The sequence below is a fragment of the Ruegeria sp. H9 genome (assembly GCF_056532915.1).
Window position 1 is genome coordinate 169,836 of sequence record NZ_JBQFNX010000004.1, and the last position, 112,055, is coordinate 281,890.

112 protein-coding genes and 1 tRNA gene (2 of these 113 cut by a window edge) are annotated in these 112,055 nt (G+C 58.7%); 64 read left to right on the forward strand and 49 right to left on the reverse strand.

The genetic code is table 11. The features are described from left to right. The 3 genes from ACR0CZ_RS16805 to ACR0CZ_RS16815 all read right to left on the reverse strand — a co-directional run. Positions 1–343: the 5' portion of a fasciclin domain-containing protein gene (locus ACR0CZ_RS16805; RefSeq protein WP_170397302.1), read on the reverse strand. 140 nt of this gene lie to the left of the window's left edge; only the first 343 of its 483 coding nucleotides appear in the window; its start codon is at positions 341–343; the stop codon falls past the left edge of the window. A 171-nt stretch (positions 344–514) separates the two neighbouring features. After that, entirely contained in the window at positions 515–1,054 is a 540-nt protein-coding gene (locus ACR0CZ_RS16810; protein ID WP_010441681.1) for an adenine phosphoribosyltransferase, read from the reverse strand. 82 nt (positions 1,055–1,136) lie between these two features. Beyond that, positions 1,137–1,271: a hypothetical protein gene (locus tag ACR0CZ_RS16815; protein WP_480544631.1), complete on the reverse strand. Its 135-nt coding sequence runs from the start codon at positions 1,269–1,271 to the stop codon at positions 1,137–1,139. A gap of 107 nt (positions 1,272–1,378) precedes the next feature. Here ACR0CZ_RS16815 and ACR0CZ_RS16820 point away from each other — a divergent pair, with 107 nt between their 5' ends. Then, positions 1,379–1,552 (forward strand): hypothetical protein, encoded by a 174-nt coding sequence (locus ACR0CZ_RS16820; protein WP_170397300.1) that lies wholly within the window; start codon positions 1,379–1,381, stop codon positions 1,550–1,552. Between the two features lie 2 nt (positions 1,553–1,554). Here the strand turns inward: ACR0CZ_RS16820 and ACR0CZ_RS16825 are convergent, their stop codons facing one another. Further along, positions 1,555–2,184 carry a LysE family translocator gene (locus tag ACR0CZ_RS16825; protein WP_170397298.1) on the reverse strand — a complete coding sequence of 210 codons (630 nt, stop codon included), beginning with the start codon at positions 2,182–2,184 and terminating at the stop codon, positions 1,555–1,557. A 284-nt stretch (positions 2,185–2,468) separates the two neighbouring features. Here ACR0CZ_RS16825 and ACR0CZ_RS16830 point away from each other — a divergent pair, with 284 nt between their 5' ends. Beyond that, positions 2,469–3,326 carry an alpha/beta hydrolase gene (locus ACR0CZ_RS16830; RefSeq protein WP_170397297.1) on the forward strand — a complete coding sequence of 286 codons (858 nt, stop codon included), beginning with the start codon at positions 2,469–2,471 and terminating at the stop codon, positions 3,324–3,326. A gap of 2 nt (positions 3,327–3,328) precedes the next feature. Here ACR0CZ_RS16830 and ACR0CZ_RS16835 read toward each other — a convergent pair whose 3' ends face one another. After that, positions 3,329–4,201, reverse strand: a complete 873-nt coding sequence (locus tag ACR0CZ_RS16835; RefSeq protein WP_170397295.1) for an S-methyl-5'-thioadenosine phosphorylase — start codon at positions 4,199–4,201, stop codon at positions 3,329–3,331. 205 nt (positions 4,202–4,406) lie between these two features. Here ACR0CZ_RS16835 and ACR0CZ_RS16840 point away from each other — a divergent pair, with 205 nt between their 5' ends. Then, a complete protein-coding gene (locus ACR0CZ_RS16840) occupies positions 4,407–6,041 on the forward strand; it encodes a SulP family inorganic anion transporter (RefSeq protein WP_170397293.1) in 1,635 nt (544 codons plus the stop codon). Positions 6,042–6,071: 30 nt separating this feature from the next. Here the strand turns inward: ACR0CZ_RS16840 and ACR0CZ_RS16845 are convergent, their stop codons facing one another. Beyond that, positions 6,072–6,716, reverse strand: coding sequence for a CatB-related O-acetyltransferase (locus tag ACR0CZ_RS16845; protein ID WP_170397291.1), 645 nt, complete (start codon positions 6,714–6,716; stop codon positions 6,072–6,074). Then, positions 6,716–7,321: a flavin reductase family protein gene (locus ACR0CZ_RS16850; protein ID WP_170397289.1), complete on the reverse strand. Its 606-nt coding sequence runs from the start codon at positions 7,319–7,321 to the stop codon at positions 6,716–6,718. The genes ACR0CZ_RS16845 and ACR0CZ_RS16850 overlap by 1 nt, the downstream gene beginning before the upstream one ends. A gap of 72 nt (positions 7,322–7,393) precedes the next feature. Between ACR0CZ_RS16850 and ACR0CZ_RS16855 the strand changes: the two genes are divergently transcribed. From ACR0CZ_RS16855 to ACR0CZ_RS16875, 5 genes are all read left to right on the forward strand, one after another. After that, entirely contained in the window at positions 7,394–7,888 is a 495-nt protein-coding gene (locus ACR0CZ_RS16855; RefSeq protein WP_170397287.1) for a GNAT family N-acetyltransferase, read from the forward strand. 53 nt (positions 7,889–7,941) lie between these two features. After that, a complete protein-coding gene (locus tag ACR0CZ_RS16860) occupies positions 7,942–8,709 on the forward strand; it encodes an EcsC family protein (protein ID WP_480537211.1) in 768 nt (255 codons plus the stop codon). Between the two features lie 80 nt (positions 8,710–8,789). Next, the gene (locus ACR0CZ_RS16865; protein WP_170397283.1) at positions 8,790–9,275 is read left to right on the forward strand and encodes an NUDIX hydrolase; all 486 of its coding nucleotides are present in this window, start codon (positions 8,790–8,792) and stop codon (positions 9,273–9,275) included. Between the two features lie 71 nt (positions 9,276–9,346). Further along, positions 9,347–9,802 carry a DUF1178 family protein gene (locus ACR0CZ_RS16870; RefSeq protein WP_170397281.1) on the forward strand — a complete coding sequence of 152 codons (456 nt, stop codon included), beginning with the start codon at positions 9,347–9,349 and terminating at the stop codon, positions 9,800–9,802. 3 nt (positions 9,803–9,805) lie between these two features. Further along, positions 9,806–10,444 (forward strand): SDR family NAD(P)-dependent oxidoreductase, encoded by a 639-nt coding sequence (locus ACR0CZ_RS16875; RefSeq protein WP_170397279.1) that lies wholly within the window; start codon positions 9,806–9,808, stop codon positions 10,442–10,444. Here ACR0CZ_RS16875 and ACR0CZ_RS16880 read toward each other — a convergent pair. After that, positions 10,438–10,794, reverse strand: coding sequence for a hypothetical protein (locus tag ACR0CZ_RS16880; RefSeq protein ID WP_170397277.1), 357 nt, complete (start codon positions 10,792–10,794; stop codon positions 10,438–10,440). The two genes, ACR0CZ_RS16875 and ACR0CZ_RS16880, sit on opposite strands and share 7 nt — an antisense overlap. Before the next feature lie 155 nt (positions 10,795–10,949). On the opposite strand from ACR0CZ_RS16880, the gene ACR0CZ_RS16885 reads away from it, so the two are divergent. The 6 genes from ACR0CZ_RS16885 (at position 10,950) to ACR0CZ_RS16910 (ending at position 19,775) form a co-directional block, all read left to right on the forward strand. Further along, positions 10,950–12,188 (forward strand): aspartate kinase, encoded by a 1,239-nt coding sequence (locus tag ACR0CZ_RS16885; RefSeq protein ID WP_170397275.1) that lies wholly within the window; start codon positions 10,950–10,952, stop codon positions 12,186–12,188. Between the two features lie 45 nt (positions 12,189–12,233). Continuing rightward, positions 12,234–14,477 (forward strand): phosphoenolpyruvate--protein phosphotransferase, encoded by a 2,244-nt coding sequence (gene ptsP, locus ACR0CZ_RS16890; protein ID WP_170397273.1) that lies wholly within the window; start codon positions 12,234–12,236, stop codon positions 14,475–14,477. A gap of 165 nt (positions 14,478–14,642) precedes the next feature. Beyond that, positions 14,643–16,088 (forward strand): glucose-6-phosphate dehydrogenase, encoded by a 1,446-nt coding sequence (gene zwf / locus ACR0CZ_RS16895; RefSeq protein WP_170404252.1) that lies wholly within the window; start codon positions 14,643–14,645, stop codon positions 16,086–16,088. Positions 16,089–16,090: 2 nt separating this feature from the next. Then, on the forward strand, positions 16,091–17,896 hold the full coding sequence (gene edd / locus ACR0CZ_RS16900; protein WP_480537210.1) for a phosphogluconate dehydratase: 1,806 nt from the start codon (positions 16,091–16,093) through the stop codon (positions 17,894–17,896). 4 nt (positions 17,897–17,900) lie between these two features. Continuing rightward, a complete protein-coding gene (locus tag ACR0CZ_RS16905; RefSeq protein WP_170397269.1) occupies positions 17,901–18,533 on the forward strand; it encodes a bifunctional 4-hydroxy-2-oxoglutarate aldolase/2-dehydro-3-deoxy-phosphogluconate aldolase in 633 nt (210 codons plus the stop codon). A 51-nt stretch (positions 18,534–18,584) separates the two neighbouring features. Further along, positions 18,585–19,775, forward strand: a complete 1,191-nt coding sequence (locus ACR0CZ_RS16910; protein ID WP_170397267.1) for an aminotransferase class V-fold PLP-dependent enzyme — start codon at positions 18,585–18,587, stop codon at positions 19,773–19,775. A gap of 90 nt (positions 19,776–19,865) precedes the next feature. Here ACR0CZ_RS16910 and ACR0CZ_RS16915 read toward each other — a convergent pair whose 3' ends face one another. After that, entirely contained in the window at positions 19,866–20,966 is a 1,101-nt protein-coding gene (locus ACR0CZ_RS16915; protein ID WP_480537209.1) for a pyridoxal phosphate-dependent aminotransferase, read from the reverse strand. Between the two features lie 149 nt (positions 20,967–21,115). Here ACR0CZ_RS16915 and ACR0CZ_RS16920 point away from each other — a divergent pair, with 149 nt between their 5' ends. Further along, positions 21,116–21,898: a crotonase/enoyl-CoA hydratase family protein gene (locus ACR0CZ_RS16920; protein WP_170397265.1), complete on the forward strand. Its 783-nt coding sequence runs from the start codon at positions 21,116–21,118 to the stop codon at positions 21,896–21,898. Here the strand turns inward: ACR0CZ_RS16920 and ACR0CZ_RS16925 are convergent, their stop codons facing one another. The 4 genes from ACR0CZ_RS16925 to ACR0CZ_RS16940 form a co-directional block, all read right to left on the reverse strand. Then, positions 21,899–22,231: a DnaJ family domain-containing protein gene (locus tag ACR0CZ_RS16925; protein WP_170397264.1), complete on the reverse strand. Its 333-nt coding sequence runs from the start codon at positions 22,229–22,231 to the stop codon at positions 21,899–21,901. Positions 22,232–22,270: 39 nt separating this feature from the next. Further along, positions 22,271–23,431 carry a benzoate/H(+) symporter BenE family transporter gene (locus tag ACR0CZ_RS16930; RefSeq protein WP_170397263.1) on the reverse strand — a complete coding sequence of 387 codons (1,161 nt, stop codon included), beginning with the start codon at positions 23,429–23,431 and terminating at the stop codon, positions 22,271–22,273. A gap of 146 nt (positions 23,432–23,577) precedes the next feature. Further along, the gene (locus ACR0CZ_RS16935; RefSeq protein WP_170397258.1) at positions 23,578–26,739 is read right to left on the reverse strand and encodes a valine--tRNA ligase; all 3,162 of its coding nucleotides are present in this window, start codon (positions 26,737–26,739) and stop codon (positions 23,578–23,580) included. A 93-nt stretch (positions 26,740–26,832) separates the two neighbouring features. Further along, positions 26,833–27,732, reverse strand: a complete 900-nt coding sequence (locus tag ACR0CZ_RS16940; protein ID WP_480537208.1) for a phytanoyl-CoA dioxygenase family protein — start codon at positions 27,730–27,732, stop codon at positions 26,833–26,835. 177 nt (positions 27,733–27,909) lie between these two features. On the opposite strand from ACR0CZ_RS16940, the gene ACR0CZ_RS16945 reads away from it, so the two are divergent. The 3 genes from ACR0CZ_RS16945 to ACR0CZ_RS16955 all read left to right on the forward strand — a co-directional run bounded on the left by ACR0CZ_RS16945 (position 27,910) and on the right by ACR0CZ_RS16955 (position 32,457). Beyond that, entirely contained in the window at positions 27,910–30,201 is a 2,292-nt protein-coding gene (locus tag ACR0CZ_RS16945; RefSeq protein WP_170397246.1) for a xanthine dehydrogenase family protein molybdopterin-binding subunit, read from the forward strand. Then, positions 30,179–31,255: a DUF2235 domain-containing protein gene (locus tag ACR0CZ_RS16950; protein ID WP_170397244.1), complete on the forward strand. Its 1,077-nt coding sequence runs from the start codon at positions 30,179–30,181 to the stop codon at positions 31,253–31,255. The genes ACR0CZ_RS16945 and ACR0CZ_RS16950 overlap by 23 nt, the downstream gene beginning before the upstream one ends. A gap of 110 nt (positions 31,256–31,365) precedes the next feature. After that, a complete protein-coding gene (locus ACR0CZ_RS16955) occupies positions 31,366–32,457 on the forward strand; it encodes a Hint domain-containing protein (RefSeq protein WP_170397242.1) in 1,092 nt (363 codons plus the stop codon). Between the two features lie 53 nt (positions 32,458–32,510). Here the strand turns inward: ACR0CZ_RS16955 and ACR0CZ_RS16960 are convergent, their stop codons facing one another. Next, complete coding sequence (locus tag ACR0CZ_RS16960; protein WP_170397240.1) at positions 32,511–33,080, reverse strand: GcrA family cell cycle regulator; 570 nt, start codon at positions 33,078–33,080, stop codon at positions 32,511–32,513. 126 nt (positions 33,081–33,206) lie between these two features. Here ACR0CZ_RS16960 and ACR0CZ_RS16965 point away from each other — a divergent pair, with 126 nt between their 5' ends. Next, positions 33,207–34,010 carry an ABC transporter permease gene (locus tag ACR0CZ_RS16965; RefSeq protein WP_170397238.1) on the forward strand — a complete coding sequence of 268 codons (804 nt, stop codon included), beginning with the start codon at positions 33,207–33,209 and terminating at the stop codon, positions 34,008–34,010. Here the strand turns inward: ACR0CZ_RS16965 and ACR0CZ_RS16970 are convergent. Further along, positions 33,992–34,882: a DMT family transporter gene (locus tag ACR0CZ_RS16970; RefSeq protein WP_170397236.1), complete on the reverse strand. Its 891-nt coding sequence runs from the start codon at positions 34,880–34,882 to the stop codon at positions 33,992–33,994. The two genes, ACR0CZ_RS16965 and ACR0CZ_RS16970, sit on opposite strands and share 19 nt — an antisense overlap. 294 nt (positions 34,883–35,176) lie before the next feature. Between ACR0CZ_RS16970 and ACR0CZ_RS16975 the strand changes: the two genes are divergently transcribed. From ACR0CZ_RS16975 to ACR0CZ_RS16985, 3 genes are read left to right on the forward strand one after another with little or no spacing between them, the layout of a single operon-like run. Beyond that, the gene (locus ACR0CZ_RS16975; RefSeq protein WP_170397234.1) at positions 35,177–36,364 is read left to right on the forward strand and encodes an aspartate aminotransferase family protein; all 1,188 of its coding nucleotides are present in this window, start codon (positions 35,177–35,179) and stop codon (positions 36,362–36,364) included. A gap of 27 nt (positions 36,365–36,391) precedes the next feature. Further along, entirely contained in the window at positions 36,392–37,318 is a 927-nt protein-coding gene (gene argF / locus ACR0CZ_RS16980) for an ornithine carbamoyltransferase (RefSeq protein ID WP_170397232.1), read from the forward strand. A gap of 56 nt (positions 37,319–37,374) precedes the next feature. Further along, positions 37,375–37,719: a tautomerase family protein gene (locus ACR0CZ_RS16985; protein ID WP_170397231.1), complete on the forward strand. Its 345-nt coding sequence runs from the start codon at positions 37,375–37,377 to the stop codon at positions 37,717–37,719. 27 nt (positions 37,720–37,746) lie between these two features. Here the strand turns inward: ACR0CZ_RS16985 and ACR0CZ_RS16990 are convergent, their stop codons facing one another. Together ACR0CZ_RS16990 and ACR0CZ_RS16995 are read right to left on the reverse strand one after the other, a co-directional pair. Then, positions 37,747–38,343, reverse strand: coding sequence for a ferric reductase-like transmembrane domain-containing protein (locus tag ACR0CZ_RS16990; RefSeq protein WP_480503800.1), 597 nt, complete (start codon positions 38,341–38,343; stop codon positions 37,747–37,749). A gap of 6 nt (positions 38,344–38,349) precedes the next feature. Then, positions 38,350–38,838, reverse strand: a complete 489-nt coding sequence (locus ACR0CZ_RS16995; protein WP_170397223.1) for a peptidase associated/transthyretin-like domain-containing protein — start codon at positions 38,836–38,838, stop codon at positions 38,350–38,352. A 256-nt stretch (positions 38,839–39,094) separates the two neighbouring features. Here ACR0CZ_RS16995 and ACR0CZ_RS17000 point away from each other — a divergent pair, with 256 nt between their 5' ends. Then, positions 39,095–40,060, forward strand: a complete 966-nt coding sequence (locus tag ACR0CZ_RS17000) for a pirin family protein (protein ID WP_170397222.1) — start codon at positions 39,095–39,097, stop codon at positions 40,058–40,060. Between the two features lie 65 nt (positions 40,061–40,125). Beyond that, positions 40,126–41,100 carry a 2-dehydropantoate 2-reductase gene (locus ACR0CZ_RS17005; RefSeq protein WP_170397221.1) on the forward strand — a complete coding sequence of 325 codons (975 nt, stop codon included), beginning with the start codon at positions 40,126–40,128 and terminating at the stop codon, positions 41,098–41,100. A 61-nt stretch (positions 41,101–41,161) separates the two neighbouring features. Here ACR0CZ_RS17005 and ACR0CZ_RS17010 read toward each other — a convergent pair whose 3' ends face one another. From ACR0CZ_RS17010 to hrpB, 3 genes are all read right to left on the reverse strand, one after another. Further along, a complete protein-coding gene (locus ACR0CZ_RS17010) occupies positions 41,162–42,640 on the reverse strand; it encodes an inorganic phosphate transporter (RefSeq protein ID WP_170397220.1) in 1,479 nt (492 codons plus the stop codon). 89 nt (positions 42,641–42,729) lie between these two features. Further along, positions 42,730–43,188, reverse strand: coding sequence for an NUDIX hydrolase (locus ACR0CZ_RS17015; RefSeq protein WP_170397218.1), 459 nt, complete (start codon positions 43,186–43,188; stop codon positions 42,730–42,732). Between the two features lie 194 nt (positions 43,189–43,382). Further along, positions 43,383–45,821, reverse strand: a complete 2,439-nt coding sequence (hrpB, locus tag ACR0CZ_RS17020) for an ATP-dependent helicase HrpB (RefSeq protein WP_480537207.1) — start codon at positions 45,819–45,821, stop codon at positions 43,383–43,385. 120 nt (positions 45,822–45,941) lie between these two features. Here hrpB and meaB point away from each other — a divergent pair, with 120 nt between their 5' ends. The 5 genes from meaB to ACR0CZ_RS17045 all read left to right on the forward strand — a co-directional run bounded on the left by meaB (position 45,942) and on the right by ACR0CZ_RS17045 (position 49,956). Next, positions 45,942–46,919 (forward strand): methylmalonyl Co-A mutase-associated GTPase MeaB, encoded by a 978-nt coding sequence (gene meaB, locus ACR0CZ_RS17025; RefSeq protein WP_170397215.1) that lies wholly within the window; start codon positions 45,942–45,944, stop codon positions 46,917–46,919. 170 nt (positions 46,920–47,089) lie between these two features. Continuing rightward, positions 47,090–48,283 carry a Hint domain-containing protein gene (locus ACR0CZ_RS17030; RefSeq protein ID WP_170397212.1) on the forward strand — a complete coding sequence of 398 codons (1,194 nt, stop codon included), beginning with the start codon at positions 47,090–47,092 and terminating at the stop codon, positions 48,281–48,283. 119 nt (positions 48,284–48,402) lie between these two features. Further along, on the forward strand, positions 48,403–48,690 hold the full coding sequence (rpmB, locus tag ACR0CZ_RS17035; protein WP_008756960.1) for a 50S ribosomal protein L28: 288 nt from the start codon (positions 48,403–48,405) through the stop codon (positions 48,688–48,690). 405 nt (positions 48,691–49,095) lie between these two features. Further along, on the forward strand, positions 49,096–49,446 hold the full coding sequence (locus ACR0CZ_RS17040) for a glycosyltransferase family protein (protein ID WP_170397210.1): 351 nt from the start codon (positions 49,096–49,098) through the stop codon (positions 49,444–49,446). 45 nt (positions 49,447–49,491) lie between these two features. Beyond that, entirely contained in the window at positions 49,492–49,956 is a 465-nt protein-coding gene (locus ACR0CZ_RS17045) for a copper chaperone PCu(A)C (RefSeq protein ID WP_170397208.1), read from the forward strand. A gap of 68 nt (positions 49,957–50,024) precedes the next feature. On the opposite strand, the gene ACR0CZ_RS17050 is transcribed toward ACR0CZ_RS17045, so the two are convergent. Together ACR0CZ_RS17050 and ACR0CZ_RS17055 are read right to left on the reverse strand one after the other, a co-directional pair. After that, a complete protein-coding gene (locus ACR0CZ_RS17050) occupies positions 50,025–50,633 on the reverse strand; it encodes an HdeD family acid-resistance protein (protein ID WP_170397206.1) in 609 nt (202 codons plus the stop codon). A 61-nt stretch (positions 50,634–50,694) separates the two neighbouring features. Continuing rightward, positions 50,695–51,393 carry an NAD-dependent deacylase gene (locus ACR0CZ_RS17055; protein ID WP_170397759.1) on the reverse strand — a complete coding sequence of 233 codons (699 nt, stop codon included), beginning with the start codon at positions 51,391–51,393 and terminating at the stop codon, positions 50,695–50,697. A 28-nt stretch (positions 51,394–51,421) separates the two neighbouring features. Here ACR0CZ_RS17055 and ACR0CZ_RS17060 point away from each other — a divergent pair, with 28 nt between their 5' ends. Together ACR0CZ_RS17060 and ACR0CZ_RS17065 are read left to right on the forward strand one after the other, a co-directional pair. Further along, a complete protein-coding gene (locus tag ACR0CZ_RS17060; protein ID WP_170397205.1) occupies positions 51,422–51,871 on the forward strand; it encodes a low molecular weight protein-tyrosine-phosphatase in 450 nt (149 codons plus the stop codon). A 417-nt stretch (positions 51,872–52,288) separates the two neighbouring features. Then, on the forward strand, positions 52,289–53,095 hold the full coding sequence (locus ACR0CZ_RS17065; RefSeq protein ID WP_170397203.1) for an FkbM family methyltransferase: 807 nt from the start codon (positions 52,289–52,291) through the stop codon (positions 53,093–53,095). 106 nt (positions 53,096–53,201) lie between these two features. Here ACR0CZ_RS17065 and ACR0CZ_RS17070 read toward each other — a convergent pair whose 3' ends face one another. After that, positions 53,202–54,143, reverse strand: a complete 942-nt coding sequence (locus ACR0CZ_RS17070; protein WP_170397757.1) for a LysR family transcriptional regulator — start codon at positions 54,141–54,143, stop codon at positions 53,202–53,204. Between the two features lie 65 nt (positions 54,144–54,208). Then, positions 54,209–54,517 carry a hypothetical protein gene (locus tag ACR0CZ_RS17075; protein WP_170397201.1) on the reverse strand — a complete coding sequence of 103 codons (309 nt, stop codon included), beginning with the start codon at positions 54,515–54,517 and terminating at the stop codon, positions 54,209–54,211. 244 nt (positions 54,518–54,761) lie between these two features. Here ACR0CZ_RS17075 and ACR0CZ_RS17080 point away from each other — a divergent pair, with 244 nt between their 5' ends. The 4 genes from ACR0CZ_RS17080 to ACR0CZ_RS17095 all read left to right on the forward strand — a co-directional run bounded on the left by ACR0CZ_RS17080 (position 54,762) and on the right by ACR0CZ_RS17095 (position 59,413). Continuing rightward, on the forward strand, positions 54,762–55,316 hold the full coding sequence (locus ACR0CZ_RS17080; RefSeq protein WP_480503793.1) for an RNA ligase family protein: 555 nt from the start codon (positions 54,762–54,764) through the stop codon (positions 55,314–55,316). Positions 55,317–55,402: 86 nt separating this feature from the next. Beyond that, the gene (lepA, locus tag ACR0CZ_RS17085; protein ID WP_170466104.1) at positions 55,403–57,202 is read left to right on the forward strand and encodes a translation elongation factor 4; all 1,800 of its coding nucleotides are present in this window, start codon (positions 55,403–55,405) and stop codon (positions 57,200–57,202) included. Between the two features lie 92 nt (positions 57,203–57,294). Then, entirely contained in the window at positions 57,295–58,197 is a 903-nt protein-coding gene (locus tag ACR0CZ_RS17090) for a DUF2971 domain-containing protein (protein WP_170466101.1), read from the forward strand. Positions 58,198–58,963: 766 nt separating this feature from the next. Further along, entirely contained in the window at positions 58,964–59,413 is a 450-nt protein-coding gene (locus ACR0CZ_RS17095; protein WP_170466098.1) for a hypothetical protein, read from the forward strand. Positions 59,414–59,495: 82 nt separating this feature from the next. Here ACR0CZ_RS17095 and ACR0CZ_RS17100 read toward each other — a convergent pair whose 3' ends face one another. The 3 genes from ACR0CZ_RS17100 to ACR0CZ_RS17110 form a co-directional block, all read right to left on the reverse strand. Further along, a complete protein-coding gene (locus ACR0CZ_RS17100; RefSeq protein ID WP_170466095.1) occupies positions 59,496–59,924 on the reverse strand; it encodes a type II toxin-antitoxin system Phd/YefM family antitoxin in 429 nt (142 codons plus the stop codon). An 828-nt stretch (positions 59,925–60,752) separates the two neighbouring features. Continuing rightward, positions 60,753–60,890 (reverse strand): entericidin A/B family lipoprotein, encoded by a 138-nt coding sequence (locus ACR0CZ_RS17105; protein ID WP_010443271.1) that lies wholly within the window; start codon positions 60,888–60,890, stop codon positions 60,753–60,755. A 99-nt stretch (positions 60,891–60,989) separates the two neighbouring features. Further along, complete coding sequence (locus tag ACR0CZ_RS17110; RefSeq protein WP_170397190.1) at positions 60,990–61,331, reverse strand: ArsR/SmtB family transcription factor; 342 nt, start codon at positions 61,329–61,331, stop codon at positions 60,990–60,992. A gap of 309 nt (positions 61,332–61,640) precedes the next feature. Here ACR0CZ_RS17110 and ACR0CZ_RS17115 point away from each other — a divergent pair, with 309 nt between their 5' ends. The 6 genes from ACR0CZ_RS17115 to ACR0CZ_RS17140 all read left to right on the forward strand — a co-directional run bounded on the left by ACR0CZ_RS17115 (position 61,641) and on the right by ACR0CZ_RS17140 (position 65,382). Beyond that, positions 61,641–62,273 (forward strand): ATP-dependent Clp protease proteolytic subunit, encoded by a 633-nt coding sequence (locus tag ACR0CZ_RS17115; RefSeq protein ID WP_039970058.1) that lies wholly within the window; start codon positions 61,641–61,643, stop codon positions 62,271–62,273. Between the two features lie 136 nt (positions 62,274–62,409). Beyond that, positions 62,410–63,675, forward strand: coding sequence for an ATP-dependent Clp protease ATP-binding subunit ClpX (clpX, locus tag ACR0CZ_RS17120; RefSeq protein WP_170397188.1), 1,266 nt, complete (start codon positions 62,410–62,412; stop codon positions 63,673–63,675). A gap of 62 nt (positions 63,676–63,737) precedes the next feature. Further along, the gene (locus ACR0CZ_RS17125; RefSeq protein ID WP_170397754.1) at positions 63,738–64,100 is read left to right on the forward strand and encodes a RidA family protein; all 363 of its coding nucleotides are present in this window, start codon (positions 63,738–63,740) and stop codon (positions 64,098–64,100) included. A 79-nt stretch (positions 64,101–64,179) separates the two neighbouring features. Beyond that, complete coding sequence (locus ACR0CZ_RS17130) at positions 64,180–64,563, forward strand: NADH:ubiquinone oxidoreductase subunit NDUFA12 (protein ID WP_480537206.1); 384 nt, start codon at positions 64,180–64,182, stop codon at positions 64,561–64,563. A gap of 10 nt (positions 64,564–64,573) precedes the next feature. Then, positions 64,574–65,026: an outer membrane lipid asymmetry maintenance protein MlaD gene (gene mlaD, locus ACR0CZ_RS17135; RefSeq protein ID WP_170466091.1), complete on the forward strand. Its 453-nt coding sequence runs from the start codon at positions 64,574–64,576 to the stop codon at positions 65,024–65,026. Further along, complete coding sequence (locus ACR0CZ_RS17140) at positions 65,023–65,382, forward strand: DUF2155 domain-containing protein (RefSeq protein ID WP_170397184.1); 360 nt, start codon at positions 65,023–65,025, stop codon at positions 65,380–65,382. The genes mlaD and ACR0CZ_RS17140 overlap by 4 nt, the downstream gene beginning before the upstream one ends. Here ACR0CZ_RS17140 and aat read toward each other — a convergent pair. The 4 genes from aat to ACR0CZ_RS17160 form a co-directional block, all read right to left on the reverse strand. Further along, entirely contained in the window at positions 65,346–65,978 is a 633-nt protein-coding gene (aat, locus tag ACR0CZ_RS17145) for a leucyl/phenylalanyl-tRNA--protein transferase (RefSeq protein ID WP_480537205.1), read from the reverse strand. The genes ACR0CZ_RS17140 and aat overlap by 37 nt on opposite strands. Positions 65,979–66,029: 51 nt before the next feature. Further along, entirely contained in the window at positions 66,030–67,376 is a 1,347-nt protein-coding gene (gene accC, locus ACR0CZ_RS17150; RefSeq protein WP_170397180.1) for an acetyl-CoA carboxylase biotin carboxylase subunit, read from the reverse strand. Positions 67,377–67,385: 9 nt separating this feature from the next. After that, complete coding sequence (gene accB, locus ACR0CZ_RS17155) at positions 67,386–67,880, reverse strand: acetyl-CoA carboxylase biotin carboxyl carrier protein (protein ID WP_170397178.1); 495 nt, start codon at positions 67,878–67,880, stop codon at positions 67,386–67,388. Between the two features lie 149 nt (positions 67,881–68,029). Next, positions 68,030–68,566 carry a helix-turn-helix domain-containing protein gene (locus tag ACR0CZ_RS17160; RefSeq protein ID WP_170397176.1) on the reverse strand — a complete coding sequence of 179 codons (537 nt, stop codon included), beginning with the start codon at positions 68,564–68,566 and terminating at the stop codon, positions 68,030–68,032. A 176-nt stretch (positions 68,567–68,742) separates the two neighbouring features. Here ACR0CZ_RS17160 and ACR0CZ_RS17165 point away from each other — a divergent pair, with 176 nt between their 5' ends. The 5 genes from ACR0CZ_RS17165 (at position 68,743) to ACR0CZ_RS17185 (ending at position 74,655) form a co-directional block, all read left to right on the forward strand. Continuing rightward, positions 68,743–70,038 carry a helix-turn-helix transcriptional regulator gene (locus ACR0CZ_RS17165; protein WP_170397174.1) on the forward strand — a complete coding sequence of 432 codons (1,296 nt, stop codon included), beginning with the start codon at positions 68,743–68,745 and terminating at the stop codon, positions 70,036–70,038. A 78-nt stretch (positions 70,039–70,116) separates the two neighbouring features. Then, positions 70,117–70,497: a response regulator transcription factor gene (locus ACR0CZ_RS17170; protein ID WP_170397172.1), complete on the forward strand. Its 381-nt coding sequence runs from the start codon at positions 70,117–70,119 to the stop codon at positions 70,495–70,497. Beyond that, positions 70,494–70,814 (forward strand): hypothetical protein, encoded by a 321-nt coding sequence (locus ACR0CZ_RS17175; RefSeq protein WP_170397170.1) that lies wholly within the window; start codon positions 70,494–70,496, stop codon positions 70,812–70,814. The genes ACR0CZ_RS17170 and ACR0CZ_RS17175 overlap by 4 nt, the downstream gene beginning before the upstream one ends. Beyond that, a complete protein-coding gene (locus ACR0CZ_RS17180; protein WP_170397168.1) occupies positions 70,802–73,483 on the forward strand; it encodes an ATP-binding protein in 2,682 nt (893 codons plus the stop codon). Before ACR0CZ_RS17175 ends, ACR0CZ_RS17180 begins: the two co-directional genes overlap by 13 nt. A gap of 77 nt (positions 73,484–73,560) precedes the next feature. After that, positions 73,561–74,655 (forward strand): flagellar motor switch protein FliM, encoded by a 1,095-nt coding sequence (locus ACR0CZ_RS17185; RefSeq protein ID WP_170397165.1) that lies wholly within the window; start codon positions 73,561–73,563, stop codon positions 74,653–74,655. A gap of 5 nt (positions 74,656–74,660) precedes the next feature. On the opposite strand, the gene ACR0CZ_RS17190 is transcribed toward ACR0CZ_RS17185, so the two are convergent. Genes ACR0CZ_RS17190 through ACR0CZ_RS17205 form a run of 4 tightly spaced genes read right to left on the reverse strand, consistent with a single transcriptional unit; the run spans position 74,661 to position 76,841 of the window. Continuing rightward, the gene (locus ACR0CZ_RS17190; RefSeq protein ID WP_170397163.1) at positions 74,661–75,089 is read right to left on the reverse strand and encodes a protein tyrosine phosphatase family protein; all 429 of its coding nucleotides are present in this window, start codon (positions 75,087–75,089) and stop codon (positions 74,661–74,663) included. A gap of 9 nt (positions 75,090–75,098) precedes the next feature. Next, a complete protein-coding gene (locus tag ACR0CZ_RS17195) occupies positions 75,099–75,530 on the reverse strand; it encodes a DUF6691 family protein (protein WP_170397161.1) in 432 nt (143 codons plus the stop codon). Then, positions 75,530–75,958: a YeeE/YedE family protein gene (locus tag ACR0CZ_RS17200; RefSeq protein ID WP_170397160.1), complete on the reverse strand. Its 429-nt coding sequence runs from the start codon at positions 75,956–75,958 to the stop codon at positions 75,530–75,532. The genes ACR0CZ_RS17195 and ACR0CZ_RS17200 overlap by 1 nt, the downstream gene beginning before the upstream one ends. Positions 75,959–75,977: 19 nt before the next feature. Beyond that, positions 75,978–76,841, reverse strand: a complete 864-nt coding sequence (locus ACR0CZ_RS17205) for an MBL fold metallo-hydrolase (protein WP_170397158.1) — start codon at positions 76,839–76,841, stop codon at positions 75,978–75,980. Positions 76,842–77,083: 242 nt separating this feature from the next. Between ACR0CZ_RS17205 and ACR0CZ_RS17210 the strand changes: the two genes are divergently transcribed. Continuing rightward, entirely contained in the window at positions 77,084–77,299 is a 216-nt protein-coding gene (locus tag ACR0CZ_RS17210) for a hypothetical protein (RefSeq protein ID WP_170397156.1), read from the forward strand. 9 nt (positions 77,300–77,308) lie between these two features. On the opposite strand, the gene ACR0CZ_RS17215 is transcribed toward ACR0CZ_RS17210, so the two are convergent. Continuing rightward, positions 77,309–77,527 (reverse strand): hypothetical protein, encoded by a 219-nt coding sequence (locus ACR0CZ_RS17215; protein WP_170397154.1) that lies wholly within the window; start codon positions 77,525–77,527, stop codon positions 77,309–77,311. A 147-nt stretch (positions 77,528–77,674) separates the two neighbouring features. Here ACR0CZ_RS17215 and ACR0CZ_RS17220 point away from each other — a divergent pair, with 147 nt between their 5' ends. Continuing rightward, on the forward strand, positions 77,675–77,941 hold the full coding sequence (locus ACR0CZ_RS17220; RefSeq protein WP_170397751.1) for a DUF2312 domain-containing protein: 267 nt from the start codon (positions 77,675–77,677) through the stop codon (positions 77,939–77,941). 10 nt (positions 77,942–77,951) lie between these two features. On the opposite strand, the gene ACR0CZ_RS17225 is transcribed toward ACR0CZ_RS17220, so the two are convergent. After that, positions 77,952–78,827, reverse strand: coding sequence for a hypothetical protein (locus ACR0CZ_RS17225; RefSeq protein ID WP_170397152.1), 876 nt, complete (start codon positions 78,825–78,827; stop codon positions 77,952–77,954). Positions 78,828–79,006: 179 nt separating this feature from the next. Between ACR0CZ_RS17225 and ACR0CZ_RS17230 the strand changes: the two genes are divergently transcribed. After that, positions 79,007–79,082, forward strand: a tRNA-Thr gene (locus tag ACR0CZ_RS17230). Between the two features lie 364 nt (positions 79,083–79,446). Then, positions 79,447–79,689: a glycine zipper 2TM domain-containing protein gene (locus ACR0CZ_RS17235; RefSeq protein ID WP_170397150.1), complete on the forward strand. Its 243-nt coding sequence runs from the start codon at positions 79,447–79,449 to the stop codon at positions 79,687–79,689. Positions 79,690–79,961: 272 nt separating this feature from the next. Here ACR0CZ_RS17235 and ACR0CZ_RS17240 read toward each other — a convergent pair whose 3' ends face one another. The 6 genes from ACR0CZ_RS17240 to pepN form a co-directional block, all read right to left on the reverse strand. Beyond that, positions 79,962–80,408: a DUF4177 domain-containing protein gene (locus ACR0CZ_RS17240; protein WP_170397148.1), complete on the reverse strand. Its 447-nt coding sequence runs from the start codon at positions 80,406–80,408 to the stop codon at positions 79,962–79,964. A gap of 98 nt (positions 80,409–80,506) precedes the next feature. Continuing rightward, entirely contained in the window at positions 80,507–81,745 is a 1,239-nt protein-coding gene (pepT, locus tag ACR0CZ_RS17245) for a peptidase T (protein ID WP_170466024.1), read from the reverse strand. A gap of 153 nt (positions 81,746–81,898) precedes the next feature. Next, positions 81,899–83,410, reverse strand: a complete 1,512-nt coding sequence (gene gatB, locus ACR0CZ_RS17250) for an Asp-tRNA(Asn)/Glu-tRNA(Gln) amidotransferase subunit GatB (protein ID WP_170397144.1) — start codon at positions 83,408–83,410, stop codon at positions 81,899–81,901. A gap of 77 nt (positions 83,411–83,487) precedes the next feature. After that, the gene (locus ACR0CZ_RS17255) at positions 83,488–84,747 is read right to left on the reverse strand and encodes a hypothetical protein (RefSeq protein WP_170404131.1); all 1,260 of its coding nucleotides are present in this window, start codon (positions 84,745–84,747) and stop codon (positions 83,488–83,490) included. A gap of 126 nt (positions 84,748–84,873) precedes the next feature. Beyond that, positions 84,874–85,302, reverse strand: coding sequence for a hypothetical protein (locus ACR0CZ_RS17260; protein ID WP_170397141.1), 429 nt, complete (start codon positions 85,300–85,302; stop codon positions 84,874–84,876). Continuing rightward, complete coding sequence (gene pepN / locus ACR0CZ_RS17265) at positions 85,299–87,851, reverse strand: aminopeptidase N (protein ID WP_480537204.1); 2,553 nt, start codon at positions 87,849–87,851, stop codon at positions 85,299–85,301. Before pepN ends, ACR0CZ_RS17260 begins: the two co-directional genes overlap by 4 nt. Positions 87,852–88,055: 204 nt before the next feature. Between pepN and ACR0CZ_RS17270 the strand changes: the two genes are divergently transcribed. The 4 genes from ACR0CZ_RS17270 (at position 88,056) to ACR0CZ_RS17285 (ending at position 93,353) form a co-directional block, all read left to right on the forward strand. Continuing rightward, entirely contained in the window at positions 88,056–90,191 is a 2,136-nt protein-coding gene (locus tag ACR0CZ_RS17270; protein ID WP_170397137.1) for a malate synthase G, read from the forward strand. Positions 90,192–90,272: 81 nt separating this feature from the next. Further along, the gene (locus ACR0CZ_RS17275; protein ID WP_170397135.1) at positions 90,273–90,698 is read left to right on the forward strand and encodes a heme-binding protein; all 426 of its coding nucleotides are present in this window, start codon (positions 90,273–90,275) and stop codon (positions 90,696–90,698) included. A gap of 134 nt (positions 90,699–90,832) precedes the next feature. Next, positions 90,833–91,612, forward strand: coding sequence for a gamma-glutamyl-gamma-aminobutyrate hydrolase family protein (locus ACR0CZ_RS17280; RefSeq protein ID WP_170397133.1), 780 nt, complete (start codon positions 90,833–90,835; stop codon positions 91,610–91,612). Between the two features lie 403 nt (positions 91,613–92,015). Further along, positions 92,016–93,353, forward strand: coding sequence for an autotransporter outer membrane beta-barrel domain-containing protein (locus ACR0CZ_RS17285; RefSeq protein WP_170397132.1), 1,338 nt, complete (start codon positions 92,016–92,018; stop codon positions 93,351–93,353). 51 nt (positions 93,354–93,404) lie between these two features. Here the strand turns inward: ACR0CZ_RS17285 and ACR0CZ_RS17290 are convergent, their stop codons facing one another. Both ACR0CZ_RS17290 and ACR0CZ_RS17295 read right to left on the reverse strand, forming a co-directional pair. Further along, positions 93,405–95,645 carry a molybdopterin cofactor-binding domain-containing protein gene (locus ACR0CZ_RS17290; RefSeq protein ID WP_170466009.1) on the reverse strand — a complete coding sequence of 747 codons (2,241 nt, stop codon included), beginning with the start codon at positions 95,643–95,645 and terminating at the stop codon, positions 93,405–93,407. A gap of 3 nt (positions 95,646–95,648) precedes the next feature. Continuing rightward, positions 95,649–96,113, reverse strand: coding sequence for a (2Fe-2S)-binding protein (locus ACR0CZ_RS17295; protein ID WP_170397127.1), 465 nt, complete (start codon positions 96,111–96,113; stop codon positions 95,649–95,651). 99 nt (positions 96,114–96,212) lie between these two features. On the opposite strand from ACR0CZ_RS17295, the gene ACR0CZ_RS17300 reads away from it, so the two are divergent. After that, positions 96,213–96,791: a TetR/AcrR family transcriptional regulator gene (locus ACR0CZ_RS17300; RefSeq protein WP_170397125.1), complete on the forward strand. Its 579-nt coding sequence runs from the start codon at positions 96,213–96,215 to the stop codon at positions 96,789–96,791. Here ACR0CZ_RS17300 and kynU read toward each other — a convergent pair. Further along, positions 96,784–97,977 carry a kynureninase gene (gene kynU / locus ACR0CZ_RS17305; protein ID WP_170466005.1) on the reverse strand — a complete coding sequence of 398 codons (1,194 nt, stop codon included), beginning with the start codon at positions 97,975–97,977 and terminating at the stop codon, positions 96,784–96,786. The two genes, ACR0CZ_RS17300 and kynU, sit on opposite strands and share 8 nt — an antisense overlap. A gap of 196 nt (positions 97,978–98,173) precedes the next feature. Here kynU and ACR0CZ_RS17310 point away from each other — a divergent pair, with 196 nt between their 5' ends. From ACR0CZ_RS17310 to ACR0CZ_RS17335, 6 genes are all read left to right on the forward strand, one after another. After that, a complete protein-coding gene (locus tag ACR0CZ_RS17310) occupies positions 98,174–98,623 on the forward strand; it encodes a methyltransferase family protein (RefSeq protein WP_170397122.1) in 450 nt (149 codons plus the stop codon). 132 nt (positions 98,624–98,755) lie between these two features. Beyond that, positions 98,756–100,327, forward strand: a complete 1,572-nt coding sequence (locus ACR0CZ_RS17315) for a Re/Si-specific NAD(P)(+) transhydrogenase subunit alpha (protein WP_170397119.1) — start codon at positions 98,756–98,758, stop codon at positions 100,325–100,327. A 13-nt stretch (positions 100,328–100,340) separates the two neighbouring features. Continuing rightward, complete coding sequence (locus tag ACR0CZ_RS17320) at positions 100,341–101,795, forward strand: NAD(P)(+) transhydrogenase (Re/Si-specific) subunit beta (RefSeq protein ID WP_170397117.1); 1,455 nt, start codon at positions 100,341–100,343, stop codon at positions 101,793–101,795. Positions 101,796–101,954: 159 nt separating this feature from the next. Next, positions 101,955–102,311, forward strand: a complete 357-nt coding sequence (locus tag ACR0CZ_RS17325) for a VOC family protein (protein WP_170397115.1) — start codon at positions 101,955–101,957, stop codon at positions 102,309–102,311. 107 nt (positions 102,312–102,418) lie between these two features. Continuing rightward, a complete protein-coding gene (locus tag ACR0CZ_RS17330; protein WP_170397113.1) occupies positions 102,419–103,696 on the forward strand; it encodes a DUF3422 domain-containing protein in 1,278 nt (425 codons plus the stop codon). Between the two features lie 69 nt (positions 103,697–103,765). Beyond that, entirely contained in the window at positions 103,766–104,902 is a 1,137-nt protein-coding gene (locus ACR0CZ_RS17335; protein ID WP_170397111.1) for an MFS transporter, read from the forward strand. 6 nt (positions 104,903–104,908) lie between these two features. On the opposite strand, the gene ACR0CZ_RS17340 is transcribed toward ACR0CZ_RS17335, so the two are convergent. The 3 genes from ACR0CZ_RS17340 to ACR0CZ_RS17350 all read right to left on the reverse strand — a co-directional run bounded on the left by ACR0CZ_RS17340 (position 104,909) and on the right by ACR0CZ_RS17350 (position 108,690). Next, positions 104,909–105,889, reverse strand: coding sequence for an ABC transporter permease (locus ACR0CZ_RS17340; protein WP_170397109.1), 981 nt, complete (start codon positions 105,887–105,889; stop codon positions 104,909–104,911). Beyond that, the gene (locus tag ACR0CZ_RS17345; protein WP_170397107.1) at positions 105,882–106,889 is read right to left on the reverse strand and encodes an ABC transporter permease; all 1,008 of its coding nucleotides are present in this window, start codon (positions 106,887–106,889) and stop codon (positions 105,882–105,884) included. Before ACR0CZ_RS17345 ends, ACR0CZ_RS17340 begins: the two co-directional genes overlap by 8 nt. 94 nt (positions 106,890–106,983) lie before the next feature. Continuing rightward, positions 106,984–108,690 (reverse strand): peptide ABC transporter substrate-binding protein, encoded by a 1,707-nt coding sequence (locus ACR0CZ_RS17350; RefSeq protein ID WP_170397105.1) that lies wholly within the window; start codon positions 108,688–108,690, stop codon positions 106,984–106,986. 285 nt (positions 108,691–108,975) lie between these two features. Between ACR0CZ_RS17350 and ACR0CZ_RS17355 the strand changes: the two genes are divergently transcribed. The 3 genes in view from ACR0CZ_RS17355 to ACR0CZ_RS17365 are tightly spaced (at most 22 nt apart) and all read left to right on the forward strand, a layout consistent with a single transcriptional unit that may run on beyond the window. Then, positions 108,976–110,796 carry an ABC transporter ATP-binding protein gene (locus tag ACR0CZ_RS17355; protein ID WP_170397103.1) on the forward strand — a complete coding sequence of 607 codons (1,821 nt, stop codon included), beginning with the start codon at positions 108,976–108,978 and terminating at the stop codon, positions 110,794–110,796. A 5-nt stretch (positions 110,797–110,801) separates the two neighbouring features. Continuing rightward, positions 110,802–111,968: an acetylornithine deacetylase gene (gene argE / locus ACR0CZ_RS17360; RefSeq protein WP_170397101.1), complete on the forward strand. Its 1,167-nt coding sequence runs from the start codon at positions 110,802–110,804 to the stop codon at positions 111,966–111,968. A 22-nt stretch (positions 111,969–111,990) separates the two neighbouring features. After that, on the forward strand, positions 111,991–112,055 hold the start of the coding sequence (locus tag ACR0CZ_RS17365; protein WP_170397099.1) for a M20 aminoacylase family protein. 1,102 nt of this gene lie beyond the right edge of the window; 65 of the gene's 1,167 nt are visible here — the first part of the coding sequence; it begins with the start codon at positions 111,991–111,993; its stop codon lies off the right edge, out of view.

Sequence of the window (112,055 nt, forward strand, 5' to 3'; positions counted from 1 at the left end):
CGGCGGTCATGTCATCGGACAGATCACCCGACATCACTTTGCCCGGGACAACGTGATAGGTCAGCACTGCGACCAACTGGTCCTTGTTTTCGGGCTTCAGAAGATTTTCGACCGTGCCCTCGGGCAGCGCTGCAAAAGCCTCATCCGTTGGGGCGAAAACGGTGAACGGCCCTTCGCCTTTCAGCGTTTCAACCAGTTCGGCGGCCTGAACGGCAGCGACGAGCGTTTCAAAACTGCCCGCGCCCACCGCAGTATCGACGATATCCTTGGCGTGCCCGTCTGCCAAAGCAGAGGTGGTCAACAGAAAACTGGCAACTCCAGCAACAGCGAATTTGCGCAACATGACATGATTTCCCTTGTTGAGAATGCCTTAGGTGGCATCATTCGGGGTACGCAGTCAGGTCGCGACAAGATCACAGAATCCAGAGGCAACTGTTTCTTGAATGTGACCCCAATCGCGCTAAGCCTGCGGCGCACGCGATTTCCAGTCACGAGTTTGTGAAGTTTGTGGAGATCAGAGCCCTTCGAACTCGCACAGAACGTGCACGTCCATGCCCAAATCTTCCAGCGCTTTGCGACCACCCAATTCGGGCAGATCGATGATGAACGCGCATGAGATGATCTCGCCGCCCAGCCGTTCGATCAGCTTGATCCCCGCGGCGGCGGTGCCTCCGGTAGCCAGAAGATCATCAACGACCAGGATCTTCTCACCCGGCTGGATGGCGTCATCGTGAATTTCGACGATCGCCTCGCCATATTCCAGCTTGTAGTCCTGGCTGATCGTGGTGCCGGGCAGTTTGCCCTTTTTGCGGATCGGCACGAATCCAACGCTCAGCTGGTGGGCAATCGCACCGCCCAGAATAAAGCCGCGCGCCTCAAGGCCCACAACCTTGTCGATTCGCTCACCGGCGTAAGGGTGCAACATCTGGTCGATTGCCATGCGGAACCCGCGCGGGTCGGCAAACAGGGTGGTGACATCGCGGAACATGATCCCTTCATGCGGGAAATCGACGATGGTCCGAATGTAATCCTTGACCGTTTTGTTTCTGGACATGGGCCACCCCTTTGGCATCAAACACGCGCGGGGTATTTCGCCCATAAGGTGCGGTCATGCAAGAGAACTCTGGCCCCTGCGGCTACTTGCTGCGGCCGCGCATGTCGTTAGGCAGGCCGTAGTAGCGATACAGCGCGTTCGGAAGCCAGGATAGGTGCGGCTTGCGCCAGTTGCGTTGATCCCGAAGAAGAATGGCTTGCGCGACATGAAGGTTCATTGCTTTAATCTCACGTTTGCTGTTATGTGCCCGATATCTACATATTATATGCTGTGTATATACAATGCATCGCACTTAGAATCAAGGGCAGGACGGGGACTGTACGTGTGACCAAGAAAGATGGAAAGAAATCTACCAAGAAAAACAGTCAGTTGGTTTTGCGTCTCGACAAGGATGAGCGCGATGCATTCGTCGAGCTGTGCAGGGATCTGGACACCTCTGCCGCCCGCGAAATCCGCCGGTTTATCCGGGGGTTCATGAAGGAAAACGCTGAAAACTGAAATCACGCCGGGCGGCGCAGAACCGCTGTGGCGATGCCCATTCCTATCAGGGTCAACCCTCCGAACCGGGTCATGGTCGTGATGACGTTCGCGCGTCCGATCATCCGGCGTAACTTGTCCGCCAGCAGCGCATAGGCCAGCGCGTTCAGCCCCGCGAGACCCACAAATGTTGCGATCAGGATCGCGAATTGCGGACCCAAAGGCTCGGCTGGACGCAAGAATTGCGGTACGAAAGCGATGAAGAAGGCAATGGACTTCGGGTTCAGCGCGGTGACTGCAGCGGCATGGCCAAAAACACTGCGGGCGGTCACGTCACGTTCGGTTTCAATTGCTTGCAGCCCGCCCGACGGCGCGCTGCGCAGGAGTTTGACACCCAGCCAGACCAGATAGGCTGCCCCAACCCATTTCAGCACGGTAAACAGTGTGGCAGAGGCCAGCACCAGCGCCCCCAGCCCCAGCAGCGACGCGGTCATCGCCACCAAATCCCCCAATGCGACCCCAGTGGCCGAGGCAACCGCCACACTGCGTCCTTTCGACAGCGCATAGCTAAGCACCAGCAACACGGTCGGGCCTGGGATCAGCAGCAGCGCGGTCGAAGCGGCCACAAAGGCCAGCCAGATTTCAATGGACATGGAGTATCCTATTAGAGTGTTTCCCACACCAAGCCTTGGCACGACGTATTGGTCAAGGCTTTGCGGGCACATTCTCGTGGTGAAACACCGGCTCCAACGGGTTGGCGTTCGGATTTGCGAAGCCGGGGTCGCCTAAATACCGAGGACATGGGGCAGGGAATTCAGGCGTGCAATGCGATCTGGGATTGCCGCAACAGGTTTAAGATTGGATGAAGCTTGGCTTATGCATCTTGAAACGCCTCCAATGTACCCCACTCTCGCAATGCGACCCAAAGGAGGGAGCCATGGTTCAAACCCAACACGCTGAGGCCGATACCGGCCGCGCCAGATCCGGTGTCGAGCGCCTCAAAAGAATCTTGGTAGGACTGCTGTTGGCCGGGGCGATCTTGTATGCGGGCGTCCTCGGATACATGTTTTTCAACCAGCAATCTCTGCTGTACAAACCCGAAGGTACGTTACCGGATCCGGCTTCGGTGGGGTTGGCGGATGTTGATGCGCTGTCGCTGACAATGGCTGATGGTACTGCCCTGACGGTCTGGGCTGCACCCGCTGCAATCCCGGATGCACCGACCGTCCTATTCTTCCACGGCCAAAGCGGCAATCTGGGGGACCGTGCTGAACGGCTGCGCGAAATCCTGAACTCGGGCTACGGGCTGCTTGCCCCCAGCTATCGCGGCTTTCCGGGCAGCGAAGGCGAGCCCTCGGAACTGGCGCTGATCTCTGATGGAGTTCAGCTCTATGACAGGCTGGCGGGTCAGGGCAAAGCTGTGGTGCTGCACGGTCAGAGCCTCGGCACCGGCATTGCCGCCGCTGTGGCTGCCGAGCGTCCCGATGCAGAACTTCTGGTGCTCGAGGCCCCGTTCACTGCAACCGTTGATGTCGCGGCGGAACGCTATCCTTTCCTGCCGGTCTCAGCCTTGATGAGGGATCAGTTCGCCACACGTGATCTTATCGAACAGATCTCGGTGCCGACGTTGATTTTTCACGGCACCGAGGATGAAACTATTCCACTGCATCACGGAAAAGCTCTGGCCGAGATGTCTGATACCGCGCAGATTTACGTGATCCCCGACGGCACCCACAACGATTTGTGGTCGCGTGGCCTATGGGACGAAGTGCAAAAGAAACTGTCGCAGTACTGAGTTTATAACACCCGCCCAGCCACAGCATCCAGCTTGGCCAACAATTCCGGATCGCGCTTTTCAGGCGCGGTCAGGATGGCATACTCCAGCGCCCGGTCGCAGCCATGCGGGCAGGGCGCACGGTCGGTCCCCAGCATAGCGGGCAGACCTTTGACCAATGCCCGGCCTTTTTCCGCATTGCCGGTCAGCGTGGCGATGATGGCGGCCACGTCGACTTCACCGTGATCAGGGTGCCAGCTGTCATAGTCGGTGACCATGGCAATTGAGGCATAACAAAGCTCGGCCTCGCGTGCGAGTTTCGCTTCGGGCATGTTGGTCATGCCGATCACGTCGCACCCCCATTGTTCGCGATATAATTTGGATTCCGCCAATGACGAGAATTGCGGTCCTTCCATCGCCAGATAGGTTCCACCTCGGTGGATGGTGATGCCAGCCGTCTTGCCAGCAGTCTCGCAAGCGTCCGACAGGCGCGGGCAGGTCGGATGCGCAACACTGACATGGGCGACGCAGCCAGTCCCGAAAAAGCTCTTTTCACGGGCAAATGTTCGATCGATGAACTGATCCACGATCACGAAATCACCCGGCGCCATATGTTCGCGGAACGACCCGCAGGCCGAGACCGAGATCACATCCGTTACGCCAAGCCGTTTCAACGCGTCGATATTGGCGCGATAGGGCACCTCGGTCGGCGAGTGCACATGTCCGCGACCGTGACGCGGCAAGAAGGCCATTTCGACCCCATCCAGCGACCCGGTCAGGATCTGATCCGACGGATCGCCCCATGGCGTTTCTACTGTGACCCACTCGGCATTCTCCAGACCATCGATGTCATAAATGCCCGATCCTCCAATGACGGCGATTTTTGTTTGGGCCACGAGTGCTCTCCGTTGAAAATTCCTGCTGTGTGAGTTCTGCGGGCCACAGCTTCATTTGACAAGTGGGTTCAACGGTTTGTGTGCGCTTGGGTCAAGCTATGCGCAGGGCGCATATCAGGGTCCCGCCTGGCGCGGTATCTCAAGACCGGTTTGACCGCTAGAAGGCCCCTTTCGCGCGAACAAAACCGACCAACAGGACCGATCCATGCCCCGAGCCATGCTGGCAAGCTTTGCCAATCGTATAGCCAAACCCGATTTGCGCTGGGTCCCGGATGAGGGATTGACCTTTTCCCGCCTGCGGATCGAGTTGCTGTCCGGTCTCACCGTCGCCTTGGCGCTGGTCCCCGAAGCCGTGGCCTTTGCCTTTGTCGCCGGGGTGCACCCTCTGGTCGGGCTTTATGCCGCATTCCTGGTTGGTCTGATCACTGCGTTGATCGGTGGTCGCCCCGGCATGATCTCGGGCGCAACCGGGGCGCTTGCGGTTGTCATGGTCGCATTGGTTGCGCAGCACGGGGTCGAATACCTGTTCGCTACAGTGGTGCTGATGGGGATTATGCAGATTATCGCAGGAGCGATGCATTGGGGCCGGTTCATCCGTCTTGTGCCGCACCCGGTGATGCTGGGCTTTGTGAACGGCCTGGCGATTGTGATCTTTCTGGCGCAGCTGGGGCAATTCAAAGTGCCCGGAACCATGGAAAATACCGGCCACGGCATGGGCGGTGGCGAGTGGCTCTCAGGCCTACAGCTCTACACAATGCTGGGTCTGGTTGCTCTGACCATGGCTGTGATCTGGATCATGCCCCGCATCACCCGCGTCATCCCAGCGCCTCTGGCCGGGATTTTTGTTGTCGCTGCTTTGGTCATTGGCATTGGGCTGGACGTCCCGCGTGTCGGTGATCTTGCTTCGATCGAAGGCGGCCTGCCCAGCTTCCATATACCTATGGTGCCGCTGAACTGGGAGACCTTTGAAATCATCCTGCCCTATGCCCTGATCCTTGCCGCAATCGGTCTGATTGAATCCCTGCTGACGCTAAACCTTGTGGGTGAGATCACCGGCAAGCGCGGTGGTGCCTCGCAGGAATGTATCGCGCAGGGCACAGCGAACGTAGTCACCGGTTTCTTTGGTGGTATGGGCGGTTGTGCGATGATCGGTCAGTCGATGATCAACGTGAAGTCAGGCGGGCGCACGCGTATCGCAGGTATCGCTGCAGCGCTATTTCTGTTGCTCTTCATCCTGGTGGGTTCGCCTCTGATCGAGCAGATTCCACTGGCCGCACTTGTCGGTGTGATGTTCATGGTGGTGATCGGAACCTTCGCCTGGAATTCGCTGAAGATCATGCGGAAGGTGCCTTTGATGGATGCGTTCGTGATCGTACTGGTGACAGTCGTCACCGTGATGGAAGACCTTGCGGTGGCTGTTGTGGTAGGTGTGATTGTCTCTGCCCTGGCTTATGCATGGAATAACGCCAAACGCATCCACGCGGTTACGCGCGACTCGGAAACGGAAGAAGGGGCGAAGGTCTATGAAATTCAGGGCCCGCTGTTCTTTGGCTCGTCCGAGGGCTTCGTGGAGCTGTTCGACGTAACAAACGACCCCGAGACCGTCATCATCGACTTTGCAGCCAGCCGTGTCGTGGACCAATCCGCGCTGCAGGCTATCGAAAACATCGCCGCCAAATACGAAGCGGCTGGCAAACGCGTCATGCTGCGGCACCTGAGCCGTGACTGTCATACACTGCTGAACAAGGCCGGCCATCTGATGGTCGACAGCGATGATGACCCGGATTACGAACTGGCTGTGGATTATTCGGTCCGCACCGGTATTCTGGGCGGGCACTGAATACGCGAAAGGGCGGCCGGATTGGCCGCCTTATATCTCAGAAGCAATGCGCTCCAACGCATCGATATTGCCTGAAAGCAAGGCATCTTCGGCCCGAGTGATTGTTTCTGCGGGCCAATCCCACCATCGCAAGTCTTGCAGCCTTTCAATCACATCGCGATCAAAACGATAGCGCCGGACTTTTGCCGGATTTCCGGTAACGACTGCATAGGGTGGAACCTGACCCCGCACGACCGAGCCTGCGCCAACAATCGCGCCATTTCCGATCTGCGCTCCGGGTAAAATCAAAGCTCCGTAACCGATCCAGACATCGTGCCCGATGACGGTATCACGTGTATCAGGCTGGTAGCCTGACATGCGATCCGGATCGAAGATTGGAAATGGAAAGCAGGTCAAGCCATCGGTCGCGTGATTTGCGGAGGCAGTGATAAACCTTACTCCATGAGCGATTTGGCAGAACTTGCCCAGCATCAGCTTTTCTTCTGAAAAGGGAAACAGATACGGTGCAAGCCGCTGCGCCCAGTCCTTCGGCGCATCGAAATCCGAAGCATAAGTGTAAGCTCCGGCCTCAAAGCGGGGATGATCGATGGCCTGAGACAGAAACACTGTTCCGTTGTGGCTAGAGCCGTCGGGCAGAACAATCGGATATCTGCGTGTAGGATCAGGCAGTGGCATTAGTCATCCGGGCGTGAAAGGCTGAACAATTCTGTCACCACAGAATAGTCCCGATAACCCAACCGCGCGAGCGGGTTGAATGAGGTCACGTCAAATTTGCCGTCACGGATGTGGTCATCGTGCAGGTGCACACCAGTGACCTCTCCGAACACCACCCGATTGGACTCACCCGGCAGAGTAACGATCTGAGTAAGTTTGCATTCCAGCGCTGCGGGCGCTCCCTCGACCCGAGAGCAATTTATGGTTTCGCATTCAACGGGTGTCAGCCCAGCATGAGTGAACTCGTCGACGTGCTTTCCCAAACCCTCTGAGCTGGCATTCATTGCATCGCGATGCGCATGGGCCACCACGTTGACGCAGAATACCTTCGTGGCCTCGATATTGGCGATGCTGTCCTTGCCGCCATCCTGATCGTGTTTGGAGCCGGTTGAGGCGAACATCACCTGGGGCGGTGTATAAGCGACACCATTGAAGAAGGAATACGGGGCCAGGTTGTTGATCCCGTCAGCATCGCGCGTCGAAATCCAGCCGATCGGGCGTGGGGTTATGATGGCGTTGAAGGGGTTGTGCGGCAGGCCGTGGCCGTCTTCGGGGCGATAGAACATATGGACTCCAAGCGTTTGCCCAAGGCCTATCGAAGTGCTAGGGCGATTTCCAGCAAGGATAAGAGGGCGCGCGTGCAGCAATTCAAGATCAGGCCGGAAGAGCCGGAAGACTGGTGGGAGGTCGAAGCGCTCTATGACCTGTGCTTTGCTCCGGGGCGCGAGGCGTTGTCGTCTTATCGTCTGCGCGATGACGTGCCGCCTGTCGCTGGCCTGTCGCAGGTCGCGCGCGATGGGCAGGGCATTCTGGCTGGTGCAATCCGGTTTTGGCCCGTGCATGTGGGTGAACATGACGCGCTGCTGCTAGGTCCAGTGGCGGTCCACCCGACCCATCAAGGCGAAGGGTTGGGCGGATATCTGATCCATCAGGGGGTAGAGGCCGGGCGCGCCAAAGGGTGGGATCGCGTCATGCTTGTGGGCGATGCGCCCTATTATGCCCGGTTCGGGTTCACCCCGCTGACGGGTGTCGAAATGCCCCCGCCCACCAACCCTGATCGCATACTGGGTTTGGAACTGACCCCCGGAGTTTGGTCCGAAATTCAGGGGCTTGTTAGTCGCTGGACCCGTTGACCCATTGAAAACCCGCTGCAAAGTCCCGATGTTTTCAGGACAGGAGGGCACAGATGCAGGACGTGGTTCTTGTCGAAAAACTCGATCCTGAGGCCGAGCTTGATCGGCTTGCGCAGCTGTACGGTGCGGCAGGTGGCGCAGGAGTGAATCTGCTGAACAAGCTTGGTGGTTCGGCGGAATCCTTATTGGATCAGTTACCTAAGCCGGTGCGAGAAGGTCTGACCGAAGCAACCGAACAGGCGCTTTGGCTTGCCATGCATGCGGCCGAAGGCTCTCGGCGTGCCGTGCCTGACCAGAAACCATGGGTCAACACAGCCTTGACCACTGCCATGGGCGCAGCCGGAGGTCTGGGTGGAGTGTCCACAGCACTTGTCGAGCTGCCCGCGACAACCGCCATGATGCTGCGCGCGATCCAAGGCGCAGCGATGCGGGAAGGATTTGATCCGACCGCCGAGAACGTGAAATTCGACTCGATCCGAGTGTTGTCAGCCGCAGGTCCTTTGGCCGAGGATGACGGGGCTGATCTGGGCTTTTTCTCAATGCGCATGACCCTGACCGGACCGACCATGCAACGCCTCATTGCGATGGTGGCGCCGCGCCTGTCCGTAGTGCTGGGCCAGAAGCTGGCGGCGCAGTCTGTACCGTTGCTTGGGGCGCTTGTTGGGGGCGGTACAAATTTTGTCTATACCCGCTACTACCAGCAGATCGCGCATGTGCATTTTGGGCTGCGTCGATTGGCGATTGATGCCGACATCCCTCATGAGGAGCTGGTGCGGCGCTTGTCGGGGCGGATGGCTCTGAACAAGGGGGCTTTCCCGTAAAGCTTGGCAGACTCTGCCGGATATGATAAATATCACTTTATAAACCGCAACATAAGCGGAGCGAGCAGTGGATATGAACCGTGTTTGACGGGCGCAGTAATGGTGCTATCGCCGATCTTTCGGCCGAGAACCTCTCCCTTTCCGGGGCGCTGCCTGTTTATACTCAATCCGCTGCGCTTTGCTATCGAACCAATGACGGCCTGCCCGAGATTTTGTTGATCACAACGCGCAGGGCGCGGCGCTGGATCATTCCCAAGGGTTGGTTGATCAACGGGCTGACCCCTTCTGAAACAGCCGCCCGCGAGGCTTGGGAAGAGGCTGGTGTTTTGGGGCAGTGCGGAAGCGAAAGCCTTGGTCGGTTTGCCTATATCAAGAACCGGCCTGGCAAGCCATCGGCGCTGTGTCTAGTTGATGTGTTTCCGCTGCATGTGCAGCGATCCGAGGCGCATTTTCCCGAAGCGGGTGAGCGCAGGCGCAAATGGGTTTCGCCCAAAAAGGCGTCATCGAAAGTGGCGTCGCCTGATCTCGCCGCGCTTTTGGGTGGATTCGGGTTGCATCGGCAATAGCGGGCCAAGATCAAGACTTGATATTGCCATGTTGGTCGGTATCTATTCGCCAACCGGATTTTGGATGTGATATGATTCAATACGCATTGAAATGCAGCAATGACCACAGCTTTGACAGTTGGTTTCAATCCGCAGCCGCCTTTGACAAACTGTCAGCGGCCGGGTTGGTAACCTGCGCGGTATGCGGCTGCGACAAGGTGGAAAAGGCGGTGATGACACCGCGTGTCCGGCCTGCGCGCAAGGCGGTGACCGAGGTTGCACCAGCGCAGCCTTCTGCGGATGAGATCAGCATGGCAACACCTTCGCCCGAGATCGCTGAGGTCCTTAGCGAACTGCGTCGAAAGGTCGAGGAAAACTCGGACTATGTGGGCAAGGATTTCGCCAAAGAAGCCCGCAAAATCCATCTGGGGGATGCGCCCGAGCGCGCGATCTATGGTGAGGCCAAGCCCGAAGAGGCGCAATCGCTGATTGAAGACGGCGTGCCGGTCGCACCGTTGCCGTTTGTTCCTAGCCGCAAGACCAACTGACCCATGCACATCGTTGTTACGGGCGCGAACCGAGGGATCGGGAAAACCGTTGCGGATCAATACCGTGCAGAAGGTCATGAAGTGACCGGAACTGCCCGAGACGGTAGCGCAGATATCGTGCTGGATGTCTCGGACCCAGAACAGCACGCTGCAATGGCCGAGCAACTGCGAGGCCGCCAGATTGACCTGCTGATCTGCAATGCGGGCGTTTATCTGGACAAAGGACACGACATTAGTGGCTATCCCGCCGAGATGTGGGCGCAAAGCTTCGCCGCCAACGTGACAGGCGTGTTTCTTACCATCCAGTCCTTGTTGCCGAACCTGCGAACCGCGCGGGGCCGGATCGCCATCGTTTCGTCTCAGATGGCGTCACATACGCGCGCGCCGGGTGGCAGCTATATCTACCGTGCGTCAAAGGCGGCGGCGCTGAATTTGGGCCGCAACCTAGCGACTGACCTACAGGCGGATGGCATTGCGGTGGGAATCTACCATCCGGGCTGGGTGCAGACGGACATGGGCGGAGCTGCGGCAGAGATCACGGTCGATCAGGCGGCAAACGGCTTGATCGAGCGATTTGCGGCTCTCTCGCTCGATACTACCGGTTGTTTTGAAACCTGGGATGGTCGGGCGCACCCTTACTGAGAGTTCAGGGCCGCCTTGGGGATTTCGTAGACTTCACCGGGATCAATGAAGATCACCATGATATCACCGCGTGTCTCATAGGTCAGTTTCGATGTCGAACTGCTGGAATCCGGCACGCCTTTGGTGAAGTAAATCCGCCGGACCTCGCCAGTGTTCAACTGAACCGCCAACGTCGCCGTTCCATCTTCGCGCTTCCGCAATTCGGCCGGACAACTGGCCAGTGTATCACCTGCCAATGCAGCGCATGGAACGGTGCCTAATGAGTTCTCGCCATCCGTTCCCGATAAGGTTGCCACTTGGGCATTTGCGGCAGTCGAAACCAGGCTTAGGGCAAGGGCAAAGCGGAACATTGAAATCCTCGTGGAATAAGACTTTGACCGAACGCTTACACCACGCACGACCAAAGTAAAGCACTGCGGTGCAGACTTTGCCCACTTGCCCTTGCGCCCCCCCTCGCATAAGAGGCACGGGATCAGAAATTCAAGGCGCGGAGACACTAGCCCCCATGCCCGTACTCGTGATGAAATTCGGCGGCACATCGGTCGCCAATCTGGACCGGATCCGCCGTGCTGCCAAACGGGTTGGTGTCGAGGTAGCCAAAGGCTATGACGTCATCGTCATCGTTTCGGCGATGTCCGGCAAGACCAACGAGCTGGTGGGCTGGGTCGATGAAATCTCTCCGCTCTATGACGCGCGCGAATATGATGCCGTTGTCTCCTCTGGTGAAAACGTTACAGCTGGCCTGATGGCGCTGACCCTGCAGGAAATGGACATCCCGGCGCGCAGCTGGCAGGGTTGGCAGGTGCCGCTGATCACCAACGGTGCCCATTCAGCGGCCCGGATCGAAGAAATCCCGCCCGAGAATATCAACCAGAAATTCGGCGAAGGGATGCGCGTTGCGGTGGTCGCGGGCTTCCAGGGCATCAGCCCCGAAGGTCGCATCACCACGCTGGGTCGGGGCGGTTCGGACACCACTGCCGTGGCTTTTGCTGCCGCTTTCGAAGCCGAGCGCTGCGACATCTATACGGATGTGGACGGTGTCTATACGACCGACCCGCGCATCTGTGAAAAAGCGCGCAAGCTGGACAAAATCTCGTTCGAGGAAATGCTCGAACTGGCCTCGCTGGGGGCCAAAGTGCTTCAAACCCGCTCGGTCGAGCTGGCGATGCGCTACAAGGTGAAACTGCGCGTTCTTTCAAGCTTTGAGGAACAATCCGACGAGGCCGGTACACTGGTCTGCGACGAGGAGGATATCATGGAATCCAATGTTGTGGCCGGTGTGGCCTATTCCCGCGACGAAGCCAAGATGACCGTCGTTTCCGTGGCGGACCGCCCCGGCATCGCCTCGATCATCTTTACTGCGCTCAGCGACGAGGGCGTGAACGTGGACATGATCGTCCAGAATATCTCGGACGAAGGGCGCACCGACATGACCTTCTCCTGTCCGACCAATCAGGTCTCCCGCGCCGAAAAGGCATTGCTGGCGATCAAGGATCAGGGTGAGCTGAACTACGCCGAACTGGTTGCGGATGAGGATGTTTGCAAGGTCTCAGTTGTCGGGATCGGTATGCGCTCGCAATCCGGTGTTGCGGCCAAGATGTTCAAGATTCTCTCGGATGAGGGGATTAACATCAAGGTCATTACAACCTCCGAGATTAAAATTTCCGTCCTGATCGACAGGAAATACATGGAACTTGCGGTTCAGGCACTGCATGATGCCTTTGAACTGGACAAGGCGGCCTGAGCTTTCAGCCAAGTGTCCTGTCTGAAACCGTAACGTGGGTGGGCCATGGCGGAAGGCACGGAAACAGAATCTCGCAAGCTGCTGGGACGGCTGCGCGAAGAAATGGCGAGCGAAGCCGCCGGTCAGGAACGTCTTGACCGGATCACGCACCTGATCGCCGACAGTACCGGTCGCGAAGTTTGCTCGATCTACCTTTTTCGGGATGAGGATACGCTTGAACTGTGCGCCACCGAAGGTCTGTCCCCAGAAGCGGTGCACAAGACGCGGATGCGTATGGGCGAAGGGCTGGTCGGTCGCGTCGCCAAATCTGGCAAGGTGGTGAATACGGCGGACGCGCCCTCGGCCAAGGGCTTTCGGTACATGCCGGAAACTGGCGAGGAACGGTATTCGTCCTTTCTTGGTGTGCCGGTACAGCGTCTGGGTCAGAAACTGGGCGTGCTGGTGGTTCAGTCCCGGGACGCGCGCGAGTTTTCGGCGGATGAGGTTTATGCGCTGGAAGTTGTCGCGATGGTTCTGGCCGAAATGGCCGAACTGGGCGCGTTCGTCGGCGAAGGCGCGGCCTTGTCACCGCTGCACCAGCAATCGGTGCAACTTACCGGTGGCCCGGCGCAGGAGGGATCTGCTGAAGGCCATGTCTGGCTGCATGAACCTCGTGTTGTTGTCACCAATCCCATTGCCGAAGACCCGCATCGTGAGCGTGAGCGGCTGACCGAGGCCGTTGAAGAGCTACGCGTCGGCGTCGACAAGATGCTTGAGATTTCTCAGGGCGGCGACAAAGAGCAGTTGCAGGTTCTGGAAGCCTACCGGATGTTCGCCAACTCCAAGGGTTGGATGCGCCGGATGGAGGAGGACATCGCTCTTGGTCTCAGCGCTGAGGCGGCGGTCGAGAAAGAACAATCTCAGGCGCGGGCCCGCATGGGGCAGGTCACCGATCCGTATTTACGTGAACGGTTGGCCGATCTGGACGACCTCAGCAATCGGTTGCTGCGAATTTTGACTGGACAGGGTAACGGAAATGGGGCTGACCTGCCGCCCGATCCGATCCTAATTGCGCGAAATATCGGCCCCGGTGATCTGCTTGAATATGGCCGTTCTCTCAAAGGGATCGTGTTGGAAGAAGGCTCGGTCGGAAGCCATGCCACTATCGTGGCGCGCGCGTTGGCGATCCCACTGGTGGTGCATGTAGGCCGCATCACCACCGAAGCCCTGAACGGCGATCACATTCTGGTTGATGGCGATAGCGGTGTCGTTCATCTGCGCCCCGAAGACACCGTCGTTAGTGCATTCCGTGACAAGATCGCGATGGAGGCCAAAGCGCAGGAGCGCTACGCCTCGATCCGTGAAACGCCCACCGTTACTCAGGATGGTGCGCGAATCAACATGGTGATGAATGCGGGCCTGATGGCCGATCTGCCCTCACTTAGCAATTCTGGTGCCGAGGGAGTGGGCCTGTTCCGCACTGAGTTGCAGTTTCTGATCCGCAATCAGATGCCCAAGCGATCCGAGCTGGTGACGCAATACAAACGGGTTCTGGATGCTGCGGGCGAAAAGCGTGTGGTGTTCCGTACACTCGATATCGGGTCAGACAAAGTTCTGCCCTATATGAAGCATGTGGAAGAACCGAACCCTGCGCTGGGCTGGCGGGCGATCCGGGTGGGTCTGGACAAGCGCGGCGTGATGCGGATGCAGTTGCAGGCGCTGATCCGGGCCGCCGATGGCCGCCCCCTGACGATCATGTTCCCGTTTGTCGCGCAGGCTGACGAATTCCGTGAGGCGCGCTGGGAGGTCAAGAAAACGATCGAGCGTGAACGGCGCCTGGGCCATGTTCTGCCTGAATCGCTCGAAGTGGGGGCGATGCTGGAAACGCCTTCACTTGCCTTTGCGCCGCAGAAGTTCTTTGACGAAGTCGGCTTTATCTCGATCGGTGGGAACGACCTGAAACAGTTTTTCTTCGCCGCCGACCGCGAAAATGAACTGGTTCGCCGTCGCTACGATACTCTGAATGTCAGCTTTCTGAGTTTCATTGAACGTATCGTTGAGAGATGCTCGATCTCGGACACACCGCTCAGCTTCTGTGGCGAAGATGCCGGCCGCCCGGTCGAGGCGCTGTGTCTCGCGGCCATGGGCATCCGTACCCTTTCGATGCGCCCGGCCTCAATCGGGCCGGTCAAAAGCCTGTTGTTGCGGTCGAACCTTCAGGATGTGCGTAAAATTATCGCCGATGCCCGCCATCGTGGAGAACAATCCGTGCGTCCGGCGGTGATGGACTGGCTGCGGACGCAGTCCTGACTGATCTTCCGCGATGCCAGCTGCAAATCCGCGCTTGATTTTTGCGCTCAGGTTTTCTATTCAGCCGATGAATGTTAGCGATAACATAGCTAATGACGCACATGCGTTTTAATCCCGGGCTGAAACCTCGCTTATGCTGGCGGGGAATTCGAAAGGAGCCTTGCAATGGTCTCACGCGTAATTCCGGTAGATCCGTTCGACCTTGTGTTGTTCGGCGCGACGGGCGATTTGGCGCAGCGTAAAATCCTGCCGGGCCTCTATCATCGCTTCGAAGTCGGCCAGATGCCTGAGGATGCGCGCATCATTGGAACCGCCCGATCCGACATGGACAGCGACGGGTTCCGTGAACAGCTGCGTGCGTCGATGCAAGAGTTTGCGCCGGGTTTCAAAAAGGATACGCTTGATCGCTTTCTGACCCGCGTCGAGTATGTTCCGGTAGATGCGCTTGGCGATGCGGGTTGGTCTGACCTTGCGAAAACGCTGCGACCGGATGTGGTACGCGCCTTCTATCTGTCAGTAGGCCCAAGCCTTTTCTCGGGCATCGCCCAACGTCTGAACGAGCACGGCCTGTCCACACCTGACAGTCGTATCGTGGTCGAGAAACCCTTTGGTCACGATCTGGCATCAGCCAAAGCGTTGAACGAAGGGCTGCGGGCCTGTTTTGAAGAACATCAGATTTACCGGATCGATCATTATCTGGGCAAGGAAACCGTGCAGAACCTGATGGCGCTGCGCTTTGCCAACTCGCTTTTCGAACCGCTTTGGAATGCCACCCACGTGGATAATGTTCAGATCACGGTGGCCGAGACCGTGGGTGTCGAGGGGCGCGGCGCCTATTACGATCAATCCGGCGCGATGCGCGACATGATCCAGAACCATCTGGTTCAATTGCTGTGCCTGACGGCGATGGAACCGCCTTCGAAATTCTCACCCAACGCGGTGCGCGATGAGAAAGTCAAAGTGATCGAAGCGCTGGAGCCGGTGGAACCCAAGGATATCGCTCGTGGTCAGTACCGCACCGATAAAGGGGGCGATGGCTATCTGGATCACGTCGGCAACCCCGCCAGCCGTACCGAAAGCTTCATTGCGCTGAAGGCGCATATCGGCAACTGGCGCTGGGCCGGTGTCCCGTTTTATCTGCGGACCGGCAAGCGCCTGCGCGCACGTGAATCCGAGATTGCAGTGTTCTTTCGCGATCCGCCGCATACGATTTTTCCGAATGTCGGACCATTGCATGGCAACGTGCTGGTGATCCGCCTGCAACCGGATGAAGGCATCACGCTCCGCACCACCATCAAGGAACCGGGGCAGGGCGGGTTCCGCCTGTCCGACGTTGCACTCGATATGAGTTTCGCTGATGCGCTGGGCGATGACGGCCAATCCCCGGATGCCTATGAACGCCTGATCATGGATGTCATCCGCGGCGACCAAACTTTGTTCATGCGCGGCGATGAGGCCGAGGCCGCATGGGCCTGGGTCGATCCCATCATTCACGGCTGGGAAGAGCGTGGCGATAAGCCCGCGAAATACGATCAGGGCAGTTCGGGGCCCGAAGAAGCATTGATGCTGATGCATCGCGATGGGCGCCGCTGGCGTCAGATCGGAGGGTAATCATGGTCAACACAGTTATATCCGACGTCACCAAACGCATCATCGACCGCAGCGCCGATCTGCGTGGTCCGCATCTTGAACGAATGGAGCAGGCCAAATCCAAGGGCCCTGCGCGTGCGCACCTGTCCTGCAGCGGGCAGGCCCACGCCTATGCCGGGGCGGGCGAAGATCAGGACTCCATGGCCACCGGCACGGCTGGCAATCTGGGGATCGTTACCGCCTATAACGATATGCTCTCGGCCCATCAGCCTTTCGAACGCTACCCGGCCCTGATCCGCGATGCGATCCGCGCAGCAGGCGGCACAGCGCAGGTTGCAGGCGGCGTGCCAGCCATGTGCGACGGCGTCACGCAAGGCGAGGCGGGGATGGAACTCTCGCTGTTCTCGCGCGATGTGATCGCGCTGGCGACCGGAGTGGCGCTAAGCCACAACACTTATGACGCCGCCGTTTTCCTGGGCGTCTGTGACAAGATCGTGCCCGGCCTGATCATCGGCGCGCAAGCCTTTGGGCATCTTCCTGCCGTCTTCCTGCCTGCAGGTCCGATGACCAGTGGCCTGCCGAATGACGAAAAGGCCAAGGTCCGCCAGAAATTCGCCGCCGGAGAGGTGGGCCGCGAAGAGCTGATGAAGGCCGAAATGGCCGCATATCACGGCCCCGGCACCTGCACCTTCTACGGAACTGCCAACACCAACCAGATGCTGATGGAATTCATGGGCCTGCACCTGCCAGGGTCCAGCTTCATCAACCCCAACACCCCCCTGCGCGATGCCCTGACCGAGGAAGGCGCGCGCCGCGCCCTGTCTCTCAGCGCGCTGGGCAATCACTACACACCGGTCTGCCAGATCCTTGACGAGCGCGCTTTCGTCAATGGCATCGTCGGCCTGATGGCCACCGGCGGTTCCACCAACCTACTGATCCACCTGATCGCCATGGCGCGTGCCGGTGGTATCGTGCTGGACTGGGAGGATTTTTCCGACATCTCCGCTGTCGTGCCTTTGGTCGCGCGCGTCTATCCCAACGGTCTGGCAGACGTGAACCACTTCCACGCTGCGGGTGGCCTGGGCTTCGCCATCGGTACGCTGCTGGAAGATGGCTTGCTGCACCCCGATACGCTGACTGTCGCGGGGCAGGGCCTGCACAACTACACCAAAGAACCCAAGCTGAAAGACGGCGAGTTGGTCTGGGAAGAGGGCGCGGGCCACAGTCTGAACGAAAAGATCGTTCGCCCGGCCAAAGACCCGTTCCAACCCACGGGCGGGCTCTCTCGCTTGACGGGCAATCTGGGCACAGGGGTCATGAAGGTGTCGGCTGTAGCACCTGAACACCAAGTGGTCGAAGCGCCCGTGCGTGTATTCCACGACCAGAACGCCGTTAAAGCCGCTTTCAAAGCCGGAGAATTCACCGATGACGTCATCGTTGTTGTTCGCTTCCAAGGGCCAAAAGCCAACGGTATGCCTGAACTTCATTCGCTGACGCCGATCCTGTCGATCCTGCAGGGCAGGGGGCAGAAGGTGGCTCTGGTCACCGATGGCCGTATGTCGGGCGCATCCGGCAAAGTGCCCGCCGCCATCCATGTCTGCCCCGAGGCGCTGGATGGTGGACCGATCGCCTATCTGCAAGACGGCGACCAGTTGCGCGTTGATGCGGTCAAGGGCGAGTTGGAAATCCTGACCCCCGGTGTTCTCGACCGAAATCCGGCCACCGCCGACCTTACGGCAAACCAACACGGCGTTGGCCGTGACCTCTTCGGCGCCTTCCGTCAGAATGTCGGCTCAGCCGACACCGGCGCCAGCATTTTCGGAGTGTAACCCAATGTCTAAAACCCAACGCACCCGCGAGATCTGCGCGCTGGCCCCGATTGTTCCAGTCCTGGTCGTCGACGACGCGGCCCATGCGCGCCCGTTGGCCGAAGCTTTGGTCGCCGGTGGCCTCCCGGCGCTTGAAGTCACCTTGCGCACTCCCGCCGCGCTCGACGCGATCCGCGCCATGGCCAACGTCCCCGGCGGTGTTGTCGGGGCGGGTACACTGGTCACACCCGAAGATGTCCGCGCTGCCAAAGAGGCGGGCGCTCAGTTCGGCGTCTCCCCCGGTGCGACCGATGCCCTGATCGCCGCCTGCGAAGCCGAAGGACTGCCCCTTCTCCCCGGTGCGGCTACTGCAAGCGAAGCCATGGCTCTGCTGGAAAAGGGCTATGACATGCTGAAATTCTTCCCCGCCGAGGCCTCAGGAGGGGCTCCCGCCCTAAAAGCCATCGGCGCACCGCTACCGCAGATCACCTTCTGCCCAACTGGTGGCGTATCGCCGTCAAATGCCCTCGATTACCTGTCGCTGTCGAATGTTGTCTGCGCCGGCGGCAGCTGGGTCGCGCCCAAGCAGATGGTTCAAAACGGTGATTGGTCCGGGATCGAAACACTTGCCCGCGAGGCCGCCAGTCTGCTGGATTGACGCCGCAGGGCAAGACGCTAGGGTAGGCCTCAATTCAAACAGGTTGCCCTCATGACAAACCAAACCTCCCTCGCGCATGGGCGCGAGTATCTGGCCATCCCCGGCCCTTCGGTCATGCCCGATACGGTGCTGCAGGCGATGCACCGTCCGTCGCCCAATATCTATGACGGCGAATTGATCGAGATGATGCCCGCGCTCACCCGAGACTTGAAACGCGTTGCCGGAACCCAGCACAACGTCGCCATCTATATCGCCAACGGCCACGGTACATGGGAGGCTGCGCTTTCCAACGTCATCGCGCCCGGTGAAACCGTGCTTGCCCCGGCCTCTGGCCGCTTCACCCACGGTTGGGCCGAGATGGCCGAAGGAATCGGCGCCAAGGTTGACCTGATCGATTTCGGAATGTCCTCGCCCTGGGATCTTGACCGCATCGCCGAGGCCCTGCGTAACGATACCAGCCACAAGATCAAAGCGGTCCTTGCGGTCCAAGTCGATACGTCCACATCGATCCGCAACGATATCCCGGCCTTGCGAGCGTTGCTCGACGACATTGACCACCCAGCCTTGCTGATGGCTGACTGCATCGCGTCGATGGGCTGCGACCGGTTCGAGATGGATGCCTGGGGTGTCGACGTCACTGTCACGGCTTGCCAGAAAGGGCTGATGACCCCGGCGGGCACCGGCTTTGTCTTCTTCAACGACAAGGCGCAAGCCAAGCGCGCCACAATGCCCCGCGTCTCGCAGTATTGGGACTGGCAACCACGCGCCAATCCAGATCTGTTCTATCAGTATTTCAACGGCACCGCGCCAACCCACCACCTGTATGGCCTGCGCGCCGCGCTCGACCTGATCCATGGCGAAGGGATCGAACAGGTCTGGGCCCGCCACGAACACCTGGCAAAGGCCATCTGGGCCGCCTGTGAAATCTGGGCGCAAGGTGGCGCGCTGCATTTCAACGTCACCGACCCGGCCCATCGAAGCCACGCGGTCACTGCCCTACGCCTGACCGAGGGGCGGGGCACGCCGCTGCGCAGCTATACCGAAACCCAACTGGGTCTGACGCTGGGAATCGGTCTGGGAATGGAGGATTGGGACGGCTGCTTCCGCCTTGGCCACATGGGGCACGTAAACGCTCAAATGGTCATGGCCATGCTGGGTGGCGTCGAAACCGCTATGGCTGCGCTCGATATCCCCCGTGGTCAGGGCGCGCTCGAAGCCGCCGCCGCGACGCTGGCCGTATAAGCCCGATCCGCCTCTTCATCTGGCCATAAATAACTTCGGGGGAAATCGCGCTTGGGCGCGATCGGGGGCAGACAGCCCCCTTTACGAGGCTCAGGCTTTTGCCAAGGCCGTGGGAAGAGCAGCTTCAAACGCCGCCATTTCCGCCTCACCTCCGCAGCTGACCCGAATGCACCGGTTCTGGGGCGCGGCAAATGGCATCCGCACGAACACGCCTTGTTCAACGAGCGTGTCCAACACGGCCTTGGCAAACACCCCATCGCGCCCACAATCAATCGCCACAAAGTTTGTCGCAGACGGCAAAGGCACCAGACCATTCGACCGTGAAATCTCTTCGATGCGGTTCCGGGACCTGGCAATCCTTTGCTGCACATGCGTCAGCCAATCTTCATCTTTTAGCGCGGCCAATGCCCCTGCCTGCGCGGCTCGGTTCATGCCGAAATGGTTGCGCACTTTGTTGAAGCTCGCAATCAAATCGGACGAGCCGATAGCGTAGCCTACCCGCGCCCCGGCCATGCCATAAACCTTGGAAAACGTTCGCATCCGGATCACACGTGAATCATCAGCAGCGACAGGTGCAGCGGTCCCCTCGGGCGCGCATTCGACATATGCCTCGTCAAGAACCACCAAACAGCCCTCTGGCAAAGCCTCCAGAGCGGACACGATATCCTCACCTGAATGCCATGTTCCCATCGGGTTGTCCGGGTTGGCCAGATAGACCAACTTGGCGTCTACCTCCGCCGCTTTGGCGAACAGTGCCGTCGGGTCCTCGTGATCGTCGCGGTAGGGGACCTTGTGCAATACCCCACCAAACCCGGCCACGTGGTAATTGAAAGTCGGATAAGCTCCATCCGAAGTCACAACTGCATCGCCGTGACCAACCAGCAGGCGCACCAGATAGCCCAGCAACCCGTCAATGCCTTCGCCAACCACGATGTTTTCAGGCGCGACCCCATGATGTACCGCCAGCGCATGGCGTAGTTCGTAATTCTCGGGATCGCCATACATCCATATCTCGCCCGCGGCCCGTTGCATTGCATCGATGGCGCGCGGGGACGGGCCAAACACGCTTTCATTCGCACCGATCCGGGCCACGAAGGGCGCGCCACGTTGGCGCTCCCGCGTTTCGGGGCCGACAAAAGGCACGGTCGCGGGCAGCGTGAGGGCAAGCGGGGTATAACGAGGACCAGTCATGGCCGCAGATAAGCGCAACCGATCAGGCGGGGCAAGCCTTGCCAGAAGTTCAAAGGAGGCTTCGGATGCGCGGTTTGCCCTGACGTCGCTGTGGCGCTGCTGGCGTCTTGCTGGCATGTTTATACAGCAAATCACGCCCCGGAGGTCCCATGTCCCGCGTATCCGTCGAATACAAAGACCACATCGCCCATGTCACGCTGACTCGCGGCGACAAGATGAACGCGCTGGACGATGCGATGATCAAGGCGATCCTTTCGGCCGGTCAAGAGGTCGCCGCAGCCGACATCCGCGCCGTGGTGCTATCGGGGGAAGGCAAAAGCTTTTGCGCTGGGCTCGATATGGCCAGCTTTGCCAGCATGGCGCACACAGACCCAACCGAATGGCTGATGACCCGCAGCCACGAAGATGCCAACGAAATGCAGGAACTTGCCTTGATCTGGCGGCGCGTCCCGGTGCCGGTGATCTGCGCTATTCAAGGCGTCGCCTATGGCGGTGGGCTACAGATCGCGCTGGGTGCCGACATCCGCATCGCGCATCCCGAAGCCAAGCTGGCAGTGATGGAGATGAAATGGGGCATTATCCCCGACATGGGCGGCATGGTTCTGCTGCCGGAGCTCGTGCGCTCGGACGTGCTGCGCCTGCTGACCTATACCGCCCGCCCTATCGGTGCGCCACAGGCGGCAGATTGGGGGCTTGTTACCAAACTGTCGGATGATCCCCTGACCGAAGCGCTGGCGCTGGCCGAGGACATCGCGGGTAAAAGCCCGTCCGCCATCCGCGCCGCCAAACGGTTGATTGATTTGGCCGAAACCCGTGACCGTGCTGATGTGCTGTTGGCCGAATCTACCGAACAGGTCGACCTGATCGGTAAGTCGGATCAAATGGAAGTTGTCATGGCACAGATGCAGGGCCGAAAGCCCGAGTTCAAATGATCACCGCATGAATGCGCGCCGTGCATCGCGGGCCATGTTGTATCGCATCTCAAGATCAGCAATCTTTGCCATTGCGGCCCTGCGGTCCTGATTGGCAGTCAGCGCTGCAAACTCCTTGCGGGCGGCGTCGAGCTGTTTCTTGATGTCGAACTCCTCGGGCAGAACTCCGGCCTGCGCCATGATCCGATGACCCGCAGCAATGGCGGGATCGCCTTGTGCCTCGCCCGAGCGGTCGGGCAACGGGGCACCTTCGCCTTCAAGACCCTGCAGTTGGCCCTCGGCTTGCGCCTTTTTGATCTGGCGTTCAATCAGTTTTCCAAGCGATCCGAACATGCGCTCATTTTACCGCCTGAGGGGTTCTGATGAAAGGGCTCAGCGCACTCGGTTTGTTGCCAGATATGCGATACCCCCAGCCAACAGCCCCCAGACTGCCGCGCCCAACCCAAAAACCGTTATGCCAGAGGCTGTGATGGCCAGTGTCAAAATAGCCGCTTCGCGCTCGACAGGGACGTCCAGCGCGGCATGCATGGCATTGGCCAGGACCCCGATCAGGGCCACACCTGCCAGAGTGCCCATAAGCAGCGGGTCGGCATGGGCGGCAAAACTGGTGATCGCCACGGCAAAGATACCGAAGAGGCAGTAGAACACGCCACCCATGATTGCCGACCAATAACGCTGCGCCGGTTCGGGGTGGCTTTCCTCGTTGGAACACATCGCTGCGGTGATTGCGGCCAGGCAGGTTGCGGGCGCCCCGAAAGGGGCCGAAAGCATGCTTGCGCCACCGACGGATGAAAACAACCGGCCGGGAACAGGATCAAAGCCAAAGCTGCGCATCACCGCGACGCCGGGGATATTCTGTGTCGCCATCGTGACGATAAACAGCGGTACGCCGATCCCGATGGCCGACGCGACCGAGAATGATGGCATGGTCCAGATCGGAGCCGCGATCAAACGATCCGGCATCAATTGGGCATCTCCTGCGTTCAGCGACACAATGATAGCCGCCGCGACCACAGCTGCCGGAACCGCGATCAACCGATTGAAACGGCCCGCGACAAACCACGTCAGGATCACCGGCAACGCCTGCCATGGAATCTCGATCGCCGCCTTGAAGGGCACAAGGCATAGTGGCGAGAGCACGCCTGCCAGCATTGCTTGCGCCAGTGTTGTGGGAATTGCTGCTGCCAATCGTCCCAACGGCTTCCACAGCCCTGCCAGAACCGTTAATGCTCCGGCGCACAGGAACGCACCAATCGCGCCTGAAAATCCCTCGACCGGGGTGGCCGAGACGGCTAACAGAGCGGCCCCCGGAGTCGACCACGCAACGCTGATCGGCATTTTGTATCGCAGGCTGAGGACGATGGCTGCAAGCCCCATGGCAATCGCCGCACTCATCAGACCCGAGGCGGCTTCCTGCGATGAAGCTCCCATTGCGCCCAACCCTTGCAATACGATGGGAAACGAGCTGAAGAACCCGACAATGGCCACAACCAACCCGGTTGAGACGGTCTGTATCGGAGGGAAAGATCGCATCGTCAGTGCCTCGCCAGGTTGTGTCGTCGAAGTGCTAACAAGCGGGGCGTGGCGTGAACAAGGGGAAAGCTCTGAGGGTAAAGAAAAACCTCACCGCCGGTTGGGTGGTGAGGTTCGATTTCAATATATCAGCAGCAGGAAAAAGATCAGGCGATTTCAGCCAAACGGGCGAGAGCTTCGTTTAGCTTGGCTTCTTCTTCTTCGCGGGCGGCAAGGTTAGCTTTGGCTTCCGCAACAACCTCTTCCGGGGCCGATGCCACGAATTTCGGGTTGTTCAGGCGCCCGCGCAGACCGCCGAGTTCCTTGGCCAACTTGCCTTTGGCTTTTTCCAGCCGTTCCTTTTCCGCACCAATGTCGATGATGTCCGCCAGTGGCAGGCCAAAGGAGGCGCCGGGGGCGGCAATCGAGATCGTGCCCTTGGGCAGTTCATCCGCCTTGGTCAGGCTGTCGATCCGCGCCAGACGTTTGATCAGCGCTTCGTTGCGGTCCCATGCCGCTTGGCCGTGCGCGTCAATCTCAGTCACCAGCATCGGCACGTAGAGGCCAGCAGGAACCCGCATCTGTGCGCGGGCCGAGCGGGTGTTTTCGATCACCGAGATCACCCAGTTCATTTCTCGATCCGCATCCGCGTCGATCAGGTCGGCAGCGGCATAGGTCGGCCAATCTGCGTGTACGACCATTTTGGCACGCTTACCGGTCAGGCCCCACAGCTCTTCGGTGATGAAAGGCATGATCGGGTGCAGCAGAACCATGCACTGATCCAGAACCCAGCGCATGGTGGCGCGGGTCTCGGCCTGTGCCTCGGCGTCATCGCCTTGCAGCAAGGGTTTAGAGAGTTCCACGTACCAGTCGCAGACCTTGCCCCAGACAAAGGCATAAAGCCCGTTGGCCGCGTCGTTGAAACGATAGCTTTCCAGCGCCGCGTCGACCTCTTCCCGCACACGGGCGGTTTCACCGATGATCCAGCGGTTCACGGCGGCTTTGGGTTTCAGGTCAGCCACGTCCAGTTGCGGGACAGCGTCGGTGAAGACCTCATTCATCTCGGCAAAGCGGACGGCGTTCCACAGTTTGGTGCCGAAGTTACGGTAACCTGTGATGCGCTCGCGCGAAAGTTTCAGTACCCCGCCAATAGCCGCCATCGAGGCATTGGTAAAGCGCAGCGCGTCAGCACCGAATTCGTCCACGATCTCCAACGGGTCGATCACGTTGCCGGTGGTTTTGGACATCTTCTTGCCCTTCTCGTCGCGGACGAGCTGGTGCAGATACACGGTGTGGAACGGGATTTCGTTCACCACCGCCAGTTGCATCATCATCATCCGCGCGACCCAGAAGAACAGGATGTCAAAGCCGGTGATCAACACATCGGTTGGGAAATAGCGCTCTAACTCTTCGGTCTTTTCGGGCCAGCCCAGCGTGCCGATAGGCCAGAGGCCGGAAGAGAACCATGTGTCGAGCACGTCGGGGTCGCGCCAGACCGGGTAGACCAGCTTGGTCGGGTCTTGTTCGACTGCGTATTGAGCAAGGCTTTCGGCGAACTGATGGATCGCTTCCTGCTTATCGGCAACTTCGATGACCGTCGCGTGGCTCAGCGGGCTGGGTATATTGGCATTGTCGTCGAGGAATTTCTCTGTAACGGCCTCAAGGCTTGCCGCGCATTCCATGACATTGCCACGATGCAGCATGCCGCCTTCGTTCAGCAAACGACCCAATTCGACCAAATCAAGGTCGCCGTCGTTTTCGTCGTCCTTGAAATTCTCAGCCGAGAGATCGAGGCCATACCAAACCGGTATCTGATGCCCCCACCACAGCTGGCGCGAGATGCACCACGGCTCGATGTTTTCCAGCCAGTGGTAATAGGTCTTCTCGCCCGACTCGGGGATGATCTTGACAGTGCCGTCCTTGACCGCGTCCAGCGCAGGGCCGACGACCTTGGCGGCGTCGACGAACCATTGGTCGGTGAACATCGGCTCGATGACGACTTTCGAGCGGTCGCCGAAGGGCTGCATGATCGGTTTGCTTTCGACCAGCGGCACCAGCTTGTCCGCGCCTTCGTGTTCCGGCTTTAAAGCGGTCGAACCCAGACGTGGATCATCGGCGCGAGTCATGACAGCCAGACCGTCTGCAGTGATCTCCTCAACCACCTTCGCACGTGCCTCGAACCGGTCGAGACCGCGCAGATGATCAGGGATCAGGTTGATCGCGTCGATCTCGTTCTCGGTGAACTCACGCCCGCGCGCGTATTCCTGCGCCTTGTCCGCCTCTTCGGCATAAGGCGCACCATCGGCGCGCATTGCGCCTTTGGTGTCCATCAGGCGATACATTGGAATGCCGCCGCGCTTGGCGACCATATTGTCGTTGAAGTCATGTGCACCGGTGATTTTCACCGCGCCCGAGCCGAAATCTGGATCAGGGTAATCATCGGTGATGATCGGGATCTGACGGCGATGCTCTTTCGGGCCAACCGGGATTTCGCAAAGTTTTCCGACGATGGGCGCATAGCGCTCATCCGATGGGTGAACCGCAACTGCGCCGTCGCCGAGCATGGTTTCGGGGCGAGTCGTGGCGATCGAGATATAGTCGCGCTCTTCCTCCAGCACGATATTCCCGTCCTCATCTTTCTCGACGTAGGTATAGGTCTCACCGCCCGCCAGCGGATACTTGAAGTGCCACATATGGCCCGCAACTTCGATATTCTCGACTTCGAGGTCCGAGATCGCGGTTTCAAAATGTGGGTCCCAGTTGACCAGCCGCTTGCCGCGATAGATCAGGCCCTTTTCGTACATGTCGACAAAGACCTTGATCACCGCGTCGTGAAAATTCGCAGAATTTTCGTGGCCCGTGCGCGGGTCACGCGGCGCACCCGCCATGGTGAAGGCGTTGCGCGACCAATCACAGGACGAGCCCAGGCGCTTGAGCTGCTCGATGATCGTGCCGCCGTATTCTCCCTTCCATTCCCAGACCTTGTCCAGAAACGCCTCACGTCCCAGCTCACGACGTCCCGGCTGCTGGGTGTTGGCCAACATCTTTTCCACCTGCATCTGCGTGGCGATACCAGCGTGGTCCTGACCGGGCTGCCATAGCGTGTCGAACCCGCGCATCCGGTGCCAGCGGGTCAGAACATCCTGCAGCGTGTTGTTGAACGCGTGGCCCACATGCAGCGCACCCGTCACGTTCGGTGGCGGGATCATGATGGTAAAACTCTCGTCGCGCGATTTGTTCGCGCCTGCCTTGAAGGCTCCGGCCGCTTCCCAGGCCTGATAGATGCGGGCCTCGGCCTCGGCCGCGTTGAATGTCTTTTCCATCGCCATGGGATGCGTCCTGCGTCAACAATATCGGGTCAGCGCCTGCAATAGCGAATGGACGCAGGAAGGGGAAGGCCCTGCGCGGCGGTCCTGCAATGATCAGCCGGGATTTGATGGGGCGGGCGCATAAAGATCCAGCTTTTCGCTGGCCCCTTGCCCCATCGCCTTGGCCTGATCGCTGCGGATGCGCGCGTGCAGGTCCAGCGCCTCAGTAGCAAACAGCTCGGTCGGCTCAGGGATATGGATGAAATTCCCCACCCGGTCCTCGCCCCGCGCCAGAATGGCATAGTCGCGATCCGCCACTTTCTGCTGCGCATTGGGGTTGAGATAACGGATAGCCAGGCCAATTCGACGATCATCAGATACGTTCGGCCCTGACCCGTGAATGGTCAGCCCATGGTGCAGCGACATCTGGCCGGGCTGCAACTCGATATGGGTTTTGTCTTCCTCCGCGACATCGACTGCCACCTCTTGCCCACGCGACAGCAGGTTGTTGTCGGAGAACGTATCATTATGCGGCAGGATCGGGTTCTTGTGGCTGGCCTTCACGAAATCCATGCAGCCACTCTCAACCGTCGCAGGGGATAGGGCGATCCAGGCGGTCAGTTGATCCGAGGTCTCACCCATGCCCCAATAGGTCAGGTCCTGATGCATGCCCACCACTTGCGTCGTGCGCGGTTCCTTGATGAACAGCTCAGCCGACCACAACAGCAGGTCTGGGCCCAAAACGCCTTCAACAACGTCCAAAACGCGCGGGTCCAACGCGATGCGAGTGGCAAATGGCATCACCACATGCGCGTTGATGCGTTTGTACATGTTCAGGGGTAGTGGCAGTTCAGCCTCGCGCCAGCTGGCCTCGACATCTTCCAACTCGGCACGGTACCCGGCGGCTTCTGCGGCAGAGAACACGGGGATCGGAAATATAAACCCATCATCCCAATAGGCCTCGGCACTTTGGCTGTCCAATCGGCCATTCGTCAGCTTGATTTCTTTGGGCATGGAAACCTCCACTCGACTGAATTTAGGTTCAGCCTAGGCGCGGCCCAGATCGGCGCGCAACGCTGTTTCCAGACATGAATGTCGCTTTCAGACCGTGCGGAGTTAATTTTCTCAGCCACTGGACAAGGTCCTGCTTCACGCTAGGGTCGCGCATTCAGGCAGCCAGAGGATCATCCCATGGAAAAATTCGGCAAAAGCCAGCCCGTCAAACGGACCGAGGACCAGCGGTTTCTGACCGGGCAGGGGCAATACATGGACGATTCTGTGCCCGAGAATGCGCTGTTCGCAGCATTCTTTCGCAGCCCGGTGGCGCATGCCACGATCACGTCGCTGGACCTTGAAGATGCACGTACAGCGAATGGGGTGCGCTTGGTCATGACGCTGGAAGATCTGACTGCTGCCGGGATCGATACGGTGATGAACGCGACTACAGTCGCCAACCGCGACGGCAGTCAAGGCGCTGCGTCCGAGCGGAACATGCTGGCCAAGGACCGCGTGCGTTTCGTCGGAGAACCCGTTGCGGTCGTCATTGCCGACTCGTTGTTACAAGCCCGCGATGCAGCCGAATTGATCTGGATGGAAACCGAAGACCTGCCGGTCAATATGGATGTCGCTGCGGGTGGCGAACCTTTGCATCCACAAGCTCCCGACAACCGCGCCTTTGACTGGGGCTTGGGCGATGAGAAGGCTACCAATGCCGCCTTTCAGGCAGCGGCGCGCACCGTCGCGCTGAACGTGCATGACAACCGGGTCATCGTGAGCTCGATCGAACCGCGTGGCTGTCAGGCCGATTGGTCGGATGGCCGTATGCATTTCTCATATGGCGGGCAGGGTGTCTGGGGGATGAAAGCGCAACTGGCACAAAAGCTGAAACTGGACCCCGAGGCGATCCGCGTCACTACGCCAGATGTCGGCGGCGGATTTGGTATGAAGGCGATGCCTTATCCCGAATATTTCACCGTTGCTGTTGCTGCCATGAAACTGGGCCAGCCGGTGCACTGGATGTCGGACCGGTCCGAAGCGATGTTGTCCGATCACCACGGCCGCGACCTGACCTCACTGGCGGAGCTCGCCTTTGATGCCGATCACAAGATCACTGCTTACCGGGTCCACAGCAAGATCAACCTTGGCGCTTATAACAGCCATTTCGCGCAGGCGATCCAGACCAGCCTGTTCAGTAAGGTTTTGATGGGTGTCTACGATGTTCAGACCACCTACTTGCGGGTCGAAGGATTCTTCACCAACACCACGCAGGTCGACGCCTATCGCGGTGCCGGGCGACCCGAGGCGATCTATGTGCTGGAACGCGTCATGGACCGTGCTGCGCGTGAGTTGGGGATTGATCCGTGGGAGTTGCGGCGCAAGAATTTCATCCGACCCGAAGCCTTCCCCTATAAGACCGCAACCGGCGAAACCTATGATGTGGGTGAGTTCAACATGGTCCTCAGCCGCGCCGCCGAACAGACTACGGGCTTTGAGGCCCGCAAAGCGGCGGATGCGGAAAACGGCCTGATCCGGGGGCAGGGGCTTTGTTACTATATCGAAAGTATTTTGGGAGACCCTTCCGAAGGCGCGAAGATCGAGTTTTGCGAGGACGGAACGGTGAACCTCTATGTCGGCACTCAGTCCAATGGGCAAGGGCACGAGACCGTCTATGCCCAGTTCCTATCGGACCAGACAGGGATTCCTTCGCACCTGATCAATGTTGTGCAAGGCGACACGGACAGGCTGGCGCAGGGCGGCGGGACTGGCGGTTCACGCTCGGTCACGACCCAAAGCAACGCGACACTGGTCACAGTTGATACGATGATCGCCGCATTCACGCCCTATCTTGCGGATAAGATGGGGGTCGAGGAAAGCGATGTGACCTTCGACCATGAAACCTTCCGCGCGCCGGGGTCCAACCTGACCCCCACGCTGACCGAGGCGGCCGAGATGGCGCGCGCTGACGGGCGCACCGATCTGTTGCAGCACGAAGCCCGCGCTACGCTAGATGCACGCAGCTATCCCAATGGTGCACATGTTGCCGAAGTCGTTATCGATTCTTTCACTGGTGAAACATGGGTCGACCGCTACACGGTGGTGGATGATTTCGGCAATCTTATCAACCCGATGCTGGCCGAGGGGCAGGTGCATGGCGGGGTAGTGCAGGGTATCGGCCAAGCACTGACCGAGCATGTTGTTCATGATGCCGAGGGGCAACTGCTCACGGCTTCGTTCATGGACTACGCCTTGCCCCGCGCTGCTGAGATACCCATGATAGAGTTTACCTCGGCGCCGGTTCCGTCAACCGCCAACCCGATGGGGATGAAAGGCTGTGGTGAGGCAGGCACCGTGGGCGCACTGGCCGCAGTGGCGAACGCGGTACAGGATGCGCTCTGGGATCACGGGGTGCGGCAGGCGGATATGCCTTTCACACCTCACAAAGTTTGGGAATTGTTGACGCATGGTTCTGTCGCGGCTGAGTAGAAAGGTACTGGGATGGCTCGGACGGCCTCTGCGGTCCGAGCACTCGGCCGAAACGCGCCACCGCGAACCTGTCAGCCATGTCATCATTCTTGACGGCACCATGTCGACGCTGGAAGCAGGGCGGGAAACCCACGCGGGCCAGACCCTGCGCCTGTGCTGCGAGATGGGCAGCCAGGTTTCGGTTTTCTACGAATCCGGCGTGCAGTGGGAAAGCTGGAAGTCGACTATGGACGTGATGATGGGGCGGGGTATCAACCGTCAGATTCGTCGGGCCTATGGTTATTTGGCTTCGCGTTACAAACCCGGTGATAAGATCTTTTTCATCGGCTATTCACGCGGCGCATACGGGGTCCGCAGCCTTGCGGGCGTGATCGATGCTATCGGGTTGCTCAAGGCCGAACACGCCACTGTCCGCAATATCAAACAGGCCTATCGACACTATGAATGTAACGCCAATGGCGAAGCGGCGGCGGTCTTTCGTCGGGAGTTCTGTCACGAGGATGTCGCCATCGAGATGGTCGGCGTCTGGGACACGGTCAAGGCGCTGGGCCTGCGCCTGCCGCTGCTCTGGCGCTGGGCCGAGGAACGCCATGCCTTCCACAACCACCAGCTTGGCCCTGCCACCCGCCACGGCTATCACGCCATGGCGCTGGACGAGACCCGCGAGGTGTTCGAGCCGGTGCTGTGGAAATGCACGCCTGACTTCAAAGGCCATATCGAGCAGGTTTGGTTCCGCGGCACCCACGGCGATGTTGGCGGCCAGCTGAACGGGTTCGAAGAGGCCCGCCCCCTCAGCAACATCTCCCTGATCTGGATGCTGGACAAGGCCGAGCTGCACGGCCTGCCATTGCCCGAGGGCTGGCGCGACCGTTTCCCTACCGATCCGCATGCGCAATCCGTGGGCACCTGGCGTGGCTGGGGTAAGATTTTCCTGCTGCGCAAGCATCGCAAAGTAGGGCGTGACCGGTCAGAGAAGCTGCATGTCTCGGTTTCGCCCGAGGAATTGCCCCGATGGGTGCCGATGCCAAATCTGCCTTCGCATCCGGCGCAGTGACAGAAGCAACAGCTTGCCTTCCTACGAAAGATGTATCAACAGCAGCCACAGCATTTCTGTCCCGTCAGTGCCGGGTGGACGTCTTAGCATCATCGAAAGACATGTGATTTATGCCGGATCCATACTTTTCTGAGCTCAAATACTTAGGTGGCCCGACCCTGGATTTTATCGAGGTCGCGGTTGACGCTGGTACGGATGTCTCGGGGTTGGTCGTGACGATCTATTTGAGCAATGGCTCGATCCGAACCACCAATACTCTGGCCGGTATCACGCCGACAACGGTTGCCGGTCGCGATATCTATGTCATCGACACGACAAGTTCCGGGACATTTAACGGATTGGGTAAAACCAATGGTATCTCGCTTTCCGAAGGGACAACGGTTTATCAGTTTAATTCTTTCAGCGATCCTCCAAGTCCCGGCCCGATCACTGCGAACACTGGCCCGGCCAACGGTATGCAATCGACAGTCATCGGGCAGGCCGGCGCTGGCGATTCCCTGGTCTCGACCGACAATGGCGGCACATATACAGTCAATACCGATCCCACCCCGGGCAGCATCCCCTGTCTGACTGCGGGAACACTCGTATCCACTGATTTGGGTCCGGTGCCGGTAGAAGATCTGAAGCCTGGCCAGCTGCTTTTGCTGGCGCGGGGTGGCAACCAGCCTTTGCTGCAGATCATGCGCCGTTCACTCACTGCGCGCGAGTTGCGCCGCAATCCGAAACTCTATCCAGTGCGAATTTGCGCGGGCGCACTTGGACAAGGCCTGCCCCGACGTGATCTGCTTGTCTCGCGTCAGCATCGCATGCTGGTGTCCTCGGCGATTGTGAAACGCATGTTCGGTCGTTCTGAGGTTCTGGTCGCCGCGATAAGGCTGACCGATCTGCCGGGGATTTATGTCGATGAAACCGTAGACAGCGTCACGTATTTCCATCTGGTCCTGGCGACGCACGAAGTGATTATCGCCGAGGGTGCCCCGACCGAGAGCTTGCTGATGGGACAGGAAGCGTTGAATTCACTCCCTCCTGCAATGGTCGAGGAACTTACTGTATTGTTTTCGGGCATTTCGACCGGGGGCCTCTCGGATACCAGTTATCTGGTGCCGGACAACGCGCGTCAGAAACAGCTGTTGTCGCGCCACGCTCAACACGCCCGATCATTGCTATCCGACTATACGGAAAGCACCCGTTCTGCAGACTAATGTTGATAGGGCGTTGGCCAACCAAGGCCAACCCCCGCTGTCATGTCTAAGAATTACCGCCGACGATCTCTGCGCGAGCTCATCGGCTGGAACGCCACGCCCACATGCGCTTCGCAATAGGGTTTGCCTGCCTCGACGGGCAGGCCGCAGAACCAGAAATCCTCGGTCGCGGGGTCGCCGACAGGCCATTTGCAGGTCTTTTCGGTCAGCTCCATCAAAGACAGCTTCTTGGCCTTCTTTTCAATCTCGTTGACCTTGGCCAAAGCCTCGGGGCTGATCTCATTGGCCGACGGTTGCGGAGGCAGCGGCTGGCCGGCGGGTATGATCTGGCGACGGGCCGGGGTGACCGGTTTGGCCTCGGGGGCTGGCACCGGACGGGCCGGTTCAGTCTTGGGTGTCGGTTTCGGTTTGGCCTCGGCCTTGGGCGCGGGGGCCGGTTTTTCCTTAGGCTCGGCCTTTGCCGGGCTTGCACCGGTGGCGCGATTCGACAGACCCAGACGGTGCACCTTGCCGATCACCGCATTGCGGGTCACGCCGCCCAGTTCCTTGGCGATCTGGCTGGCCGACTGGCCCTCGCCCCACATCTTTTTCAGCAGCTCTACACGCTCGTCAGTCCAGGACATCATTTGCCTTTCAAAAGCGGAAAGCGGCCCCGGATTCGGGCCGCCTTGGGAAATCATCTCAGCGCCCTATTCTAAACACTGCGGCCCGAGTTACAAGCGGTCTTCGAATCAGGTATGGGGCAGAGCATGCATAATCTCATGGATCACGACGCACGCCGCTTTGGCGCGGTGAATTGGATGGGCCTCTATACACTGGCGCAGCGCGAAACCCTGCGCTTTCTGGCCGTGTGGACGCAGACCCTGCTGGCACCGCTGGTGACGGCAGGCCTGTTCCTGCTGATCTTCAACATTGCCATTGGTCCCAGCCGACCGGATGTGATGGGGGTGCCGTTTCTGACCTTTCTGGCACCGGGCATCATGATGATGACCGTGATTCAGAACGCCTTTGCCAATACATCGTCATCGATGGTGATCGCCAAGGTTCAGGGCAATATCGTCGATACGCTGATGCCGCCTCTATCGCCGCTGGAAATCCTGTTGGGTTATCTGGCCGGAGGCATCGCCCGCGGTATCCTGATCGCCCTTGTTGTTGCAATCGCTCTGGCGTTGGTTCTGGGCATCGTGCCGCAGAACCCGCTGATCGCACTGATATTCGTGGTTCTGGGCGGCGCGTTCATGGGAGCGCTTGGGCTTTTTGCCGGGATTTTTGCCAACAAGTTCGACCAGATGGCGGCGATCACCAATTTCATCGTCACGCCTTTGGCTTTCTTGTCCGGCACTTTCTATTCTGTGCAGGCGCTACCGCCAGTGCTCAATCGGCTAAGCCATGCGAACCCGGTCTTCTATCTGATTGACGGGTTGCGCTATGGGATGATCGGCGTGTCCGACAGCTCTCCTTGGTTGGGCATGGCGATCTGCGCCAGCGCGACATTGTTGGTTGGAGGATTGACCTGGCAGATGTTGCGCACCGGCTACCGGCTCAAGGCCTGACGGTGTATCGCCTCGCGCCAGACCAGAATCAGACCTCCGGTCAGGATGATGGCCGAGCCGATCAGGCTGATCCCATCCGGTATCACCTTGAATACCGCGAAATCGTAGAAGGCAGCGAAGATCAGGGTAGCGTAGCTGATCGGAGCCACAAAAGAGGCATCCGCCCGCGCCATTCCGTTGACGAAACAAGCCTGCGCACAGGCCATTAGCACACCAATCGAGGCCAGCGCCGCCCATTGCTGAGGCGTCGGCATCTGGAAAACGAAACTTACCGCGACCGTCGCAATGGTCAGACCCATCGCATTGTTGATCAGAAGAATCTGGATTGGTATTTCTCGGCCCGAGAGCTTTTTGATAAAGATCAGTTCCATCCCAATTATCACTGCTGCGGTCAGGGCCAGTAATGCAGCGGGTTGAAAGCTAGCGGGCGTCGGACGCAACAGAACCAAGGCACCGATCAAGGCCACGATGGCGGCCAACCAGCGCCACGGGCCGACACCTTCTTTCAGCAGCGGGATCGCCAACATCATGGCAAAGACCGGGTTCAGGAACGAGATAGCCGTCGCATCCGCAATCGGTATGAAAGCAACGGATGCAAACATCAGCGTGATCCCCAGCCAGCCGAAGCTTGTCCGTCCTATATGCAGACCCCAATGCGGGCGGCTCAGGCGGGGGCGCATGATGCCGACGGCTGTCACGATTACCAGAAAGGCAAACAGAAACCGTCCATGGCTGATCTGCATCGGATGCAGGGCAGGGCCAAGCACATCCGTCCCCAGTGCTTTCGCCAGCAATGTGGTCCCTGCGAGAAGGGCGCTGGCCGCAAGGATCAGCAGGGCCGCAAGGGCAGGATTCTGACGTATCGGTGTCATGGTTCAGCCGTGCGCCAGCGTCGGGTAAATGACAAGCGGTAAATCCCGGTCTCAGAATGATTTTTGCCCCGATCGCAAAAACGGGGTTTTCAGACCCGGTGCGCCCCGCTATATGGCTTCACATGATCAATACCGCACATATCCTGCGCCTCCGACGCCGACGCCTGACCGCATAATCGGCCCGTTTGATCCATTTGCGCTGTCCAAATCCGCGCAAACCCCACCAAATCAGTTGACGACCATGGCCCCAGTGTATCACTCACAGGGCTCAAGCTATTCGAAAAGGATGATCCGATGATCCCGTCCGTTCTGCCGACCTATAACCGCGCGCCCCTGACATTCGTGAAGGGCGAAGGCGCCTGGCTGACCGAGGCGGATGGCCGACGTTTTCTGGATCTGGGCGCGGGCATAGCGGTAAACGCGCTGGGTCATGCGCATCCGGCGCTGGTGGCGGCCCTGACGGAACAGGCGCATGCGCTGTGGCATGTTTCAAACCTCTATAACATCCCGCAACAGCAGGCACTGGCGGACAAGCTGGTGGAACACACCTTTGCCGATACGGTGTTCTTCACCAATTCGGGCACCGAATCCTGCGAATTGGCCGTCAAAATGGCCCGCAAGTATTTCTATGACAAAGGTCAGCCCGAGAAGGTCGAGATCATCACTTTCGACGGCTCATTCCATGGCCGGTCATCGGCGGGTATCGCCGCCGCCGGGTCAGAGAAAATGACCAAAGGTTTCGGCCCGCTGCTGCCAGGCTTTGTCCATCTGACATTCGGAGACCTCGACGGTGTCACCAACGCCATCACCGACAACACGGCGGCCATCCTGATCGAACCGGTTCAGGGCGAAGGCGGCATCCGCCCCGTTCCGGATGCAGAGCTGAAAGCCCTGCGCCAGATTTGCGATGATAACGGCCTTTTGCTGATCCTCGATGAGGTCCAATGCGGCGTGGGGCGGACCGGCAAACTCTTTGCCCATGAATGGGCCGGCATCACGCCGGATATCATGATGGTCGCCAAAGGCATCGGCGGCGGTTTTCCTCTGGGTGCGGTTCTGGCCACCGAAGAGGCCGGCAGCGGCATGACGGCAGGCACCCACGGCTCGACCTATGGCGGCAACCCCTTGGGCTGTGCCGTTGGCTGCGCGGTGATTGATCAGGTCGCTACTCCGGCCTTCCTCGAAGGTGTGAATCGCAAGGCAGGCCTGCTGCGTCAGAAGCTCGAAGGCCTGATCGCGGACCACCCCGAAGTATTCGAGGAGGTGCGCGGCTCAGGCCTGATGCTAGGCCTGAAATGCAAGCCCACCAATATCGACGTGGTCAACGCTGGCTATGACAACGAGGTCATAACGGTTCCCGCCGCAGATAACGTGATCCGCCTGCTGCCGCCGCTGACCCTCACCGAGGATGACATCGCACAAGCCCTGATCCGCCTCGAGAAAACTGCGGCACAAGTCGAAAACGCAATGGCTTCGGCCTGAACTCGCCTGATTAAAAAGTGAATTAAAATGAACCACTTCCTTGATATCCACAAAACTGACGCAGGTGATCTGCGGAACATGATCGATCAGGCCAGCGCGATGAAACAGGCGCGCCTTGGGCGTCCCAAAGCCGCCCCCGACGATGAGCAGCCTCTGGCAGGCCGCATGGTTGCGCTGATCTTTGAAAAGCCATCAACGCGGACCCGCGTGTCCTTCGATGTTGGCGTGCGCCAAATGGGCGGGCAGACTATGGTACTGTCCGGCAAGGACATGCAGCTGGGCCATGGCGAGACCATCGCCGACACCGCCCGGGTCCTGTCGCGCTATGTCGACATGATCATGATCCGAACCTTTGATGAAACCATCCTGACCGAGATGTCCGAATACTCGGACGTTCCCGTCATCAATGGTCTGACCGATCGTACACATCCCTGCCAGATCATGGCCGATGTGCTAACCTATGAAGAGCATCGCGGCCCCATCGCAGGAAAAAAGGTCGTTTGGACCGGCGACGGCAACAATGTCTGCGCTTCATTTCTGCATGCCGCCGGTCAATTCGGTTTCGACCTGACATTCACCGGCCCGGCGCAGCTGGACCCAGAAGAAGAATTCATGGGGCTTGCACGCCAGAAGGGCTCGAAAATCGTGATCGAACGGGACCCGCACAAAGCTGTTGAAGGGGCCGACCTCGTGGTCGCCGATACTTGGGTCTCAATGCACGATTCTCAATCCGCGAAGGAGCGCCGCCACAACATGCTGCGCCCCTATCAGGTCAACACCGAGCTGATGTCGCATGCCAAGCCAGACGCGTTGTTCATGCACTGCCTGCCTGCGCACCGCGAAGAAGAGGCCACATCCGAGGTCATGGACGGCCCGAACTCGGTGATCTTTGACGAGGCCGAAAACCGCCTGCATGCGCAAAAAGCCGTGATGCGCTGGTGTCTGGGCGTCTGAGGCCGACAGCAATCTGGGAGAGCCATAGATGGCTCTCTTAAATCTCGGAGCAACCAATGCCACACATCACTCTGGAATTCTCTGCCGGGCTCGAAAAAACTCATGATTTTCAAGCCATCTGTGAGCAGCTCTATTCCGAGCTCGCCGCGCATGAAGAATTCGATGCCCCAACACTCAAAATCCGTGCCACCTCGTTTCCGTATTTCCGCATCGGGACCGAACCGCAGACCTTCATTCATGCCACGCTCTTGTTGTTGCAAGGCCGAGATGAGGCAACGCGCGCCGAGTTGAACGCGATCATTCTGAATGTTCTGGCTGCGTCTGCGCCCACGGTCGGCAGCATCACCGTGCGGGATGTTGAAATAGATCGCGCGACCTATGCCAAACGCCTGTCAGCCTGACGCGGCCCCGGTATGCGTATGGGAGGACTAAACGCGTCGGGACACTTCCCAGACCCGTAATCTGGCGAGCGTAGCGACGCACGCCAGAACTACCAGCACACACAATGCGATCTTGGTCATGATCTCCATCGTGCCCTCAATCATCAGGGCGTGTACGACACTGCCCAGTATGGTCACCACTGCCAGTCCGGCGTGACCCAGACGCCAGAGCCGAAATCGCAGGTTCAGGCGTAGCCGCAGAACGCCCATCGTTGCTGCAGCAAAACCCGTCCACATCGCGATCACACCCCAGACGGAAAAGGGTGTGGCTGATACGAATAGAAGCGCGTCCACGACATCCGGCGGGCTCGTGATCCACAAACCGCCCACATGGATTACGATCGCTGCGACAAGGGCCAGACCGCACCGCCTGTGCCATAAGCGGCTGCGCACAGGTGAAAGCCCAGGCAACCAGCGTCCGGCCAGCAAGGGTTGCATCAGCAGAAGGCACATCCCGACGATGCCCGCAAACCCGGCTAGGATGTAGATCGGCTCGCGCCACGCCAGATAAGGGCTGAATGCTGCCGCGATAACCGGCACCAGAAGGGCGACAATCAACGCTGCCCAGATCAGTATGCGCCTCAACACGTATCAGGCAGGCTGCAAGACGAAATGCGCGGCAAGCGTTTTGTCTTTCGCGCTCGACATCACCGGGCGCAGGAATACCGTCTCAAATTCGCCGCTGTCATAGGCGAGATGCCCATGCGGTTGGCCAAAGGCGGGCACGATTTGTGGCATCTCAAGCCGAAATTCACCGTTCGCATCCGTCAGCGTCGCCCCATGGCTGCGCTGGTCGCGCTCGTGCCCCTCGGTCGTATGCGCCCAGATCTGGATACGCTGTCCGGGCAAGGGGGCTCCGTCGCCTGCGCGGCGCACGGTGCCGGTCATCCAGAAACCTCCGCCGCCGATGCGCTGCACAATAGGGGCGCCGGGGCGATAGTTGTTCGATCCGCCCCGCATGGACGGGGTCGGTGCAACGCCCTGCGCCCGCGCGGGCGTGGTCAGCCCGGCCGTGCCTAGCGCTGCAAAACAGCCCGCCGTAACCAACGCGCTGCGGCGGGTAAGAAGAACGTGCGACATCGAGAGGGCTCCTTTCGATAACGGGCATGGTGTCTGGCCTAACACTCAATCTAGCACGTTTGTTGCGAAAGCCGAGTTAAGCTGGTCTGAAGTTCGGGTCATTTCATCACCGTCACGTGAGCGTTGCCGCCGTTTCCGCCCATCGTGCACTGTATATGTGCACTCATGCGCTATGCCGGATAATAAATCATACTATATTCCACATTATCAAACATATTGAAGCCCAAGCCAGATCCTGACCTAAGGGAGAGCGAGAATGAGCTGGAATCCGACCCATACAGCCGACTGCCGGTCCGAGAACCCGGCGCTAGACAGCCTGATCATCCCCCGTGCCCGTGATCTGGGCGGGTTCGAGGTGCGCCGCGCGCTACCCTCGGTCAAACGGCAACTGGTCGGCCCCTTCATCTTCTTCGACCAAATGGGTCCGGCCGAATTCATCACCGAAGGCGGTATTGACGTACGGCCGCATCCCCATATCGGACTTGGTACCGTGACCTATTTATATCAGGGCGAGTTTGAACACCGCGACAGTCTCGGCACGCATCAGATGATCTATCCCGGCGAGGTCAACTGGATGGTCGCTGGGCGTGGTGTGACCCATTCCGAACGTACCAGTGACCAAACACGCGGCAAGAAACACAGCCTGTTTGGCATCCAGACTTGGATCGCCCTGCCCGAAACTCACGAAGATATGGCCCCCGATTTCGAACACCACAAACAGGGCGCGTTGCCCCATATTCAGGATGCAGGCGTCAGCGCCCGCCTGATCCTTGGTTCCGCCTATGGCGAAACCAGCCCGGTCACCATGCTGTCCGAGACCTTTTATCTCGACGTCCAGTTCGAACCGGGTGCCTCCTTCCCGCTGCCCGACAATCACGAGGATCGCGGTGTCTATGTCACCACAGGCTCGGTCGAGATCGCAGGCGACAGCTTCGAGGCGGGTCGCATGATGGTCTTCCGCCCCGGCGATCACCTGTCCGTGAAGGCCGGACCACTGGGTGCGCGGCTGTTGCTGCTGGGCGGCGCGACCTTGAACGAAGATCGTTACATCTGGTGGAACTTCGTCTCCTCTTCGAAAGAGAAGATAGAAACGGCCACACGCGAATGGAAAACTGCCGACTGGGCGGACGGCGCCTTCCACCTGCCGCCCGGTGATGATCAGGAGTTCATTCCGATCTCGGAAGACCTCGAACGCACCCGACCCAGACGCGCCCGCGTCTGACCCCACGTCACGCTGGCTCCGTTGAACGATCCCGGCGATCCTTGGAGGCACAGCGGAGGTAAGCCATGAATATCGTCATCGCCGGTGCAGGCAGCATTGGCTGCTTTTGCGGCGCATTGCTGGCCGCAGCGGGACACAGCGTGACGCTGCTGGGTCGCGCGCGGGTGCTGAACGCCATCCGGGGACAAGGGCTGACGGTGACAGATTTCTCGAACCTGCATCGTCACGTCGCCGCCGTACAACTCACGCTCAGCGAAGACCCTGCCTGTCTCGGGGATGCCGAGTTGGTCATCGTCACGGTAAAAACAGGCGCGACCGCCGAGATGGCAGCGCTGATCGCCGCACACGCCACGGAAACGGCCCCGGTTCTGTCTTGGCAGAATGGGCTCGAGAACGCCCGCACCCTGCGCACCGCTCTTCCCGGACGCGACGTTCGGGCTGGAATGGTGCCCTTCAACGTGGTGCCGACGGGCCCGGCAACCTATCACCGTGCCACATCGGGTGAGATCGTCATCGAGCGTGGCTCCCGGTCTCTGGCTGAACGCCTAAGCGCCCCGGATCTACGCGTCAGCGAAAGCGACCAGATCGAGGCAGTGCAATGGGGTAAGCTGGTGATCAACCTCAACAATGCATTGAACGCATTGTCCGGCCTGACCTTGCAAAACCAACTGCTCGACCGAAACTGGCGTCGCCTGATGGCTGATCAGATGGCCGAGGCGCAGCGTGTTTTGAAAGTCGCCGAGATCGAGGCCACCTCCACAACGCCACTACCCGCATGGATGACACCGCACATTCTACGTCTGCCAACGCCAATTTTTACACGAATTGCGGCAAAAATGCTGACCATCGACCCAAATGCGCGCACCTCGATGGCTTATGATCTGACGGCGGGTCGCCCGACCGAAATCGACAGTCTACAGGGCGAAATCATCAAACTCGGCCAACAGTACGCGATCCCAACCCCGATCAATAGCCGAGTCTCTCAACTCATCCACCAATCACCGGACACGCCGCTCACAGTCGACCAGATCATAACCTGATCCGTCTCTTCATCTGGCCTAAAATACCTCGGAGCGCGAGGCAGAGCCTCGCAAATTCCGATCAAGCGAACGCAGTCAAAACCCAGAAAATTAGCGCCGACATCACTGCCGCTGCCGGTACCGTGATCACCCAGGCCGCCACGATGGTCATGAAATGCGACCGCCGCACCAGCTTGCGCCGCCGCCGTTCCTCGCGCGCCAGTCGCAGCTCCGCCGGCCGCTGGCGGTTCGAGTATTTCCACCGCCGTTCTGCATGCCACTCCCGATAGAAGCCAACACCAAAGACGGCCCCAACCGCGATATGAGTCGAACTGACCGGCAGACCCAGCCAACTGGCGACGATGACCGTGATCGCCGCCGATAGCGCGACACAGAACGCCCGCATCGGGTTCAGCTTGGTGATCTGGCTGCCGACCATACGGATCAGCTTGGGACCGAACAGGAATAGGCCGAACGAGATGCCAAACGCGCCGATCACCATGACCCATGTCGGGATCGATACTTTCGTGGCAAAATCTCCGAACTCGGCCGCATGCACGATTGCCGCCAATGGACCCACCGCATTGGCCACATCATTGGCCCCATGCGCAAAGCTCAGAAATGTGGCCGAAATCACCAGAGGCAGACCAAACAATGTCTTCAACGACCGGGTCCGGTTCTCCAACCCTTCAGACTTGCGCTTGACCCACGGTACCGTCGCAGCCCAGACCAGGCCGCCAAAGGTCAGACCGATCAAAAGGGCAAATTGAAGATCAATTTTGACGATCCGCTTCAGGCCTTTGACCGACAAGTAGGTGGCAAACGCCCCTGCCATCACGGCAACCAGAATGGGCACCCAGCGCCGCGCTGCCGCGATCTTGTCGTCCTGATACTGGATCTTGTGTTTGATCAATGCCAGAAAGGCGGCTGCAATCATCCCGCCCAAAACGGGTGAGATCACCCAACTGGCGGCAATCGCGCTCATCGTGCCCCAGCTCACCGCACTTAGGCCCGCCGCAGCAATGCCGGCACCCATCACGCCGCCGACCACCGAATGCGTGGTCGAAACCGGTGCCCCGACCCAGGTAGCCAGATTGACCCACAGTGCCGACGATATCAGGGCCGCCATCATCGCCCAGATGAACACATTGCTGTTCTGCACCGACATCGGATCGATGATGCCCTTAGAGATGGTCGAAACCACATCCCCCCCTGCCAGCAACGCGCCTGCGCTTTCTGCGATGGCGGCAATCAGGATGGCTCCGCCCATGGTCAGAGCATTGGCCCCCACTGCCGGGCCCATATTGTTGGCTACGTCGTTGGCACCGATATTGATCGCCATGTAAGCGCCGAATGCCGCAGCTGCGACAACGATCACGCCGCCATCGGCCCGTCCGAACAGAAGCGCTGCAGCCAAACCTGCCAGCGCGATAAAGGCCAGTGCAATTCCGGGGGCCAACAGAGGACGCGATACTTGGGCATTGGCATGCTCAACGCGCGAGATACGCTGTAGGTCACGGTCCAGTGCGTGCCAACGGGCTTTGGTGGGGTGGTCTGACATCGGTTCACAGCGGCTGTTTTGAATGATGCCCGCCGCTAAACGGTTCCAATCGGCGCGGCAACCGTTGTCATCAGTTTTTTACAATATTGTTACAATTGCAGTAGCAAGTCGCGCAATTCCGGCTCTTGCACGCGTTCGGCGGCCACCTTCGGGGACACCCAGCAGCGCTTACGCTGATCGGACTCGGGGAATACATCCGCCAGTCCGGTCACCTCGATCCGATAAACGCTGGTGACAACCGGCAACGCCGTGCCGTCATCCAACCTTTTGTCGTAAGAGTAATGACCAACGGGATCTTTCTGCACCTCCGTTGCACGCACGCCGGCCTCTTCCCAGGCTTCCCGCAATGCGGTTTCCGGCCCGTTGAGCCCATCAATGGGCCAGCCTTTGGGGATAATCCAGCGTCCGGTGCCCCGACTGGTGATCAACAGAACGTCGTCACCGGGACCTGCCTTGCGGGTACACAACGCAGCAACCTGCACCCGGCTTGGGCGCTGGATCAGCGGTCGCGCGACCTCTTCCCAGATGTTGCGTATCCATGTCGTCATGTCAGGCCTGCTCGGGCGTATTCTTTTTGTAATTCGAAGAAATTACATAATCATGTATCGCTGAGTTAACAATACCGCCCTCGGATAACCGCAAAATATGGCCTGAACTTTCGGTGTTTCGTGTATTTTTGCAGCAATTTGTGCGCTTTGCACTGTTTCCGCCAATGAGGCTTATTTACGCCAACCTGATCAACTCAGCCTTTGCGCCGCTTCGCGCGCAGCGTCGGATCCGCCTGAGTTGGATCTTCGGGCCAGGGATGTTTTGGGTACTGCGCCCGCATGTCCTTGCGCACATCGGCATATGACCCGGCCCAGAATCCGGGCAGATCACGGGTGATCTGGATCGGTCGCTGGGCCGGTGACAGCAGCGTGATCTTCAAAGGCTCGCCCCCAACCACCGGATGTTGCGTAACGCCGAATACCTCTTGTAGCCGAACCGAGATTTCGGGCACCGCACCGCCATAGTCAATTGGCAGCTTGCGGCCCAACGGAGTCACAAACGAGCCCGGCGCCCGCCGATCCAGTTCCTGCATCTGGTCCCAATCCAGCCGGGCGCGTAGCGCGGGCAGCAGGTCGAACCGCTTCCAGTCATCGGCATTGCGCACGCCCGAGAGCATCGGCAGCAGCCAGTCTTCCAGCGTATCCATCAGCCCGGTTTCCGAGAAGTCCGGCAAATCAGCGCCTTCCGCGCGGATCAACTCGACCCGAGCGGCCAATCGCGCTGCGGCCCCGTTCAGCCGCACACCCAGATCGCGCACCCCGTCCAACATCGCCCGCGCCAATGCATCCTCGGGGACATCTTTCCAGATGCGGTCGTCCAGCGTGATCGCTCTGAACCGCTCTTGCCTGCGCGCCACGACACGGCGTTCGCGTTTCGACCAGTCGCAGCTGTCGACCCACGCGATCTGATCGCCGAATAGATCGCGAATTTCCCCCTCGGAAATCTGCGCTGCCATGCGCACGCGCGCTTCACGCGGGTTCCCATCCGTATCCGTCACCACAAGATAAGGTGCACCCGCCAGCGTATCTCCGGCTTCCAGCACGACGCCTTTGCCACCCGACAGGACATAACGCGGGACATCTCCCTTGCGTCGCTGTCCGATGCGATCGGGATAGGCCAGCGCCGCCATCGCTGCCGGGCTCAGACCGCCCGCATCCTTAGATTGCGCGCGCAACCGCTTTGCTTCGCCCTTGATCCGATCCAGCGCGCCCATGTTGACCTGCCAGACCCGATTGCGCTGAAACGCGCGCAGGTCCCGCAGCACCTCAAGCCTCAAAGACAGATCGACCGGCGCGCCCCGCAGCGGATCGCGTTCCGCCATCAGTGCAGCCAGTGTCGCGGCCTCAGGTCCCGCGTGCAGCAGCATGTGCCCCAGCCGAGGATGCAGCGGCAGCGCCGCCAGTGCCCGCCCATGCTCGGTGATCCGGCCTTTGCCATCCAGGGCACCCAGCATCGCCAGCAACGCGTGCGCCTCAGCCAGCGTGCCTTCGGGCGGCGCGGTCAGAAACGCAAGATCACCCGGTTCTGCGCCCCAGAGCGACAATTCTAACGCCAGCCCGGTCAGATCGGCAGCCTCGATTTCGGCAGGCGGGTAGGCGGCCAGCGCACCTTCTTCGCCCTTGGACCACAACCGATAGCAGACACCTTCGGCCACACGCCCCGCACGGCCTGCGCGCTGCGTCGCTTCGGCCCGCGTCACCCGCTCGGTCACCAGCCGCGACATGCCTGATCCGGGATCGAACCGCGCCCGCCGGGCTTGCCCCATATCGACCACCACGCGGATATCGGGAATAGTCAGCGAGGTTTCGGCAATCGACGTCGCCAGAACCACCTTGCGACCTTGCTTAACCGGCGCAATCGCCGCGCGCTGGGCGGCAAAGGGCAGTGCTCCGAACAAAGGCCGCACTGAACAGGTGTCGGGTAGACGGCTGGCCAAAGCCGCCTCGGCCCGCCGAATTTCACCTTCACCGGGCAGGAACACCAGCATGCCCCCTTTGGTTTCCCGTTCGGCTCGCACCACCAGATCGATCAGCGCGTCCAGTCGCCGCGCCTGCGGCCCCAAAGACCGGTCCAACCAGCGGGTCTCGACCGGATAGCTGCGCCCTTCGGATGTCACCAGAGGCGCGTTCATCAGCTGGCCCACCGGTTCAGCATCCAGCGTCGCGGACATCGCCAGCAAGATCAGGTCATCGCGCAACGCTCCTGTCACCTCAAGGCACAGTGCAAGCCCAAGATCGGCGTTCAGGGACCGTTCGTGGAATTCATCGAATATTACCGCACCCACGCGGGGCAGATCGGGTTCGGATTGCAGCATCCGTGTCAGGATACCTTCGGTCACAACCTCGATGCGTGTCGCCTTTGAAACTTTCACGTCTCCACGGACACGATAGCCCACGGTCTGGCCCACGGGTTCACCCAGCGTCTCGGCCATGCGTTCGGCGGCGGCGCGGGCGGCCAGCCGCCGGGGTTCCAGCATGACGATCCGGCCCTCGCACAGACCAGCCTGCAGCATCTCAAGCGGCACGCGGGTTGTCTTGCCCGCACCCGGCGGCGCCTGCAGCACCGCGCGCCCATGCGTTCGCAAGGCGTTCAGAAGATCGGGAAGGGCGTCATCAATGGGCAACCGGGTCATATCGCCTTATCGCCAAAGCCTCGGCCAAGGTCCAGCGTCGCCAAACTCGGCTCCGGTTGGGGCTGGACAAACCGGGTCATCCCCCCTCATCTAGGGCAAATTCCAGCCGGGGACTTACCGATGAACATTGCCGAGCTTGGCGACAGGATCTTGAACGGAGAGCGCAGGGCATTGGCCCGTGCGATCACACTGGTCGAAAGCGGGCGTGAAGATCATCGAGCGCAGGCAACCGCGCTGCTGGATCAATTGAGCGGCGCCGGACGCCAGGCGTTGCGGATCGGCCTGTCGGGCACGCCGGGTGTGGGCAAATCGACCTTTATCGAAAGCTTCGGCATGATGCTGACGGGGCAGGGGCTGCGTGTTGCGGTTCTTGCAGTTGACCCCAGCTCGGCCCGTTCGGGGGGCTCGATCCTGGGCGATAAGACCCGCATGGAAAGACTGAGCCGCGAGAAAGACGCCTTTATCCGCCCGTCCCCCAGCCAGAGCCATCTTGGTGGCGTGGCGCGCCGCACACGCGAAGCGATTGCACTTTGTGAGGCGGCTGGTTTTGACGTCGTGCTGATTGAAACCGTGGGTGTGGGCCAATCGGAAACCGTTGTGGCCGAGATGTCTGACCTGTTCCTGCTGCTGCTGGCCCCGGCGGGCGGAGATGAGTTGCAGGGCGTCAAGCGCGGCATCATGGAGATGGCCGACATGATCCTGATCAACAAGGCCGATGGCGACCTGAAAGCGACTGCCACCCGCACCTGCGCCGATTACGCGGGCGCGCTGCGTCTGTTGCGCAAGCGCCCACAGGACCCCGAAGGGTTTCCCAAGGCCATGACGGTTTCAGCGGTTGAAGAGCATGGGCTGGAACAGGCCTGGGACGAAATGCAGGCCCTGACCACTTGGCGGCGCGAAGCCGGGCATTGGGTATTGAACCGCGCCACACAGGCACAATACTGGTTCGAGCAAGAGGTACGCCACGCATTGCTTGCGCGTCTCGAAACGCCACAGATGCGCAGTCGGATGAGCGATCTTGGCGCTCAGGTCAGTGCGGGCCACCTCAGCCCATCGGCGGCGGCCGAACAAATCCTCTCCGGGCTGTCCGACGCGTAACACTCTGGCGGTATGATGCGTGCGCGGCTGGTGCGCTGACCGCTAATCGTGTATTAAAGCTACATATATTGTTGTGTTTGAGTGTAAGTCACTGCGTTTGAACCGGGTTGAGAAAGGGCTTGGTCAGCTCGGATCGTGCCCGGATTCTCCGAGGAACGGGACACGTCAGAATGCCCAATATCAATGGTACCAACGGCGACGACGATATCGATGTCACAAATGACAACGGTACTCTGAACGGAAACCCGGCGACGCCTCCGGTGACCGGTATCCGCGGCCGTGGCGGCGATGACGATATCACCATCACCAATAGCACCATTGCCAACAATGTCCTGGGCAATGCAGGCACCGACACGATCATTGTCACCAACAGCACGGTTGGCGGGCGCATCGCTAGCGGTTCGGATGCGGATACGGTTGATATCAGGGGGTCAACCGTCGGCGATATCCGGCTTGGTGCCGGTAATGACACGCTGAATTTCACCAGCACCACGGTGTCGGGTGACATTCGCGGCGGCAGCGGAACCGACACGCTGAACCTCCCTGAGGGCACTGTTATCACGGACGATACTTTCGGGGTGATTACGGTCGAAGACGGGGTCGGTTATTCAGTCTCGAGCGGCACATTTACCCTGCCTTCAGGCATCACCGTCACGTATTCAGCGTTCGAGAACGGGTCGGGTATGCCCTGTTTCACGCGCGATACATTGATCACGACACAGGATGGGCGATCCCTGATCCAGTCGTTGCGCACCGGTGATCTGGTCCACACACTTGGGCAGGGCCTGCACCCGATCCGTTGGATCGGGCGGCGCGAATTTGATCGCTTCCAGCTTGAAGCCAACCCCAGACTCTGGCCTGTGCGTATCCTTGCAGGGGCATTGGGCGAGGGGCTGCCGCATCGCGATCTGCTGGTCTCGCGCCAGCATCGGATGCTGGTGCACTCAAAGATCGCCCAACGCATGTTCGGCACGACCGAGGTTCTGATTCCGGCCATCAAACTCACCGCAATGCCGGATATCTACGTTGATGAAAGCGTGGAAAGCGTCGAGTATTACCACCTGCTGTTCGACCGCCATCAGGTGATCTTTGCCGAGGATGCGCCAACCGAAAGCCTCTATACCGGCCCCGAAGCGCTGAAAATGCTGAGCGCCGCGTCGCGTCGCGAGATATTCGAGATTTTTCCCGAACTGACAGACCTTGACTACCGCGCCGACCCGGCCCGCATGATCCCCGGCGGGCGGCTGCAAGCGCAGTTGATCACGCGGCATTTGAAGAATAACAAGCCGCTGTTGCGGATGTCCCCGATCTTGACCTCAAATGAATTCAACTCGGGTGCAAAGATTTCGCCGCAGCCGTCTTGACCCTTCGCGCGATTCCCACTAAACGCATCCAACCAGTTTTCGGGCGCGACTTCGGGTTGCGCCCCTTGTGATTTGGCCGCGGGTCTTGTACCCGGCCTCCAGAAACAAAGGAAGAAACCATGTCGCGCCGTTGCGAACTGACCGGAAAAGGCCCGATGACTGGCAACAATGTCAGCCACGCCAAAAACAGAACTCGTCGCCGTTTTCTGCCCAACCTGAACGACGTTACCCTGCAGTCGGAAACTCTGGGTCGTGGCGTCAAGCTGCGCATCTCGGCAGCTGCCCTGCGCTCGGTCGACCACCGCGGTGGTCTGGACGCGTTCCTGGCCAAAGCCAAGGATGACGAGCTGTCGGCGAACGCCCTGAAAGTGAAGAAAGAAATCGCCAAGGCACAAGCCTCGGCCTAAGCGCTTTCTCACGCAAGAATTCAGCCCTGCACCCTGCGGTGTGGGGCTTTTCTTTTTTGCATTCGCTGCCCCTGTGCGAATGATTGTCTCTGAAATGATAATAAAACGCCCCGCTTCGTGACGTTGTTCACAGAACACCTGCTGAATATCGCATATGTTTATGCATATTCATGTTGAGGGGGTTACCATGTCACTCAAAGCAAAGAATTTTCTGTTTTTACTGCCACGATCAATTGCAAAAGCCGTGATCCGCTGCACCCGGATGCAGCGCCGGGTAAACCGACTGCATACGGGGATGAATGCCGAGGCGTTCAGGCCGCCGAAAAGCTGAGCTAGGCCATACTGTCTCAGCCACTGCTTTGCGCTTGAAGCCGGTTCAGTGGGCGGCGTATATACCAAGCTGACATGACAGGCTTTTTCCGCACATTTCTGCCTTATACGCTGTCCCTGATGGTGATCCTCACCGGGCAGGGACTGGCCGTGTCGCGGGGTATGGAGCGCGCGGTCGGGCAGATGGTTTTGTGCACCGGCAGCGGGCCGGTCGTCGTCTATATGGACGAAGACGGCCAACCGACCCGCGCACCGCAATACTGCCCTGACTATGCGCTCAACCTGCTGGGCGCGATCCATGAAGCCTCGGTTGCCGTACCTCCGGCCCCGTCGCGCGCGCTCCCCGCGCCGTCGCTCCTTTCCCAGCATCTGATTGCCGCGCCGTTGCCGCGACACCCAGCTCGTGCCCCGCCGGTTTCTGCCTGATTCCAGTTTCCAAACTCTATCAGACAGTTACCAAGGAGAGGCATAATGACCCTCAAATCCAGCCTGCTTGCAGTCCTGACTACCTTTTCGCTGACCGGTGCGGCGCTGGCTGCCGATACCATCTCGGTCGAAGACCCTTATGCACGGTCTTCGGGCAAAACCGCGAAGGCGGGTGCCGCCTTCATGATGATCCAGAATCAAGGCGATACCGATGACCGCCTGATCGGCGTGACCTCGGATGCGGCTGCCCGAGTGGAACTGCACACTCATAAGGTTGACGAAAACGGTGTCGCCAAGATGGTGCATGTGAAGGAAGGCTTCGCCATTCCGGCGGGCGAAACCCACATGCTGAAACGCGGCGGTGATCACGTCATGTTCATGGGCCTGACAGCGCCCTTCGAACAGGGAGGGAGCGTTCCCGTCACATTGATCTTCGAAAACGCCGGAGAGGTCGCGGTCGAGATCCCGGTCGATCTTGAGCGCCAGGACAAAGGCGGCCATTCGAACTAACGCCTGTCTTCAGGCTGTGGTACAGCCATCATCCATACGTCAGGCCGGGCAATGCCCGGCCTGTTGCGTCATCTGTTGACGGTTTTCATCTCCAATCGATCGCCCGCTTTTTTGAACCGTGCCGCCAGAAAGAACATCACCACCGCCGAGGTCAGCGCGAAGAAGGCAATTGCCCAGCCCAACGCCACCATGCCGCTGCCGGGCCAGAAGATCAGCACCAGCCCGACGATGAGTGCGAAGATACCTGAATTACGCACCGTTGCGCGCTCGGGGTCTTGTGGATGCATTTGCGGCAGCGCCATGAACGAGCCGATCGCAACGAACAGCGCCATCGCCCCCATGAGGGTGAAGGCCAGCCAGGCCACGCCCTGTGGCCAGATCAGCAACACCAAACCGATCAGCGCGGCACCGATCCCGACGCCTCCGATCAGCCCGCGCCGCCCAAAACCCAGCCAGGTCAGCGCGCCATCCAGAATCAGCAGCGCCCCTACCAATCGCAGCAATAATGAGATGCTGCTGGTCGGCCAGAACAGCGCTGCAATCCCGATCAGACCTGCGAGAATTCCACGCAGCAGAAAGGTCCACCACAGGCTGGCCAGATTGGTACTTAACGTATCGCGCGCGTCGATACTGCTGTCGTCAAGGATTTCTCCGTCTTTGGGCGGTAGATCGGTCATGTCACTCACTCGGGTTTGCGTTTTCTGCACCATAGACGGGAAGACGCGCCGCTGTCTGCCCCTATCGCGTGCTGCCTCGCGCCAACAGCTCATCGACCCAGCGCGGTACTGCCTTCGAGGCTGGCCCCAGCCGGGTTTCATCAAATATTCCGGCTGATGGCTCAAGGTTCAATTCGATCGTCCGCGCGCCCACGGCCCGCGCCTCTTGTACAAACCCTGCCGCCGGATAAACCTGCCCCGAGGTGCCGATCGAGGCGAACAGCGATGCTTCCATCAGATGGTCGTAGATCTCATCCATGAAATATGGCATCTCGCCGAACCATACGACGTCGGGCCGGGCCGAGGGCTGGTGACAGGACGGGCAGGGCTCACCCACATCCATTTCGGGTGGCGAAGCCCAACGATATCCGCACGCCTCACACAAAGCCCCAGCCAAGGTGCCATGCATATGGATCACATGCGCGGCCCCTCCTGCCTCGTGCAGGCTGTCGACATTCTGGGTGACAAGGATCACCTCTCCAGGCCAGTCCTGCTGCAACCGGGCCAGCGCCTGATGCGCCGCGTTGGGTTGCGCCTTGGCGGCCTGTACTCGGCGGGCATTGTAAAACTGATGCACCAGCGACGGATTGCGGGCAAAGCCCTCGGGCGTGGCCACATCCTCGATCCGGTGCTGCGCCCACAGGCCGCCTTCATCGCGGAACGTGCCCAGTCCGCTTTCGGCCGAAATCCCGGCGCCGGTCAGAATGACGATCTTTTCCATACCCGCCTCACGCGTTACACCCGTTCCCATGACACACCGTATCCTTTTCGTCTGCCTGGGCAATATCTGCCGCTCACCCGCTGCCGAGGGTGTGTTCCGCGCCCGGGCGCCGGGGCATATCACCGACAGCGCCGGAACCTCGGGCTGGCATATTGGCAGCCCGCCTTATGGCCCGATGCAAAAGGCCGCCCGCGCGCGTGATATCGACCTCAGCGACCTACGCGCGCGCCAGTTCGTGGCCGAGGATTTCAACCACTTCGACCTGATCATCGGAATGGACGCAGAAAACATCGCGAACATCGAAGATTTGCGCCCGGACGGCAACGACACCCCGGTCCGCCTGTTGACCGATTTCGCCCCCCATACCGGTGCCGACCATGTGCCTGACCCGTACTACACCGGGGATTTCGACGGCGCTCTGGACCTGATCGAAGAGGCCGTGGCGGGGCTGGATGCGCATGTACGGGCTCAGTGGTAGTTTTGCCTTGCGTATTCAATCAATCCAGAGCGACAGCATGTTTGAGCCCAAAACCAACGTTTATTCGGCCTCCGCAGGCTGCATCGCAATCAGCGACAGGGGTCAAACCATCCGCCCTCTTAGCGCAAACCCTTGTGCCTATGCAGATAGTCGCATTAAGTGCATGGAATAGTAATCCGATCCCCAATGGTCATTTGATGGAATGATACAAATTCCTGATGCACGCACGAGGCTGTCATCAGCACACATAAATCTCCAAGCTCCAAGAGCGACTGCCGCCCGTTAATCCAACTGAGTTAGACATATGATCACAGGCACGATTAACCAGCTGAATACCCCAAAGGTTAGTGACAAAAAATGAATGACGAGCGCGCACTGTTCCTGCACGAAGTTCTGTCACCGGAAAGACTGACGCGGGTGGTGGATGTGGGTGCCAATCCTCTTGGCGCTACCCCATATTCAACCCTCCTGAAGAACCGCATATGCGATGTCTGGGGTTTCGAACCACAGCAAGATGCATTTGCACGGCTCTCTGAAGAGGGAGGAGAAAATGAAACCTATCTTCCTTATGCGATCGGCAGAGGAGGAAGTGAGCGCCTTCATGTTTGCAAGGGAAGTGGCTTCACTTCGCTATTCGAGCCCAACCCCGACTTCATCAGAGTTATGGGAAGGTGGCCCAGGCAAATGCGGGTCGAAGAAGTTGTACCAATAACCACCCATCGGCTGGACGACCTGAAAGAGCTGCCAGAGTTCGATCTGCTGAAGATTGACGTGCAGGGCGGAGAATTGGACGTATTCAGGAATGCGCGCGAAAAACTCAAGAATGCGGTCGCTGTGATATCCGAAATCGCCATGGTTCCGCTTTACAAGGGTCAGCCACTGCTTGACTCACAAATGAGCGAGTTGTCTGCGCAGGGATTTCATTTCCACAAGTTTCTTTTTCTAAAGTCTATGGCGGTCAAGACCCGTGCCTCGTCCCGCCTGAAGATGCGCGCTATGCGCAATCAGGCCATTGATGGCGACGCCGTGTTCCTGAAAAGGTTCTTCGCACTTGAGGACATACCGACAGAAAGCTTGAAACATCTTGCAATCCTGGCGGACGCAGTGTTTCAAAGCCCCGATGTCGCACTTATGGCTCTGGAAGTGCTGGCTGATCGCGACGTTGTCAAAGAGGCTGAACTGGACACCTACGAGGCGTTAGTAGAAGCTGAATTCAGCAGGTAAGAACAGCCTTTATTCCGGACATACTAACGCTCATTAAACGTCTTTTGGTTTGCAGGACGGATCACGAATGGCTCAAATAAAAGAGCCTGGATGCTCACTTTCCGGTTCACCCCACCACCTTCAACTGACCACCTAACCACGGCAATTGCGCAATCGCTGGATCAACGATCTGGCTGCGCATCAGGCGTCGGATCATGTCGGCCACTTCCTGCGGTACCTGATCGGACCAGTCGGTCCGTGTAAACAAGGAAATGGTGCGCGCGAATTCACCGAACGGGGCAGGGTGCGCCTCCATCCCGTCGTGGAAGCGGGCGGCGCGCATATAGCCCAGCGGCGTGGTAATCGCCCAGCCGAGGCCGCGCGCAACCATCGCCATCAGCGCGAGGTGTGAGCCGATTTCGAACCGTTCCTCGAACTCCAGCTGCTGCCGGGCCAGATGGCTTTCGATCTGACGGCTGATCAACTGCTCGCGGGCATAGCGCAGAAAGGGCAGATCCTGCACTGGTTGCGCAACGCCCTTAGGCGCGACCAGAATGAACGGATCCTGCACCAGCGGATATTCGACCACGCCCTCCAGCACCTCGCCAGAATGGGCCGAGACCGCCATGTGCAGGCGCTGCGCTTCCAGCTCGGCAAACAGGTCCAGGCTGGGCAGCGTGATCAGCTTGAATTTCGACCGGGTCAGACTGTCGGCCAGCAACGTCGCCAATCGCGGCGTCAGGTCGTTGTCGAAATCGTCGATCAAGCCGATGGACAGGGTGGTCAGATGCCCCAGATCCATCACTGCCAGTTCGCCTTGCGCCATCTGCAACTCGGCCAGCACTGCCTCGGCCCGCGCCAGGAAACTGCGGCCGGCCTGTGTCAGTCGCATCGGTCGCCGCCCGTGATCCACCAGATCGGTGCCCAAAGCCTTTTCCAGATTGCGCAACTGCTGGGAAACCGAGGGCTGGCTGAGCCCCGTGATCTCGGCCGCCTGCGCCACCGATCCGGTCCGCGCCAGCGCCTCGAACACTTCAAGGCCCCGCAGGGTCAGCCCTTTCATCACCATCGCACATACCTTTCGCTGCGCCATTTCTGAGGCGCAGCGGGCATCAGGTCAAGGATTGACAGGGCTCAGTTGCAGATCGCTTGCGCCATCTGGCCAAAGTTCTGATACCGATCCCACAGCGCATCATCGCGCGCGGTCTGCGACATCTTCAACTCCTGCGCCTGATGCGGGTTGGTGAACCACTTGGCGACGGTCTTCTGATCACTACGCGTCAGCGCCTGATCCGCCACGCGCTGAATACACCGGCACCGCGCCCGCGTCGCCGCTTCACGGTCTGATGCCAGACACGCCCGCTTGATCTGCGCCGCGTCCACTTTGTGGGCCACCGACGTCAGCGATGCCGCACAAAATGCGATTAAGAGGAACTGTTTCATACTCGAGCCTCGTTTTTTGCCTGCCCGGACGGGTCTTATGCCCCTCTCGGTCTGCGGCGGAGTATGAATCAAAGTGGATTCGGGATCAATTGGGTGGTTCGAAAAAGTGATTGCACGCGGCTGGGATGTCGCGTTTTCTGGCCAGACATTGTTTAAATCTCTTTCATGAGACCACTATGCTTAAGAAATACGGGCGCACTTCCATCTGCCGGAGTCTCCCGGGGCGACCAGCGATGATAAGATCATGTCCAGCGTTGACGAACTGGCTTCGGCTGATGAGGTTGTCTTCACCGAAAAACTGGACGGTGAGAATACAACGATTCATAGTCAGGGCTGCCATCCTCGCAGCATTGAGGCGCGACACCACCCGTCCCGAGATTGGATGAAGGCCTTCGCTGCCGGAATTTCGCCACAGCATGACGAAGATGAGCGCATAGTCGGTGAATATCTGTTTGCTCGCCACTCGATAGCGTACTCGGCGTTGCCAACTTATTTCCTGGGCTTCGCCTGGATCAAGGCAAAGCGCGTGCAATCGTGGGACGCGACGCTTTCACGCTTTCTCGAGCTGGGGATTACTGCCGTTCCCGAACTCTATCGCGGACGGTTCTCTGTTAAGGTTGTGGCAGATGTGATCGCGGGCCTGGATCTGGATACTCAGGAGGGTTTTGTCGTTCGCACAATTGCAGCGTTTGACGAAGAAGAACTGCCCACTCACCTCGCGAAATACGTGCGCGAGGGTCATGTGCAAAGCGAGACGCATTGGATGAACGCAGAGCTGGTTAAAAACAGGCTGGTCTGACTGGACGGAGGCCTCGCAAACAAAGGGTTTCGCTGGGTCTCGTCCCACCTTGACCACAGCCCAATTCCGACGCATATCCCCAACCCATGACAGACCTCGCTCATATCCGCAATTTCTCCATCGTCGCGCATATCGACCATGGCAAATCCACCCTTGCTGACCGGCTCATCCAAGAGACCGGAACGGTTAAGGATCGCGACATGAAGGAACAGCTGCTCGACAGCATGGATATCGAGCGCGAGCGTGGCATCACCATCAAAGCCAACACGGTTCGCATCGACTATACCGCCGACAACGGCGAAGCATACGTGCTGAACCTGATCGACACTCCCGGCCATGTGGACTTTGCCTATGAGGTCAGCCGGTCCATGCGTGCGGTTGAGGGCTCACTGCTGGTTGTCGACTCGACCCAGGGGGTTGAGGCGCAGACGCTGGCGAATGTCTATCAGGCCATCGACGCAGATCATGAGATCGTGCCGGTGCTGAACAAGATCGACCTGCCTGCATCCGACTGTGACCGCGTGGCGGAACAGATCGAAGATGTGATCGGCATCGACGCCACCGACGCCATTCAGGTCTCCGCCAAGACGGGGCAGGGCATCCACGAAACGCTCGAAGCCATCGTGCAGCAACTGCCCGCGCCACAGGGCAATCTGGACGCGCCGCTCAAGGCGATGCTGGTGGATTCCTGGTACGACGCCTATCTCGGCGTCATCGTTCTGGTCCGCATCATGGACGGCACGCTGAAAAAGGGCATGCGGGTCAAGTTCATGTCGAACAACACCCTGCACCATGTCGACCGCGTTGGTGTCTTCCGGCCCGAGATGGAGATGGTCGACTCGCTTGGCCCCGGTGAGATCGGCTTTCTCACCGCCTCAATCAAACAGGTCCGCGACACCCGCGTCGGCGACACCATCACCAATGACCGCAACGGCACCGAAGAGGCCCTGACGGGATTCAAACCCGCGCAGCCGGTGGTGTTCTGCGGCCTCTTCCCCGTCGACAGTTCCGAATTCGAAGACCTGCGCGATGCGATCGACAAGCTGGCGCTGAACGACGCCAGCTTCAGCTTTGAAATGGAAACCTCGGCCGCGCTTGGCTTTGGCTTCCGCTGCGGCTTCCTCGGCCTTCTGCACCTAGAGGTCATCCGCGACCGCATCGAACGCGAATATGATATCGAGCTCATCACCACCGCGCCGTCGGTGATCTATCACGTCTACATGAAAGACGGCGAGATGATCGAGCTGCACAACCCCGCCGACATGCCTGATCCGTCCAAGGTCGACCATATCGAGGAACCGCGCATCAAGGCGACCATTCTGGTGCCGGATGAATACCTCGGCGACGTGCTGAAACTCTGCCAGGACCGCCGCGGCATCCAATTGGACCTGACCTATGCGGGCAGCCGTGCCATGGTCGTCTATGACCTGCCGCTGAACGAGGTCGTCTTTGACTTCTACGACCGCCTGAAATCGGTGACCAAGGGCTATGCCTCGTTCGACTACCAGATGACCGGCTACACCGAGGACAATCTGGTCAAGATGTCGGTGCTGGTGAATGACGAACCGGTCGACGCGCTGTCGACCATGGTTCACCGCGACCGGGCCGAGATGCGGGGCCGTGCAATGTGCGAAAAGCTCAAGGACCTGATCCCGCGCCACATGTTCAAAATCCCGATCCAGGCCGCCATCGGAGGCAAGGTCATCGCCCGCGAGACCCTCTCGGCGCTGCGCAAGGACGTGACCGCCAAATGCTACGGAGGCGACGCCACGCGGAAACGTAAACTGCTGGACAAGCAGAAGGCGGGTAAGAAGAAGATGCGCCAGTTCGGGAAAGTGGATATCCCGCAGGAGGCGTTTATTTCAGCGTTGAAGATGGATTCTTAGGTCAGCTTAACTGGGGGTAAGAGAAGGCCTTTAGTTCCGTCAAGCGGGATCCTAATAAATTGTATCTGCTTTGGAATTGGTTTTGGAGATTAATGAAAAAAAGACGTTGTGTGCCAGAACTGATCTACCGCCACCGAGGTTACACTAATCACGACTTGCAAGACCACTCTAAGAGGCAAAGGTTAATCAGTGAACTGAGCGCTGCAAAAGAGGGTAGCGTTTGGTTTTCGCGATTGAGCGATCAAAATGATCCACTCGATACATATCCGGCTATTGTGGAATCCAGCCGTGCCGAAGTGAAAAGAGCGTTGAATGCATTTCAAAGAGAATATGGTAGTTATGTCGGGTTTTCAGGCACTGACTTCAAACAGGCCGCAAAAAAGCTCAGCATTCCGGTAAAACGGTTTAGAGAACAATTTTTTGATCCGGATAGACTAAATTCCAGTGTCCCAAAAACACTTGAGGATTCTCGAAAGCGACAGGTAATTTGCTGTTTCACGGATAACCCAAAAAGCACTTTGATGTGGGCCTACTATTCCTCTTCTCACCAATCTTTCTGCTATGAATTTGCTTGCGCGCAAGAGAAACTGAGTGACGCAAAAAGAACTATAGGTGAGGTTAAATACTTGGCTGATCGTCCAAATATTTCGACGGTGGAAGCAATTCGTTGGATGGTTAGGAGTAGTCGCAAAGACAACCTGCCGAGGTCGAGGGAGCTAACGGCTTCCGGTGAAGAAGAACAAAAAATGACCGATGCCCTAGTGCTAGCTAAATCTAAAGAATGGCAGCATGAGAACGAGTGGAGGTCTATTCGGCCGCTTACAGATGGTCCCGGGTATTACTCTGTCGGGCCATATTATCTTAAGTCGGTGGTATTTGGCATCAATGCTGGTCAGCAACTCAAAGAACTTGTTTCTGAGACCTTGGGAAGTGCTTTTGCGATACGCGAATTGAAGCTCTCGGCGCATTCATATGGATTAGAGTTTGCAAGTTAATTAAGCTGAACTTCGATCACTGCTCGACCTCCCGTGGCTTCAATCCTAACAATGAAGCTAAAAGTCGAATCTTCTTTCAACTCACCCGCCCGGCGGCACCGCCGGGCCGCGCCGACCCGCCCCCATGGGGCGGCGCGTTTGCGCCTCCCCTCGGGCCGGTCGCGGCCCTAAGTTCTACTGATCGACCGTCTGGTAAACCCTGCTTTGCTCAACTAGGTTTTCGTCATGACGTGGAATTTTCGAACCATCTTGAAGCGTTGGCGCATTAGGACAATCGCTGCCACGGTGTTGTCATACTTTATTTTGGGTCACCTTTTGACTTGGGTCGAAAGCTATTTTGCAGAGGACGGGTTCACCTCCGTCTGGATTGGTGGCTGGGTGTTTTTTGTATGGGTTGTTTATACAGGTTACCCCATAGGAATTTATCTGATCAGAAAATTCAGATAGTATTGTAGGGCGGGCTTCAGCCCGCCATTCGCTCGACCAGATCCAACGCGCATGGGTCGGATGGTTTGGTGGGTTGGAAACCCACCCTACGTGGGAGGGGTGTTTACACCCATCACTTGAACACCGTGGGATTCGGGGGTGGCGGGCTGAAGCCCGCCCTACGGGGGCTCCGTCTGCTGCGCCATCTAACGCCAGTCTAAACGCTTTATGAAGTTTCCCTTAGGTAAGTTGTAACCGGCGCGCCCCCTCCCAATCTGTATGCCACAGCAAGGATGTTCGCTTTTGAACTCCAAAGGGTCGCTTTCAGGAGGAGATCCCCATGACCAGATACATGACTGCCGGAGCCGCCGCTCTGGCCACGTCCCTCGCCCTCGGAACCGCAGCACTGGCCGATACCACACCGGATCTGCGCGGCACGTGGGTCGGGTCCTACACGACCGTGCAGCCCAGCCATTATTACAAGGGCGATCAGCCCCGCTTTAATCAGGCCGAATGGATGCTCGACGTCCAGATGCAGGAAGACAATGTCTTCTGGGGGCCCAGCAAGTGGCGTCGGGATGGCGACACTGAATGGAATGAATACGAGGCCACCGGAACCATCAGCCTCGATGGGTCTGGCTCGATCGGCATCGTTGAAACATCCCCGCTGGTGATTGGCGCCAATGCGTTGATCGATGCGCGGTACGAGGACGGCAAGATCTTTGCCGATTTCCGTAGCCTGCGAAACGGAACGACCTACAGCACAGTTCTGGAACGTCAGGTGAACTGAAGCGTTTCCGGCCCGATCGGATGTTAAAGGGGGTTAATGCCGCTGAGATTTGTGACTGCGGCAGGAGTAGTAGGTACCCCGTTCAGGTCGGAGCGCTTCTCATAAACAACAGTCTCCACAGGGAGGCGACGGGCCGGGCGGCGATCTCGCCGCCCGCGACAGGGTCCAGACCCCCGCGTTTGAGAATGCGGCGTTCCTCGGCACGGGTCATCTGGATCTCGCGGACCTTCAGCGCGGCGTCGCGCGCGGTGAGGTAAGAACCGTCCGGCCCAGGTTCCATCCCCGGAATACCACGCCCCTTCGACCACCACCCGCGCAGCCCGCTGAGCGGGTGTTTGCGTCCGATGGTGTCATCATCCAGTAACTCCCAGATCCGCTGCGCCTCGTTCATCGACACCAGTGCGGCGATCGGTTTGCCATAACGGGTCAGCACGATCACTTGCCGGGGGTCTTGCGACAAGGTGGCCAGTTCGCCCAAACGGGCGCGGGCTTGAGAAATGGTCAGGCGCATAGGCGAATCTCCGGTTGTACGATTCGAAAGATTGGGGGCTTGAGTGTTGTACAACTCGGACAATACCCCCCTAATTCAGCGCGCGGGACCTTCGCAGGTGCAGAAACCAAGCGAATTCTGGCCGGCGATCCATATTTGACTTTTTCCATCCCCAAGCCTGCGCGATGACGCGAATTCTCGGGTTATCCACATGGCTCTCCCGGCGGATATCAACAGCTTATCCCCGTCTAATTTTTATGCTGCAGTGCTATTTTCTTGCCGGATCATGACGCTGATGTAACAGTCTGGTTACTGCTTCTGATCTTCGGAACAGGGGCGGGATGCAAGGGCCAAGGGGGCCACAGCAGCGAAGGCGGATTTTAGGATTTGTTTGTAGTTGCAATGGCTTACCGGTGGTGGAGCAGGTGGTCTGGGCTTCGGTTCGGGTTAAATGCTCAGCCTCTCAGAAGGTCCGCGCGGACTGCGACGCGACATAGCGCGTGTGGCAGTGGCCAATGTCCCTTCGGGGGCCGAGGCAACTGGACCGGGAAGCCCCTCGGGCGGAACGGACCGGCAAGGCGTCAGGAGTGTCCGCAAGGATGCATGCAAAGACCGCGTCTGAGCACCTGACGCCTTTTCCTTTTTGAGAACCCAAGGTTCATACAGGCTACCACGCACCACCCTCCGGACCAGAACGGGGTTCTTTCGCTTGCGCAAAAGAACCCCGTCAAAGTGTCAGAAATGCAATGCCGCGTCTATGCACCTGTACCGGCACACTACTCGGGTTGGGTCGGTGTGGCAACTACATATTGCGGGTAAGCGTTGCCTGAACGCAACATCCCGTCACGATCAGATGTTTTCCTGAACGTCCTCGGCCGCGTTCTGGATGGCATCTCCGGCGTTTTCGATATCTTTACCAGCGCCCTTTGCGGTTTCGCATGCGGTCAAGGTGAACAGGGCCAGGCCAATCAGAATTGCGCGGATCATCGGTTGCTCCATAAGTGCTTGTTTCGAATTGACTAGCAGCTTTCCCGGGCCATAGCTACAGGTTTTGCATGGCCGATTTCGAAGGGCTAAAAACTAGGCTCAGGTCGCATCCTGAGCGCAAAACAGTTCGTACACCACTTCCAGTATTCGGGCTGGTCGATCATCTGCCAGCCGGTAGTATATCGCCTTGCCTTCGCGACGAGGAACAACCAGCCCCTCAAGTCTGAGCCGCGACAGTTGCTGAGAAACGGCGGCTTGGCGGGCCGATAGCAATTGTTCCAGTTCAGTAACGGATTTCTCGCCCGAGACGAGGTGACACAGGATCATCAAACGCCCTTCGTGGCTTATGGCTTTCAGAAAGTTCGACGCGCGCGTTGCGTTTTCAACCATCCGGTCAAGGTCGCCGGGTGACATATCCTCGGTCATTTGCGGAAAAGCCATGATCGTATTCCCTCGTTAGTGCCGCCGAATCCCGACGCCTGACCGGCGCCGCATCCGCAGCGAGAACTCTTGGTACAATTTCCAGGCATGTATTTCCATATGCATGGATCAAAATAGCGTGATGTAACCAGCACGTTTCCGCGCAATCCGTCAACCGACCTGTAGCGGCGTGTGCATTCGGGTCGTGCAGGTAGACGGAATTCGTAGGAACGTTCGGCCCCCCTTGCAGCCCCCCTGTGGCGGCACTAAGACTCGGGTAACTACTCTTCGGGTAATGTCCCGATCCATCGCAAAACAGGCAGGTTCCGAATGTTCGATCCAGTTGATACATATATGAACACACTCGTCCCCATGGTCGTCGAGCAGACCAGCCGGGGCGAGCGCGCATACGACATCTTCTCGCGCCTTCTGAAAGAGCGGATCATTTTCATCAACGGCCCCATCCATGACGGTATGAGCCATTTGGTGGTCGCTCAGCTGCTGCACCTTGAGGCGGAAAATCCGAACAAGGAAATCTCGATCTACATCAACTCTCCCGGTGGCGTGGTCACCAGTGGTTTGTCGATTTACGACACAATGCAGTATATCAAGCCGAAATGTTCCACATTGGTGATCGGTCAGGCGGCGTCGATGGGTTCGGTTCTGCTGGCCGGGGGCGAGAAGGGAATGCGCTTTTCGCTGCCTAACAGCCGGATCATGGTGCACCAGCCCAGCGGCGGTTATCAGGGCCAGGCGAGCGACATCATGATCCACGCGGCCGAGACGCAAAAGCTGAAAGATCGCCTGTATGACATCTATGTGCGCCATACCGGGCAGACCAAAAAGGCGGTTGAAAAGGCGCTGGATCGTGACAATTTCATGAGCCCGGAAGAGGCCAAGGATTGGGGCCATATCGACGAGATCGTCGAGAACCGCGCCAAGATGGATGGTGACGAGGCCTAGGTTCAAATCCGCGCGCGTCCGGCGTGAGGGATGATTTTGAGATTGTAGCTGCCAGAACGCTGGCCTAAGCTGCAGGCATATACGGCAAGCGCGGCCCTTGAGAGGGGCCGCTGAGACGGAGCCCGAGGGGTAAAGCATGGCGACGAATTCAGGCGGTGACGGCAAGAACACGCTCTATTGCAGCTTTTGCGGCAAAAGCCAGCATGAGGTGCGTAAGCTGATCGCAGGCCCGACCGTGTTCATCTGCGATGAGTGTGTCGAGCTGTGCATGGATATCATTCGCGAGGAAACCAAGGCCAGCGGTCTGAAATCCTCGGACGGTGTGCCAACACCCAAGGATATCTGCGAAGTGCTGGATGACTATGTGATCGGTCAGGCCACCGCCAAGCGGGTGCTGTCGGTTGCGGTACATAACCACTACAAGCGTCTCAATCATGCCCAGAAAGCGGGCAGCGATATAGAACTAGCAAAATCCAACATCTTGCTGATTGGCCCCACCGGCTGCGGCAAAACCCTGCTGGCGCAAACGCTGGCGCGGATTCTTGACGTGCCGTTTACGATGGCGGACGCGACCACGCTTACCGAAGCCGGTTATGTGGGTGAAGATGTTGAAAACATCATCCTCAAACTGCTGCAGGCCAGCGAATACAATGTCGAACGCGCACAGCGCGGCATCGTCTATATTGACGAGGTCGATAAGATCACCCGCAAGTCTGAAAACCCTTCGATCACCCGCGACGTATCGGGCGAGGGCGTTCAGCAGGCCCTGCTGAAACTGATGGAAGGCACCGTGGCCAGCGTTCCGCCGCAGGGTGGGCGCAAACATCCGCAGCAGGAATTCCTGCAGGTGGATACCACGAACATCCTGTTCATCTGTGGCGGTGCATTCGCTGGACTAGACAAGATCATTGCACAGCGTGGCAAAGGCTCGGCCATGGGCTTTGGTGCCGACGTGCGTGACAATGACGAGCGCGGCGTGGGCGAGATCTTCAAGGATCTGGAACCCGAAGACCTGCTGAAATTTGGCCTGATCCCCGAATTCGTCGGCCGACTGCCGGTTCTGGCGACGCTGGAAGATCTGGACGAAGACGCTTTGGTCACCATCCTGACCAGCCCGAAGAACGCTCTGGTCAAGCAATACCAGCGGTTGTTTGAGTTGGAAGATGCGGAACTGGCCTTTACCGATGATGCGCTGAAGGCGATCGCCAAGAAAGCGATCGAGCGTAAAACCGGTGCGCGCGGTCTGCGTTCTATCCTGGAAGACATCCTGCTGGATACAATGTTCGAACTGCCGGGCATGAAGAACGTGACCGAAGTTGTGGTCAACGAAGAGGCTGTGACGTCGGACTCTCAGCCTTTGATCATCTACGCAGACGCGGCGGAATCGGCTTCGGCGGGTTGAACCGCATAGATTAATGCACACACGGCGCGGCAATGTCCGCGCCGTTTTCGTTTGAGGACACGATGACAGTAAGACGTATCTCTTCGGGTGGTGAGTTTGAAGCTAAGGTTGGCTATTGCCGCGCGGTTGTCGCGGGTGGTTGGGTTCATGTTGCGGGAACTGTTGGGCAAGGTGAAACGGTAGTGGAGCAATGCCGCTCGGCGCTGTCTATCATCGAAAACGCGCTGGCCGAGGCGGGTGCTTCATTCTCTGATGTCGTGCGCATCACTTATATGCTGCCGGATCGAACCGAATTTGAACCTTGCTGGCCCATTCTGGCCGAAACCTTTGGTGCGAACCCTCCTGCAGCGACGATGATCGAATGCGGATTGATCGATCCGAAATACCGGATTGAAATTGAAGTCACCGCTATCCTGCCGGAATGACGCAGGTAGCGCTGGCAGTACTGGACCTTAGCGTGCCTTTGGTCCATATCTTCTGGGACAGAAATGCCGGAGGCAGCCGATGGGAATCCTGAACAGTCTTTTGCGGGCCGTGACCTGGTGGAACGGGGCCACCCTGAACACGCAGTTCTACACTGCGCGCAAGGGGATCAAGATCGGTGAGGACGACGAGGGCAACGTGTTCTATCGCAATGCCGACGACAGCAAGCGCTGGGTGATTTTCAATGGCGAAGCCGAGGCCAGCCGGATCGATCCCGATTGGCATGGCTGGCTGCACCGCACATGGGATGAACCGCCAACCGATAAACCTCTGGCGCACAAGTCCTGGGAAAAACCGCATCAGGAGAATCTGACCGGCACCGCGCTGGCCTATGCACCTGCCGGTTCTCTGCGTCGTGCCGATCCGGTTGAACGTAGCGATTACGAGGCGTGGAGCCCGGAATAAGCGAGGCCAGATGTCTAATCATACGAAGACCGAAGTTATCGTCGGCGGTGCCGTGCTGGCCTGCGCCATTGCGTTCGGTGTTTACGCCAGCCAATCCACAGGCCTGTCTCAATCCGGCGCAGGATACGAGCTGGGCGCGTCTTTCCGCTCGCTCGAAGGTGTGGGCGTCGGCACGGATGTACGCCTTGCCGGGGTCAAGATCGGGACGGTGACTGGCGTTACGCTAAACTCTGATACGTACCGCGCGGACACCCGATTTTCCGTGGCAGATGGTATTCTTATTCCAGACGATAGCGCCGCTGTGATTTCTTCCGAAGGCTTGCTGGGTGGCAACTTTGTTGAGGTTATGCCGGGCGGTTCCCCGTTCTATTTTGAGGCGGGTGATGAGATTACCGATACGCAAGGCGCGGTCAGCCTGATCTCGTTGCTGGTCAAATTCGTGGCCGGGGACGGAAGCGAATGATCCGCGCTGCACTGGTGGCTCTGATAGTCACCGCAACCGGAGCTGCTGCGCAGCAAAAGGTCGAATCCGGCCCCGGCGCAATGTTGCGCGGGTTGGACAAGGTCAGCGGGCAGACGGTGGACATCGAAATGCAGAACGGCGAGACCACGTCGGTCTTTGGTCTGGATGTCGCGCTGGGTGATTGTCGCTATCCAGCCGAAAACCCGACAGGTGACGCCTTTGCCTATTTGACTATCTGGGAACAGGGCAAGGCGCAGCAGCTGTTTGATGGCTGGATGATTGCGACCTCACCCGCGCTGAACGCGTTGGATCACGCCCGCTACGATGTCTGGGTGATCCGTTGTATCACACCCTGAGGGACCTGTTGCAGATCAGCGGTGAAATCTGCTTTCAGGTCAAGCGCTTGTTTCAATTCGCTATGATAAACCGCACGCGGGATCTCGATCGCGCCCAACGAGGCCAGATGCGCCGTCAGAAACTGCGTATCGAACAGCGTGAACCCGGTTTGGCGCAGTCGATCCACCAGATAGGCAAGTGCAATCTTCGATGCGTCCGTGCGACGCGAGAACATGCTTTCGCCAAAAAAGGCCGCGCCGAGGACTACGCCGTAAACGCCGCCAATCAGTGAAGCGCCGTCCCAGACTTCGAGGGAATGCGCGCGGCCGGTCCGGTGTAGTTCCTGATACAGATGGCGCAGTTCGGGATTGATCCAGGTATCCGATCGGTCGGCGCAGCCATCCACGACGCCCGCAAAATCGCGATTGATGCTTACCGAAAACCCACAGGTCCGGATACGCCGCGCTAGGCTGCGGGAGATGTGGAACCCATCCAGGGGGAACACGCCGCGAAACTTCGGGTCGACCCAGAACAACTCGGGGTCGTCGCGATGCTCAGCCATCGGAAAAATGCCGATGGAATAGCCATGGAGCAGAAGTTCAGGGGAAAGGCTCATGCCGGGTGCCTCGGGGCCGAAGGGGGTTTGTCCTTCGGCCCTTTGGTCAGATTAGGCCATGTTCTCCGCAAGCCAGTGCTCCAGCCAGTGGATGTTGTACTCGCCGCTGTGCAGGTCAGGTTCCTGCAGCAGCGCGTGGAACAGCGGCACGGTGGTGTCGATACCGTCGACGATCAACTCGCCCAAAGCACGTTCCAGACGGGCCAAAGCTTCAGCCCGGTCACGGCCCTGAACGATCAGTTTGGCGATCAGCGAGTCGTAGTATGGCGGGATCGAGTAGCCATCATACAGCGCCGAATCCATCCGCACACCCAGGCCACCCGGCGCGTGATACGCAGTGATCTTGCCGGGGCAGGGCGAGAAGTTGGGCAGTTTCTCGGCGTTGATCCGAACTTCGATGGCGTGGCCATTGATCTCAAGATCGTCCTGACCGAACGACATGTCCTCACCAGCGGCGACGCGGATTTGTTCGCGCACCAGATCGACGCCGAAGATGCCTTCGGTCACGGGGTGTTCCACCTGTAGACGCGTGTTCATCTCGATGAAGTAGAACTCGCCGTTTTCATAGAGGAACTCGATGGTGCCTGCGCCGATATAGTTGATCTTGGCGACCGCATCGGCACAGATCTTACCGATCTTGGCGCGTTCTTCCGGCGTGATACTGGGGCCGGGGGCTTCTTCGAACACCTTCTGGTGGCGGCGCTGCAGCGAACAGTCGCGTTCGCCCAAATGCACTGCCTTTCCCTTGCCATCGCCGAAGACCTGAATCTCGATATGGCGCGGGGTGGTCAGATATTTCTCGATATAGACCTCGTCATTGCCAAAGGCGGCCTTGCCCTCGGCGCGTGCGGTCATGAAGGCGCTTTCCATTTCATCGGCGTTTTGTGCCACCTTCATGCCGCGACCGCCGCCGCCGGCGGTGGCCTTGATGATCACGGGATAGCCGAATTCCTCGCCGATGCGCTTGGCGTCGGCCAGCGTTGGCACACCGCCGTCCGAACCGGGAACGCAAGGTACACCCAGTTCCTTCATCGTGTCCTTGGCGGTGATCTTGTCACCCATGACACGAATATGTTCGGCGGTGGGTCCGATGAAGGTAATGCCGTGATCTTCGACGATCTGCACGAACTCGGCATTCTCGGACAGGAAGCCATAGCCGGGATGGATCGCCTGCGCGCCGGTGATTTCACAGGCCGAGATGATCGCGGGCACGGACAGATAGCTTTGCGGGCTGGGCGGGGGGCCGATGCAGACCGATTCGTCCGCCATGCGCACATGCATCGCATCGCTGTCGGCGGTGGAGTGCACGGCAACCGTCTTGATCCCCATCTCGCGCGCAGCACGGATCACACGCAGGGCGATCTCGCCTCGGTTGGCAATCAGGATTTTGTCGAACATGGGCCCGCCTTACTCAACGATGACCAGAGGCGTGCCGAATTCCACAGCATCACCATCGCCGACCAGAATGCGTTTGATGGTGCCCGACTTGGGTGCGTGGATGTGGTTCATTGTCTTCATGGCTTCGACAATCAATAGCGTGTCACCTTCCGAGACCGATGCACCGACCGAGATAAACGCAGGCGCGCCCGGTTCCGGTTGCATGTAAACCGTGCCTACCATGGGCGAGGTCACAGCGCCTGGATGGCTGGCGGGATCATCCACGGCAGCGGGCGCTTCGGCAGCGGCCGGCGCGGCAGCAGGTGCGGCAACCGGTGCAGCCGCAGGAACCGCAACCTGAACCGGAGCGGCCACGGTCTGCGACATGCGGCTGACACGGACATTCAGGCTGTCTTCCTCGCCATATTCGCGCTTGACCTGCAATTCGGTCAGGTCATTCTCGCGCAGCAGTTCGGCCAGTGCCTTGATAAACGCGACATCCGCTTCGTGTTTGGTATCTGTCATGAGTGTCCTCGAAGGTTCCCCTATGCCCGTCTGTTTGCTGCGGGCTTGGTTTGATTACGCAGGGTTATAAGCCATGCAGACGGCCATGAAAAGCGCCGTCTAAGCCTGCCAAATGGGGGTTTTTGCGCGAATTACGAGGGCTGTCGCGATTACAGCGGCGTTCCAGACAATTTTGCGACCAGTTCTGGTAGCTTGCGGGCTCCGTATTTTTCCAAAAGTCGGGCGCGATAGGCCTCGATCGTGCGGTAACTTAGCCCAAGTTCAACGCCAATTTCCTTCGCGGATAAACCCCGGCATGACAGGATGGCCACTTCGCGTTCGCGGGTTGTCAATTGCACCAAGGGGCGCTCTTCCGAGATGTCCGAAAAGCTCCATATCCCGTGCCGGAACGGATCGTCTGGCGTCAGCGAACGCCCCCGCGCGCGGCACCAGAACAGGTCACCGTCGCGTCGCCGCATCACCCGTTCGTCTGTGTAATAGCCTGTATCGCGCATCACCTGCAGACTACGCGCGCCGATCCGTTCCCAATCGGCGACCGAAGGATAAAGATGCAGCAGGGGCATGTTGCGATAGTCAACCTCATCCCCGCCAAAGGTCCGCGCAAATTGCAGATTGCACCGTCGGATGATCCGGTTCTCAAGCTCAACAAGGCCGATGGGGGCGTATTCAAAGGCGGGATCGCTCATGTTCTTATGGTGACGGGTATTGCGTCGAAAGAGAAGGGTGGGCGGCAGGAAAGGGTGGGTTTCTTTCTCTGGCCGTTGTCAAAGTTGTAAATCTTCTTTGAAAATTAGTCGGCAACAGATAATAATTACTTAGTTAATCTGAAAATGCAGCCGCAGTAGCCAAGGACATAAACGCCATGCGCGACACGCTGACCGGCAGCCGGATACGCGAAAGACGGCAAATCTCTGGGCTGCGACAGGCGGAACTGGCGCGGCAGGTGGGGATTTCGGCATCGTATCTGAACCTGATCGAGCACAACCGCCGCCGCATTGGGGGCAAACTGCTTGTCGATATCGCGGCGGCTTTGTCCGTCGAGCCGTCGCTGCTGACTCAAGGGATCGAAGAGACGCTCATCGCCGCTCTGCGCGAGGCCGCGGCGGATGCAGTCGGCCAAAAGGCCGAGGTGGACGGGCTGGAAGAATTCGCCGGCCGCTTTCCCGGTTGGTCGGGTGTTCTGGCGCAGATGCATCGCCGCGTAGTGTCGCTGGAGCGCACTGTCGAAGTTCTTTCCGACCGACTGACCCATGACCCGCATCTGGCGGCCTCAATGCACGAGGTGCTGTCGACCGCCGCCGCCATCCGCTCAACAGCTGCAATCTTGGCTGAACCGGGAGAGATCGAACCGGAATGGCGCGACCGTTTCCATCGCAACTTGCATCAGGATGCCGAACGACTGGCCGAAAGCTCCAAAGCGCTGGTGACCTATCTGGATGACAGTGACGGGCAGCGCGATCTGCGCGGTATCCCACTGGACGCGGTCGAGGCGTTTTTTGCCGAGCAAGGATATCATTTCCCGGAACTCGAAGCCGGTGGGCAATTGACCGAAGTGCCGCTGGATGGGCTTGATTCCGCTGCGGCCAACACTGTGGCTTCGGGGTTGCTGGACCTTTATGCCGCCGACGCGCGCGCTATGCCGCTGGATCAGGTGTGTGCCGCGCTGGATGCAGCAAACCCCGATCCTCTGGCGTTGGCGACGGTGTTTTCAGTGGACCTTGCTACGGTGCTGCGACGGTTGGCCTTTCTGCCTGAAGGCACGCTGGCGCGTCCGGCTGGCTTGGTGATTTGCGACGCCTCCGGCAGCGTTCTGTTTTTTAAACCCGCGCCGGGGTTTGCCCTGCCGCGCCATGGCGAGGCCTGTCCGCTCTGGCCCTTGTTCACCGCCTTGAATCGGCCCTTGGTCCCGATCCGGAAACGGGTCGTTCAGCTTGGTCGAACTGCTGCTGAGTTTGAGTGTTTTGCAATCGCAACCCCTCAGCCAGCTAAGGAATTCGGAGCCGAGCCGGTCTACCGATCGGTCATGCTGGTGCTGCCGGTCGAAGACACGGTGCAGCCTGCGGAAAACGCGGCGCAAGCCGGAGCCAGTTGTCGGATATGCCCGAAACGCGAATGCAGCGCGCGGCGCGAGCCATCGATCCTGAGCGAAGGGTTTTGACAGTTTCGTGACACAGCGCTTAATCTGGGCTGGACGGGTGGCCGGACGTGCAATCCGTCATGGGGAGGATATGCAAATATGAGCCGCAAGGTTCTGTTGATCGAGGATGAGCCCAACATCACCGAGGCGATCCGGTTTCTGCTGACACGCGAGGGGTGGCAGGTTGAAACCCATGCCGAGGGAACGGATGCGGTGCAGGTGATTCTGTCCGCGCGGCCCAATCTGGTGATTCTGGATGTGATGTTGCCGGGAAAAAGCGGGATGGATGTGCTGCGTGATCTGCGCGAACATGATGATATGAAGGCGTTGCCGGTTTTAATGCTGACCGCGCGCGGGCAATCCCGGGATCGTGAAATGGCCGAACAGGCAGGGGTCAGCCGATTCATGACCAAGCCGTTTTCGAACACCGAAGTCCTGACAGCGGTGCGCGACCTGCATGCGCAGGCGTCTCAGTTATGAGCTCCGCGGGCGACGGCAAAGATCGGCCCTCGCCAGTTCGTCCGTCCCTGTTTCTGGAACGGCAAAGCTATCGTCGGCGCAGGCTGGCGGATGCAGCGCGGCTGCTGCCGTTTCTAGGTGCCGCAATGCTCGCGCTGCCGCTTCTATGGCCGGATGATAGCGCAGGCGCCGAGGCTCTGTCGCTATCGACGGCCATGTTCTACATCTTTGCGTGCTGGGGTGTTCTGATCCTGATCAGCGTGATCTTCGGCTTCGTCGCCAAACGCATGACCGCGCGCGAGACTGCCGAGCCCGAGGCCGAGACATGGCAACCCTGAATGTCCTGATTCTGGTCTGTCTGGGCTATGTGGTTCTTCTGTTCGGTGTCGCCTTCGCAGCGGACCGGCTGGCTGCGCGTGGCGGCGGGAAATGGTTGCGTTCCCCGCTGATCTACACCCTGTCACTGTCGATCTATTGCACTGCATGGACGTTTTATGGCGCGGTTGGCAACGCCGCGCGTTCTGGGCTTGAATTCGTAACCATCTATCTGGGTCCTACACTGGTGATGATCAGTTGGTGGTGGGGCCTGCGCAAACTCGTGCGCATCGGACGCAGCCAGCGCGTGACGTCGATCGCTGACCTGATCTCGTCACGATACGGCAAGTCCAACACACTGGCGGTCTGCGTGACCATTCTGGCGGTGTTGGGCGGCACGCCTTATATCGCGCTGCAATTGCAGTCGATCACGCTGTCCTTTTCGATCTTTGCCGAGGCCGATCCCTCAGGTCTCTATCGCGAAGGCTCTAGCGTGTTCTGGGTCGCGGCGGGCTTGGCCGTCTTTGCGATCCTCTTCGGGACGCGCAATCTGGATGCCAATGAGCGCCACCACGGCGTTGTTACCGCTATTGCGTTGGAATCTGTGGTGAAACTCTTCGCCCTTCTGGCCGTTGGCATCTTTGTTGTCTGGGGCGTCGCTGGCGGCTTGGGGCCGATGATGGATCAGATCGATGCCTCGGAAATTGGCCAATGGCATGTGGATGCCGGGCGCTGGACCACTTTCATTTTCCTTTCGGCGGCGGCCTTTGTCTGCTTGCCGCGGATGTTTCAGGTCATGGTGGTCGAGAATGACGATGAGAGCCACCTGCGCACCGCCGCCTGGGCCTTTCCGCTCTACCTGCTGCTGATGAGCTTGTTTGTCGTGCCCATCGCCGTCGTTGGGTTGGACCTGATGCCCGAAGGCTCGAACCCCGACCTGTTTGTGCTGACCGTGCCGCTGTCGCAGGGCAATGACTGGTTGGCGATGCTGTCGTTCATCGGCGGGTTTTCCTCGGCCACATCAATGGTGATCGTTACCGCGATGGCGCTGTCAACCATGGTCTCGAACCATGTGGTCATGCCGATCTGGCTGAATACGCAGGAAGGCACCGCGTCGGTCTCTGGTGATGTGCGAACAGTCGTGCTGATGGCGCGGCGCGTCTCGATCGCGGCGATCATGGCGTTGGGCTATTTCTACTTCCAGCTTTCGGGGGGCGGGGCTGCCCTGACCTCGATCGGGCTGGTGGCCTTTGCCGGGATTTCCCAGATTCTGCCCGCACTGGTGGGTGGCCTGTTCTGGCGCGGCGCGACCCGAACTGGGGCGTTGGTCGGGCTCAGCGTCGGGTTCTTTCTCTGGATTTACACACTGCTGCTGCCTGGCATGGGTGGCGGCATTGTCCCGGCATCGGTGATTGAAAACGGACCCTTCGGCTGGGGCTGGCTGCGCCCGCAGGCGTTGTTCGGGATCGAAGGGATCGACCCGATGGTGCATACGGTCATGTGGTCGCTGTCGCTGAATACAATCGCCTTCTGCGTCGCCTCGATGCTCAGCTTCCCCAGCCCGCTGGAACGCCTTCAGGGTGCGCAATTCGTAAATGTATTTGACCATTCAGTTTCAGCCCGTGGCTGGACCGGTTCGGTTGCGCAAAGCGAAGACCTGATGATCATGACCCAGCGGATTCTGGGCACTATTCCCGCGCAAGAGTTCTTTCAAGCCGAAGCCGAGCGCCAGAATGGTCGCCCCGGACGACTGCCCGAGCCTACGCCGCAGTTTCTGGAACGGCTGGAACGTGAACTCAGCGGCTCGGTCGGGGCCGCGACCGCCCATGCGATGATCGGTCAGATCGTTGGCGGGGCGTCTGTGTCTGTCGAAGACCTGTTGGCCGTTGCCGACGAGTCCGCGCAGATGTTGGAATATTCCAGCCAGCTTGAGGCGAAATCGACTGAGCTCAGCCGCACAGCGCGGCAATTGCGCGAGGCAAATGCCAAGCTTACGCAAGTCTCGAAACAGAAAGACGCGTTTCTTAGCCAGGTCAGCCACGAATTGCGCACGCCCATGACCTCGATTCGGGCGTTTTCTGAAATTATGCGCGACACCGATGGCCTCAGCGCCGAGGAACAAATCCGTTATGCTGCGATCATACATGATGAATCGCTGCGTCTGACCCGGCTACTGGATGATCTGCTCGACCTTAGCGTGCTGGAAAGCGGCCAGGTTAGCCTGAACATGGGCGAAGCCACCCTAAGCGAAGTTCTGGACCGCGCCGTTTCAAGCGCGCTGGCGGGCAGTGATCGAAAGATTGGCGTACGGCGGGTGCGCGCAAGTGAACGTATCCCGCTGCACACGGATCTCGACCGGCTGGGACAGGTGTTCATCAACCTGATTTCCAACGCCCAGAAATATTGCGACGCCATTGAACCGGTGCTGACCATCTCGGCCCATGATGTCGGCGGGCAGGTGGTAATCGATTTCATCGACAACGGCGGTGGTATCCCGGCCGAGGCGCAATCGATGGTATTCGAGAAATTTGCCCGCGTCGGCTCGGACAAGGCAGGCGGGGCAGGGTTGGGGCTGGCGATCTGCCGAGAGATTATGCAGCGCCTGGGCGGCGAAGTTGCTTATCTGCCGGGGCAGGGAGGGGCGGCCTTCCGCGTCAGCCTTCCGCTGGCTTTTCGTCAGGCCGCGCAATGAGGGCGTCATAAAGACATTCGTAACCTCCGCCGGGTTAGACAAATTGTCATCGCATCGACAAACGGCGGAACGGGGCCATGACCACATCAGCACTGGCACGAAAGCTTTCAGCGGGGCAATGCGGTGCCGACACGCCCCGCTCGGTCCTGCGCGCCTTGCGGCTGGGGTTGGCACGCGCCTCCGGCGAAAGCATGGGGCTGGCGCTGTCGGTCATCGGGGCAAAGCAGGCCGTACGTGCGCAGGAAGATATAGCCGACCGGCTGAATGAGGGGTGGTTGATGCTGCTGTTTACCTCGGATCAGGGCGGCCTGGCTGCGGCCTGTCTGGACCCGGGTTGCGTCTCTGCCATCGTCCAGCAGCAAACGATTGCCATGGTCACCTCTGACCCACCACCCGAGCGTGCGTTTACCGACACCGACGCTGCCATGGTCGCCCCTCTGATCGAGGATATGCTGAGCAGGGCGCTTAAACTGGTTGAGTCCCCGGCAGACATGGCCAGCCTGTCCGGGTATGAGTTCACCTCACGCGCCGAAGGTCGGCGCGCACTGAACCTGGCGCTGGTGGATGAGGTCTATCGCATGTTTGATCTGACGGTCGAACTTGCCGGTGGTCCGCGTCAGGGCGAGGTCAGTATCCTGCTGCCCGAACGCCCGCTCTCGGATCAGGAACAGGTTGCGGATATCACCCAATCGGGGGTGAATCTTGATCAGGCATCCGGGGTAATTCGGGCTGAGCTGAACACCGTGATCTGCCGCCTGTCTTTGCCGTTGACAGCGCTTTCGGAATTGTCCGTCGGGGATGTTCTGCCGCTGCAGGGCGCGCGGGTGGATCGGGTTGAAGTTCTGTCAATCGATCGTGCCCGAACCGCCATCGGACGTCTGGGTCAGTGCGGCGGAATGCGTGCGGTACGGATCAACGAACAAGGCCCTCCTACTGCGTTGCCCGCCAAGGACTGCGCCGGATTTCTGGCCAGCAAATCAAGCTTGACGCCCTCGGCCCCGGATGACGAGATGTCGTCCCCGCTTGATGACGATATTGTAGCGCATGATCTGACGACCGAGGATTCCCTCCTGGAACCCGACGACTTGTTGCCTGCCAGTTCCGAACAGCGTGTCACGGAAATCTCGCACCTCGCCGGTCTGCCAGCGCCCGAAGGCAAGGGCCGCGATTAAGGGGCTTACCCGCGCCCTCGCAGCTGTTCCAATGCCGGGCGTAACCCGTCGAGCGCATAGCCCGCTTTTCCGGTCGCATCGAGGATTTCATCCGTGCTTAGCCGATCGCACTGTCCCAGCGCCCAGACCACCGAACATCGTGTGCCAGAGGCGCAATAGGCCAGAACCGGCCCGCTGCAGCTTTCGGCCAGATCGCGTTGCAGCGCCACGTTTTCCGGTGTCATCGTCTGGTGTGTCAACTCCAGAACCTCATATTCCATCCCGGCCTCGCGAACGGCTTGACCGATGGCGTCTGACTGCTGATCCGGCGGAACTTCGGTATTGGGACGGTTGCAGATCACCTTGACGAAACCGGCCTCGGCAATGGCTGGTACGTCCTCCACCGAGATCTGAGGTGAGACGGCGTAGCGGGGGGTTATCGGTCGAATCTCCATGGCAATTGCTTAGGCTGCGTCGGCGATCCTGTCCAGTTGCGCACCCAGCTTTGGTGCCGCAAACATGCCCGCGATCATCGCAATCAGGAACACAATCCCGCCAACGCCCCCATATCCAAGCGAGGCCATCGCCGGGCCCGGGCACAAACCCGCCAATCCCCAACCGACGCCGAACAGGACTGACCCGACGATCAGACGGCGATCCAGTTCAACACGGGGCGGGGCGGGGAACTGTCCGCCCACAACAGGGACCCTGTTTCGTGTCAATCGCCACGCCACCAGCATCGGTAGGATCGCCCCGCCCATGACAAAGGCGAGCGTCGGGTCCCAATTGCCGAACACATCCAGCCACCCCTGCACCTTGGTGGTGTCGGTCATGCCTGAGATCAAAAGCCCGATGCCGAACAGCGATCCGGCGAGAAAAGCAAACACTGAGCGCATTAGATCACCCCCAAAGCATGGCGAAACAGCGCAACCGTCAGACCACCTGCAAGAATGTAGAACACCGTTGCGACGATCCCGCGCAACGAGAAGCGAGAAATCCCACAAACGCCGTGACCCGACGTGCAGCCATTGGCGATCCGTGTTCCAGCCCCCACCAGCAGCCCAGCAAGGATCACGATCGCCAGATCCGGGGTCAAATGGGTCTCGGCCTGCGGCGCAATCAATGGGCGCAGCAATAAGGGCATCCCGATCAAACCCGCGACGAAAGCCAGGCGTTCAGTCATTACGCTCCGGTCGCTGCGTTCCAGCAGCCCGCCCAATATGCCGCTCGCCCCCATGATCCGCCCATTACACAGCAGATAAACGCTGGCACCTAGCCCGATCAGCAGACCACCAGCCAGACCCGAAATCCATTCGATATTCATTGTCTCATCTGCCCTCGTATCAAAGCTTATTGACTGGGATTTTCATGAAAACGTCGCCCTGCTCATCCGCTGGTGGCATCTGACCGGCCCGCATATTGACCTGCAGCGAGGGCAAAATCAGGCGCGGCATCGCAAGGGTTGCATCCCGCGCATCGCGCATCTCGACAAATTCTTCGACGCTGCGGCCCTGACCGATATGAACGTTCAGCGCCTTCTGTTCGCCAACTGTGGTCTCCCACGCGTATTCATCGCGACCAGGCGCTTTGTAATCATGGCCTACAAAAATCCGCGTCTCGTCAGGCAGAGACAAGATTTTCTGGATCGAGGCATACAGGTCCGCCGATGACCCGCCGGGAAAATCGCATCGGGCAGTTCCGAAATCCGGCATGAACAGCGTATCGCCCACAAACGCCGCATCGCCGATCACGTAGGTCATGCAGGCTGGCGTATGGCCTGGCGTGTGCAAAACGTCCCCGCGCATCTGGCCGATGTGAAAGCTGGACCCTTCGGCAAACAGTGCATCGAACTGGCTGCCATCACGCTGAAACTCGGTGCCTTCGTTGAAGACCTTGCCGAACGTGTCCTGAACGACCACGATATTCTCGCCAATCCCGATCTGACCACCCAGCTTTTCCTGTAGGTAAGGGGCTGCTGACAGGTGGTCGGCATGGACATGGCTTTCCAGAATCCATTCCACCTTCAGTCCCTGTGCCGTCACATAGTCGACAATCTGGTCGGCCGAGCTGGTGTCGGTCCGCCCCGAGGCGTGATCGAAATCCAGTACACTGTCGATGATGGCGCAGGCCTGCCCCTGAGGTTCCTGCACAACGTATGAGACGGTGAAGGTCTGCGGGTCGAAAAAAGCTTTCACACTGGGCGTCATGGGTTCCTCCGTTCAGCTTGCATACATATAACAATAGTGGAATATGTTTAAAGCCCCTAATCACGAGTTGATGTCTGTCAAAGCAATCTCCGCAATTTGAGCGTATGCTTTAGGCGACCACGGACATATTGACGGTTTTTTGCCTGAATAGGCAAGAATTCGCGATGTTTTGTTCCGGTCTCGTGCTCGTCTTAAACTCGTTACCTATATCAGGCACATTGGCACCATATGGGAGGAAGGAAATGACTGCTCAGGATCTTTTTACCGAAGCGGAACGGCTTGAACAAAAGCTGAATGGTGCGTGTCTTGAGACCCGGCTAGAGCTTCAGCCACATGTCAGCATGGTTCTGGATAAAATGCGCGCGCAGGGGGTTCATATCCCATCGCGCTTGCGTCGGCTGGATGCTGCGCTATGCGAAGACGTGCTTGAGGCGCGGTTCGACAATATGCCGATCTGATCGATCTGGTTATCCCAGCGAAATGCCCAGGATAACCATCATCAGCCCAAGTACCGACAGGAAAAGCGACGCCAGATTCCAAGGCAGAACACCCTGAACTGCAGCGCGCAACTCGTCATCCGTCAGGTTGGCTTTGCGCGCTTTCATCACTTGCAGGATGCACCAGACCAGACCGACCAGCCCGGCCACAGACAGGGCGGCCCCGCCCCAGACGATAATGTCGAACATGGTTGTTTACGCTCACCCTTTGAATCCGTGACCGCGCTTATCGGATCGGCGCAGGTCAGACAAGCCCGCCGTGCAGAATGCACGCTTGCGGTCGGGTCAGTGCCGATGTATCCGGCACCTTATTTTCAGCCCTTGGGAGAGACGCAGATGGAAGACATCACCGAAGATCAGGCCGCAGCCAACTACCGAGTGACCGCAGGCGAGCTGCGCCAGTTCGTCGAACGGTTCGAGCGTCTTGAGGCCGAAAAGAAAGATATCGCTGACCAGCAGAAAGAGGTCATGGCCGAGGCCAAGGCCCGCGGCTACGACACCAAGGTCATGCGCAAGGTCGTCGCTCTTCGCAAGCGCGACAAGGACGACATCGCCGAGGAAGAGGCGGTACTGGAAATGTACAAGGAAGCGCTGGGCATGTAGCGCCAGCCGCTTACGGGTTCAGAAAACGTATATCTGGCATGGTCTGCAGCCGTGCCAGATCCTGCTCATAAAGCTCGGTAAAGGCGGTAACGATATCTTCGTTCCAGCCAGGCAGCTCCACCTCTTCTTCGATTTCATCCGTCAGCGCATGCTGCTGAAACACCTGCGCCAGCCTGCCCCTGAGCACGGGATCATTGGGGGCCGCTTGATGCTCTAACAAGCTCTGAATCTCCTGTTTGCCCATGTCTGAGACAAGTGAGGACAGCAGAGCGTATTCCTGTTCCAGCGGCGTGTCCTCGGGTAGCCCTACAAGTGCGCGCGCGATGTCGCCGCAGATCAGCGGCGAATCCTCGTTGCTCCACAAAGTGATTTTGACATCTGGCGCTAGGTCGCGAATGTCTTCGATCATGGCGAGCCAACTCAGGCAACTCAGATCGGTGGTGGCAATGATATGCTCGCGCTCAGGCGCCGATAGCAGCATCAGCACCTTGGGAATAAAGCTGCCGGGATTACGTAGCCCGACGAATAGCTCAACCGTCGAGTCGTTGAACAGATTATCCAGATAGGCCAACCTTTGACCGGCATTCGCGTAAAATTGCCCATCCATGATGATGGAAGGCCGTTCCCCTAGGTAAAGCGCGCTCGACAAGATCGCCCGGTCAACCTGCTGCCCGTTGGGGAACAGTTTATGAAATCGCGCCAGTGTATCCTGATTTGATGGCCGGTCGGCAGAGGGTTTCAGCGCAGGTCGAAAGATCTTTCTGAATGGACGAAGCCCCCAAAAGGCAGTATGATTTCCCGCAACCAGATCCGCATTCACCTGCAGCAGATTGAGCAGGTGATCATGGTCGGTAAAGTGCGCTCCGGCTTGGATGACCATCTGCATATCGGAATTGTCCTTACCTCGGTCGGGATCGCCGCTTGGGTTACAACCTGTCCCCGGTGCAGTCAAATTCGGATGAGGCCTGTTATTACTGTTATCCTAAGGCAAACCAGCACAAAGTTAAGATGACCCGAAATTTCGGGCTTGCAGTCCCTGTTCCGAGATATTAATCGACACCCAGTGCCCCTATAGCTCAGCTGGTAGAGCAACTGATTTGTAATCAGTAGGTCCGCGGTTCGAGTCCGTGTGGGGGCACCATCTCTTCAGATATCTATGTATATTTGCTCGATCTGGCTCGCGACCTATGTGGTCTTGGGGGCAAATATAGGGGAACAGAAGATTCAGTAGTCGCGCTTTATTGTGCGTCAAATCTTACTGTGATGCTCCGCGCTCATCGCCCGCTTTCTACAATTAAAACGCGACCGTCCAATGTCGGGGTTTACCAGGAACCCGGCACCCGCAACGATCGGAAACCAGCAAATATCGCTTTAGGCGCTCGACCCTTAGTCTTCTTTATTAAGTTTTGATTAATCTCGAATCAAACAGACGCTGATCTCTTGTACGCTAGACGCGCCAGAGCCACTTACTCAGATAACTATTTGGTATTTGAGAGGCAATCGAGATGAACAAAGCACTGACAACCTGTGCGCTTGCGACCTCACTGCTCTTGGCTGCTTGCGGGGCTCCGACGACGCCAACTCAGGCGCAGGTACAGCAAGACGCCCGCTGCGCTGCGGGAATCCTTGGTGGCGCTGCCCTTGGGGGAGTGGTTGGAAATCGGTTCGGTGGCGGTACAGGCAAGACACTCGCGACTGCAGCAGGTGCAGGCGCTGGGATGTATGCAGGGCAATCAGCTTGCAATTGATAACCTTGTAATAAACCCTCTTACCCCACGCTCGTTTTTGGCTCCGCAATTATTGGTTTCGCAGGTCATTTAATTGCCCTGTCTGGCGGTTGCGCGCCTAGCTTCCTGGATGTGCCAAATTCAAGGTCAACTGGCTCAGCAGCAATCCCCTTACTGCGTCGTTTCTCGCCGATGGGGTTCGCGGGTCGGAACTGACAAAGCATAACCGTTATGGGGCAGGGTATAAGGGCCTTGCCTCTTCACGCGGGATCCTTCGATTGATTGTTATCCAATCACGGCTCGGCTGGGCGTGCTTGCTCGGGGCGCACTTCATCATCCGCCACTTCGTCCGAAGGTTTCAAAGACAAGGGCGGGTCTTCGGGCTCTTCCGAGATTGGGGCAGGGGCGGCAGGAGTTTTGGCCAAAACCTCTTCGGGTCCCGGGACTGCGCGCGCGGTTGGGGCGGTGTCCTCTTCGACGAGTTCGGGCTGTTCAGGTTTTTCCAACGCCAGAGCCCGGCGGAAAACCAACACGTTGCGCCAGTTGGTGGTTGACCCGGTCAGCCCCGAACGTTCTTCGCTGGGCAGCAATTCGGCGCGCTGATACTCCCAGCCATCCTGTCCCATCTGGTTCAGCAGTTGCTCGATCGAGGTGGCAAACCGGCCCTCGGGCGTTTTCACGCCCTTCGCCTTGGTGCCCTTTTGCGGAGCGGGGACAACTTTGTATTCGTAGCGCTGCATCAACTGGTCCTGATTGCCGTGTCGGGGCAAATTAACATTTTGACGGGCGGGCGAAAGCCAAGATCGCGCATTGGCGAATTTCGGCCCGCACTGTGGCCTTAGCTCCGCGCTGCTTTGCCTACGAGTGACAAGCAGGTTTCTGTCGCGACCGCCATGTCCTGCACCGAAATCCATTCCAACGGGCCGTGTATGCATTGCATGCCTGTGAAGATATTAGGTGTCGGTGTGCCAAATTCGGTCAGGCGCGAGCCGTCGGTGCCACCCCGGATCGGCACCGAGACCGGCTCGATCCCTTGTTCACGGCAGGCCTCGCGGGCCAGATCAACCGGCGTCATGTCATTTTCCAGCCAATAGCGCATGTTGCGATACTGATGGGAGATGTCGCAGGTGATGGTCGCACGCGGCTCGGTGGCCTGTACGGCGGCGCAGACTTGTCGGACGATCTCGCGCTGGGCTTCCAGCGCATCCATCTCGAAATCGCGCAGGATCAGTTTTATCTCCATCTCGGACGAGCCGCCGTTCATATCGGTGACATGGATGAACCCCTGGCGCCCATCCGTCACCTCGGGCGTCATCGTTGCCTGAGGTAGGGTCTGCACAATCTTTGCAGCCAGATGCGCCGCGTTTACCATTTTGTCTTTGGCCAGTCCCGGGTGGATCGACACGCCGGTGATCTTAATCACCGCTCGGTCGGCCGAGAAGCTTTCGTATTCGATCTCACCCAGTTCCTGCCCGTCCAGCGTATAGGCGAAATCCGCGCCCAGATCTTTGGGCAGCTGTTCGGTAACACCGCGCCCGATCTCTTCATCCGGGGTAAAGGCGATGCGAATCGGACCATGGTGCATGTCCTTGTTCTCAAGCAGGTGTCGCGCCATCGTCATCAGGATCGAAACGCCCGCCTTGTCATCGGCCCCCAGTAGCGTGGTGCCTGAGGCGGTGATCAGGTCATGCCCGATCTTCTCGGCCAGATAGGGGTGTTCTTCGGGCGAAAGCACCAGATCGGGGTCATCGGGGAATGTAATCTCGCCGCCATTATACCCCTTGATCACCCGCGGCTTGACCCCGGTTGCGTTGAACTGAGGCGCGGTGTCTACATGCGCCAGAAACCCGATGGTCGGTCCTTCGGCCGTACCAGGGATGGTTGCCACCACGACGCTGTCACCAGTCATCTCAACATCCTGCGCACCGATTTCGGTAAGCTCTTGCTTCAGCAGGTTCAGCATGTCGAACTGGATTTCGGTGCTGGGGGTCGATGGCGAGGTCTCATCGCTCTGGCTGTCGATGGCGGCATAGCGCACCAACCGGGTTTCCAGTTCCTGATCGAAACGATTTTTCATAGATGCTCACCTCTCTGACTTGGCGAGATGAGAATGCGCATTCAGGCGGGGAGTCAAGCCGATGGCTTGCCCGAATTGAGCGCTCTGAAATTAAGTTTTCGTTATGTACAAGTCGAACAAACCCCTGTCCGGGGTTTGTACAACTCGGAAGATTTACGAACCCAGCTTTTTACTGACCAATTCATTAACGGCCTTCGGGTTGGCCTTGCCGCCGGTGGCCTTCATCACCTGACCGACGAACCAACCGGCCAGTTTCGGGTTCACCTTTGCCTTCTCTACCTGCGCCGGATTGGCGGCGATGATCTCGTCCAAAGCGGCCTCGATCGCGCCGGTATCTGTCACCTGTTTCATGCCGCGGTCTTCAACGATCTGCGCCGGGTCACCGCCTTCGGTATAGACGATTTCGAACAGATCCTTGGCAATCTTGCCCGAGATGGCATCCGACGAAATCAGATCAATGATACCCGCCAACTGAGCCGGAGACACCGGAGACTCGGTGATGTCGTGGTCTTCTTTTTTCAGGCGACCAAACAGTTCGTTGATGACCCAGTTCGCGGCCAGCTTGCCGCTGCGCCCCTTGGCGACCTCTTCGAAATAAGCAGCCGATTCCACCTCGGCGGTCAGCACCGATGCGTCATAGTCGGTCAGGCCGAACGCACTGATAAAACGAGCTTTTTTATCGTCTGGCAGCTCGGGCAGATTGGCGGCGATGTCATCCACCCATGCCTGTTCGATCTCCAGCGGCAGCAGATCGGGGTCAGGGAAGTAGCGATAGTCATGCGCCTCTTCTTTGGACCTCATCGAGCGTGTCTCACCCTTGTCCGGGTCATACAGACGGGTTTCCTGATCAATCTCGCCACCCGCTTCGACGATTGCGATCTGACGGCGGGCTTCGACCTCAATCGCCTGCTGGATGAACCGCATCGAGTTCATGTTCTTGATCTCGCAGCGCGTGCCCAGATGCGAAAAGTCCTGTGTTTCCTGATACTTCTCGTAAGCACCCGGCAAACAGATCGAAACGTTTACGTCCGCCCGCAAGTTGCCGTTCTGCATATTGCCGTCGCAGGTGCCTAAGTAACGCATGATCTGGCGCAGCTTGGCGATGTAGGCCGCAGCCTCTTCCGGCCCGCGAATATCGGGGCGCGAAACGATCTCCATCAGGCAGACGCCGGTCCGGTTCAGGTCGACAAAGGACATATGCGGATCCATGTCGTGGATCGATTTGCCTGCGTCCTGCTCCATGTGGATGCGTTCGATGCGGACCATGCGCGCGGTACCGTCGCCCATCTCGACCAGCACTTCGCCTTCACCCACAATAGGCTGATAAAGCTGGGAAATTTGGTAGCCCTGCGGCAGGTCAGGATAGAAATAGTTCTTGCGGTCAAACGCCGATTTCAAGTTGATATCTGCTTTCAAACCCAGCCCGGTGCGCACAGCCTGTTCAACACAATACTCGTTGATCACCGGCAGCATCCCCGGCATTGCGGCGTCCACAAACGCCACGTTCGAATTCGGCTCGGCCCCGAATTGGGTCGACGCGCCCGAGAATAGTTTGGCGTTGGACGAGACCTGAGCGTGCACCTCCATCCCGATCACCAGTTCCCAATCGTGCTTGGCCCCGGCAATGGTTTTGGGTTTGGGCATTTCGTATGTCAGGTCGAGCATGGCGCGCCTCATTTCCGCAGAAGTCTAAGCCTGCGTATTAGGCCCGGCGCGCCAAAGGGGCAAGGGGCAATGGCGCTTTAGTTACCCGAGAACTGCAGCCCCGACGGTGTAAAGGTCACACTCTGCCCACTGCGCAACTCATCCCGCAACAGATTGGCGATTGCCTTCAGCGCATCGCGGCGACCACGGGCGGCAAAACGCTCGGCCGAGTTGACGCGAAGGCTGTTATTGAACCCGTTAGCCGCATGGGCCCAGATCAGCGGATGCAGTTCGGTCATGTGATCGCGGATTAGCCAGTTTGCGGCCTCGCAAATCTGTTTGCGGGCGATATCGGCGCGCGGGTTCTGGCCCATTCTGTTCTGCAGTGTGACCGAGCAATAGGCCGCCAGCAGGTTAATTGTCTGCTGGTCCGGACGACGTGCAACGATATCGCGCAAACCTTCAAGGAAGTACTCGACATCTACCCGCGCGCAGGCCTCGTCATCCAGCGCGATGGCGTCGAATTGCACCCAGGTATACCCACCCGCTCCCCAGTTTTTCTGGGTCCGTGCGGCGTTTCGCAAGGCTTGCACCTCAAGCTGTTCATAGCTGCCGAACCAGCGCGGCAGCAGGTGACTGCCCATCGCGCGCATGTGGCGATGGTTCTGGGGATCCAGCGTGATCAGGGCCTCGTATTTGTCAGCAACGCGGGTGCGCGGATCAATGTGTCCTGCTAGCAAGGCGCAATCCGCTGCAGCAATCGCCGGACTGTCGGGCAGCGCAGCGCGGCATTTCGGAAGCAGGGCAGCAGCTCGGTCGAAATGCGCGGCACAACGGGATTGGTGCAGCGCCGGCAGCGTGTCCGGGTGCGCCGTCCCGCGCCAGGCCCACGCCAAATCGATATGGGCCAAGGCAACCACAAGCGTGATCATCGGATCATCGGGATGGTTCTGAATCTCGCCTTCCAATTCCGAGATCCCGCCCAGCAGATCATAGTCTGACAGTGCTTTGCCGTCCGACAGCGCGTGCTCGGCCGCCAAAACCACATCGGACCGGGCCCCAAATGCCAACAGCTCGGAGATCGGCTGCCCGCAAGGGGTAGCCTTGCGCCCCTCATCTGCAGCACGCATCTCCAGCGACAGTTCTGCCCACATATCCTGCCGCGCCAGATGGCGGCCACGTTCGATCACCTGATGCCCGATCGCATCATTTTCATCTGATTCTGCGATTGGGATGTTCAACTGCCCCGAGGCAACAAGCCATGCAGTAGCATCGGCGACGGACGCAGGCAGAGGTGTAGGGGTGGGATCAGAAGAACCGACAATACGGGCGGCAAAAGCCTTCAAAGACCAAAACATGGCAAAACTCGAACTGGAACAAACTTGTAACCCGTCCAGTTTGCCAAAAAATCTGCTCAAATCAAGACTGCGTCGCGGAGAACCCGTGATTCAGGTGCCAATGTGGCCCAGACTCCATGAATCGTTTCAGAAAACTCTAAAATGATGTCGTTCGACCGCGAATCCCGCCTGATTCAGGACCATTTCGAATTGCTTGTGTGGTGGCAGTGATTCATCGGGTAAACGCACGCGTTTGTCGGATTTCAGAACCGCTGAGACGCGCACCGAGAAATCCCACCGCGTGTCAAACCGGAATCGATCCACCTCGGACAGCTTGAGTTGTCCCTGACGTTGGCCGGTGTGCCAACGCAGGGTTTCATCGGTCAGCTCCATACCTGCGCTGGTGTCCTTGATAACATCCCACAGCGCGGGCAGGGTAGTCAGGGCCAGAAGCGCCATCAGCCACCAGACCGCGTTCAGCAGGATCATCAAAGCGATCAACATCGCGTAAACGCCGATCAGGATCAGAACCGTTCGCTGATTTCGGTTCTGTCGAGTGAACGTAAACGCGGTCATGCGCCCAAGATGCGCGTGACCATTTCGGTCGTGTCCCGGGACAGGTTCGGCGTGTCGGCAATGCGATTCAGTTGTGCAAGTATTAAGGCCTGACGGTCGGCGTCATAGCGTTTCCAAGTTTGGAACACGCTGCACATCCTGGCGGTGGTCTGCGGGTTTACTGGATCAAGTCGGATCAACCAGTCTGCCAGCAGCGCGTAACCTGCTCCGTTCGCTTGGTGGAAGCCTGCGTGGTTGCCTGCCAGGGATCCCATCAAGGCGCGGAAACGATTTGGGTTTTTCCAATTAAAATCAGCATGCTCGGTCAACCTGTGCGCGGTCTCAACCGTTTTTTCCGGTCCGGTCATCAAGACCTGCATGGCGAACCACTTGTCCATGACCAGCCGGTCATGCTGCCATTGATCATAGAAGGCGGCCAGCTCACGTTCGCCTTTGCCCGCGCGGAGCAGACAAGACAGCGCGGCCAACTGCAGGGTCATGTTGTCAGCACGTGCATATTGCTCTGCGGCCTTGGCACCTCCATCCAGTCTCGAGGTCAGCGCAAGCGCCGCGCTGCCCAAGGCGCGTTTGCCTGATTGTTCAGCGTTCGGCTGATAAGGCGCGTCCACCAGCGTTTCACTGTTCAGACGGGGGAGCAGGTCTTGAACGTGTTGCGCAGTGGCTTGACGCAAAGTCTCAACCGCTCGCCAGATCGCCATCGGGTCGGGGGTGATGCCCTTGTCAAATAGTGTTGCGGCCAGTTCCGATTGCGTCGGCAGACCCAGCATCAGTGCCCGGTAGGCCGGGTCCAGCGCCTCATTCCGTAGCACTGCCAGCAAGCCGTCAAGATAGTCGGTATCAGGCGTTGCCTCATCGGTGATCATGCGCAGCAGGGTGTCCTCGGCTAGTGACCGCCCTGCCTGCCAGCGGTTGAACGGGTCGGTGTCATGAGCCAGAAGGAAGGCGCGTTCGGCATTGCTGATCTCATGTTCAAGGATCGCAGGGGCCGAGAAATCGCGCAGGATCGAGGGCACAGGTTTGGCCGCGAGACCGGTAAAGGTAAAACTCTGCTCGGCTTCGGTCAGTTCCAGCACTTCGGTCGCACGTATCTCGTCCCCGTTCGGGCCAAGCAGACCCACAGCGATAGGGATGACCTGAGGTTGCTTGTCTTCTTGCCCCGGCGTCGGCTCGGTCCGTTGGCGCAGCGTCAGGGTATAGGTGCCATCGGTCCAGTCTTCGGCAACTGAGACACGGGGGGTACCGGATTGGCTGTACCAACGTTTGAACTGGGTCAGGTCGCGGCCCGTAGTGTCTTCGAATACTTTCAGCCAATCTTCGATCGTGCAGGCCTGCCCGTCGTGGCGATCGAAGTACAGGTCCAGTGCTTTGCTGTAGGCCTCATCCCCGACCAGCCGTTTCAGCATCCCGATCACCTCGGCGCCTTTTTCATAGACGGTTGAGGTGTAGAAGTTGTTGATTTCCTGAAAGCTTTCGGGCCGGACCGGGTGCGAGAGTGGCCCGTTATCTTCGGGGAATTGCCGCGCGCGCAGGTCGATGGCATCGTGGATACGTTTCACAGGAGCCGAGCGCATATCCGAGGTGAACTGCGCATCGCGGAACACGGTCAGCCCCTCCTTCAGGCACAGTTGGAACCAGTCGCGGCAGGTGATGCGGTTGCCGGTCCAGTTGTGGAAATACTCATGTGCGATGATCGCCTCGATCCGTTCGAAATTCATGTCGGTCGAGGTTTCAGGGCTGGCCAGAACGGCGGAGGAGTTGAAGATGTTCAGCCCCTTGTTCTCCATCGCGCCCATGTTGAAATCGTCCACGGCCACGATGTTGAACACGTCCAGATCGTATTCGCGGCCATAGACGTCCTCATCCCATTTCATTGACTTTTTAAGGGCTTCCATGCCAAAGGCGCATTTGCATTCATCACCGGGGCGGACCCAGAGATTCAGTTCGACGTCGCGACCGGATTTGGTGGTGAACTGGCCGGGATGGGCGATCAGCTCTCCGGCGACCAGCGCGAACAGATAGGCGGGTTTGGGCCATGGATCGACCCATTCAGCCCAGCCCTCGCCTTTGCCCGAAGGGTTGCCGTTCGATAGCAGCACGGGAAGGTCGCCATTGATGCGCACCGTAAAGGTAGACATCACATCCGGGCGGTCGGGGTAATAGGTGATCTTGCGAAACCCTTCGGCCTCGCATTGGGTGCAATACATGCCGTTCGACATATACAGCCCCTCAAGCGCGGTGTTATTGCCGGGATCGATCTCGACCACGGCCTCCCACACGAAAGGCGCGTCTGGAACCGGTGCGGTGAGGCCTTCGGTGGTCACCTCAGGCGTGATCACGTCGCCATCAATTGCAGCACGGATCAGCTTTAGCTCTTCGCCATGCAGAAAAAACGTGCGGTCGGTCGCTTCGGGGTTCGGGCGGAAGGCGATGCGGGAAGTGACGCGAGTGGCGTGTGCGGCCAGATCGAAGGTCAGATGCACACTGTCCACTAGAAACCCGAACGGAGTGTAGTCTTTCAGATAAATCGTTGTGGGGGCGGCGTCGCGCATCGGGGGCCTCATCGACTGGGAATCTGGCGCGACGTTATGGGCTTCGCGCGGACGCTGCAACCGATGTGCCATTGCCGCTGTTCATTTGAGACGGTTCGCGCTGGGTCAAATGCCCCTCATGTCGGGACAGAAGTTGCCTATCGGAAACGAACGCCCTAATTGAGGAGCGCATACAATGGCACACAATCGTAGGGGATTCGGAATATGAGCAGCAGAGAGACCCGCAACGGGCTGCAGATTGACCCGGTTCTGGTGGATTTCATCGAACAGAAGGCGCTGCCGGGCACGGAAGTTTCGGCAATTGATTTCTGGGCGGGTCTGGCGCGCTTGGCCAATGAGCTTGGGCCGAAAAACCGGGCGCTGCTGGACAAGCGGGCTGACATTCAGGGCCGGATCGATGGCTGGCACGCGGCGCGGCGGGGGTTGCCCATTGACGCGGCTGAATATCAGTCTTTTCTGCGTGAGATTGGGTATCTGGTAGAGGAAGGCGACGATTTCGAGATCGAGACAGCCAATGTCGACCCTGAAATCGCGCTAATCCCCGGACCGCAATTGGTAGTGCCGATCACCAACGCGCGCTTTGCGTTGAATGCCGCAAATGCACGCTGGGGCAGTTTATATGATGCGCTTTATGGAACAGATGCGTTAGGCGATCTGCCGACAGGCAAGGCTTATGACGCCGGGCGCGGTGCGCGGGTCATCGCCTGGGCCAAGGCGTTCCTGGATGAGGCTGTGCCGCTATCCGAAGGGTCTTGGGCGGAGGTCTCCGGGTTAAGCGTTAGGGACGGTGCGCTGATACCGAAGCTCGCCGACCCGTCTCAGTTCGCAGGCTACGCTGGCGCAGCTGAAGCACCGGAGTTTGTATTGCTGAGCAACAACGGGTTGCACATTCAAGTCAGGATTGATGCGCATAGCACAATTGGCGCCACCGATCCTGCAGGTATTTCTGATGTCCGTTTGGAATCCGCGCTTTCGACCATCATGGATTGCGAGGATTCTGTTGCTTGTGTCGACGCGACCGACAAGGTGTTGGCCTATGGAAACTGGCTTGGCTTGATGGCCGGCAACCTGACCGAAGAGGTTACGAAAGGCGGCACAACCTTCACGCGCAAGCTTGCTGGGGATTTGGCCTACATGGCTCCGAATGGCACGTCAGCCACTCTGAAAGGTCGGTCGCTGATGCTGGTGCGAAATGTGGGCCATCTAATGACGAACCCCGCAGTGCTGGATGCCGAAGGGCGCGAGATTGGTGAAGGTTTGATGGACGCGCTCTGCACAACGCTGATCGCCATGCATGACCTGAAGCGCGAGGGCGGGAACTCGGTCAAGGGGTCGGTCTATGTGGTCAAACCCAAGATGCACGGGCCCGAGGAGGTGGCGTTTTCGGTCGAGATTTTCGACATGGTCGAGGACATCCTGGGCCTGCCGCGCAATACGGTGAAGCTGGGCATTATGGATGAAGAGCGGCGCACATCGGCCAACCTCAAGGAATGCATTCGGGCCGCAAAATCGCGCGTGGCCTTTATCAATACCGGATTCCTGGATCGGACGGGGGATGAGATTCATACTTCTATGGAAGCAGGCCCGATGCTGCCGAAGGGCGATATCAAGGATACGCCATGGATTGCGTCTTACGAGGATCGCAATGTGGATATCGGACTGGTCTGCGGCCTGAAAGGCAGAGCGCAAATTGGCAAGGGTATGTGGGCCATGCCCGATCGGATGGCGGACATGCTGGCGACCAAGATCGGCCACCCGCAATCCGGTGCAACCTGCGCCTGGGTGCCGTCACCTACTGCGGCGACGCTTCATGCAACCCACTATCACAAGATCGATGTGTTGGCGCGCCAGGATGAATTGGCCGCTGGTGGGGCTCGCGGTACGTTGAATGCTCTGCTGACCATACCTCTGCTGGGCGGTCGTAATCTCAGCGCTGGTGAGATCACCCGTGAGATCGAAAACAACGCACAAGGAATCTTGGGCTATGTTGTGCGCTGGATTGATCAGGGAGTTGGCTGTTCGAAAGTTCCGGATATCAACGACATAGGTCTGATGGAGGACCGCGCGACCTGTCGGATTTCTTCGCAGGCGCTGGCCAACTGGTTGCATCACGATGTGGTCAGTCAGGAACAGGTGATGGCGGCGATGCAGAAAATGGCCGCAGTAGTGGACCGTCAGAACGAAGGCGATCCGGCCTACAGGCCCATGGCACCGGGTTTTGACGGGGTGGCGTTTCAGGCGGCTTGTGATCTGGTGTTCCGGGGGCGGGTGCAGCCCTCGGGTTATACCGAGCCTGTGCTGCACGCCCGTCGCCTGGAACTGAAGGCAAGTTTGAGCTAGGGGCAAGGGCAGGAACGAGGGGGCTGTCTGCCCCCTCGTGCTCCCCCGAAGGTATTTTTGGCCAGATGAAAAGGATCGGGCATGAACATTTCATTGCGCAAAGCGCGGACCATCATTCGGAAAGCTCTGGAAAAAGGGCGCGAGATGGAGCTGAAACCGCTCTCGGTTGTTGTCCTGGACGCCGGAGGCCACGTGATCTCGTTCGAACGCGAAGACGGTGCCGCGCCGGGGCGTTTTGCAATCGCACATGGCAAGGCCTATGGATCAGTGATGCTGGGTATGGCGGGGACCGCGCAGATGCAGCGGGCCGAAGGGCAGGCCTATTTCATGGCGGCCGTGAACGGGGTTTATGGCGGTCAGGTTGTTCCGGTTCCTGGCGGTGTGCTGCTGCGTGACCGCAAGGGCGCGGTGATCGGTGCCGTGGGTGTAACCGGCGACACTTCGGATAATGACGCAGCGGCCGCGTTGGCAGGTATCGAAGCCGCTGGGTTGACGGGCGAGATCTGACCCCTTCGCCGAACTTCATCGGGGATGTGCGTCGCTGAACACGCGCTTGCGCTACCATGCAGGGTCTGTGCCGTTGCGCGCGGCCAAACCTGCCGATAGGTTTTGCAGGAAATGAGCGATACAAGGGACTTGGAATGGCGCGCCCCGTCGTTGGAATAATCGGCAACTCTTATCTGATGAATGATCAGTATCCGACCCATGCGGGCGGAACGATGAATTCCGAGGCGGTCTCGAACGTGTCTGACTGTCTGCCGCTACTGATCCCCGCCGACCCGCGTTATGTAGCGGTTGATGAGTTGCTCGAGGTTTGCGACGGCTTCCTGCTGACCGGCGGCCGTCCGAACGTTCACCCCGAAGAATACGGCGAGCCCGCAACCGAGGCGCATGGTGAGTTTGACCGCGCGCGGGATGCAATCACGCTGCCTCTGATCCGGGCCTGTGCCGAGCGGGGTCAGCCGTTCTTTGGGATTTGTCGCGGGTTTCAAGAAGTAAACGTCGCCTTGGGTGGTACGCTCTACCCTGAGATTCGTGACCTCCCGGGGCGTCAGAACCACCGGATGCCACCCGACGGCACTTTGGAGGAGAAGTTTGCTCTGCGCCATGTCGTGTCGCTAACCGAAGGTGGTGTGTTCCACCGCCTGCTGGGCGCGGCCGAAGTGATGACCAATACGTTACACGGACAAGGGATCAAGACGCTGGGCGAGAATGTGGTGATCGATGGCCACGCGCCTGATGGCACGCCCGAGGCGATCTATGTCGAGGATGCCCCCGGCTTTACCCTTTCAGTCCAATGGCACCCTGAATGGGACGCGGCGAATGACCCGGTCTCGCGGCCATTGTTCAAGGAATTTGGTCGCGCCGTATACGATTGGAAAAACGCGAAAACGGTCGGGGCGATCCGGCAGTCTGCTTAGTCACGCTAATCTGTCGATGGATCGTTCTAAGGTTTGCCGGCAACATTCGAATAAAAAGATAATTGGATATCTTCCCTGAACCGCGAATTTGCGCCGAGATACCTTTGGCAATATTCAAATCTGACTGGGTTCGGAGCAGTTCATGCACAGCTTTTCAGGAAAGTACCCTCACGGTTTAAGAGAATTCGTTCCTGCGGCACTTTTTTTGGCGGTCCTGGGAACTGCTGGGCATGCGCAACAATGCAGCTCGGCCGGAGACTTGCTTTACATCGGGCGAACACCTGACTCTTCATCCTCATTGTGGTTATCGCAGACGGAAAGCGGTGCTTTTCGTCTGGAAGCTGCACAGGGCAACACGACCGTTGATACCTGGAGCCGATCTCGGCCTGGAGTTCATCTAAGCTTGTCTCCCTTCGTATCTAATGGATCAGGGGGCGTTCATCGTCTGTTCAAACGCGGAGGGGCACCAAATGGGCGCGACTGTCTGATCGATACGCAAAACCAAAAAAGAGATTGGACGCTGCCGGGTTGGGGTGGTGGCAATGGTGGCGGCGGGGGAGGAAACGGAGGCGGCTCGGGTGGATCCGGCGGTGGCTCTGGCGGTGGCTCTGGGGGCGGCGGCTCGGGTGGATCAGGTGGCGGATTCGGAGGCGGGGGCGGCTTTGGAGGCGGCGGTTCCGGGGGTGGCTTCGGCGGTGGCGGCGGCTCGGGCGGATCCGGTGGTGGCTCTGGTGGCGGATCCGGTGGTGGCTCTGGTGGCGGTTCCGGAGGCTCGGGCGGTGGAATTGGCAACATAGGCGAGACAGGTCGACCCGTTAATCCGCTCTACGTAAGTGGGCGACCTTCGGGCGATGACCAAGCCTGCGTGGCGGATGCGACGGGTAAGCTTGACCCTGCCTTGTGCGATCCGGTTGTCGGCCCTCCGCTGACGGAGGGGCGCGAGTTTGGGCCAGAATCTGTTTGGAATGTATGGACCAATTTCACCTACACAGACATTGAAGACACCCGTGGAAACAGCGAACTGGATGTGAACGACAGCTTTTTCGAAATTGGGATCGACCGTCTTGTCCAAGAAAACCTCGTGCTTGGTTTGCAGCTTGAATACGAAAACACTCAGCTGGACGGCTTTCAGGGGCAGTTTTCTCAGGATACTTCGGGATTCGCGATCGGACCCTATTTCGCCTGGCGGATGTCTGAGAGGTGGGTTCTAAACGGTCTCGCCACGATCGGTCGCTTCTCCACGGATGTGGATGTGCTGGAGCTGAGCGGTGATTTTGATCGCACCCGTTGGCGCGCGAATCTCGAGGCAATCGGACAATATGAGGCTGGAGCTTACTTAATTCGTCCGTCGATCTCATTTGATTACTATAATTACAGTGCCGAGGATTACGATCTCACCGGGACGTATCTGGGAAATCCAGCCGAGTTTATTGGTGAAATCCAAGAAGCAAAATACAGTGCCCTAACGCCCGAGGTCGAAGTAAGTCGTCCGTTCTTCAATGGCAGCTCCGTCATCTCACCTTATGCATCGCTCAGCGCGACCTATTGGTTTGAACGCGAGAACTTAGGGGGTGGAACAGTTGCAAACACTGACAATGATGTTGTTTGGTCAACCCGTTTGGGTGTGAGAGGACGCACAAGCAAGACGGTGTTTCTGGAGGCTTCAATCGGATATCTCGACATGTTCGAAAGTGATTTTGAAGCGACGGAAGCTGCAATCTTTCTCTCTGTCAACTTCTAAGGCCATCAGGAAGAGCGAGCGCCGACCCAGAGCCGGGTCGGCGCAAATTGATCATACGAGCAAGTCGAACTGCTTGTTCAGCGGCAAGCTGCGCGCGCGTTGGCCGGTCAGGTCGAACAGCGCGTTGCCCAAAGCGGGCATCGACGGCGGTGTTCCCGGTTCACCGACACCGCCCAGATGTTTGTTGGTCTCGAGTATCCGGACTTCCGTGATCGGTGTGCTTTGCATCCGTAACGCATCATAATCCGGGAAATTATACTGTTCGACCTCGCCATCGGCAAAGGTGATTTCTTCTTGAGCGGCGGCAGACAATCCGTAGATCATGCCGCCGATCATCTGCGCCTCGACCGTTGCCGGATCCAAAGCCAAGCCGACATCGCAGGCGATCCAGGCCTTGTTGATGAGGATGGTGCCGTCATCGTCAACCACTTCGATCACCTGTGCGACCGGAGTGCCAAAGCTGTAGGCCATTGCCACGCCACGTCCGACACCATCGGGGGTTTTGCCGGTCCAGCCTGACATCTCTTTCACGGCCTCCAGGCACCCCGCAGCCGGGGCGAACTCGGACCTTGCCAGCTCCAGCCGGAACTCAAGCGGGTCGCGCCCGGCGGCATGGGCCATTTCATCAAGGAAGGTTTCGTGGAAGAAGGCATTATGGCTGTTGCCGACCGAGCGCCAGAAGCCCACCGGCACGGCCAGATCGGCGACATGACCGCTCATGCGGTAGTTGGGCACCGCGTAGGGCTGGTTAAAAAATCCCTCAACCAGAACCTTGTCGGGGCCACCGCCTGAGAAACCCGTAACACGTTCAACCGCCTGATGGGTCGGCGATTGCGAGGCGACCTTGCCGTCGATCAGAACGGCCTTGCCATCCTTCACTGCCCCTCGCATGCGCGCCATCGCGCCGGGGCGGTAGAAATCGTGACGCATATCCTCTTCGCGGCTCCACGTCGTTTGCACAGGGGTGCCTGGAATGGCCATGGCGACCTTTGTGGCGATCTCGCCGAAATCCAACTCGCCCCGGCGGCCGAAACCGCCGCCCAGATAGGTGGTGTGAATCTCAACCGCTTCGGTATCTAGACCGGCGGTGTTGGCTGCGCGGATCTGGATCAGGGTCGGGGCCTGATTGCCGCACCACAGGTCCAGCTTGTTACTGGCATAGAGCGCCGTGGCGTTCATCGGTTCCATTGTGGCGTGGGCCAGATAGGGCACGGTATATTCTGCCGTAATCTCGGTGGCACCTTCAGGAAGCGTTTCGACATCGCCTTCATCGCGCATGGTCGAGTTCGGGGCGTCATCAAACGCCTTGGCAATTTGCGCGAATACCGCATCAGTATCGGGCGGATAGGGGGCATCGCCCCAATCCACGTCAATCGCCTCGACCGCCTGCATGGCAAGCCAAGTGTTGTTGGCAATCACCGCGACGCCCGTGCCCAGATCGACGATCTTTTCAACGCCGGGCATGGTTTCTGCAGCACTGGCGTCAAAGCCGTTCATTGCCCCGCCCAGCTTGGGGTTCATGCGGACCGAGGCGAATTTCAGGCCCTCGGGGCGCACGTCGATGCCAAAGGTGGCGGTGCCGGTGGATTTGCCCGGAATGTCGACGCGGGGCAGGGATTTGCCGATCAAACGCCATTCGGACGGATCACGCAGGGAAACCTCGGGCGGTTCGATCTGGCCTGCGGCCTCGGCCAGTTCGCTATAGGGAATGCGCGTGCCATCCGGGGCAACCACAGCACCATTTTCGGTCATGAGTTGATCGCGATCGACCCCCAGTTGGTCCGCGGCAGCCTGCTTCAAGGTTTCTCGCGCAGTAGCGCCGGCCATCCGCATCCGTTCGAACCCGTCTTTCATCGAGGTTGAGCCGCCGGTAACCTGCAGGCTTAACGTTTTGCCCAGAACACCCAGTGCCTCACCCAGATTGTGCTGGAAATCCGAGATGTCATAGCCCTTGCCTGGCAGGCTTTCCCCCATAAGAGCATGGTTGTAATAGGCGGCAGCAGCAGGTCCGTGCAGCACACGGATTTCGTCCAGCTCAACATCCAGCTCCTCGGCGATCAGTGCTGCCCAGGTGGTCATAACGCCCTGACCCATTTCAGCGCGGGGGGCGAACAGGGTCACGCCCTGCTGGTCGATCAGAACAAAGGGGCTAAGCGCGGTTTCCCCGTCACGCGGTTTCAGCGGGTTCGCAGCTGGACGCGTGACGTAGTAGGCACCGAAGGCCACTCCACCTACGATGGCGGCAGATCCGATCAGGAATGTGCGGCGAACGATTTTACCGATACGTCCCATGGCTCAAGCCTCCTTCAACTTGGCAGCGGCATCGTGGATGGCCGCGCGGATGCGAGGATAGGTGCCACAGCGGCAAAGGTTGCCTTGCATCGCATCGTCGATGTCTTCGTCCGTTGGGGCCGGGTTTTCAGCCAGTAGCGATGCGGCCTGCATGATCTGGCCCGACTGGCAGTAACCACATTGCGCCACTTGGTGGTCAACCCAGGCCTTCTGGATCGTTGCCATGGCGTCAGGCGTGCCAAGCCCCTCGATCGTGGTGACATCACCCCAAACATCCGAGAGCGCTACCTGGCAGGACCGCACGGCCTCACCATCAATATGAACGGTGCAGGCACCGCAGGCAGCCACACCACAGCCGAACTTGGTACCGGTTAGTCCAACCTCATCACGCAGAACCCATAACAAGGGCACATCATCAGGCAGATCAACCTGATGGGTCTTTCCGTTGATCTTAAGGGCCGTCGCCATGGCGCACCTCTCTTAGCTTTGGCTAGTTTCTGACATAATTAATGAAAAGTGTCAGCTTGTCAATTGACAAAATGAACAAGAAGTGTCAGAGGTTCTCGCATGACGAGTGTAAGTGAAGATTCCAAGACAGCGGCCATTCTGAAATCGGCATTTCAGGCCTTTGCGACCTATGGGTTTAAGAAAACTTCGATGGATGACATTGCCAAAGGGGCAGGGATGTCCCGGCCTGCGGTCTATCTGCATTTCAAGAATAAAGAGGCCATCGTTCGCGAACTGACGCAGTTTTATTATGGCGAGAAAGTTACCCTAGTCGCTGAAGCCTTGGCCAGCGAAGGTCCTTTGCCTCAGATCCTCGCTCAGGCGATCGAGGCGCAATCAAACGGGATGGCTGAAATTTTGGCCTCACCTCATGGGCTTGAAATGCTGGACGCGACCAAATCCATGTCGACGGATATCGTTCAGGAGGGCGAGGCCAAATTGACGCGACTTTACGCCGAATGGTTACGGCGCGAGGATGCGGCAGGTCGCGCGCATTTGCCTGTCGGCCCGGATGAGGCCGCAAAGACAATCACCACATCGCTGAAGGGCGTCAAGATGACAGCCTCCAGCGCTGAAGAGTTTGAGCAGGGTATCTCGCAATTGGCCACGCTTTTGGGCGCAGCGCTTGAAGTCAGGTGACGCGCTGACGGATTTTGTATTCCGGTTTGTCCCACAGCTTGTTTGTTATGATATCGGCCAGAATTTGGGCGGCCTGTTCTACATCCCCTTCATCGACATATAGCGGTGTGAAGCCAAACCGCATGATATCGGGCGCTCGGAAATCGCCGATCACGCCACGCGCGATCAAAGCCTGCATGGCAGCGTATCCTTCATCAAAATGAAACGATACTTGACTTCCGCGCTGGGCTGGATCGCGGGGGCTTGCGAGTGTCAATCCCGGGCAGGTAGCCTCAACCCGGGTAATGAACAATTCGGTCAATTCGATTGACTTGGCGCGCACATCGGCCATTTCAGCCATGTCCCAGATATCCATCGCTGCCGACAGCGCTGCCATCTGAATGACCGGAGGGGTTCCGACCCGCATCCTCTCGATTCCCGCGCCGGGGCGATAGTCGAGATCGAAGGCAAAGGGGGCTTCATGCCCCAACCAGCCCGAAAGCGCCGGGCGCACGCGATCCGACAGACGCGGAGCGACATAGACGAACGCTGGCGCACCGGGACCGCCATTGAGGTACTTATAAGTGCAGCCAACAGCGAAATCCGCGTTGCAACCGGACAGATCGACCGGGATTGCCCCCGCAGAATGGGCAAGGTCCCAGACGGTCACGACACCGTTCGCGTGGGCCAGTTCGGTCAAAGCCTTCATGTCATGCATACGGCCGGAACGATAATCGACCTCGGTCAGCATCAGAACGGCGACCTCTTCGGTGATATGTGCAGCGACGTTTTCGGGATCGACCACGCGCAGTTCATAATCCGTCCCCAGTGATCGCAACAGCCCATCTGCCATGTAAAGATCCGACGGGAAGTTGCCGTTGTCCGACAGGACCAGCTTGCGGGTCGGGTTCAGTTCCAGCGCTGAGGCGACCGCCTGATAAACCTTGATCGACAGAGTATCGCCCACCACGACGCTGCCGGGCTCTGCCCCGATCAGCCGTCCGATCCGATCCCCCAGGCCGGTCGGCATACCCATCCACCCGGCTTTGTTCCAGCCGGTGATCAGCAACTGACCCCATTCGTCCTTCATCATGCTTCCTACACGGTCACCGGCTGATTTCGGCAACGGGCCCAGAGAGTTACCGTCGAGATAAAGAATGCCCTCGGGCAGGTGAAACATGGATTTGGTTTTGGCGAAATCGGTCATGGCGAGGCTTTGTCTTTCTGAAACAGTCAGGTTGTAACTGGCTATCTGATCCCGTTGTGTCTGTCTATTGGTGCGGGTTGTCCAGCGCCCTGGGTCGATGCGACACCCTGCGCTTTTGCCAATGCGGTCAGAAAACGATAGGAGAGCGATCAGAAGCGACATCTGCCACCATGTGTCGCCGCGTGAAGGGACAGCCATGCGCCTGATCGACATACCACCTGTTTGGCTTGTGGGCTTTGCCTTGCTCGCCTGGGTCCAGGCGCGCGTGTTGCCGCTGGGGTTGTCTCTGGATGGAGCGGTGACAGATCTGCTCAGCGGCATACTGATCGGTGGCGGTATCATTCTGGCCGTGATGGCGGTGATTGAGTTCCGCCGGCACAAAACCACGGTCTTTCCGCACGAAACACCCTCGACCATGGTGCAGACCGGGATTTATAAGCGCAGCCGCAATCCTATCTATGTGGGCGATGTGCTAATCCTGACCGGGCTGATCCTGCGTTTTGACGCGGTGTTGTCGCTGGTGCTGATCCCGGTTTTTGTCTGGGTGCTGGAACGCCGCTTTATCATACCCGAGGAAGACCGTCTGCGCCGCACATTCCGCGCCGATTTCGCCCGGTATGAACGCAAGACCAGACGATGGATATAAGGGTGTGGTCATCATGACACAGCGTCATAATTGCTGCGCTTGCGAAATAATCTTGCGCAGGATACATGTCTGCTTGTCATTCTATGCTGAACACCCACCTGGCCTGAATCAAAAATTAGGGGGAACCGACTGGTGAAAATTGGGACGCCAAAGGAAACGTACAAGGGCGAGAACCGGGTCGCGATGACTCCGGACTCGGCTGTGCAGTTGCAGAAACTGGGCTATGAGTGCCTGATCGAAAAGGGCGCAGGCGCTGCTGCGGGGTTTTCGGACGCCGCTTATGAAGCCGCAGGCGTTGAGGTCATGAAGACCGCCGCCTCGCTTTGGAAGGCGGCGGATATTATTGCCAAGGTGCGTCAGCCCGATGCCACCGAACTGAAGCGTCTGACCAAGGATAAGACCCTGATTTCCTTCTTTAACCCGGCTGGGAATGAAGATGGGATGGAGGCCGCCAAATCCAAGGGCGCGACCGTGATCGCGATGGAGATGGTCCCGCGTATCTCGCGCGCGCAGAAGATGGACGCGCTGTCTTCGATGGCCAATATCGCCGGGTACCGTGCTGTGATCGAGGCAGGCAACAACTTTGGCCGTTTCTTCACCGGTCAGGTGACGGCGGCCGGTAAGGTGCCGCCTGCCAAGGTGCTGATCGTTGGTGCTGGTGTGGCTGGTCTGGCCGCGATTGGGACCTCAACCTCGCTGGGTGCGATCACCTATGCGTTCGACGTGCGCCCCGAAGTGGCCGAGCAGGTCGAATCCATGGGGGCTGAGTTCGTCTATCTGGATTTTGAAGAAGAACAGCAGGACGGTGCATCGACTGGCGGCTACGCATCGGTCCAGTCGGAAGAATTCCGCAACGCCCAGCTTGCCAAGTTCCGGGAACTGGCACCCGAGATGGACATCGTCATTACCACGGCGCTGATCCCCAACCGTGAGGCACCTGAGCTTTGGACCAAAGATATGGTCGAGAGCATGAAGCCGGGTTCGGTCATCGTTGACCTTGCAGCGGAAAAGGGCGGTAACTGTAAACTGACGGTGCCGGATGAGAAGATCGTGACCGACAATGGCGTGACCATTATCGGCTATACCGACTTCCCCAGCCGGATGGCGGCGCAGTCATCGTCTCTGTACGCGACCAATATCCGTCACATGATGGCTGACCTGACACCCGAGAAGGACGGCAAGGTCAATCACGACATGGAAGATGACGTGATCCGTGGCGCGACCGTGACCCATGAGGGCGAGATCACCTTCCCGCCACCTCCGCCCAAGGTGCAGGCGATTGCGGCACAGCCTAAGGCCGAGGTCAAGGAACTGACACCGGAAGAGAAAAGGGCGCAGGAAATCGCGGCCTTCAAAGCGCAGACCAAGCAACAGTTCACGTTGCTGGGCGTCGGCGGTGCGTTGATGTTGCTGGTGGGGTTGATCGCTCCGGCCAGCTTCATGCAGCATTTCATCGTCTTTGTGCTGGCGATCTTTGTGGGCTTCCAGGTGATCTGGAATGTGAGCCACAGCCTGCACACACCACTGATGGCGATCACCAACGCGATCTCTTCGATCATTATCGTTGGAGCCTTGATGCAGATCGGATCGGGGTCGTTCCTGGTCATTCTGCTGGCGGCGCTGTCGGTCTTCATGGCCGGAATCAACATCTTCGGCGGCTTCCTCGTAACCCGGCGCATGCTCGCCATGTTCCAGAAATCTTAAGGAGGCCGGGCACATGGAATTTGGCTTCACTACTGCCGCCTATGTCGTTGCGGCTGTCCTTTTCATCCTGTCTCTGGGTGGATTGTCGAACCAGGAAAGCGCCAAGCGGGCGGTCTGGTATGGCATTGTTGGTATGGCGCTGGCGGTTTTTGCCACGCTGGTTGGTCCGGGTTCAGGCCTGTGGCTGCTGTCGTTGCTGCTGATCGCGGGCGGCGGTCTGATCGGTCAGTACGTGGCGCAACGCGTGCAGATGACCGAGATGCCGCAGCTTGTGGCCGCGATGCATTCGCTGGTGGGTCTCGCGGCTGTGTTCGTGGGATTCAATGCCCATTTCGAGATCGGCAATGTGGCGCAAGTCATGGCGATTGCTGACAGTGCGTCTCAGGCAGACCTGTCCGATCTCGGGGCGTTCGCCAAGCTGATCGCGAAGAAGACCGCGGCCGAACTGGCGATCCTGCATGTTGAGCTGTTCCTCGGTATCTTCATCGGTGCGATCACCTTTACTGGATCGGTCGTGGCTTATGGCAAGTTGGCGGGCAAGGTGACCTCGGCGGCGACCAAGCTTCCGGGCGGTCATGCTCTGAACGCGGGTGCGGCTGCTTTGTCGTTCATCTGCCTGATCTGGTACACCAATTCGGGCGGTTTCTTCCCGCTGTTCCTGATGACGCTGGCAGCGCTGTTCATCGGCTATCACCTGATCATGGGCATCGGCGGGGCCGACATGCCGGTGGTTGTATCGATGCTGAACAGCTATTCGGGTTGGGCGGCTGCGGCCATCGGCTTCTCGCTAGGCAACGACCTGCTGATCGTGGTTGGTGCATTGGTGGGCTCGTCTGGTGCAATCCTGTCCTACATCATGTGTAAGGCGATGAACCGTCACTTTGTCAGCGTAATTCTGGGCGGCTTTGGTGGCCCGCAGGGCGAACAGATGGCTGTTGAGGGTGAACAGATCGCCATCGAGGCAGATGGTGTCGCGGCGGCGCTGAATGATGCAGATAGTATCGTCATCATCCCCGGCTATGGCATGGCCGTGGCGCAGGCGCAGCAATCGGTGTCCGAGCTGGTTCGCAAGCTGCGCGCCAAGGGCAAGAACGTGCGCTTTGCGATCCACCCCGTTGCCGGTCGTCTGCCGGGCCACATGAACGTGCTGCTGGCCGAGGCGAAGGTGCCGTATGACATTGTTCTGGAGATGGACGAGATCAACGACGACTTCCCGGATACGGATGTGGCCATCGTGATTGGCTCGAACGATATCGTGAACCCTGCGGCGCAGGAAGACCCGAACAGCCCCATCGCCGGGATGCCGGTGTTGGAATGCTGGAAAGCCAAGCAGGTGTTTGTGTCCAAGCGTGGTCAGGGCACCGGCTATTCGGGCATCGAGAACCCGCTGTTCTTCAAGGAGAACACCCGCATGTTCTATGGCGACGCCAAGGCTTCGCTCGACAAGCTGTTGCCCATGATCGATTGATCAGAAGGGACAATCTGATTGCAAAGGGCGCCTGAGGGTGCCCTTTTCTTTTGTGATGAGATGGGGGCTCGCCTCCAACCCCCTCAAGGATTTTTAGCCATTTGAAGCAAGCGGGCTGTGTTAAACTTGGCGAGTGCTCGGGATAGTAGGAGGCAGACCATGCAGAAGGTAAATGGAATTGGCGGGATATTCTTTCGGGCCCGTGATCCGCAGGCGTTGAGTGCTTGGTATGAGAAGCATTTGGGGGTCAATCACTACGATCCTGTGCCCTGGAAGCAGCGGGAAGGATATACGGTGTTCGCACCCTTTGCGCAGGACACCGAGTATTTCGGCCGCTCCGAGCAGCAATGGATGATCAATTTTCGTGTTGATGACCTGAGCGCGTTGATCGACCAACTACAGAACGCCGGAATCACCGTCGAGACGAACCCGAAGTGGGACAGCGAGGTCGGGAAATTCGCCCGCATCCACGATCCTGAAGGCAATCCCATCGAGCTATGGGAGCCGAATCAATAAGATAGCGGGATTGTATACCGTTGTATCCTTGTAAGTAATTGAAATAAATAAACAATTGATGTTGTGTCGGTCTGCCTTATAGTGCCGGTGATACACCGGAGCCTTACATGACGCCCATAGACAATCATCCGCTTCGCTATACGCTGGCCAATGAACTGCATGCACGCCCATTTCCGGTTGCACCCTTACCCAGCACGGTTGTGTTTCTGGCGATCAAGAAGCCCAAAGAAGCGGTTACGCGCGATCGTGGCGAGGATATGGCCCACCTGATCAATCTGCTGGATCGCCACGGCGCGCAGCACCCTCAGCCAGAAGCCACTCACTACGCGGGTCAGATCGGGCGTCATTGGCTGAAATGGGAGCAACATACCGAGTTTGTGACCTTTACCGCGATCACTCCGAACGTCAGTGAACGTGCGTTCAATCCGGCAGACTTTGAGGTGTTTCCGCCAGATTGGTTGATGGCGAGCCCGGGGCAGCGCGTGACATCGGCCTTAATTCGCGTGGTAGAGTACGAGGGAGATGAGGCGGCAAAGGCTTCGCTGGCTCAGTGGTTCGAGCCGGAAAGCCTAGCAGTGGCGCGGGTGCTGGATGATGCTGCGATCTGCGCTTGTGATTTCCGAATTGATCCGGCGGGGCATATGCGGCTTGCGATGTTTGTCAAGAAAGGCACCGGGCGGCGTCGGACCGGGCGGATCGTTCAGCGGCTGTGCGAGATTGAGACCTACAAGGCAATGTCGATGCTGGGATTTGCACGGGTCAAGCAACTGATGCCGCGCATCGGCGAACTGGATGGTCAATTGACCCGCCTGATGGGGCAGATGTCCGATGAAACAGCCCACCCGGACGAATTGTTGCCGGATCTTCTGTCTACTTCGATCGAGCTTGAGACACTTTCGGCACGGTGTTCTTTTCGGTTCGGCGCCACGGGTGCCTATGAGGCGATTGTTAATCAGCGCATCGAAGTGTTGCGTGAACAAAGATTCAATGGACGTCAGAGTTTTGCCGATTTCATGATGCGTCGTTATGACCCCGCGATGCGGACGGTGAAATCAACCGAGCGACGTTTGCAGGCCTTGTCCGACAGGGCTATTCGCGCCGGCGACCTGTTGCGTACCCGTGTCGATGTCGAACGCAGCGCTCAAAACCAGGCTCTGCTGGAAAGCATGGACCGGCGTGCTGATCTGGCCCTTAGATTGCAGCATACAGTCGAGGGATTATCTGTGGTGGCGATCAGCTACTATGCGGTGTCTCTGGTCAGCTACTTGCTCTACCCACTGACGCAGGCCGGGATTAGCAAAGGGATGCTGACGGCAATTGTGACCGTGCCTGTCATCCTTGCCGTTTGGTTCGGGGTGCGCCAGATCCGGAAGCGAATTGAATAAGCGGTCTATGCCGGGCGACGAATGATCTGTAGAACGGGTGGCGTTTGGCAGATTTTATGAGGATTCCCTGTGATCGGTATTGTTGCGGCGTGGCGGGCTGTGGCCGCCATGTTTATCCTGAACGGTGCGCTGTTCGGCATCTGGGCATCGCGCATACCTGCGGTTCGGGACAGGCTGGATCTGACTCACGAGGCGCTAGGGCTTGGTTTGCTGTTCATGGCTGCAGGGGCCGTGTGTTCGTTTCCGATAACAGGCCGTTTGACCGACAAGTTTGGGGCGGTGGCGATCACGCGGGTTATCGCGGTTCTCTACACCTTTTCCCTGATTCTTTTGGCTCTCGCCGGCGGGTTCTGGTCGCTTGCGGCGTTTCTGTTTGTATTCGGAGCCTTCCATGGCTCGATGGATGTTGCGATGAACGCCTGGGCGGCAGAGGTCGAACAGGCCTATGACAAGCCGGTCATGTCGTCCTTTCACGCGATGTGGAGCCTTGGAGCCGGGCTGGGGGCGCTCAGCGGATACGGTGCCGTGCAGATGGGGCTGTCGGTGTTGCAACATTTTCTGCTAGCAGGTGGCGTTGTCGTCGCGCTTGCGCTTGTTTTGTCTTGGGTACGCTGGACTTCGAAACGATCGGCTTCGAAACCTGGATCGGTGTTCGCCTTGCCATCGGGTGCCCTGATCCTTGTGGGTTTCACAGCGCTGTGCGGCGCTTTGGGCGAAGGGGCTGTTGCGGATTGGAGTGCGATCTTCCTGCGCGATGTCACCGGTGCGGCTGAGAGTATCGCGGCGTTAGGCTATGCGGTCTTCTCGGTCACGATGGTTGCGTTCCGGCTTGCGGGCGGGGTGGTGATCGCGCGTTTCGGGCCTGTTGCAACAGCACGATTTGGCGGCGTTTGCGCCGCGCTGGGCGTGTTTGGCGTGGTATCGGCGGGAGGGGCAGGATTGGCTTTGGCGGGTTTTGCTCTGATGGGAGTGGGCTATGCGGTAATCATGCCTCTGGCCTTTAGCCGCGCGGCCAACGACCCGCATGTCCCGCCCGGACAGGCGATCGCAAGCGTCGCGACTTTGGGATACGGAGGTTTATTGATTGGGCCGCCTCTGATCGGATTTCTGGCCGAGTTGATGACGCTGAGATTTGCCTTTGCAGTTCTTTTACCGCTGGCCGTTCTGATCATCGTATTGGCCGGCGCGCTGAAGCGCGCCGACTAAGTTCGCTTAACGTCCGCGAATACGTGGATCCAGCGCATCGCGCAGGCCGTCACCCAGATAATTTACACTGAGGACGGTTAGTGAGATCGCCAGTCCGGGCCAGAACACGCGCTCGGGGTATTGCTGAAGATAGTCGACGCCATCGAAGAGCAGCCGACCCCATGTCGGGAAGTCCGGCGGAAATCCGAGGCCGAGGAAGGAAAGCGCGCTTTCGGTGATGATCGCAGTTGCAATCCCCAGCGTGGCCGACACCATGATCGGAGACAGAACATTCGGCAGGATGTGCCGGGTGATGATCTGGCCATTGCTGGTGCCGATGGACCGGGCGGCCAGAACGAACTCACGCTCTTTGATCGCCAGCACATCGCCGCGCACGATCCGCGCTGTGGGCATCCATGAGGTGATGCCGATGGCGCAGACGATCAGGATGAAGATTCCACGCTCTAACCCGAAGGCAGCAGATAGCGGCTCGCGGAAGAGCAGCATCATGACCAGCAGCAGCGGTAGCAACGGCAAGGCCAAGAACAGATCCGTCAGGCGCATCAGTGGGCCATCCAGCCGTTTGAAAAACCCGGCCAGAACACCGATGAACGAGCCCAGAAACAGCGCCAACAGCATCGCGGTGATGCCGACTGACACCGATGTCTGACCGCCTGACATCATGCGAGCTAGGATATCGCGGCCCAACTGGTCGGTGCCAAAGGGATGCGCCCAACTGGGGCCCTGATTGCGCGAACGGATGTCGATCTGAGTGGGGTCGATGCTCCATAAGTATGGGCCCAAATAGACGCCTGCGACGATGAAGATGAACAGAATCGCTCCGATCATCGCGCCTTTGTGGGTCTTGAACTGATCCCAGACATCGCGCCATTGGCTCCGTGGTGGGGTGGCCAGTTCTTCCATCACATCGGTGGTTGGCAGCGCTGTCGAGGCGGGCGCAAGCCCTTCGTCCGGGACCAGTGTATCGGTACGATCATGATCAGTCATAACGAATCCTCGGGTCCAGAATGCCATAGAGAACGTCGGCGATCAGATTGAACAGGACGATCAGCACGGCAAATATGAAGGTCAGGGTTTGGACCATCGGCAAGTCATTGGCCTGAATAGCCCCGATCAGCAACTGGCCGATGCCGTTCACTTTGAACACCTGCTCGGTAATGATCGCTCCGCCGAAGATGGCCGGAATACCCAGCGCGATAACGGTGACCACAGGGATCATCGAGTTGCGCAGGACGTGGACCATGACGACCGTGTATTCGCTGAGGCCCTTGGCGCGGGCAGTGCGGACATAATCCTGATTAAGGTTGTCCAGCATCGAGGCGCGCATGAATCGGCTGAGCTGCGCGGTGATCTGCAGAGCCAGGACCATGACCGGCATGATCATCTGTTTCAGTTGTACAACAAAGCTGTCCCAGCTGTTGACCACATGGGTAGTGTCATAGATCGACGGGAACCACCCAAGCTGGACTGAGAAGATCACGATCACCAATACGCCCGAGAAGAACGGCGGTACCGAGAAGCCGACCATCGACACGAATGTGCCCATCTGGTCGAACCAGGAATACTGCCGGTAAGCCGAATAGATACCGATGGGCAGAGCGATCAGGATGGCGACCACATAAGCGGTGCCAACAACCCACAGGGTCTGCGGGATGCGCTGAACGACGATGTCCATGACGGGTGAGCGGGTCTGCCACGAAATCACGCGCAGGTCACCTTCGGAGAAGGTTGTGCCAAAGATCGAGTCGACCAGAACCTGCGGTTCGATCCAGAAGAACTGCACGATCCATTTCCAGAACCGGATATGCATCGGCTGACCGAGGCCCAGTGCCTCGCGCATCTTCTCTTTGACTTCGGGAGGGACGGTAAGTGGAACCTGCGCCATCGGATCGCCGGGTGCGAGTTCGAGGAGCAGGAAGATGACGAGGCTGATGAACAGTAGCGTGGGAACGGCCAGCACCAGTCGTCTGATGGTAAAGTTGAGCATTAAGAGGCGCCTTTATATGCGTCTTCTTGTTGGAGTGGTCTGCAAATGACCGCGCCCCGATATGGGTCGGGGCGCGGTTTTGCAAGATTAACGCTTAGGAACCGGTCTTGCGGTACCAGTCCGCAATGTTCCACAGCTCGCTGTCCCAAACGTTCAGGACAACGCCACCCAGCGTGTTAGCGTGTGCCGACAGTCGACCACGGTGCACCAGCGGGATCATTCCGCCATTTTCAACCATGATGTCGTTCAGCTGACGCGCGATCTGCGCGCGCTCATCCGCACCTGCGGTTTCGGCCAGCTTGCCATGCAGCTTGTCGAACTCTTCGTTGCAGAAACGGCTGATGTTCTCGCCCTGCCACTGGCTTTCAGGCTTGGGTGCCTTGTCGCACAGGCCGTTGCCCAGATAGGACTGCGGGTCAGTGCCGTTGAAGGTGTTGGCATACATTTCAACGTCGGCATAGAACTTCTGGAAGGTGTCAGGCGAACCCGGATCACCACCAAAGAAGACCGAAGCATTGATGTTGCGCAGCTCAGTTTCGATACCGATTTGGCTCCACCATTCTTTGATCAGCGCCTGGAAGTCCTGGCGAACTGCGTTGGTAGAAGTCTGGTAGACAATCTTCAGCGGTACACCGTCTTTTTCACGGATGCCATCGCCATCGGAATCAACGATACCCGCGTCATCCAGAAGCTTCTTGGCACCTTCGATATCTTGAGTATCGCAGCTGAATGTGTCGGAATTCACCGCGGCAGGCGCAGGTACCCAGTTGCAGGTAACCTTACCGGCCTGACCGTAGCCGATTTCAACCAGCAGCGGCCGGTCGATGGCCAGCGACATGGCCTTGTAAACAGCAGGGTCCTGCAGGAACGGGTGCGGATGCGTTGCAGTCGAACGCTCGCCCTCCGGCAGATCTGGCGACGGGTTGGTCTGGTTCAGCATGATGCGTTCCACCAGCGGGCCGAAGCCTGCGACCGGAGTACCTTTGCCGCCTTCCTGCATCTGCGCGATCACTTCAGGCGCAAGCTGCAAGTTCCAGGCATAGTCAAATTCGCCGGTTTCCATGACCGCACGACCAGCAGCAGTTGCATCGCCACCGCCTTTGAATGTCACCGTTGCGAACGCAGGCTTTGCCGGGTCACGGTAGTTATCATTGGCCTTGAAAGTGATCACGTCATTTGGCTTGAACTCGGTGACAACAAACGGGCCTGTGCCGATCGGGTTAAAGTTCTGCTCGGTGCATTCGGGCGCTTTGGCTCCCATGCAATCCGCGAACTGTGCCGCCTGGATGATCGGGCTCTCACCACCCACGAACGGGCCGTAAGGGAACGGGGTCGGCGCATCGAATGTGACTTTGACGGTCAGATCATCGACAGCTTCGACATTGGTGACACCTTCAAATTTGGTCACCTGCGCACAACCGCCTTCTGGGTCCATGCAATAGTTTGCAGTGAACACTACATCAGCGGAGGTGAAAGGTGTGCCGTCTGACCAGGTGATTCCCGGCGCGATTTTCCAAGTGATCGAGGTCAGGTCTTCGCTGACGCCACCATTTGCAACTGTCGGAATTTCGGATGCCAGGAACGGAACCATTTCGCCATCTTGATTGTACCGGGCGAGCGGCTCAATCACTAGCGACGCGGATTCCACATCCTTGGTGCCACCCGAAAGGAACGGGTTCAGGATCGATGGGGCTTGCCAGTAAATGATGCTGACATTGCCGTCCGATCCACGCTCGGCCATGGCCATCGGGGCCATTGCCGTGCTTGCAATCGCACCAAGCAAAAGGGTTTTGATTTTCATCATACACTCCATGTTGGACACATACGTGTCTCGATTATCTCCGCGATGCCCGCGGGTTAGGCGTGGCCGTCAAAAGGGATAAGGATTTGGAATCAAACGGAAACGATTGTATCGCCTTCGTGTATTCAGACCTCTCCCCAGAACGGTTACGCGGCGTATCGAAACAGAGTTTTGGAAAATTGCAAGCCTTGCCTTGCGAAATTTGACCTATCGGTTTGACTTTTCACATCTGCCCGCCTTAGCGTTTGGCACCCAATCCGAAAAGCCGCCAAGGGGAGAGCGCGCGTGCTGGATCAGCCAATTGCCCAGATCAAAAAACTACGGGTCGAATTTCAAACTAAAGATGGCCCAGTGGTGGGCGTCGAGGACGTCTCGTTCGAGGTCAACCCAGGCGAAACCGTCTGTATCGTGGGCGAATCGGGGTCGGGCAAATCAGTCTCATCTCTATCGCTGATGCGCTTGGTCGAGTTCGGCGGCGGTGAAATTGCTGGCGGGCAACTGCTTTTCGATCGCCGCGGCGGCGAGGAAATGGATCTGTCCCACGCCGATCAAGATCTGATGAAGCAGATTCGCGGAAATGAGATCGGAATGATCTTTCAGGAGCCGATGACGGCCTTGAACCCGGTTTTCACCGTCGGACGGCAGCTCACCGAAGGATTGCGAATCCACAAGGACATGAACAAAGCGCAGGCCGAAGAGCGCGCGCTGGAATTATTGCGTCAGGTGCGCATCCCCGAGCCCGAGCGACGTTTGAAGCAATATCCGCATGAACTGTCCGGTGGCATGCGCCAGCGTGTGGTGATCGCCATGGCCATGGCGTGTGAGCCTCGCCTGCTGATTGCGGATGAACCCACTACTGCATTGGATGTGACCATCCAGGCCGAGATTCTGGCGCTGATGGACCGCCTCAAACGCGAGACCGGAACGGCGGTGATGTTTATCACCCATGACATGGCTGTGGTCGCGCAGATGGCGGACCGCGTGGTGGTTATGTTCCGCGGCAACAAGGTCGAGGAAGGCACCGTCAAAGAAATCTTCGAAAACCCGCAGCACGATTACACCAAGGCGTTGCTGGCGGCGGTTCCGAAATTGGGCGAGATGCAGGGTAAAGCCGCGCCCGAGCCAATGAAACTGCTGGGTGAGGAAGGCCAGAAGATCGCTCCGATCCCGGGTACGAACGAAGTGTTGCTGACGGTCAAGAACCTGACCACGCGATTTGCGGTGAAAGGCGGATTGCTGCGCCGGACCATCTCGAACGTGCATGCAGTCGAAGATGTCTCGTTCACGCTGAACCGGGGGCAGACTCTCAGCCTCGTTGGCGAATCTGGGTGTGGCAAGTCGTCGGCAGGGCGCTCGATCCTGCGATTGGTGGAGCCGATGGCGGGTGAGGTTGATCTGGACGGTGTCGACATCATGAAGCTGGACCAGGCCGGCCTGCGCAAAGCGCGGCTGGACATGCAGATGATCTTTCAGGATCCGTTCGCCTCGCTGAACCCGCAGATGCAATTGGTTGATCAGGTCGCCGAACCGATGCGGAACTATGGGGTTGCGTCGGGGTCAGAACTGCAGGACCGCGTGGCGCAACTGTTCGACAAAGTGCAACTGCCGCGCAGCTTCATGCGCCGCTTCCCACATGAGATGTCGGGTGGTCAGCGGCAACGGATTGCGATTGCGCGAGCACTGGCGCTGAATCCCAAGCTAATCATCGCGGATGAGGCCGTTTCGGCGCTGGACGTCTCGGTTCAGGCGCAGGTGCTGAACCTGATGATGGAGCTGCAGTCCGAGCTTGGCCTCAGCTATCTGTTCATCAGCCATGACATGGCGGTGGTCGAGAGGGTCAGTCACCATGTCGGTGTGATGTATCTGGGCCGCATTGTCGAACTGGGCCCGCGTGCTCGGGTTTTTGAGAACCCACAGCACCCTTATACGCAGGCACTGATGAAGGCGGTACCAATTGCCGACCCGAACAAGCGCAAGTCGGAAAAAGACTTGAACTTCAAACCGATCCCGTCGCCAATTCATCCGATTGGATACGCGCCCGAACCCTCGCAATACAACGAGGTTGAACCGGGCCATTTTGTTTTGACCACTGACAGCGGATATTGACCCTCATGGCTGAGCGCCTGTCTCCGCTAGAGATCATGACTAAGCTGATCTCATTCCCGACTGTCAGTCGCGATACGAATTTACCGCTGGTGGATTGGGTCGAGGCGTATCTGCAAAGCCACGGGATCGAACCGCATCGTTGGCCTGATCCGGATCAGCCGCATAAGGCGGCTCTGTTCGCGCATGTCGGCCCGTGGGAAGAGGGCGCGATTGTCCTATCGGGTCACACTGATGTTGTTCCCATCGATGGCCAGCCTTGGGACACCGATCCATTTGTCGTGACCGAGAAAGATGGCAAGTATTTCGGGCGTGGCACCTGCGACATGAAGGGCTTTGACGCGCTGGCGATCTGGGCCTTGGTCGAGGCGCATCACGCTGACACCAAACGCCCCCTGCAACTGGCGTTGAGCTTTGATGAAGAGGTTGGCTGCACCGGCGCGCCGCCGATGATCGCCCACATGCAGGAGGTTCTGCCCAAAGGATCAGCCGTGATTGTGGGCGAGCCGTCGATGATGCAGGCCGTCACCGGCCATAAGGGCGGGTTTGGCTTTGACACGCATGTGGTGGGGTTCGAAGTTCACAGCTCAATCATGCACACAGGCGTCAATGCGATCATGGAGGCCGCGCCGCTGATCAATTGGGCCAATGATCGGAACGCCGAGAATATGGCGGCGCAACCTTCAGACATTGCGTCAGTGTTCGATCCGCCTTGGACTACCTGCCATGTTGGTATGATCGAAGGCGGAACCGCGCATAATATCACTGCCAAAGACTGTCGCTTCATGATGGATTTCCGCACCGTTCCGGACGATGAAAAATCGGTCTGGCAGAAGGCCTATTTCGATAAGGTTCGTGAAGTCGAGGCGCGGATGCAAGCGGTTCATCCCGACGCCCGGATCGAGCTGTCCGAGCATTTTTCGATCCCAGGTCTTGTGCCTGAAGAAGATGGCGAGGCCGAGACGCTGGTGCGCGCGCTCACCGGTGACAATGCGACACATGTGGTAAGCTATGGCACTGAGGCGGGGCAGTTTCAGGAAGCCGGTTATTCCGCTGTTATCTGCGGCCCAGGTGATATCGCGCAGGCCCATCAGCCGAATGAGTTCATTACGATTTCTCAATTCAACGCAGGTCAAAAATTTATGGAGCGTCTGGTAAAGAGGCTCTGCGAATAACATCTCAAAGGAGAGGTTAAAGATGCCCGTCAAGAACCGGCTCGCCGAAATGCATGGCGAGATCACCAAATGGCGTCGTCACCTGCA

Bases quoted from the DNA above. Each gene is read 5' to 3' on its own strand.
- ACR0CZ_RS17310 (WP_170397122.1), top strand. From the start codon at position 98,174: ATGCGCCTGATCGACATACCACCTGTTTGGCTTGTGGGCTTTGCCTTG.
- hrpB (WP_480537207.1), bottom strand. From the start codon at position 45,821: ATGACCCGGTTGCCCATTGATGACGCCCTTCCCGATCTTCTGAACGCC.
- ACR0CZ_RS17125 (WP_170397754.1), top strand. From the start codon at position 63,738: ATGACAGTAAGACGTATCTCTTCGGGTGGTGAGTTTGAAGCTAAGGTT.
- ACR0CZ_RS16995 (WP_170397223.1), bottom strand. From the start codon at position 38,838: ATGTCGCACGTTCTTCTTACCCGCCGCAGCGCGTTGGTTACGGCGGGC.
- pepT (WP_170466024.1), bottom strand. From the start codon at position 81,745: ATGAAAAATCGTTTCGATCAGGAACTGGAAACCCGGTTGGTGCGCTAT.
- ACR0CZ_RS16910 (WP_170397267.1), top strand. From the start codon at position 18,585: ATGACAAACCAAACCTCCCTCGCGCATGGGCGCGAGTATCTGGCCATC.
- ACR0CZ_RS17000 (WP_170397222.1), top strand. From the start codon at position 39,095: ATGAGCTGGAATCCGACCCATACAGCCGACTGCCGGTCCGAGAACCCG.
- meaB (WP_170397215.1), top strand. From the start codon at position 45,942: ATGAACATTGCCGAGCTTGGCGACAGGATCTTGAACGGAGAGCGCAGG.
- lepA (WP_170466104.1), top strand. From the start codon at position 55,403: ATGACAGACCTCGCTCATATCCGCAATTTCTCCATCGTCGCGCATATC.
- ACR0CZ_RS17045 (WP_170397208.1), top strand. From the start codon at position 49,492: ATGACCCTCAAATCCAGCCTGCTTGCAGTCCTGACTACCTTTTCGCTG.
- ACR0CZ_RS17110 (WP_170397190.1), bottom strand. From the start codon at position 61,331: ATGGCTTTTCCGCAAATGACCGAGGATATGTCACCCGGCGACCTTGAC.
- ACR0CZ_RS16950 (WP_170397244.1), top strand. From the start codon at position 30,179: ATGGTTCTGTCGCGGCTGAGTAGAAAGGTACTGGGATGGCTCGGACGG.
- ACR0CZ_RS17055 (WP_170397759.1), bottom strand. From the start codon at position 51,393: ATGGAAAAGATCGTCATTCTGACCGGCGCCGGGATTTCGGCCGAAAGC.
- ACR0CZ_RS17115 (WP_039970058.1), top strand. From the start codon at position 61,641: ATGTTCGATCCAGTTGATACATATATGAACACACTCGTCCCCATGGTC.
- ACR0CZ_RS16875 (WP_170397279.1), top strand. From the start codon at position 9,806: ATGCACATCGTTGTTACGGGCGCGAACCGAGGGATCGGGAAAACCGTT.
- ACR0CZ_RS16960 (WP_170397240.1), bottom strand. From the start codon at position 33,080: ATGTCCTGGACTGACGAGCGTGTAGAGCTGCTGAAAAAGATGTGGGGC.
- argF (WP_170397232.1), top strand. From the start codon at position 36,392: ATGAACCACTTCCTTGATATCCACAAAACTGACGCAGGTGATCTGCGG.
- ptsP (WP_170397273.1), top strand. From the start codon at position 12,234: ATGGCGGAAGGCACGGAAACAGAATCTCGCAAGCTGCTGGGACGGCTG.
- ACR0CZ_RS16830 (WP_170397297.1), top strand. From the start codon at position 2,469: ATGGTTCAAACCCAACACGCTGAGGCCGATACCGGCCGCGCCAGATCC.
- ACR0CZ_RS16815 (WP_480544631.1), bottom strand. From the start codon at position 1,271: ATGAACCTTCATGTCGCGCAAGCCATTCTTCTTCGGGATCAACGCAAC.
- ACR0CZ_RS17170 (WP_170397172.1), top strand. From the start codon at position 70,117: ATGAGCCGCAAGGTTCTGTTGATCGAGGATGAGCCCAACATCACCGAG.
- ACR0CZ_RS16975 (WP_170397234.1), top strand. From the start codon at position 35,177: ATGATCCCGTCCGTTCTGCCGACCTATAACCGCGCGCCCCTGACATTC.
- ACR0CZ_RS16825 (WP_170397298.1), bottom strand. From the start codon at position 2,184: ATGTCCATTGAAATCTGGCTGGCCTTTGTGGCCGCTTCGACCGCGCTG.
- pepN (WP_480537204.1), bottom strand. From the start codon at position 87,851: ATGCGCGACGCCGCCCCCACAACGATTTATCTGAAAGACTACACTCCG.
- ACR0CZ_RS16925 (WP_170397264.1), bottom strand. From the start codon at position 22,231: ATGTTCGGATCGCTTGGAAAACTGATTGAACGCCAGATCAAAAAGGCG.
- ACR0CZ_RS16970 (WP_170397236.1), bottom strand. From the start codon at position 34,882: ATGACACCGATACGTCAGAATCCTGCCCTTGCGGCCCTGCTGATCCTT.
- zwf (WP_170404252.1), top strand. From the start codon at position 14,643: ATGGTCTCACGCGTAATTCCGGTAGATCCGTTCGACCTTGTGTTGTTC.
- ACR0CZ_RS17165 (WP_170397174.1), top strand. From the start codon at position 68,743: ATGCGCGACACGCTGACCGGCAGCCGGATACGCGAAAGACGGCAAATC.
- accC (WP_170397180.1), bottom strand. From the start codon at position 67,376: ATGTTCGACAAAATCCTGATTGCCAACCGAGGCGAGATCGCCCTGCGT.
- ACR0CZ_RS16955 (WP_170397242.1), top strand. From the start codon at position 31,366: ATGCCGGATCCATACTTTTCTGAGCTCAAATACTTAGGTGGCCCGACC.
- ACR0CZ_RS17105 (WP_010443271.1), bottom strand. From the start codon at position 60,890: ATGATCCGCGCAATTCTGATTGGCCTGGCCCTGTTCACCTTGACCGCA.
- ACR0CZ_RS17350 (WP_170397105.1), bottom strand. From the start codon at position 108,690: ATGAAAATCAAAACCCTTTTGCTTGGTGCGATTGCAAGCACGGCAATG.
- ACR0CZ_RS16885 (WP_170397275.1), top strand. From the start codon at position 10,950: ATGCCCGTACTCGTGATGAAATTCGGCGGCACATCGGTCGCCAATCTG.
- ACR0CZ_RS17140 (WP_170397184.1), top strand. From the start codon at position 65,023: ATGATCCGCGCTGCACTGGTGGCTCTGATAGTCACCGCAACCGGAGCT.
- ACR0CZ_RS17190 (WP_170397163.1), bottom strand. From the start codon at position 75,089: ATGGAGATTCGACCGATAACCCCCCGCTACGCCGTCTCACCTCAGATC.
- accB (WP_170397178.1), bottom strand. From the start codon at position 67,880: ATGACAGATACCAAACACGAAGCGGATGTCGCGTTTATCAAGGCACTG.
- ACR0CZ_RS17050 (WP_170397206.1), bottom strand. From the start codon at position 50,633: ATGACCGATCTACCGCCCAAAGACGGAGAAATCCTTGACGACAGCAGT.
- ACR0CZ_RS16935 (WP_170397258.1), bottom strand. From the start codon at position 26,739: ATGGCGATGGAAAAGACATTCAACGCGGCCGAGGCCGAGGCCCGCATC.
- ACR0CZ_RS17210 (WP_170397156.1), top strand. From the start codon at position 77,084: ATGACTGCTCAGGATCTTTTTACCGAAGCGGAACGGCTTGAACAAAAG.
- ACR0CZ_RS17275 (WP_170397135.1), top strand. From the start codon at position 90,273: ATGAACATTTCATTGCGCAAAGCGCGGACCATCATTCGGAAAGCTCTG.
- ACR0CZ_RS17005 (WP_170397221.1), top strand. From the start codon at position 40,126: ATGAATATCGTCATCGCCGGTGCAGGCAGCATTGGCTGCTTTTGCGGC.
- ACR0CZ_RS16940 (WP_480537208.1), bottom strand. From the start codon at position 27,732: ATGCCCAAAGAAATCAAGCTGACGAATGGCCGATTGGACAGCCAAAGT.
- rpmB (WP_008756960.1), top strand. From the start codon at position 48,403: ATGTCGCGCCGTTGCGAACTGACCGGAAAAGGCCCGATGACTGGCAAC.
- ACR0CZ_RS17290 (WP_170466009.1), bottom strand. From the start codon at position 95,645: ATGGGACGTATCGGTAAAATCGTTCGCCGCACATTCCTGATCGGATCT.
- ACR0CZ_RS16870 (WP_170397281.1), top strand. From the start codon at position 9,347: ATGATTCAATACGCATTGAAATGCAGCAATGACCACAGCTTTGACAGT.
- ACR0CZ_RS17040 (WP_170397210.1), top strand. From the start codon at position 49,096: ATGACAGGCTTTTTCCGCACATTTCTGCCTTATACGCTGTCCCTGATG.
- ACR0CZ_RS17195 (WP_170397161.1), bottom strand. From the start codon at position 75,530: ATGCGCTCAGTGTTTGCTTTTCTCGCCGGATCGCTGTTCGGCATCGGG.
- ACR0CZ_RS17095 (WP_170466098.1), top strand. From the start codon at position 58,964: ATGACCAGATACATGACTGCCGGAGCCGCCGCTCTGGCCACGTCCCTC.
- ACR0CZ_RS17030 (WP_170397212.1), top strand. From the start codon at position 47,090: ATGCCCAATATCAATGGTACCAACGGCGACGACGATATCGATGTCACA.
- ACR0CZ_RS16860 (WP_480537211.1), top strand. From the start codon at position 7,942: ATGCAGGACGTGGTTCTTGTCGAAAAACTCGATCCTGAGGCCGAGCTT.
- ACR0CZ_RS17015 (WP_170397218.1), bottom strand. From the start codon at position 43,188: ATGACGACATGGATACGCAACATCTGGGAAGAGGTCGCGCGACCGCTG.
- ACR0CZ_RS17010 (WP_170397220.1), bottom strand. From the start codon at position 42,640: ATGTCAGACCACCCCACCAAAGCCCGTTGGCACGCACTGGACCGTGAC.
- ACR0CZ_RS17300 (WP_170397125.1), top strand. From the start codon at position 96,213: ATGACGAGTGTAAGTGAAGATTCCAAGACAGCGGCCATTCTGAAATCG.
- mlaD (WP_170466091.1), top strand. From the start codon at position 64,574: ATGTCTAATCATACGAAGACCGAAGTTATCGTCGGCGGTGCCGTGCTG.
- ACR0CZ_RS16945 (WP_170397246.1), top strand. From the start codon at position 27,910: ATGGAAAAATTCGGCAAAAGCCAGCCCGTCAAACGGACCGAGGACCAG.
- ACR0CZ_RS17180 (WP_170397168.1), top strand. From the start codon at position 70,802: ATGGCAACCCTGAATGTCCTGATTCTGGTCTGTCTGGGCTATGTGGTT.
- ACR0CZ_RS17075 (WP_170397201.1), bottom strand. From the start codon at position 54,517: ATGAAACAGTTCCTCTTAATCGCATTTTGTGCGGCATCGCTGACGTCG.
- ACR0CZ_RS16880 (WP_170397277.1), bottom strand. From the start codon at position 10,794: ATGTTCCGCTTTGCCCTTGCCCTAAGCCTGGTTTCGACTGCCGCAAAT.
- ACR0CZ_RS17090 (WP_170466101.1), top strand. From the start codon at position 57,295: ATGAAAAAAAGACGTTGTGTGCCAGAACTGATCTACCGCCACCGAGGT.
- ACR0CZ_RS17345 (WP_170397107.1), bottom strand. From the start codon at position 106,889: ATGCTCAACTTTACCATCAGACGACTGGTGCTGGCCGTTCCCACGCTA.
- gatB (WP_170397144.1), bottom strand. From the start codon at position 83,410: ATGCTCGACCTGACATACGAAATGCCCAAACCCAAAACCATTGCCGGG.
- ACR0CZ_RS17200 (WP_170397160.1), bottom strand. From the start codon at position 75,958: ATGAATATCGAATGGATTTCGGGTCTGGCTGGTGGTCTGCTGATCGGG.
- ACR0CZ_RS16850 (WP_170397289.1), bottom strand. From the start codon at position 7,321: ATGTTCTATCGCCCCGAAGACGGCCACGGCCTGCCGCACAACCCCTTC.
- clpX (WP_170397188.1), top strand. From the start codon at position 62,410: ATGGCGACGAATTCAGGCGGTGACGGCAAGAACACGCTCTATTGCAGC.
- argE (WP_170397101.1), top strand. From the start codon at position 110,802: ATGGCTGAGCGCCTGTCTCCGCTAGAGATCATGACTAAGCTGATCTCA.
- ACR0CZ_RS17270 (WP_170397137.1), top strand. From the start codon at position 88,056: ATGAGCAGCAGAGAGACCCGCAACGGGCTGCAGATTGACCCGGTTCTG.
- ACR0CZ_RS16840 (WP_170397293.1), top strand. From the start codon at position 4,407: ATGCCCCGAGCCATGCTGGCAAGCTTTGCCAATCGTATAGCCAAACCC.
- ACR0CZ_RS17205 (WP_170397158.1), bottom strand. From the start codon at position 76,841: ATGACGCCCAGTGTGAAAGCTTTTTTCGACCCGCAGACCTTCACCGTC.
- ACR0CZ_RS17215 (WP_170397154.1), bottom strand. From the start codon at position 77,527: ATGTTCGACATTATCGTCTGGGGCGGGGCCGCCCTGTCTGTGGCCGGG.
- ACR0CZ_RS17295 (WP_170397127.1), bottom strand. From the start codon at position 96,113: ATGGCGACGGCCCTTAAGATCAACGGAAAGACCCATCAGGTTGATCTG.
- ACR0CZ_RS17080 (WP_480503793.1), top strand. From the start codon at position 54,762: ATGTCCAGCGTTGACGAACTGGCTTCGGCTGATGAGGTTGTCTTCACC.
- ACR0CZ_RS16845 (WP_170397291.1), bottom strand. From the start codon at position 6,716: ATGCCACTGCCTGATCCTACACGCAGATATCCGATTGTTCTGCCCGAC.
- kynU (WP_170466005.1), bottom strand. From the start codon at position 97,977: ATGACCGATTTCGCCAAAACCAAATCCATGTTTCACCTGCCCGAGGGC.
- ACR0CZ_RS17340 (WP_170397109.1), bottom strand. From the start codon at position 105,889: ATGACTGATCATGATCGTACCGATACACTGGTCCCGGACGAAGGGCTT.
- ACR0CZ_RS16915 (WP_480537209.1), bottom strand. From the start codon at position 20,966: ATGACTGGTCCTCGTTATACCCCGCTTGCCCTCACGCTGCCCGCGACC.
- ACR0CZ_RS17325 (WP_170397115.1), top strand. From the start codon at position 101,955: ATGCAGAAGGTAAATGGAATTGGCGGGATATTCTTTCGGGCCCGTGAT.
- ACR0CZ_RS17235 (WP_170397150.1), top strand. From the start codon at position 79,447: ATGAACAAAGCACTGACAACCTGTGCGCTTGCGACCTCACTGCTCTTG.
- ACR0CZ_RS17185 (WP_170397165.1), top strand. From the start codon at position 73,561: ATGACCACATCAGCACTGGCACGAAAGCTTTCAGCGGGGCAATGCGGT.
- ACR0CZ_RS16930 (WP_170397263.1), bottom strand. From the start codon at position 23,431: ATGCGATCTTTCCCTCCGATACAGACCGTCTCAACCGGGTTGGTTGTG.
- ACR0CZ_RS16920 (WP_170397265.1), top strand. From the start codon at position 21,116: ATGTCCCGCGTATCCGTCGAATACAAAGACCACATCGCCCATGTCACG.
- ACR0CZ_RS16965 (WP_170397238.1), top strand. From the start codon at position 33,207: ATGCATAATCTCATGGATCACGACGCACGCCGCTTTGGCGCGGTGAAT.
- edd (WP_480537210.1), top strand. From the start codon at position 16,091: ATGGTCAACACAGTTATATCCGACGTCACCAAACGCATCATCGACCGC.
- ACR0CZ_RS16810 (WP_010441681.1), bottom strand. From the start codon at position 1,054: ATGTCCAGAAACAAAACGGTCAAGGATTACATTCGGACCATCGTCGAT.
- ACR0CZ_RS17160 (WP_170397176.1), bottom strand. From the start codon at position 68,566: ATGAGCGATCCCGCCTTTGAATACGCCCCCATCGGCCTTGTTGAGCTT.
- ACR0CZ_RS17280 (WP_170397133.1), top strand. From the start codon at position 90,833: ATGGCGCGCCCCGTCGTTGGAATAATCGGCAACTCTTATCTGATGAAT.
- ACR0CZ_RS17070 (WP_170397757.1), bottom strand. From the start codon at position 54,143: ATGGTGATGAAAGGGCTGACCCTGCGGGGCCTTGAAGTGTTCGAGGCG.
- aat (WP_480537205.1), bottom strand. From the start codon at position 65,978: ATGAGCCTTTCCCCTGAACTTCTGCTCCATGGCTATTCCATCGGCATT.
- ACR0CZ_RS17255 (WP_170404131.1), bottom strand. From the start codon at position 84,747: ATGTTTTGGTCTTTGAAGGCTTTTGCCGCCCGTATTGTCGGTTCTTCT.
- ACR0CZ_RS17220 (WP_170397751.1), top strand. From the start codon at position 77,675: ATGGAAGACATCACCGAAGATCAGGCCGCAGCCAACTACCGAGTGACC.
- ACR0CZ_RS17060 (WP_170397205.1), top strand. From the start codon at position 51,422: ATGACACACCGTATCCTTTTCGTCTGCCTGGGCAATATCTGCCGCTCA.
- ACR0CZ_RS16985 (WP_170397231.1), top strand. From the start codon at position 37,375: ATGCCACACATCACTCTGGAATTCTCTGCCGGGCTCGAAAAAACTCAT.
- ACR0CZ_RS17130 (WP_480537206.1), top strand. From the start codon at position 64,180: ATGGGAATCCTGAACAGTCTTTTGCGGGCCGTGACCTGGTGGAACGGG.
- ACR0CZ_RS17100 (WP_170466095.1), bottom strand. From the start codon at position 59,924: ATGCGCCTGACCATTTCTCAAGCCCGCGCCCGTTTGGGCGAACTGGCC.
- ACR0CZ_RS17320 (WP_170397117.1), top strand. From the start codon at position 100,341: ATGGAATTTGGCTTCACTACTGCCGCCTATGTCGTTGCGGCTGTCCTT.
- ACR0CZ_RS17260 (WP_170397141.1), bottom strand. From the start codon at position 85,302: ATGACCGCGTTTACGTTCACTCGACAGAACCGAAATCAGCGAACGGTT.
- ACR0CZ_RS17330 (WP_170397113.1), top strand. From the start codon at position 102,419: ATGACGCCCATAGACAATCATCCGCTTCGCTATACGCTGGCCAATGAA.
- ACR0CZ_RS17225 (WP_170397152.1), bottom strand. From the start codon at position 78,827: ATGCAGATGGTCATCCAAGCCGGAGCGCACTTTACCGACCATGATCAC.
- ACR0CZ_RS16905 (WP_170397269.1), top strand. From the start codon at position 17,901: ATGTCTAAAACCCAACGCACCCGCGAGATCTGCGCGCTGGCCCCGATT.
- ACR0CZ_RS17240 (WP_170397148.1), bottom strand. From the start codon at position 80,408: ATGCAGCGCTACGAATACAAAGTTGTCCCCGCTCCGCAAAAGGGCACC.
- ACR0CZ_RS17175 (WP_170397170.1), top strand. From the start codon at position 70,494: ATGAGCTCCGCGGGCGACGGCAAAGATCGGCCCTCGCCAGTTCGTCCG.